General features: G+C 71.3%; 97 protein-coding genes and 2 pseudogenes (2 of these 99 running past the window's edge). 55 read left to right on the top strand and 44 right to left on the bottom strand.

Annotated features, from left to right (window positions below):
• The 4 genes from ACZ6WH_RS14835 to ACZ6WH_RS14820 all read right to left on the bottom strand — a co-directional run.
• Positions 1–1,072, bottom strand: the 5' portion of a protein-coding gene (locus ACZ6WH_RS14835; protein ID WP_469728581.1) for an ABC transporter substrate-binding protein. It extends 32 nt beyond the left edge of the window; 1,072 of the gene's 1,104 nt are visible here — the first part of the coding sequence; its start codon is at positions 1,070–1,072; its stop codon lies off the left edge, out of view.
• A 120-nt stretch (positions 1,073–1,192) separates the two neighbouring features.
• Positions 1,193–2,176, bottom strand: a complete 984-nt coding sequence (locus ACZ6WH_RS14830; protein ID WP_469728579.1) for an ABC transporter ATP-binding protein — start codon at positions 2,174–2,176, stop codon at positions 1,193–1,195.
• Entirely contained in the window at positions 2,149–3,033 is an 885-nt protein-coding gene (locus ACZ6WH_RS14825; RefSeq protein WP_469728577.1) for an ABC transporter permease, read from the bottom strand. Before ACZ6WH_RS14825 ends, ACZ6WH_RS14830 begins: the two co-directional genes overlap by 28 nt.
• A gap of 360 nt (positions 3,034–3,393) precedes the next feature.
• Entirely contained in the window at positions 3,394–3,474 is an 81-nt protein-coding gene (locus tag ACZ6WH_RS14820) for a putative leader peptide (RefSeq protein WP_361564494.1), read from the bottom strand.
• A 117-nt stretch (positions 3,475–3,591) separates the two neighbouring features.
• On the opposite strand from ACZ6WH_RS14820, the gene ACZ6WH_RS14815 reads away from it, so the two are divergent.
• Complete coding sequence (locus ACZ6WH_RS14815) at positions 3,592–4,014, top strand: YjbQ family protein (RefSeq protein WP_469728576.1); 423 nt, start codon at positions 3,592–3,594, stop codon at positions 4,012–4,014.
• Positions 4,015–4,120: 106 nt separating this feature from the next.
• Here the strand turns inward: ACZ6WH_RS14815 and ACZ6WH_RS14810 are convergent, their stop codons facing one another.
• Complete coding sequence (locus ACZ6WH_RS14810; protein WP_469728575.1) at positions 4,121–5,515, bottom strand: SNIPE associated domain-containing protein; 1,395 nt, start codon at positions 5,513–5,515, stop codon at positions 4,121–4,123.
• 318 nt (positions 5,516–5,833) lie between these two features.
• On the opposite strand from ACZ6WH_RS14810, the gene ACZ6WH_RS14805 reads away from it, so the two are divergent.
• A complete protein-coding gene (locus ACZ6WH_RS14805; protein ID WP_469728573.1) occupies positions 5,834–6,019 on the top strand; it encodes a hypothetical protein in 186 nt (61 codons plus the stop codon).
• A gap of 26 nt (positions 6,020–6,045) precedes the next feature.
• On the opposite strand, the gene ACZ6WH_RS14800 is transcribed toward ACZ6WH_RS14805, so the two are convergent.
• A complete protein-coding gene (locus ACZ6WH_RS14800) occupies positions 6,046–6,234 on the bottom strand; it encodes a hypothetical protein (protein WP_469728572.1) in 189 nt (62 codons plus the stop codon).
• 980 nt (positions 6,235–7,214) lie between these two features.
• Here ACZ6WH_RS14800 and ACZ6WH_RS14795 point away from each other — a divergent pair.
• The 21 genes from ACZ6WH_RS14795 (at position 7,215) to ACZ6WH_RS14695 (ending at position 34,895) form a co-directional block, all read left to right on the top strand.
• On the top strand, positions 7,215–8,693 hold the full coding sequence (locus ACZ6WH_RS14795; RefSeq protein WP_469728571.1) for a sugar transferase: 1,479 nt from the start codon (positions 7,215–7,217) through the stop codon (positions 8,691–8,693).
• A gap of 127 nt (positions 8,694–8,820) precedes the next feature.
• Entirely contained in the window at positions 8,821–10,137 is a 1,317-nt protein-coding gene (locus ACZ6WH_RS14790) for a nucleotide sugar dehydrogenase (RefSeq protein WP_469728570.1), read from the top strand.
• Positions 10,127–11,389 carry a glycosyltransferase family 4 protein gene (locus ACZ6WH_RS14785; protein WP_469728568.1) on the top strand — a complete coding sequence of 421 codons (1,263 nt, stop codon included), beginning with the start codon at positions 10,127–10,129 and terminating at the stop codon, positions 11,387–11,389. Before ACZ6WH_RS14790 ends, ACZ6WH_RS14785 begins: the two co-directional genes overlap by 11 nt.
• A complete protein-coding gene (locus tag ACZ6WH_RS14780) occupies positions 11,386–12,828 on the top strand; it encodes a Wzz/FepE/Etk N-terminal domain-containing protein (RefSeq protein ID WP_469728566.1) in 1,443 nt (480 codons plus the stop codon). Before ACZ6WH_RS14785 ends, ACZ6WH_RS14780 begins: the two co-directional genes overlap by 4 nt.
• Positions 12,825–14,342, top strand: coding sequence for a Wzz/FepE/Etk N-terminal domain-containing protein (locus ACZ6WH_RS14775; RefSeq protein ID WP_469728565.1), 1,518 nt, complete (start codon positions 12,825–12,827; stop codon positions 14,340–14,342). Before ACZ6WH_RS14780 ends, ACZ6WH_RS14775 begins: the two co-directional genes overlap by 4 nt.
• Positions 14,343–14,345: 3 nt before the next feature.
• A complete protein-coding gene (gene asnB, locus ACZ6WH_RS14770) occupies positions 14,346–16,280 on the top strand; it encodes an asparagine synthase (glutamine-hydrolyzing) (protein ID WP_469728563.1) in 1,935 nt (644 codons plus the stop codon).
• 18 nt (positions 16,281–16,298) lie between these two features.
• Entirely contained in the window at positions 16,299–18,494 is a 2,196-nt protein-coding gene (locus ACZ6WH_RS14765) for a bi-domain-containing oxidoreductase (protein ID WP_469728562.1), read from the top strand.
• Positions 18,491–20,503 carry a heparinase II/III family protein gene (locus ACZ6WH_RS14760; RefSeq protein WP_469728560.1) on the top strand — a complete coding sequence of 671 codons (2,013 nt, stop codon included), beginning with the start codon at positions 18,491–18,493 and terminating at the stop codon, positions 20,501–20,503. Before ACZ6WH_RS14765 ends, ACZ6WH_RS14760 begins: the two co-directional genes overlap by 4 nt.
• A gap of 8 nt (positions 20,504–20,511) precedes the next feature.
• Positions 20,512–22,050 (top strand): right-handed parallel beta-helix repeat-containing protein, encoded by a 1,539-nt coding sequence (locus ACZ6WH_RS14755; RefSeq protein ID WP_469728559.1) that lies wholly within the window; start codon positions 20,512–20,514, stop codon positions 22,048–22,050.
• A gap of 1 nt (position 22,051) precedes the next feature.
• Complete coding sequence (locus tag ACZ6WH_RS14750) at positions 22,052–23,290, top strand: O-antigen ligase domain-containing protein (protein ID WP_469728558.1); 1,239 nt, start codon at positions 22,052–22,054, stop codon at positions 23,288–23,290.
• A 2-nt stretch (positions 23,291–23,292) separates the two neighbouring features.
• On the top strand, positions 23,293–24,501 hold the full coding sequence (locus ACZ6WH_RS14745) for a glycosyltransferase (protein ID WP_469728556.1): 1,209 nt from the start codon (positions 23,293–23,295) through the stop codon (positions 24,499–24,501).
• A complete protein-coding gene (locus tag ACZ6WH_RS14740) occupies positions 24,498–25,748 on the top strand; it encodes a class I SAM-dependent methyltransferase (protein WP_469728554.1) in 1,251 nt (416 codons plus the stop codon). The genes ACZ6WH_RS14745 and ACZ6WH_RS14740 overlap by 4 nt, the downstream gene beginning before the upstream one ends.
• Complete coding sequence (locus tag ACZ6WH_RS14735) at positions 25,745–26,539, top strand: sugar phosphate nucleotidyltransferase (protein ID WP_432861285.1); 795 nt, start codon at positions 25,745–25,747, stop codon at positions 26,537–26,539. Before ACZ6WH_RS14740 ends, ACZ6WH_RS14735 begins: the two co-directional genes overlap by 4 nt.
• Positions 26,536–27,213, top strand: a complete 678-nt coding sequence (locus tag ACZ6WH_RS14730) for a PIG-L deacetylase family protein (protein ID WP_469728552.1) — start codon at positions 26,536–26,538, stop codon at positions 27,211–27,213. The genes ACZ6WH_RS14735 and ACZ6WH_RS14730 overlap by 4 nt, the downstream gene beginning before the upstream one ends.
• Before the next feature lie 3 nt (positions 27,214–27,216).
• Positions 27,217–28,242, top strand: a complete 1,026-nt coding sequence (locus ACZ6WH_RS14725; protein WP_469728550.1) for an NAD-dependent epimerase/dehydratase family protein — start codon at positions 27,217–27,219, stop codon at positions 28,240–28,242.
• Complete coding sequence (locus ACZ6WH_RS14720; protein ID WP_469728548.1) at positions 28,239–29,513, top strand: DUF4910 domain-containing protein; 1,275 nt, start codon at positions 28,239–28,241, stop codon at positions 29,511–29,513. Before ACZ6WH_RS14725 ends, ACZ6WH_RS14720 begins: the two co-directional genes overlap by 4 nt.
• 5 nt (positions 29,514–29,518) lie before the next feature.
• A complete protein-coding gene (locus tag ACZ6WH_RS14715; protein ID WP_469728959.1) occupies positions 29,519–30,817 on the top strand; it encodes a hypothetical protein in 1,299 nt (432 codons plus the stop codon).
• A complete protein-coding gene (locus ACZ6WH_RS14710; protein WP_469728546.1) occupies positions 30,814–31,764 on the top strand; it encodes a glycosyltransferase family 2 protein in 951 nt (316 codons plus the stop codon). The genes ACZ6WH_RS14715 and ACZ6WH_RS14710 overlap by 4 nt, the downstream gene beginning before the upstream one ends.
• Positions 31,761–33,014, top strand: coding sequence for a polysaccharide pyruvyl transferase family protein (locus tag ACZ6WH_RS14705; RefSeq protein ID WP_469728544.1), 1,254 nt, complete (start codon positions 31,761–31,763; stop codon positions 33,012–33,014). The genes ACZ6WH_RS14710 and ACZ6WH_RS14705 overlap by 4 nt, the downstream gene beginning before the upstream one ends.
• The gene (rfbC, locus tag ACZ6WH_RS14700; RefSeq protein WP_469728543.1) at positions 33,011–33,562 is read left to right on the top strand and encodes a dTDP-4-dehydrorhamnose 3,5-epimerase; all 552 of its coding nucleotides are present in this window, start codon (positions 33,011–33,013) and stop codon (positions 33,560–33,562) included. Before ACZ6WH_RS14705 ends, rfbC begins: the two co-directional genes overlap by 4 nt.
• Before the next feature lie 7 nt (positions 33,563–33,569).
• The gene (locus ACZ6WH_RS14695; RefSeq protein ID WP_469728541.1) at positions 33,570–34,895 is read left to right on the top strand and encodes a glutamate-1-semialdehyde 2,1-aminomutase; all 1,326 of its coding nucleotides are present in this window, start codon (positions 33,570–33,572) and stop codon (positions 34,893–34,895) included.
• A gap of 51 nt (positions 34,896–34,946) precedes the next feature.
• On the opposite strand, the gene ACZ6WH_RS14690 is transcribed toward ACZ6WH_RS14695, so the two are convergent.
• Positions 34,947–35,678, bottom strand: a complete 732-nt coding sequence (locus ACZ6WH_RS14690; RefSeq protein WP_469728539.1) for a phosphatase PAP2 family protein — start codon at positions 35,676–35,678, stop codon at positions 34,947–34,949.
• 205 nt (positions 35,679–35,883) lie between these two features.
• Entirely contained in the window at positions 35,884–36,882 is a 999-nt protein-coding gene (locus ACZ6WH_RS14685) for a D-alanyl-D-alanine carboxypeptidase family protein (protein WP_432861308.1), read from the bottom strand.
• 448 nt (positions 36,883–37,330) lie between these two features.
• Here ACZ6WH_RS14685 and ACZ6WH_RS14680 point away from each other — a divergent pair, with 448 nt between their 5' ends.
• Positions 37,331–38,614, top strand: coding sequence for a diacylglycerol/lipid kinase family protein (locus ACZ6WH_RS14680; protein ID WP_469728537.1), 1,284 nt, complete (start codon positions 37,331–37,333; stop codon positions 38,612–38,614).
• 24 nt (positions 38,615–38,638) lie between these two features.
• Here the strand turns inward: ACZ6WH_RS14680 and ACZ6WH_RS14675 are convergent, their stop codons facing one another.
• Positions 38,639–39,604, bottom strand: coding sequence for a S8 family serine peptidase (locus tag ACZ6WH_RS14675; RefSeq protein ID WP_469728535.1), 966 nt, complete (start codon positions 39,602–39,604; stop codon positions 38,639–38,641).
• A gap of 325 nt (positions 39,605–39,929) precedes the next feature.
• On the opposite strand from ACZ6WH_RS14675, the gene ACZ6WH_RS14670 reads away from it, so the two are divergent.
• The 4 genes from ACZ6WH_RS14670 to ACZ6WH_RS14655 all read left to right on the top strand — a co-directional run bounded on the left by ACZ6WH_RS14670 (position 39,930) and on the right by ACZ6WH_RS14655 (position 43,883).
• Positions 39,930–40,466, top strand: coding sequence for a SixA phosphatase family protein (locus ACZ6WH_RS14670; protein WP_432861314.1), 537 nt, complete (start codon positions 39,930–39,932; stop codon positions 40,464–40,466).
• Positions 40,467–40,719: 253 nt separating this feature from the next.
• On the top strand, positions 40,720–41,634 hold the full coding sequence (locus ACZ6WH_RS14665; protein WP_469728533.1) for a polyphosphate kinase 2 family protein: 915 nt from the start codon (positions 40,720–40,722) through the stop codon (positions 41,632–41,634).
• The gene (locus tag ACZ6WH_RS14660) at positions 41,621–42,133 is read left to right on the top strand and encodes a cation transporting ATPase C-terminal domain-containing protein (protein WP_469728531.1); all 513 of its coding nucleotides are present in this window, start codon (positions 41,621–41,623) and stop codon (positions 42,131–42,133) included. Before ACZ6WH_RS14665 ends, ACZ6WH_RS14660 begins: the two co-directional genes overlap by 14 nt.
• Positions 42,123–43,883 (top strand): SulP family inorganic anion transporter, encoded by a 1,761-nt coding sequence (locus ACZ6WH_RS14655; RefSeq protein WP_469728529.1) that lies wholly within the window; start codon positions 42,123–42,125, stop codon positions 43,881–43,883. The genes ACZ6WH_RS14660 and ACZ6WH_RS14655 overlap by 11 nt, the downstream gene beginning before the upstream one ends.
• A gap of 2 nt (positions 43,884–43,885) precedes the next feature.
• Here ACZ6WH_RS14655 and ACZ6WH_RS14650 read toward each other — a convergent pair whose 3' ends face one another.
• Positions 43,886–44,881: a squalene/phytoene synthase family protein gene (locus ACZ6WH_RS14650; RefSeq protein ID WP_469728527.1), complete on the bottom strand. Its 996-nt coding sequence runs from the start codon at positions 44,879–44,881 to the stop codon at positions 43,886–43,888.
• A 51-nt stretch (positions 44,882–44,932) separates the two neighbouring features.
• A pseudogene (locus tag ACZ6WH_RS14645) lies at positions 44,933–45,502 on the bottom strand (cellulase family glycosylhydrolase); the annotation flags it as partial.
• Positions 45,503–45,519: 17 nt separating this feature from the next.
• Between ACZ6WH_RS14645 and ACZ6WH_RS14640 the strand changes: the two are divergent.
• Positions 45,520–46,254: pseudogene (locus tag ACZ6WH_RS14640) on the top strand (substrate-binding domain-containing protein); the annotation flags it as partial.
• 79 nt (positions 46,255–46,333) lie between these two features.
• On the opposite strand, the gene ACZ6WH_RS14635 reads toward ACZ6WH_RS14640, so the two are convergent.
• The 8 genes from ACZ6WH_RS14635 to asnB (ACZ6WH_RS14600) all read right to left on the bottom strand — a co-directional run bounded on the left by ACZ6WH_RS14635 (position 46,334) and on the right by asnB (ACZ6WH_RS14600) (position 56,086).
• Positions 46,334–47,848: a mannitol dehydrogenase family protein gene (locus tag ACZ6WH_RS14635; protein ID WP_469728525.1), complete on the bottom strand. Its 1,515-nt coding sequence runs from the start codon at positions 47,846–47,848 to the stop codon at positions 46,334–46,336.
• A gap of 28 nt (positions 47,849–47,876) precedes the next feature.
• Positions 47,877–49,100 carry a D-mannonate dehydratase ManD gene (manD, locus tag ACZ6WH_RS14630; protein ID WP_469728523.1) on the bottom strand — a complete coding sequence of 408 codons (1,224 nt, stop codon included), beginning with the start codon at positions 49,098–49,100 and terminating at the stop codon, positions 47,877–47,879.
• A 283-nt stretch (positions 49,101–49,383) separates the two neighbouring features.
• Positions 49,384–50,535: a galactonate dehydratase gene (gene dgoD, locus ACZ6WH_RS14625; RefSeq protein WP_469728521.1), complete on the bottom strand. Its 1,152-nt coding sequence runs from the start codon at positions 50,533–50,535 to the stop codon at positions 49,384–49,386.
• Positions 50,532–51,257, bottom strand: coding sequence for a bifunctional 4-hydroxy-2-oxoglutarate aldolase/2-dehydro-3-deoxy-phosphogluconate aldolase (locus tag ACZ6WH_RS14620; protein ID WP_469728519.1), 726 nt, complete (start codon positions 51,255–51,257; stop codon positions 50,532–50,534). Before ACZ6WH_RS14620 ends, dgoD begins: the two co-directional genes overlap by 4 nt.
• A complete protein-coding gene (locus ACZ6WH_RS14615) occupies positions 51,254–51,997 on the bottom strand; it encodes an IclR family transcriptional regulator (protein ID WP_469728517.1) in 744 nt (247 codons plus the stop codon). Before ACZ6WH_RS14615 ends, ACZ6WH_RS14620 begins: the two co-directional genes overlap by 4 nt.
• Positions 51,994–52,974, bottom strand: a complete 981-nt coding sequence (locus ACZ6WH_RS14610; protein WP_469728515.1) for a sugar kinase — start codon at positions 52,972–52,974, stop codon at positions 51,994–51,996. Before ACZ6WH_RS14610 ends, ACZ6WH_RS14615 begins: the two co-directional genes overlap by 4 nt.
• A gap of 5 nt (positions 52,975–52,979) precedes the next feature.
• A complete protein-coding gene (locus tag ACZ6WH_RS14605; protein WP_469728513.1) occupies positions 52,980–54,362 on the bottom strand; it encodes an MFS transporter in 1,383 nt (460 codons plus the stop codon).
• A gap of 176 nt (positions 54,363–54,538) precedes the next feature.
• Complete coding sequence (gene asnB / locus ACZ6WH_RS14600) at positions 54,539–56,086, bottom strand: asparagine synthase (glutamine-hydrolyzing) (protein WP_469728511.1); 1,548 nt, start codon at positions 56,084–56,086, stop codon at positions 54,539–54,541.
• Between the two features lie 80 nt (positions 56,087–56,166).
• Here asnB (ACZ6WH_RS14600) and ACZ6WH_RS14595 point away from each other — a divergent pair, with 80 nt between their 5' ends.
• Together ACZ6WH_RS14595 and ACZ6WH_RS14590 are read left to right on the top strand one after the other, a co-directional pair.
• Positions 56,167–56,943, top strand: coding sequence for an IclR family transcriptional regulator (locus ACZ6WH_RS14595; protein ID WP_469728509.1), 777 nt, complete (start codon positions 56,167–56,169; stop codon positions 56,941–56,943).
• A 103-nt stretch (positions 56,944–57,046) separates the two neighbouring features.
• On the top strand, positions 57,047–57,682 hold the full coding sequence (locus ACZ6WH_RS14590) for a hypothetical protein (RefSeq protein WP_469728507.1): 636 nt from the start codon (positions 57,047–57,049) through the stop codon (positions 57,680–57,682).
• Here the strand turns inward: ACZ6WH_RS14590 and ACZ6WH_RS14585 are convergent.
• Genes ACZ6WH_RS14585 through ACZ6WH_RS14575 form a run of 3 tightly spaced genes read right to left on the bottom strand, consistent with a single transcriptional unit; the run spans position 57,634 to position 62,434 of the window.
• Positions 57,634–58,977 (bottom strand): MFS transporter, encoded by a 1,344-nt coding sequence (locus ACZ6WH_RS14585; protein WP_469728505.1) that lies wholly within the window; start codon positions 58,975–58,977, stop codon positions 57,634–57,636. The two genes, ACZ6WH_RS14590 and ACZ6WH_RS14585, sit on opposite strands and share 49 nt — an antisense overlap.
• On the bottom strand, positions 58,974–60,986 hold the full coding sequence (locus ACZ6WH_RS14580; protein WP_469728503.1) for a PEP/pyruvate-binding domain-containing protein: 2,013 nt from the start codon (positions 60,984–60,986) through the stop codon (positions 58,974–58,976). The genes ACZ6WH_RS14585 and ACZ6WH_RS14580 overlap by 4 nt, the downstream gene beginning before the upstream one ends.
• On the bottom strand, positions 60,983–62,434 hold the full coding sequence (locus ACZ6WH_RS14575; protein ID WP_469728501.1) for an ATP-grasp domain-containing protein: 1,452 nt from the start codon (positions 62,432–62,434) through the stop codon (positions 60,983–60,985). The genes ACZ6WH_RS14580 and ACZ6WH_RS14575 overlap by 4 nt, the downstream gene beginning before the upstream one ends.
• A 379-nt stretch (positions 62,435–62,813) precedes the next feature.
• On the opposite strand from ACZ6WH_RS14575, the gene ACZ6WH_RS14570 reads away from it, so the two are divergent.
• From ACZ6WH_RS14570 to rutA, 3 genes are all read left to right on the top strand, one after another.
• Positions 62,814–64,127: a PAS domain-containing protein gene (locus ACZ6WH_RS14570; protein WP_469728499.1), complete on the top strand. Its 1,314-nt coding sequence runs from the start codon at positions 62,814–62,816 to the stop codon at positions 64,125–64,127.
• A 116-nt stretch (positions 64,128–64,243) separates the two neighbouring features.
• Positions 64,244–65,269, top strand: coding sequence for a YncE family protein (locus ACZ6WH_RS14565; protein WP_469728497.1), 1,026 nt, complete (start codon positions 64,244–64,246; stop codon positions 65,267–65,269).
• A 133-nt stretch (positions 65,270–65,402) separates the two neighbouring features.
• Positions 65,403–66,497, top strand: a complete 1,095-nt coding sequence (rutA, locus tag ACZ6WH_RS14560; protein ID WP_469728495.1) for a pyrimidine utilization protein A — start codon at positions 65,403–65,405, stop codon at positions 66,495–66,497.
• Positions 66,498–66,512: 15 nt separating this feature from the next.
• Here the strand turns inward: rutA and ACZ6WH_RS14555 are convergent, their stop codons facing one another.
• From ACZ6WH_RS14555 to ACZ6WH_RS14540, 4 genes are read right to left on the bottom strand one after another with little or no spacing between them, the layout of a single operon-like run.
• Positions 66,513–67,739 carry a Gfo/Idh/MocA family protein gene (locus ACZ6WH_RS14555; RefSeq protein ID WP_469728493.1) on the bottom strand — a complete coding sequence of 409 codons (1,227 nt, stop codon included), beginning with the start codon at positions 67,737–67,739 and terminating at the stop codon, positions 66,513–66,515.
• A 6-nt stretch (positions 67,740–67,745) separates the two neighbouring features.
• Complete coding sequence (locus tag ACZ6WH_RS14550; protein ID WP_469728491.1) at positions 67,746–68,615, bottom strand: carbohydrate ABC transporter permease; 870 nt, start codon at positions 68,613–68,615, stop codon at positions 67,746–67,748.
• Positions 68,608–69,597 carry a carbohydrate ABC transporter permease gene (locus ACZ6WH_RS14545; RefSeq protein WP_469728489.1) on the bottom strand — a complete coding sequence of 330 codons (990 nt, stop codon included), beginning with the start codon at positions 69,595–69,597 and terminating at the stop codon, positions 68,608–68,610. Before ACZ6WH_RS14545 ends, ACZ6WH_RS14550 begins: the two co-directional genes overlap by 8 nt.
• Positions 69,597–70,892, bottom strand: a complete 1,296-nt coding sequence (locus ACZ6WH_RS14540) for an ABC transporter substrate-binding protein (protein WP_469728487.1) — start codon at positions 70,890–70,892, stop codon at positions 69,597–69,599. Before ACZ6WH_RS14540 ends, ACZ6WH_RS14545 begins: the two co-directional genes overlap by 1 nt.
• A gap of 309 nt (positions 70,893–71,201) precedes the next feature.
• On the opposite strand from ACZ6WH_RS14540, the gene ACZ6WH_RS14535 reads away from it, so the two are divergent.
• Positions 71,202–71,687: a DedA family protein gene (locus ACZ6WH_RS14535; protein ID WP_469728485.1), complete on the top strand. Its 486-nt coding sequence runs from the start codon at positions 71,202–71,204 to the stop codon at positions 71,685–71,687.
• Between the two features lie 67 nt (positions 71,688–71,754).
• Here the strand turns inward: ACZ6WH_RS14535 and ACZ6WH_RS14530 are convergent, their stop codons facing one another.
• Both ACZ6WH_RS14530 and ACZ6WH_RS14525 read right to left on the bottom strand, forming a co-directional pair.
• The gene (locus ACZ6WH_RS14530; RefSeq protein ID WP_469728957.1) at positions 71,755–72,558 is read right to left on the bottom strand and encodes a formylglycine-generating enzyme family protein; all 804 of its coding nucleotides are present in this window, start codon (positions 72,556–72,558) and stop codon (positions 71,755–71,757) included.
• 83 nt (positions 72,559–72,641) lie between these two features.
• Entirely contained in the window at positions 72,642–75,005 is a 2,364-nt protein-coding gene (locus tag ACZ6WH_RS14525) for an arylsulfatase (protein ID WP_469728483.1), read from the bottom strand.
• Between the two features lie 304 nt (positions 75,006–75,309).
• On the opposite strand from ACZ6WH_RS14525, the gene ACZ6WH_RS14520 reads away from it, so the two are divergent.
• From ACZ6WH_RS14520 to ACZ6WH_RS14510, 3 genes are all read left to right on the top strand, one after another.
• On the top strand, positions 75,310–76,224 hold the full coding sequence (locus ACZ6WH_RS14520) for a LysR family transcriptional regulator (RefSeq protein WP_469728481.1): 915 nt from the start codon (positions 75,310–75,312) through the stop codon (positions 76,222–76,224).
• Positions 76,225–76,499: 275 nt separating this feature from the next.
• Positions 76,500–77,933, top strand: coding sequence for an MFS transporter (locus ACZ6WH_RS14515; protein WP_469728479.1), 1,434 nt, complete (start codon positions 76,500–76,502; stop codon positions 77,931–77,933).
• A gap of 192 nt (positions 77,934–78,125) precedes the next feature.
• On the top strand, positions 78,126–80,513 hold the full coding sequence (locus ACZ6WH_RS14510; protein ID WP_469728477.1) for an ATP-binding cassette domain-containing protein: 2,388 nt from the start codon (positions 78,126–78,128) through the stop codon (positions 80,511–80,513).
• A gap of 96 nt (positions 80,514–80,609) precedes the next feature.
• On the opposite strand, the gene ACZ6WH_RS14505 is transcribed toward ACZ6WH_RS14510, so the two are convergent.
• The 3 genes from ACZ6WH_RS14505 to ACZ6WH_RS14495 all read right to left on the bottom strand — a co-directional run bounded on the left by ACZ6WH_RS14505 (position 80,610) and on the right by ACZ6WH_RS14495 (position 82,661).
• Positions 80,610–81,530, bottom strand: a complete 921-nt coding sequence (locus ACZ6WH_RS14505) for an ornithine cyclodeaminase family protein (RefSeq protein WP_469728475.1) — start codon at positions 81,528–81,530, stop codon at positions 80,610–80,612.
• A gap of 134 nt (positions 81,531–81,664) precedes the next feature.
• Positions 81,665–81,874: a hypothetical protein gene (locus tag ACZ6WH_RS14500; protein ID WP_469728473.1), complete on the bottom strand. Its 210-nt coding sequence runs from the start codon at positions 81,872–81,874 to the stop codon at positions 81,665–81,667.
• Positions 81,875–82,265: 391 nt separating this feature from the next.
• Positions 82,266–82,661, bottom strand: a complete 396-nt coding sequence (locus ACZ6WH_RS14495; RefSeq protein WP_469728471.1) for a DUF5997 family protein — start codon at positions 82,659–82,661, stop codon at positions 82,266–82,268.
• Positions 82,662–82,719: 58 nt separating this feature from the next.
• Between ACZ6WH_RS14495 and ACZ6WH_RS14490 the strand changes: the two genes are divergently transcribed.
• Both ACZ6WH_RS14490 and ACZ6WH_RS14485 read left to right on the top strand, forming a co-directional pair.
• A complete protein-coding gene (locus ACZ6WH_RS14490; protein WP_469728469.1) occupies positions 82,720–83,589 on the top strand; it encodes a LysR family substrate-binding domain-containing protein in 870 nt (289 codons plus the stop codon).
• A gap of 119 nt (positions 83,590–83,708) precedes the next feature.
• Entirely contained in the window at positions 83,709–84,146 is a 438-nt protein-coding gene (locus ACZ6WH_RS14485) for a hypothetical protein (RefSeq protein WP_469728467.1), read from the top strand.
• 79 nt (positions 84,147–84,225) lie between these two features.
• Here ACZ6WH_RS14485 and ACZ6WH_RS14480 read toward each other — a convergent pair whose 3' ends face one another.
• A complete protein-coding gene (locus ACZ6WH_RS14480; protein WP_469728955.1) occupies positions 84,226–84,789 on the bottom strand; it encodes a TetR/AcrR family transcriptional regulator in 564 nt (187 codons plus the stop codon).
• Positions 84,790–85,369: 580 nt separating this feature from the next.
• Here ACZ6WH_RS14480 and ACZ6WH_RS14475 point away from each other — a divergent pair.
• The 9 genes from ACZ6WH_RS14475 to ACZ6WH_RS14435 all read left to right on the top strand — a co-directional run bounded on the left by ACZ6WH_RS14475 (position 85,370) and on the right by ACZ6WH_RS14435 (position 95,552).
• On the top strand, positions 85,370–85,942 hold the full coding sequence (locus ACZ6WH_RS14475) for a (2Fe-2S)-binding protein (protein WP_432861437.1): 573 nt from the start codon (positions 85,370–85,372) through the stop codon (positions 85,940–85,942).
• Positions 85,939–86,931 carry an FAD binding domain-containing protein gene (locus ACZ6WH_RS14470; protein ID WP_469728464.1) on the top strand — a complete coding sequence of 331 codons (993 nt, stop codon included), beginning with the start codon at positions 85,939–85,941 and terminating at the stop codon, positions 86,929–86,931. Before ACZ6WH_RS14475 ends, ACZ6WH_RS14470 begins: the two co-directional genes overlap by 4 nt.
• Positions 86,928–89,063, top strand: a complete 2,136-nt coding sequence (locus ACZ6WH_RS14465; protein ID WP_469728462.1) for a xanthine dehydrogenase family protein molybdopterin-binding subunit — start codon at positions 86,928–86,930, stop codon at positions 89,061–89,063. Before ACZ6WH_RS14470 ends, ACZ6WH_RS14465 begins: the two co-directional genes overlap by 4 nt.
• Positions 89,064–89,153: 90 nt before the next feature.
• Positions 89,154–90,302 carry an XdhC family protein gene (locus ACZ6WH_RS14460; RefSeq protein WP_469728460.1) on the top strand — a complete coding sequence of 383 codons (1,149 nt, stop codon included), beginning with the start codon at positions 89,154–89,156 and terminating at the stop codon, positions 90,300–90,302.
• Positions 90,303–90,430: 128 nt separating this feature from the next.
• Positions 90,431–91,072: a Crp/Fnr family transcriptional regulator gene (locus ACZ6WH_RS14455; RefSeq protein WP_469728458.1), complete on the top strand. Its 642-nt coding sequence runs from the start codon at positions 90,431–90,433 to the stop codon at positions 91,070–91,072.
• Between the two features lie 142 nt (positions 91,073–91,214).
• Positions 91,215–92,117 carry a hypothetical protein gene (locus ACZ6WH_RS14450; protein WP_469728457.1) on the top strand — a complete coding sequence of 301 codons (903 nt, stop codon included), beginning with the start codon at positions 91,215–91,217 and terminating at the stop codon, positions 92,115–92,117.
• The gene (locus ACZ6WH_RS14445; protein WP_469728455.1) at positions 92,114–94,123 is read left to right on the top strand and encodes a hypothetical protein; all 2,010 of its coding nucleotides are present in this window, start codon (positions 92,114–92,116) and stop codon (positions 94,121–94,123) included. Before ACZ6WH_RS14450 ends, ACZ6WH_RS14445 begins: the two co-directional genes overlap by 4 nt.
• Positions 94,120–95,016, top strand: a complete 897-nt coding sequence (locus ACZ6WH_RS14440; RefSeq protein ID WP_469728453.1) for a hypothetical protein — start codon at positions 94,120–94,122, stop codon at positions 95,014–95,016. The genes ACZ6WH_RS14445 and ACZ6WH_RS14440 overlap by 4 nt, the downstream gene beginning before the upstream one ends.
• Before the next feature lie 77 nt (positions 95,017–95,093).
• Positions 95,094–95,552, top strand: coding sequence for a Pycsar system effector family protein (locus ACZ6WH_RS14435; protein ID WP_469728451.1), 459 nt, complete (start codon positions 95,094–95,096; stop codon positions 95,550–95,552).
• Positions 95,553–95,593: 41 nt separating this feature from the next.
• Here ACZ6WH_RS14435 and ACZ6WH_RS14430 read toward each other — a convergent pair whose 3' ends face one another.
• Complete coding sequence (locus ACZ6WH_RS14430) at positions 95,594–98,806, bottom strand: carboxyl transferase domain-containing protein (protein WP_469728449.1); 3,213 nt, start codon at positions 98,804–98,806, stop codon at positions 95,594–95,596.
• A 76-nt stretch (positions 98,807–98,882) separates the two neighbouring features.
• On the opposite strand from ACZ6WH_RS14430, the gene ACZ6WH_RS14425 reads away from it, so the two are divergent.
• Positions 98,883–99,644 (top strand): TetR/AcrR family transcriptional regulator, encoded by a 762-nt coding sequence (locus ACZ6WH_RS14425; RefSeq protein WP_469728447.1) that lies wholly within the window; start codon positions 98,883–98,885, stop codon positions 99,642–99,644.
• A 2-nt stretch (positions 99,645–99,646) separates the two neighbouring features.
• Complete coding sequence (locus tag ACZ6WH_RS14420) at positions 99,647–101,320, top strand: AMP-binding protein (RefSeq protein WP_469728444.1); 1,674 nt, start codon at positions 99,647–99,649, stop codon at positions 101,318–101,320.
• Here ACZ6WH_RS14420 and ACZ6WH_RS14415 read toward each other — a convergent pair.
• Together ACZ6WH_RS14415 and ACZ6WH_RS14410 are read right to left on the bottom strand one after the other, a co-directional pair.
• On the bottom strand, positions 101,268–101,966 hold the full coding sequence (locus tag ACZ6WH_RS14415; protein WP_469728443.1) for an HAD family hydrolase: 699 nt from the start codon (positions 101,964–101,966) through the stop codon (positions 101,268–101,270). The two genes, ACZ6WH_RS14420 and ACZ6WH_RS14415, sit on opposite strands and share 53 nt — an antisense overlap.
• Positions 101,967–101,990: 24 nt before the next feature.
• Entirely contained in the window at positions 101,991–102,470 is a 480-nt protein-coding gene (locus ACZ6WH_RS14410) for an Lrp/AsnC family transcriptional regulator (protein WP_361564452.1), read from the bottom strand.
• A 257-nt stretch (positions 102,471–102,727) separates the two neighbouring features.
• On the opposite strand from ACZ6WH_RS14410, the gene ACZ6WH_RS14405 reads away from it, so the two are divergent.
• Positions 102,728–102,865, top strand: coding sequence for a hypothetical protein (locus ACZ6WH_RS14405; RefSeq protein WP_362218548.1), 138 nt, complete (start codon positions 102,728–102,730; stop codon positions 102,863–102,865).
• A gap of 65 nt (positions 102,866–102,930) precedes the next feature.
• Here ACZ6WH_RS14405 and ACZ6WH_RS14400 read toward each other — a convergent pair whose 3' ends face one another.
• From ACZ6WH_RS14400 to ACZ6WH_RS14360, 9 genes are all read right to left on the bottom strand, one after another.
• A complete protein-coding gene (locus tag ACZ6WH_RS14400) occupies positions 102,931–104,298 on the bottom strand; it encodes an MFS transporter (RefSeq protein WP_469728441.1) in 1,368 nt (455 codons plus the stop codon).
• On the bottom strand, positions 104,295–105,446 hold the full coding sequence (locus ACZ6WH_RS14395) for an LLM class flavin-dependent oxidoreductase (RefSeq protein WP_469728440.1): 1,152 nt from the start codon (positions 105,444–105,446) through the stop codon (positions 104,295–104,297). The genes ACZ6WH_RS14400 and ACZ6WH_RS14395 overlap by 4 nt, the downstream gene beginning before the upstream one ends.
• 197 nt (positions 105,447–105,643) lie before the next feature.
• Positions 105,644–105,724 carry a putative leader peptide gene (locus ACZ6WH_RS14390; RefSeq protein ID WP_399704753.1) on the bottom strand — a complete coding sequence of 27 codons (81 nt, stop codon included), beginning with the start codon at positions 105,722–105,724 and terminating at the stop codon, positions 105,644–105,646.
• Between the two features lie 87 nt (positions 105,725–105,811).
• Positions 105,812–106,462 carry a lipoyl(octanoyl) transferase LipB gene (gene lipB, locus ACZ6WH_RS14385; RefSeq protein ID WP_469728438.1) on the bottom strand — a complete coding sequence of 217 codons (651 nt, stop codon included), beginning with the start codon at positions 106,460–106,462 and terminating at the stop codon, positions 105,812–105,814.
• Between the two features lie 81 nt (positions 106,463–106,543).
• Positions 106,544–106,822, bottom strand: a complete 279-nt coding sequence (locus tag ACZ6WH_RS14380) for a Rieske (2Fe-2S) protein (RefSeq protein WP_432861472.1) — start codon at positions 106,820–106,822, stop codon at positions 106,544–106,546.
• Positions 106,823–107,656 carry an iron-containing redox enzyme family protein gene (locus tag ACZ6WH_RS14375; RefSeq protein ID WP_361564470.1) on the bottom strand — a complete coding sequence of 278 codons (834 nt, stop codon included), beginning with the start codon at positions 107,654–107,656 and terminating at the stop codon, positions 106,823–106,825. It abuts the gene before it with no gap.
• A gap of 72 nt (positions 107,657–107,728) precedes the next feature.
• Entirely contained in the window at positions 107,729–108,565 is an 837-nt protein-coding gene (locus ACZ6WH_RS14370) for a dihydrodipicolinate synthase family protein (protein WP_469728436.1), read from the bottom strand.
• Positions 108,552–109,064 (bottom strand): DUF6190 family protein, encoded by a 513-nt coding sequence (locus ACZ6WH_RS14365; RefSeq protein ID WP_469728434.1) that lies wholly within the window; start codon positions 109,062–109,064, stop codon positions 108,552–108,554. Before ACZ6WH_RS14365 ends, ACZ6WH_RS14370 begins: the two co-directional genes overlap by 14 nt.
• Positions 109,054–110,208, bottom strand: a complete 1,155-nt coding sequence (locus ACZ6WH_RS14360) for a pyridoxal phosphate-dependent aminotransferase (protein WP_469728432.1) — start codon at positions 110,206–110,208, stop codon at positions 109,054–109,056. Before ACZ6WH_RS14360 ends, ACZ6WH_RS14365 begins: the two co-directional genes overlap by 11 nt.
• A 262-nt stretch (positions 110,209–110,470) precedes the next feature.
• On the opposite strand from ACZ6WH_RS14360, the gene ACZ6WH_RS14355 reads away from it, so the two are divergent.
• The 3 genes from ACZ6WH_RS14355 to aceE form a co-directional block, all read left to right on the top strand.
• A complete protein-coding gene (locus ACZ6WH_RS14355; protein WP_469728431.1) occupies positions 110,471–111,142 on the top strand; it encodes a GntR family transcriptional regulator in 672 nt (223 codons plus the stop codon).
• Complete coding sequence (locus ACZ6WH_RS14350; protein WP_469728429.1) at positions 111,139–111,837, top strand: DsbA family oxidoreductase; 699 nt, start codon at positions 111,139–111,141, stop codon at positions 111,835–111,837. The genes ACZ6WH_RS14355 and ACZ6WH_RS14350 overlap by 4 nt, the downstream gene beginning before the upstream one ends.
• A gap of 286 nt (positions 111,838–112,123) precedes the next feature.
• A protein-coding gene (gene aceE / locus ACZ6WH_RS14345) for a pyruvate dehydrogenase (acetyl-transferring), homodimeric type (protein WP_469728427.1) crosses the window boundary here: on the top strand, positions 112,124–113,630 show its 5' portion. It continues 1,166 nt past the right edge of the window; the window shows 1,507 of its 2,673 coding nt (coding positions 1–1,507); its start codon is at positions 112,124–112,126; its stop codon lies beyond the right edge, outside the window.

Here is a 113,630-nt window from a genome sequence, read left to right as displayed (position 1 = left end):
ACTCGGACGACTCGTGCGGCTCGTACGACCGCGGAGCCGTGCTCGACGGTGGCAGGTCGCCGTTGAAGCGGGTGTCGACGTACTCCTTGAAGGCGTACGAGCGGGGGATCAGCTTGATGTCCGCGAACGTGTCGACGATCTGCTGCTCGGAGGCGACGGCGGCCTTGTCGACGGCGACCGGTACGGCCGTGCCGCGAGTACGCCGGACCGCGTCCAGCGCCACCTTCTCCGGCAGCCCCGTCTCCTTCGCCCACACCTCGGCCCACCGCTGCGGGTGCTTGAACACCCATGCCTGGGCGCGCCGCAACCGCTCGTTGTAGTCCTTGAGCGCCTTGGCCTTCTTCTCGTCCTCCAGCGCGGCGGGCGCGGCGACCTGGAAGGCCAGACCGTTGACGACGCCCTTCCCGGTCGTCAGCACCCGGGCGTCGGCCTGGTCCAGCGCCTGCGAGGTGTACGGGTCCCACACCGCCCAGGCGTCCACCCGGCCCCGCGTGAACGCGGCCAGCGCATCGGCCGGCTGCAGATAGCTGAGCTTGACGTCCTTGGTCGTCAGCCCGGCCTTCTTGAGCGAGGCGACGAGCTGGTAATTGGCCGAGCTGCCCTGTGCCACCGCGATGGTCTTCCCCTTGAGCTGGGCCGGCCGCTTCAGCGGCGAGTCCTTCTTCACGAGGATGGTCTCGCCCGCCGAGGAACTGTGCGTGGCGGCGATGACCTTGAGTTTCTGCTGAGCGGCTGCGGCGAAGACCGGCGGTGTGTTGCCGACCCCGCCGATGTCCACGGCACCCGCGTTGAGCGCCTCCAGCAGCGGCGGGCCGGAGGTGAAGGTCGACCACTCGATACGGTACGGCAGGTCGTCCAGCTCACCGGCGGCCCGCAGCACCGCCTCCGAACCGCCCTTCTGGTCGCCGACGCGCAGGGTCAGCGAGCCCTTGCCGTCGGAGCCGCTGCCCTTGCCGCTCGCGGAGCCGCCGTCCGCCCGGGACGCGCCACCGCAGGCCGTCAGCAGCAGCGCGAGCGGGAGCAGCAGGGCGGCGGCGGGGGCCAGTGCGGGGACCGGCCGGCGGGATCTCATCACAGCGTTTCCGTTCGTCTCGTCGTTCTGTTCGTCATCGGGCGATCGGGCGATCGGGCGATCGGGCGATCGGGCGATCGGGCGATCGGGTGGTGGGGTGGTGGCCAGGTGGTCTGGCGATCAGGCGTCAGCGGGGTGCGCAAGATGCTCGGGCCTTTCGCGGCTCTCGCGGCTCTCGCGGCTCTCGCGGCTCTCGCGACCATCAGGACTCTTACGACTCTCAGGACTCTCACGACTCTCGGGCCCCTCATGGGTGACCTCGGTGTCGTCCACGCCCAGCCGCTCCAGCAGTCGCCCGCGCAGCTCCGCGAACCGCGGATCGGTGATGTCCCGGGGACGCGGCAGCTCGACGGCCGTCTCGTACGCGAGCACGCCCCGGTCCATGACGACCGCGCGGTCCGCGAGCAGCAGTGCCTCCTCCACGTCGTGGGTGACCAGCAGTACCGCGCACCCGCGCCGCTGCCACAACTCGGCCACCAGCCGCTGCGCCTTGATGCGGGTCAGCGCGTCGAGGGCGCCGAACGGCTCGTCCAGCAGGAGCAGATCGGGCTCGCGCACCAGGGACCGGGCCAGCGACGCACGCTGGGCCTCGCCGCCGGAGAGCGTCTTGGGCCACGCGTCCGTACGGTGCGCGAGCCCCACCTCACTCAACGCCTGCTCGGCAACGGCGCGTTCGGGACGGCCGGGCAGCCCGAGCAGGACATTGCGCCACACCTTCTTCCACGGCATCAGCCGCGGCGCCTGGAAGGCGACGGCCGAGCGGCGCGGTACCGACACCTCGCCCTCGATCTCCCGGTCCAGCCCGGCCAGGACCCGCAGCAGGGTCGACTTGCCGCAGCCACTGCGACCGAGCAGGGCAACGAACTCGCCCGGCCGCACCGTCAGGTCGAGCCTATCGATGACCGCACGCCCGTCGAACGACCGCGTAAGCCCGGCCACCCGCACGGCAGCGGAACCACCTTCGGCACCGGCATAGGCACCGGCATAGGCACCGGCGTCGATATCGACATGGGGAGCGGCATCCGGAGCGGCGTCCGAACCAGCACCCGGAGCGGGCGCTCCCGCGGTCTTCGGGCTCACTGCCCCGTGAACGTCGGTCGCCATTGCAGCAGCAGCCCTTCGAGGGTACGGACGAGGAAATCGGCGAGCAGGCCGAGCAGCGCGTAGACGATCAGGCAGACCACGATCACATCGGTACGGAAGAACTCCCGCGCCTGGTTCATCAGGAAGCCGATGCCGTCGTCGGCATTGACCGACTCTCCGAAGACCAGCGCGAGCCACGCGGTGGCCAGCGAGTACCGCAGCCCGGTCATCGCACCCGGCAGCGCTCCCGGCAGTACGACGTGCCGGACCAGCCCCCAGCGCCCAAGCCCCAGCGACGACCCCGCCTCGACCAGCTGGGCGTCCACGCCACGGATCCCTGCGTACACGTTCAGGTACAGATGGAAGGCCACCCCCAGCGCGATCAGCGCGATCTTCGGCGCCTCGCCGATGCCCAGCCAGATGATGAAGAGCGGGATGACGCCGACCCAGGGGATGGACCGCAGCATCTGCACGGTCGCGTCCACCAGGTCCTCACCCAGCCGCGACAGCCCGGACGCGAGTGCCAGCGCGATGCCGGCTACCCCGCCGAGCACCAGCCCGACCAGTACGCGCTGGACCGACACCAGCATGGCCGAGGGCAGCGTGCCGTCGGAGACGAGGCCCCCGGCCGTACGGGCGATGGTGCCGGGCGAGGCGAGGATGTCGGGGTGCAGTACTCCCGTCCCGCTCAGTACCTGCCACAGCACGAGCAGCCCCACCGGCCCCACGGTGCGCCGCAGCCACCGCGGCACGGAGCGCCGCCGCGCCGAGACCGGGACGAGCGTAACGAGTTCGGGCGCGGCGACGGAGGCATCGCCGAGGCCGGCGGCAGCCGAGGACGACTCCGGAAGCGGACCCGCGGACGAAGAAACTGACACAGGGGATGTATCAGGCGGCGAAGAAGACTGATCGGCCAAGGCGGCCTGATCGAGCGACATGAAGGCTCCACGAACGAGAGACAGAAGGGGGAGCGGAAACAGGGCGCGAGCCCCACACCGGCAACACAACACAACGCACCACACCGCGACACGACCACCGCAACGCCGCATCCCCCGGTACTCAGCTACGCACGCATGCGAATCCAGGCGCACAGCAAAGGCAGACGCGGGTCGCAGACGCAGAGGACAGCAATGAGCGTGAAGAGCGCTATGAGCATGCAAGCGCCATGGGCGCGACGGGTGTGGGGGAGGGCGCCGCGGTCGGTGAGTGGCGGGGCCGGGCCCGAACCTGAAAGTGCGTCAGCAGCCGCGACAGGCGGCGGAAGCCACCCGCAGCAGGTCGATGTGACCGCGCGTGGTGAGCAAGGCTGACGTAGACATGTCGCAGAACGTAGCCGCGCCGACGAGGACCGGTCAATCGCCGTCTCGGCCCGTGGACCTTTGTTGCGGCAGTGTGTCAGCCCGGCGCCTTCCACAGGATCGCGGATCATGGGAAGTATGAGTAACGCATTCACGACCCACGTACTGAACATCAGCACCGGCTCCGGCGAGACCGTGTACGACCTCACCCGCGACTGCTCGGCGTTCCTCGCCGAGGCGGCGGCCGGCCGCGACGGCCTGCTCAACGTCTTCGTCCCGCACGCCACGGCCGGCATCGCCATCATCGAAACCGGCGCGGGCAGCGACGACGACCTGCTCGCCGCCCTCCAGGACCTGCTCCCCGCCGACGACCGCTGGCGCCACCGCCACGGCAGCCCCGGCCACGGCCGCGACCACGTCCTCCCCGCCTTCATCCCACCCCACGCCACCCTCCCCGTAACAGGCGGCACCCTCGCCTTGGGCACGTGGCAGTCGGTGTGCCTGGTGGACACGAACGGAGACAATCCTCGCCGGCAGGTGCGGCTGTCGTTCCTTGGCTGAGAGGGCGCGGAGACACCGTCGTGGGCGTGTCAATACCTCGTCGAGGTCCTGCCCCCTCGGGCGCCGGAGGTCCGTGCCGGCGCGCGAGGGGGAGAGGGGGCGGCTGTCAGCTTGCTTCGGGTGTTCGGCTGGCGCGCCATTCGGGGGCTTCTGCTGTGTCGGTGAACTCCAGGAGGTGTTGGCCGGCCAGGCGCTGGAGGGCGGCGCGCACTTCGGCGGGGGTGGCGTAGAAGAACTCGCGCCGCAGGTTGACCCGGTTGACGCGGCGGTTCTCGAACTCTTGGTGCAGCCTCCGTTCCAGGCCCACCGCGTCCTCGCTGAAGATCAGAGCGTGGACGTCGAAGCGGAACGGCACGGAGGCGTCGCCGAGTTCGTTGACCCGGTCCATGGGGTCCAGCCTCCGGGTGAGCCCGATCTTGACCATCCGGTCGCCGAAGGCGCCGATGTTGGAGATGACGTACACATAGCCGGCTCGGATGTTGGCCTCCCGGGCATCCACCGCCCGCAGGTCGTCATCGAGCTGCTGCAGCTTGCCCTCCAGTTCGGTGATGCCGGCCGGATCACCTGTCCCGGCGCGCAGCCGCCGCAGCGCGCTCTCGTAGTGGCTGCGTTCCTTCTCCAGGCGCTGCCGCTCGCGTTCGATCTCCCGCTGCAGCCGTTCCTCCTCGCGCTGGCGGGCCCGCAGCTCACGCTGCTCTTCCTTCTCGGCCTCCTTGCGTGCCAGGTGGTCGGCAGTCAGCTCCAGCTCCTGCACGCGCAGGCGGTGGTACTCGTCGCTGATGCGGATGTGCATGGTGGCCCCGAGCCGGGCGATCGTCTCACGTGTCTTGCTCAGTCGGTCGATCAGTGAGGACAGGCGGTGGGGTTTCATCCCGCGCACTGCGGTGTCGGCCTCGGCGTTGTAGGCGCGCAACATCAGTTTGGAGAAGTCCCGCACCATCTTGCGGCCTTGCGCGAGGGAGCCGTTCACGGTCCAGTCCTGCGCGGCCAGCACAGCGCCGTTGTCACGCGCCAGCTGCTTGTACCGGGACTTGAGTCCTTCCAGCTGCCCGGCGTACGCCACCGCATCGGCCAGGGGGTGCCGGTATTCGTAGATCCCGGCCTCCTGCAGCATCCGCACCTCATCGATGACCACCAGGTCCGCCTGTGCGGCGGCTATCTGCCGCTGGGCCTGTTCCGCCTGCTGTGCCAGTGTGTGTGCCTGGCTGCGCACGTCGACCAGCGACTGCGTCGCCCGCTCCGCCGCGTGCTCCACCTTCGCGTCCAGCAATGCGTCGATCCGCTCGAGTTCCTGCAGCCTCTCGGCGTGGGTCTGCCGCAGCCGTTCCTGCTCCGCGGCGATCGTCGCACTGTCGGCGCCGATCACCCGGGCCAGCTGATCCGTCAGCTGGACCACCTGTGCTTGCAGCGTACGCGCCCGCTGTTCGCTGTAGGTGAGTTCGCCCGCAAGGCGCTCGGCCTCTGCCTCGGCCTGCTTGCGCCGCCGCCCGAACATGCCCATGGGAGCAGTGCCTGTCGCACTGCTGTGGGGCCCCGGGGCGACGGACGGCGTTGTTGGCTCCTCCGGCAGCCACAGCTGCCACCCCGGAGGCACGGGCCAGGACGGATCCGGCTGCCAGCCGGGCGGAGGAACCCACCCCGGGGCGGGAGTCGGCCAGCCGGGCGGAGGGTTGAAGCGGTAGGACATGCGGATCTGCTCCCCGAGTGCCGCGGCACCCGAGGTACGCCCTGTCGTATGCGGGCTCCCCCGGGAGCGGTGATGCGTGTGTGGAGTACGACTCCCGTGCGGTCGGTCTGGTTGTACGAATTTCCACTGGACGTGGCCATGCGTCGGGCCGGGGCGGTGCGGGACACCTTCCCCGGCTGCGAGGAACCCGAGGACGAGGCCGAGGAGTTGGCGAAGCGGCTGTTCGCGGCGGTGGGCGAGCATCTCGGGCTGTCGTTGCCGCGTCGGGGGATCGAGCTGGGGCTGCTGCCCGCGGTGCACCTGCCCTCGCCGGTGTGAACCGGTACCAGCGCAGCGGGGTGGTGCTACTGGTTGTTCGCGGTCATGGTGCGCTTCACGGTCGCACTGTCGGCGGAGCACGCCGCGCTCATGTGCGTGTTCAGCCAGTAAGGGTCACGGTCCAGCAGGCGCTGGTTCGCGTTGAAGGCCGCGAACCCGGCCATCGAGCGGCTGTTGTCGTTCCCGGAGATCGCAGACCTCCTGGTCCGGGCCACCACCCCCCCTGCGGGTTTCCCGGTGGTCACCTGTGCGCCGCCGGACCGGACCATGTCCCGTTCCTGGCGCGGCAGTTGGCGGAACGGCATGTGGATGGCAGACCGCTACCACACGGACCGATGAGAACCGCCGCGAGGCTGCCTTGGCGCGCGGTCTCCGGGCCCCTGGCGGGAGTGATGGGAAATGGGCTCGTTGTCGCCCACCATGCCGGCCGGCATCTGGGAACTGCGCGTGGCCGTACGCCCCCGGCAAGGAACTCCGCCGCCGGGCGCAGTTCCTTCCGGGAGGGCCGCCTCGGCTATTCCGGGAGAGCCGCCGCGGCTACGACTCTCTCCGTCCTCCCGGACGGGTCCCGTCCCGTCTCGTCGACTTGCGTCTTGAGGCGGACGAACGCATAGCCAGGTGGTTGATCACGGCCCTCACCAAGGACCGTGGTTGATCACGGCCCTTGGTGAGGGCCGCCGTCGGCCGAAGTGTGGCCTGCCCGGCGTGCGCCCCGGCGGGCTCCGCGTGGTCCTGCGCCGGGTGAGGGGGTGCGGCTGGAGCGGGTGGCGACGGCCGTTGGGCGGCAGGTGGATCTTTGGGGGCACGTCCGTCACGTCCGTTACCACAGGTCACAGAGCGTTCTTCGCCACCAGGGCACCCGCGGGTGGTCACTGGTCCGTCACTGATCGGTTTCCCCGTCTCCAAATCTTGACCACAAATTCCACACATCTCCCTCTTCAGAGGGGCTCTGATGCTCTAGATTGACCGTGCTTCAGATGCTGTGACACTAAGCGACAAATGATGACTTGTAGGGCGCGCGTTGCGCGCGACGGGCTGCGGGCAGCTGCGTCTGCGGTGCCGGGGCGCGGGGACGAGCGATTTTTGGGTGCCCGTGAGGGGGCTCGGGGGCATTGCGGTGCGGGAGGCGGGGGTCTCCCCAGGTGAGGAAAAGCGTCAGTCGTTACCACGTACCACTGGGGACCGGGGGGTTTCTGTGCGGCAGGGGGGATTGGTCGGTCCTTTTCCGTCGGCGCGCGGGCGTCTGGCGGACGGGGCGGTCGGCCGGCCGGCGAACGACTGGGAGCAGCGGTACCGCCGTACCGTGATCACCAGCGATACCGTGGCAGCCGGCTTGGTCGTGGCAGCGATCGGGAACTTTTTCGGGGTCAGGGACGCGGCCAACTGGCACGAGAAGTGGGGCATTCTGGCCTTCGGCACCGAGCTGCTGGTGTTGGGCGCGCTTGCGGTGAGCCGGTCGTGGGCTCCGGCCGTGCTCGGCCAGGGCGCCGAGGAGTTCCGTCGGCTCGGACGCTCACTGTTCACGGCGACCGTCGTACTCGCGCTCGGCGGGATCGCCCTCACCTCGCGCAACATCAAGCTCTGGATCTTCGTCGCGATCCCCGCGATCGCGCTCGTCACCATGACCGAGCGGTATCTGCTCCGGCTCCGGCTGCACAAACAGCGGAAGCGAGGGCTGTGCCTGAGGCCGGTGCTCGCTGCCGGCAGCCCGGACACCGTCCGCGACCTGATCACCCGGACCCGCAAGTTCCCGCACCTCGGCTGGCGGGTGGAGGCGGTGTGCACGACGGACGGCCGCGGGCTCGACGGTGACCAGCTGGACGGAGTGCCGGTCGTCGGCCGACTGGCGGACGTCGCCAAGCACGTACGCCACGACGGCTACCGTGTCGTCGCGGTCACACCGGACCCGCACTGGACGCCGGACCGGCTGCAGCGGCTGGCCTGGAACCTCGAAGGCAGCGATGCCGAGATGGTCGTGGCGCCCGTGCTGATGGAGGTGGCGGGCCCGCGGCTGCACGTCGACGCGGTGCTCGGGATACCGCTGCTGCGGGTCAGCATGCCGACCTTCACCGGGGGCCGCCGGGCGGTCAAAGAGGTCGTCGACCGGATGGGCGCGGCGATCCTGTTGTTGCTGCTCGCGCCGCTGATGGTGCTCGTCGCGGTGCTCGTGCTCGCGGACAGCCGGGGCGGGGCGGTCTACCGCCAGCGCAGAGTCGGCAAGGACGGCCGCGAGTTCACCATCCTCAAGTTCCGCACCATGGTCACCGGGGCTCACGGGGCACGTGCCGGGCTGGCCGACCGCAACGAGGGCGCGGGGCTGCTGTTCAAGGTCCGCCGGGACCCGCGGGTGACCCGGGTGGGAAAGGTGCTGCGCCGGTACTCGCTCGATGAGCTTCCGCAGCTGTTCAACGTGCTCACCGGATCGATGTCGCTCGTCGGCCCGCGGCCTCCGTTACCGGAGGAGTGCGCCGCGTACGACCCGGACATCCGGCGGCGGCTGCTGGTCAAGCCCGGGCTCACCGGACTGTGGCAGATCAGCGGACGCAGCGACCTGCCGTGGGAGGAGGCCGTCCGCCTCGACCTGCGGTACGTCGAGGACTGGTCGCTCGCACTGGACACGGTGATCTTGTGGAAGACGCTGCGCGCGGTGCTCCACGGACAGGGGGCCTACTGATGACATGGCGCCTGCTGATGTGCGGGGGAGTGCGACATCGTACGGCCGGCGCGTGGACCGCAGGCCGCGAGGGCCTGTCTTGGGGGACCGCAGGCCGCAACGGCCTGCTCGGGGAGAAGGACGAGGCATGAGAGTAAGCGTCTTCGGGCTCGGTTACGTGGGCTGTGTGTCGGCCGCGTGCCTGGCCAGCATGGGCCACGAGGTCATCGGTGTGGACGTGAACCAGGTGAAGGTCGACCTGGTCAACGACGGCAAGGCCCCGGTGGTCGAGGAGCGGATCGGCGAGCTGATCGCCGAGGTCGTGGAGAGCGGGGCGTTACGTGCCACCGCGGACGTCCGCGAGGCGATCATGGGCAGTGAGGTGTCGCTGGTCTGTGTGGGCACGCCTTCGGAGCCCAACGGCAGCCTGTGCACTGCGTATTTGGAGCGGGTCACCGAGCAGATCGGCGCCGCGCTGGCCGAGCGGGGCGGGCGGCAGACCGTTGTGTTCCGCAGCACGATGCTTCCCGGTACCTGCCTGAACCTGCTGGTACCGATCCTGGAGAAATACGTCGGTGGCACGGCCGGGGCGGACTTCGGGGTCGCGGTCAACCCGGAGTTCCTGCGGGAGGGCACGAGCGTGCGGGACTTCTTCGACCCGCCCAAGACCGTCATCGGCGAGCTCGACGCGGCGAGCGGCGACGCGGTGGCGACGCTGTACGAGGGCCTGCCCGGCGAGGTGTTCCGGGTGCCGGTCCCGACGGCCGAGGCGATCAAGTACGCGGACAACGCGTTCCACGGTCTCAAGATCGGCTTTGCGAACGAGCTGGGCGCGGTGTGCCAGGCGCTCGGGGTGGACTCGCACCAGGTGATCGACGTGTTCCTGGCCGACCGCAAGCTGAACATCAGCCCCGCCTACCTGCGGCCCGGCTTCGCCTTCGGCGGCTCCTGCCTGCCCAAGGACCTGCGGAGTCTGGTCCACGCGGCGCGGCGGGCCGACATCTCGGTACCCATCCTCTCCCACGTACTGCCCTCCAACTCCGACCATCTGCAGCGCGCGGTGGACCTGGTCGAGCGCGCCGGAAAGCGTCGGGTGGGCCTGTTCGGGCTGTCCTTCAAACCCGGCACCGACGACCTCCGGGAGAGCCCGCTCGTCGAGCTGGCGGAGCGGCTCTTCGGCAAGGGCTACGACCTGAAGATCTACGACGCCAATGTGAGTCTCTCGCGGCTGATCGGCGCGAACCGCGAGTACATCGAGACCCGGCTGCCGCACCTCGCTCAGCTGCTCGCCGACTCCGTCGAGGAGGTCGTCGACCACGCCGAGGTGTGCCTGGTCGGGACCAAGGACCCGGCCGTGCTGTCGGCGCTGCCCCATGGCGACGGACCCGTGATTGTCGACCTCGTCCGCCTTCCCGACGCCGAGGCGCGCCGGACCGAACCGGGGTACGTGGGCCTTGCTTGGTGACGTCAGCAACGAAGGACGGGGCCGGCGCGCGCTGATCCTCGTGGAGAACCTGTCGGTGCCGTTCGACCGGCGGGTGTGGCAGGAGTGCATGACACTGCGCGACGTGGGCTGGGACGTGCACGTCATCTGCCCGAAGGGCAGCAAGCGGGACACGGAGGCGGAGGCGGTGATCGACGGGGTGCGGATCCACCGCTACCCGTTGCGTGCCGCCACCGGAGGGCCCGCCGGGTACCTGCGGGAGTACGGATCGGCGTTGTGGCACACGCTCCGGCTGGCCCGCGAGGTCGGCCCGGTCGACGTAGTCCACGCCTGCAACCCGCCCGACCTGCTGTTCCTGCCCGCGCTGTGGCTGAAGCGGCGCGGCGCGCGGTTCGTCTTCGACCAGCACGACCTGGTGCCCGAGCTGTACCTCTCCCGGTTCGACCGGGGCAAGGACCTGCTCTACCGGGCCGTGTGCGCGCTGGAACGGCGGACCTACCGTGCCGCGGACGTCGTGCTCGCCACGAACGAGAGCTACCGGGACGTCGCGCTGCGCCGTGGCGGCAAGCGGCCGGCGGACGTCTTCGTGGTGCGCAGCGCGCCCGCCGTCGACCGGTTCCAACCAGTTCCGCCCGAGCGGGAGTTGAAGCGCGGCAAGTCTCATCTGCTGTGCTACCTGGGCGTCATGGGCCCGCAGGACGGTGTCGACTACGCCTTGCGGGCCCTGGCGAAGCTGCGCGACGAACTCGGGCGTACCGACTGGCATGCGGTGTTCGTCGGCGCCGGCGACGCCTTCGACGCGATGGTGGAGCTGTCCCGGCAGCTCGGGCTCGGTGAACAGGTGCAGTTCACCGGGCGCATTCCGGACGCCGACCTGGTGCGCTACCTGTCCACCGCGGACGTGTGCCTTTCTCCCGACCCGCGCAATCCGCTCAATGACGTGTCGACCATGAACAAGGTCCTGGAGTACATGGCGATGGGCCGGCCGATCGTCTCGTTCGACCTACGGGAGGCGCGCGTCTCCGCCGGTGACGCCGCCGTGTACGCGCCCGCCAATGACGAGGCCGAATTCGCGAAGCTCATCGCACTGCTGCTGGACGATCCGGAGCGGCGGGCCCGGATGGGCGAGATCGGCCAGGAGCGGGTCAGCGGGCCGCTCTCCTGGCGGAACTCCCAGAAGTCGCTGCTCGCCGCCTACGCCGCCGCGTGCCGCGATCACACTTCGGTGGTGCCGGGCAGCCCGGTTCGGGCGGGGCGGAGAGCACGGCGTTGAACGATGACACGATCCGCCTGGTCACGATCGGGCGGATACTCCGCCGGCGCTGGCGGCTGCTCGCCGTCCTCACCGTGGTGGGCGCGCTCGCCGGCTACGGCACCTCGGTGCTGTTTCCGCCGCGCTACACGGCGTCGGCACCGGTACTGCTGCCCGGGCAGTGGGAAGAGCGCGAGCTGCTGACCCAGGTGGACATCGCGACCAGTTCGTCGGTGGTCGACCTCGCGGCAGCCAGACTCGACTGGCGGGACGTCAGCCGCGATGAGCTGCGCGAACGAGTGACCGCCACGGCCGCCGACGGGAACATCATCACGATCTCGGGTACGGCCGACACCCCGGCGCGTGCCCAGCAGCTCTCCGACCAAGTGGCCCAGCAGTTCGTCGGATTCGCCGCCCGGATCGCAGGCGGCACCGACCCCGACGCGGCCACGGGCGCCGAGGCGCTGCGGCAGAAGGTCGTGGAGACCAACCGCCGCATCACCGACCTGGCCAATGCGGCCGATCCGGGGCGGACCGTGGAGAGCGTGCAGGCGCGTACCTCGCTCGAAAAGCTGCGTACCTCCCTGGAGGAGGCCATGACGAAGCTCGACGAGGCCGACCCTGCGAACGACAAGGCCGGCATGGTCGTCATGGGCCCGGCGGCCCGGCCGACCGGTGCGGCGCCGCCGACGAGGACGCACCTCATCGTCGCCGGGGCGCTGCTGTTCTTCCTGCTCGCGATCGTCGGCCACCTCGTCGCCGTACGGATGAATCGCCGGCTGCGCACCGAAGCGGAGATCACCGCCGCGCTGGGCTCGGCGTTCCTCGGCACCGTTGACGTACCTGTCGATGCACCTGGCGCCGTACGTGAGGAACGGGGCGCGCACCGGTCGGAAGGCCGTGGCCCGCGGGCCCGGCTCCGCCGGCTCCTCGGCGTCGACACCCGGTGGGACGTACCGACCCCGCACAGCTCCGGTGACGTGGCCGGCAGGCGGACACGCTACCGGCGGGTGTGCGCTCGCCTCCGGGAGGAACTGCCGGCCCCCCGGCGGCTGCTCGTCGTCGTACCGGACGGCGACGAGATCGCCCTCCGGGCCGCCGGACAGCTCGCCGCCGAGGCCGCGGGCGACCCCTTCCCATCCTCCGCGAGCGGGGGTATGCCCACCTCGTCGAGCAGCGGATGTCCCATGCTGCGGGTGGTGGCGGTCGCGGTGGACCGGCCGATCGTGCCGGACCGCGACACCGAGTCCGGTGCCCTGGTCGTCCTCAGTGCGGGCAGCCGGACCGCTGAGGAGCTCGTCGGCCTCGCCGAGGCCTGTGCGGACGCCAGGCATGAGGTCGTCGGCATCGTCGTCGCCGGCCCGGTCCGGGTCCGTCCGACGCGGTCCCCCGGCCGGGCCCCGGACAGCGCCGCTCCGGCGCTCGCGGTGCGCGGCCACGCGGCGGGAGGTTCGGTGTGACGACGAGTACGACCGCGGAGCCGCCGGCCGCCGCTCCGCTGCTCGACCTGCAGGCGCTGGTGGCGGCCGTGCGCAGACGCCGTCGCTTCTGGTGTTCCCTGGCGCTGCTGGGACTGCTGGCCGGTGCGGCGGTGGCGGTCCTGCTGCCCCCGCCGCCGAGCGCGGTGACCAAGGTGCTGGTCGCGCATCAGGACGACCAGCCGAACGACACCGGAACGCTGATCCGTACCGATGTCGAGGTGCTGGGGACCTCGCGGATCGCCGGCAAGGCCCTGCGGTCCCTCAAGTCCCCTGCGAAGCCGGAAGACTTCATGGAGGACTACCGGGGCACCGGCTTGACCAACAACCTGCTGCAGATCGATGTGACAGGTGACAGCGACGCGGAAGCGGTGGCCCGGGCCGAGGCGCTGGCCGACGCGTTCGTCGCGGACCATGTGCAGCGGATGCGGGAGTCCGCGCATGCCGAGGCCAAGGCCCTGGTCGAGCAGCGTGACCGGATGCGGGACGAACTCGCAAAGGTCAACAAGGCGATCGGCGGCCGGTCGCCGGAGGGCGACCCGGAAGCGCCGGCGAGCACCGAGTCGCTCTTCGCCCGCCGGGCCGAGCTCACCTCGCGGATCGCCGATTACGGGCAGCGCGCCGAGGAGGCGCGCATCGGCACGCCCCGGGTCGTCGCCGGCACACAGATCGTGGACGCCCCGCGCGCGGTGCGGCACTCCCTGCCCAAGGCCGTTGCCACCGACGGTGCGATCGGGCTCGTCCTCGGGCTCGTCCTCGGACTCGCGCTGGCCGCGGTCGGCGCGGTGGTGGCGGACCGCCCCGTGCTGCGCCGGGACATCGCGGCGAACCTGGGCGCCTCGGTCATCGCGGAGCTGCCCCGCCGGCCGGGCAGGCGATGGCAGCGCCGACGGACCCGGGCGGCACACGAACGCCTGGTCACGGCCCTGGCCCGCACCGTGCGCGGCTCCGCCGAGCCGGTGTCGCTGCTGGAGCTGGGCAGCGCGCGCAGCACCAGCGTGATCGCCAGGGACCTCACCGGGGCACTGGGGGCGGAGGGGCCGGCGGTCGGCGTCGGCTCGGTCGCGCCCGGTACGGCGTGGACCGACCTCCCGTACCTCGGCAGCCGGACCGTACTCGTCGTGCGGGCCGGGCACGGCAGCGCCGCATGGCTGCACACCGTGGCGCGACACCTCGCGGACCAGCGCATCGCGGTGATCGGTGTGGTGCTGGTCGACCCCGATCCGCGGGACCGGACCGACGGCACGCTGTGGGACGGGCTGCACATCGCGCTGCGGGGCCATCGCGAGCGGCCGGCCCGGCCGAACGGTGGGGGTACCTCCCACGCCGTTGAGGCAGTGAGGGAAGGCCCGCACCGGTCGGAGCAACTGTCGATGCCGGCCAGTGGGGCCTCCCCTGCTCGAACGGAGTCGAGAGCTCGGAGTGGGGACTCCCCTGCTCGAACGGAGTTGAGAGCTCGGGGACGGGTCCCGGACAACGACCAGGAGGCGCGGTAGCACATGTGTGGCATCGCAGGTACGTACCGATGGCCGGACGGCAAGGTCGTGACCGACCGGCTCACCGACACCCTCGCCCACCGCGGCCCGGACGGCGCGGGCCGGTACAGCCACTCCGCCGGTGACGGCGAAGTGCACCTCGGGCACCGCCGGCTCGCCATCATCGACCTGTCCGGGACCGGCGCCCAGCCGATGGTCTCGGACGGCCTCGCCCTGACGTACAACGGCGAGCTGTACAACGCGCCCGAGCTGCGTGCCGAACTGGCGGCCGCCGGGGTGCGCTTCCGCGGCACCTCCGACACCGAAGTGCTGCTGGAGGCCTGGCGGCGCTGGGGCACGGACTGCCTGCCCCGGCTGCGCGGCATGTTCGCGTTCGGCGTCTTCGACGAACGCACCGGTGAACTCGTGCTCGTACGCGACCAGTTGGGCATCAAGCCGCTGTTCCTGCTGCGGCGTGGCGAGGGGCTGGTGTTCGCCTCCGAGCTCAAGGCGCTGGCCGCCGCCACCGGCGGGTCGCTGGAGGTGGACCATGCGGCGCTGGTGGCCTCGCTGCTGTACTACTGGGTGCCGGACTCGCGCTGCGCGTTCCGCGAAGCGGAGAAGCTGCCGCCGGGGAGCTGGCTGCGGTGCCGGCCCGACGGCCGGGTGGAGCGCGGCCGGTACTGGAACCTGAAGGACGTCGCCGCCGAGGGGCAGGAGCGGGCCCGCAGCGGCGAGCAGCCGGACCTCGCCGCCGTCGTCGAGGAGTCGACGCGGCGCCACCTGCTCTCCGACGTACCCGTGGCGACCTTCCTCTCCGGCGGTCTCGACTCCAGCTGGCTGACCGCACTGGCGGCCCGCCACCGGCCCGGGATCTCCGCCTACACGATCGGATTCCGCGCCGAGGACGCCAAGTTCGAGGCGATGCCGGACGACCTGCGTTATGCCCGGCAGGTGGCCGAGCGGTTCGGCGTCGACCTGCACGAGATCGAGATCGCCCCGAACGTGCTCGACCTGCTGCCGCGGATGACGTACCACCTGGACGAGCCGATCGGTGACCCCGCCGCGATCAACACGTACCTGATCTGCTCGGCAGCGCGGGAGGCCGGCGTCAAGGTGATGCTCTCGGGGATGGGCGCCGACGAGCTGTTCGCCGGGTACCGCAAGCACCTGGCCAACCTGCTCGCGCTGCGCTACCAGCGCGTCCCGCGCCCCCTGCGGCGCGGTGTGTCCGGGGTCGTGGACCGGCTGCCGGTCGCCACGTCCCGCCGCGGGTACCGGTCGGTGCGCTTCGCGAAGCGCTTCCTCTCCTTCGCCGAGCTGCCGGAGGAGACCGCGTTCCGGCGCAGCTACACCATGTACGACCAGGACGAACTGCTTGCCCTGGTCGACCCGGACCTGGCCGGGACGGTCGACGACGTGCTGACCGAGCATGCGGACAGCTACCGGGACAACGACCTCGACGACTTCGTCAACCGCATGTGCCTCGGCGACGCCCGGATGTTCCTGCCGGGGCTGAACCTCACGTACACGGACCGGTCGAGCATGGCCGCTTCGACCGAGGTACGAGTGCCGTACGTGGACGTCGAGGTGGTCAGCGCGGCGTTCGCCGTGCCCGGCGACCGCAAGATCGTCGGGCGGCAGGGCAAGGCCGTCCTCAAGGAGGCGGCCACCTCGATCCTGCCCCGGGAGATCGTGTACCGGCCCAAGGGCCTGTTCAGCGCCCCGCTGCGGGCCTGGATGAGCCGGGACCTGGCACCGCTGGTGCGCGAGGTGGTCAACGACGGAGAGCTCGTACGGTCCGGATTCCTGCGCCGTGACGCACTGGCGCGCATGGCCGCCGAGGACGCCGCCGGACAGCGGGACTTCTCCAAGCATCTGTGGCACGTACTGACCCTTGAGTACTGGTATCGCGACGCGACCTCTGGGTCCGGTCAGAGCATTCGGTCAACGGCTTAGGAATTCAGAGGAGTTCGGGTGAAACAGGTTGTGCAGAACTACAAGAGCGGCGAGCTGACGGTGCTCGACGTGCCGGTGCCGGGGTGCAAGGCGGGCGGTGTGCTGGTCCGCAGCGCCTACTCGCTGATATCCACCGGGACCGAGCTGATGAAGGTGTCCGAGGCCGGCATGTCGATGCTGGGCAAGGCCCGCTCCCGCCCCGACCAGGTGGCCAAGGTCATGCAGAGCGTGGCCACCAACGGGGTGCCCGCCACCTACCGCAAGGTGATGGGCAAGCTGGACTCCTACACGCCGCTGGGCTACTCGCTGTGCGGGGTGGTCGAGCAGGTCGGCGCCGGGATCGACGAGGTGAAGGTCGGCGACCTGGTGGCCTGCGCCGGCAACGAGCACGCGCTGCACGCCGAGCTGAACTGGGTACCGAAGAACCTCTTCACCCCGGTGCCGGACGGCCTCGCGCCACGGCACGCGGCCTTCGGCACCGTCGGGTCGATCGCACTGCAGGGCGTCCGCCAAGGCGAGCCGCAGCTCGGCGAAGTGGCCCTGGTCATCGGCCTCGGGCTGATCGGGCAGCTGGTGGTGCAGCTCCTCGCCGCCTCCGGAGTCCGCGTCGTCGGGGCCGACCCGGACCCGGTGCGCTGCGGGCTCGCCGAGCGGCTCGGCGCCGCGGCCTGCGGCGATCCCGCGTCCGCTGCTGTGGAGACCGCCGTCGCCGAGCTCACCGGCGGCCACGGTGTGGACCAGGTGTATCTGGCCGCCGGCGGCGGCAGCAACCAGCCTGTCGAGCTGGCCGCCCGGCTCTGCCGGGACCGCGGCCGGGTCGTCGACATCGGCAAGTGCCGGCTCGACCTGCCGTGGAACGCGTACTACGAGAAGGAGCTCGACGTCCGGTTCTCCCGCTCGTACGGCCCCGGTCGCTACGACCCGGAGTACGAGCTCGAAGGGCGGGACTACCCGATCGGCTATGTGCGCTGGACCGAGCGGCGCAACCTGGCGTGCTTCCTCGATCTCGTCGCCCGCGGTCACGTCGACGTCGAGCCCTTGATCTCCCACATCGCCGACTTCGACGACGCCGTCGAGACGTACCAGCGCCTGAAGGACGGCGAGTTGAAGGCCGTGGCCGTCCTCTTCCGGTACCCCGGACAGGAGAAGGAAGCGAAGGCGGCGGGCACCCCGACGGTGACAGTGCCCGCGGTGAACGTGCAGCGGAGTCCGGCCCGGGCCGCCAAGGCACCGCTGCGGCTGGCCTTCGTCGGCGCGGGAAACTACGCGACGTCGATGCTGCTGCCGCACCTCGCACAGCGCGACGGCGTCGCGCTGTGGACCGTCGTCACCACGACGGCGCTCTCCGCGGCCAACGCGCAGCGGAAGTTCGGCTTCGCCCATGCGACCACCGACCTCGACGCCGTGCTGGACGACAAGACCATCGACGCGGTGTTCGTCGTCACCCGGCACAGCTCGCACGCCGACCTGACCCGCAAGGCGTTGCTGGCCGGCAAGTCGGTATTCGTGGAGAAGCCCCTGGCCCTCACCGAGGACGAGCTGTCCGGCGTACTCGCGGCGGTGGAGGAGTCCGGCAACGACCGGCTGCAGGTGGGCTTCAACCGCCGGTTCGCCCCGCTGCTGCAGGAGGCCAAGGAGCGTTTCGGCGCCCGGTCCGGCCCGGCGAGCCTGCGCTACCTGGTCAACGCGGGCCGGCTGCAGCACGGCAGCTGGTACCTCCAGCAGGGCACCGAGGGCACGCGGTTCGCCGGGGAGGGCGGACACTTCATCGACACGGCCAGCTGGCTGCTCGATGCCGACCCGGTCTCCGTGTACGCGGTCGCCCCCTCCGGCAACGAGGACCTGCAGGTCGTGCTGCGCTACCCGGACGGGTCCACCGCCACCCTCAGCTATGTCACCACCGGCGCGCCCGGCTTCCCCAAGGAGACGCTGGACCTGGTCGCGGACGGCAAGGTGCTGCGGCTCGACGACTTCGTCCGCGCCTCGTTGTATTCGGACGGCGCGGTCGGGCGCAAGCGGTGGGTCAGCTCCCGGCTGCCCAAGGCCCGGGACAAGGGCCAGAACGCCGAGCTGGCCGCGTTCATCAAGGCCGTGCGGACCGGCGGGCCGATGCCGGTGCCGCTGGAGTCGCTGGTCGCCACGACCGCGGCCACCCTCGCCGTGGAGACCGGTCTGGCCTGCGGTGCGCCGGTGACGTTGGGGCGGACGCGATGACCATGAGCGCGGGCTGGTACTTACGCCGCCTTTCCCGGATGGGGCCGCGGGAGGTCGGCGGCCGGGCGGTCGACGCGGTGCGCAGGCGGCGGTGGCGGGCGTCGCCCCCCGCTTGCCCGAGGGTGACCGGCGCCCGGTTCACCGCGGTCCTGCCCGCCGGGACGACGGCCGCGGTGCCACCGGACGCCGCGAAGCGTCTCCTCGCCGAGGCGGACCGGCTGATGGCCGGGCACGCCGAGTACTTCGGTGTGGTCCGCGACGACCTGGTCGACCCGGACTGGTGGTGCGATCCGAAGACCGGGCGCCGGGCTCCGTCGGGCTACGCCTTCGACGTGCCGTACCGGAACGAGGACGCGGTCGGGGACATCAAGCAGATCTGGGAGCCGTCCCGGCACCAGTACCTCACCGTGCTCGCCGCCGCCTACGCGCTCACCGGGGACGAGCGGTACGCCGAGCGCGTGGCCGAGCACCTGCGGTCGTGGTGGGCGGCCAATCCACCGCTGCGGGGCGTGCACTGGATCAGCGGCATCGAGCTGGGCATCCGGCTGCTGTCCTGGGTGTGGATCCGCCGGCTGCTCGACGGCTGGCCGGGAGCGGCCGGGCTGTTCGAGGACAACCCGGTGGCGCTGAACCAGATCTGGCACCACCAGCGCTGGCTGGCCGCCTTCCCCAGCCGGGGTTCCTCGGCGAACAACCACGTCATCGCCGAGGCCGCCGGGCAGTTCGCCGCTTCCTGCGCGTTCGGGTGGTTCCCCTCCTCGGCGCGCTGGCGGGCCGGCGCGCTGCGGTCGCTGGAGCGGCACCTGCGCGGCAACACCTTCCTCTCCGGCCTCAACCGCGAGCTGGCCACCGAGTACCACGGGCTTGTGCTGGAGCTCGGTCTGGCCGCGGTGGCCGAGGCGGATGCCGCGGGCGTGCCGGTCCCCGCGACGGTCCGGCCGGTGCTGCTGCGGATGACCGACGCGCTCGCCGCCGTCGTGGACAGCCGGCTGCGGCCGCCGCGCCAGGGGGACGCGGACGACGGGCACGGTCTGGTCGTGGACGGCGCGGGCACCGACCGCTGGGCCTCGCTGCTGGCCACCGGGGACGCCGTGTTCGGCCGTCTCGCCTGGTGGCCGGCGGTGACCGGCACCGACGTACGCACTTCGCTCCTCGCCGCCCTCATCAAGCCCGGCGCACCGGCCGTGACTCGCCCGGCGGGCCGACCGGCCCACTTCGCCGACGCGGGGCTCACCATCCTGCGCGGTCCGGGGGAGACGGGCGAGATCTGGTGCCGCTGCGACGGCGGTCCGCACGGCTTCCTGTCCATCGCCGCACATGCCCACGCGGACGCGCTGTCCGTGGAGGTCCGGCACGACGGGGTCGACGTGCTCGCCGACCCCGGGACGTACTGCTACCACGGGCAGCCCGAGTGGCGGCAGTACTTCCGGTCGACCCTCGGCCACAACACCCTGCAGCTGGACGGCGCCGATCAGTCCGTGTCCGGCGGCCCGTTCCTGTGGACCCGGCATGCCCGCAGCCGGGTCCTGGACGTGGACACGTCCGGTGGGAGCACGGCCCGCTGGTGCGCTGAGCACGACGGCTACGGGCCCGCTGTGCACCGCCGCCGGGTGGAGCTGACGGCCGAGAGCCAGGAGCTGCGGGTGGTGGACGAGGTGCGCGGTCCGCACCGGGCCGAGGTGCGCCTCGCCTTCCACCTCGGCCCTGAGATCATCGCGGACCTGACCGGCAACCGGGCAGTGCTCACCTGGACCCGGGACGGCGAGGACCGCTCCGCGGTGCTCGATCTGCCCGCGCAGCTGTCCTGGCGGGCGCATCGCGGCGAGACCGGCCCTTCCCCACACTCTTCGACCAGGGGATACCCCATGCTGGGCTGGTACTCCGCCGGCTTCGGGCGCAAGGAACCCACCACGACGCTGATCGGCACCGGTGCCGGTGACGGCGTTGGCTCCGCCCCCGACAGTGCGCTGTCGGGGGAGTTCACCACCGTGCTCAGGTTCCGCGGCTAGGGGGGCACGTGGGGAGCAAGAGACGGCACCGGGCGTGGGCGGCGGCACCGCTCACGCTGGCCCTGCTGGTGGCCACCGGCTGTACGAGTACGCCGGACGCCCCGGCGAAGGCGGCCGGTGCGCCATCCACGTCCGGGACGCCGGCCACGCCCGTGGCCCGGGTGTGCGCCGAGCCGGCGACCGGGCCGGCGAAGGCACCGGCGGGCGCGGTGCCGGTCGACCCGGCGGTGGTCGGCGACCTTGCCGCGAAGACCAGGAGCAGTCCGCCCGGCACCACGTTCTGGCTTCGGCCGGGCGAGCACCGGCTCGACCCGGACCGCTACGCCCAGGTCATCCCCAAGAAGGGGGACCGCTACCTCGGTGCGCCGGGTGCGGTGCTCGACGGCCGCAAGAAGAACCAGTACGCGTTCGGCGGCACCGCCCGCGACGTCATCATCCGCTACCTGACCGTGCAGGGTTTCGTCGCGCCGCAGAACGAGGGCGTGGTCAACCATGACTCGGCCGACGGCTGGACGATCGAGCACGCGACGATCCAGCACAACTCCGGCGCCGGGCTGATGGCCGGTGCCCGCCAGCGGGTCCGCGCCAGCTGCCTGCGCGGCAACGGCCAGTACGGCATGAACGCATACAAGTCCGGCGACCGGATCAGCGACCTGGTGGTCGAGGGCAACGAGGTCGTGGGCAACAACACCGGCGACTGGGAGCGGCGGCGGAGGGGCTGCGGCTGTACCGGGGGCATCAAGTTCTGGGCCGTCAACGGTGCTGATGTGCGCGGCAACTGGGTGCACGACAACCGCGGCACCGGCTTGTGGGCGGACACCAACAACAACGACTTCCGTATCGAGAACAACGTGCTGGAGGCCAACGAGGGTGCCGCGCTGATCTACGAGACCAGCTACAACGCGGTCATCCGGAACAATACGATCCGGCGGAACAACTGGGTCGAGGGCCGCAGGGCGGCCGACCGCGGCGACAGCTTCCCGTTCGCGACCGTCTATCTGTCGGAGTCCGGCGGCGAACCACGGGTCCGGGCCCGCACCGACAAGATCGAGATCTATCGGAACGTGCTGGAGAACAACTGGTCCGGGATCACCCTGTGGGAGAACGCCGACCGGTTCTGCAACAGCCCGGCCAACACCTCCTCCGGAGACTGCACACTGCTGGTGCGGGACACCGGCCGCTGCGCGAAGCCCGCCATCGCCACCGCACCGCTCTATGCCGACTGCCGGTGGAAGACCCAGCGGGTGGACATCCACGGCAACCGCTTCGTGCTCGACAAGTCCGTCGTCAAGTGCACGGTGAAGTGCGACCGCATGGCGGTGCTGGCCAACTACGGCACCTACCCGGACTGGTCGCCGTACCAGGGCGAGCGGGTGGCCGAGGCGATCACCGAAAAGCAGCACAACCGCTGGCACGACAACGTCTACCTCGGACCATGGAAGTTCGTCGCCCACGACCCGAGCCGGATACTCGACGCCGGGCAGTGGCAGAGCACGCCGTACCAGCAGGACGCGGGCAGCACCTTCGAGCCACGGGCCGGTGGTTGAGATGGGCCGGGACTCCGTGGGCACACCGAAGACCGTCGGGATCATCTGGGGGCTGCTGGTCCTCAACACACTCGGCTCGGCCGGGGCGGAGACCATCGTCCCGATTCCCCGCTCCCTCATCCAGCTGGTCACCATGGGCGCGCTGGCCGTCGCGTTCTCGCTGGCGCTCGCACTCAACCCCCGGCTGCGGATCCGAGCGAGCTCCTACTTGAGCCTGCTCACCCTGCTGCTGGTGACGAGCGTGCTCTCCAGCGCGCACCTGGAGGCCGGATTCGGCGCGCTGTTCCGGTGTGCCAGGCTGGCTCTCTTCGTCGGCACACTGTGGCTGCTCAGCCGCTGGTGGGACGGCGGCCCGACGTTCGTCCGACACCACATCCGGATGTACTTCGCGGTACTCGGGTCGGTGGCCGCGGGGCTGCTCGTCGCACCGGGCGCGGCCCTGCCCGAGCTCTACGGCGGACGCCTGGTCGGCGCGCTGTGGCCGCTCACACCGCCGCAGATCGGCCAGTACGCCGCGGTGATCATCGGGCTCACGGTGCTGCTCGTACTGGGCCGCCGGACCGACAGGGCCGGCGCGGCGGTGGTCATCGTGCCGTCACTCGTCCTGCTCGCGCTGACCCATACCCGGACCGCCACGGTCGGCCTGCTCATCGGGCTGGCGCTGGCGATCGGCTCGCTCCTCCTGACCAGCGCCGCGGCGCGCCGGTTCTTCACCTGGGCGGTGCTGTGCGCCGTGGTGGCCGCGGTGGCGTTCAGCTCCGCGCTCCAGGCGTGGTTCCTGCGCGGACAGAGTCAGGAGAACTTCTCCAACCTCACCGGCCGGGCCAAGGTCTGGGACGCCCTGCTCGCAGCGCCCCGGTCGACCGTGGAGCAGCTGTTCGGAGTGGGCCTGGGCGACAAGTCCTTCGGCGGGCTGCCGATCGACAACAGCTGGCTGGCCGTCTACCAGGAACAGGGACTGACCGGCGTCGCCCTGGTGGCGGCGGTGATCATCGTGCTGGGTGGCGTCGCGCTGCTGCGGCCACCGTCGCTGTCGAGGGCCTGCGCGATCTTCCTGATCAGCTACTGCGCGATCGCTTCGTACACCGAGGCGGGGCTCGGCGACGCCTCGCCGTATCTGTTGCATCTGGCCGTAGCCGCCTCACTGCTGGCGGCACCTGCCGCGGCCGGCCCCCTCGCCATGCCCGAAGGCCCTCGACGACGCATCCCGCGACGGGCCCAGAGATCGGAGGTGATCTGAGCATGCACGTCCTCGTGGTGCACAACCGCTACGCCTCGGCGCAGCCGAGCGGGGAGAACAAGGTCGTCGACCAGGAGGTGGCGCTGCTGCGCGCGGCCGGCCATCGGGTCGAGTTGTTCGAGCGGCGCAGCGACGACATCGCCGCCCGGTCCCTGCCGGGCAAGGCCGCGCTGCCGTTCCTCGTGCCGTGGAACCCGGCAGTACGCGCGGAACTCGCGACCCGGCTGCGCACCGAGCGCCCCGACGTCGTCCACGTCCACAACGTCTTCCCGCTCCTGTCGCCCGCGGTCCTGGCCGCCTGCGCCGACGCCGGTGTGCCCGCCGTCGCCACGCTGCACAACTACACCCAGATCTGCCCGCCCGGCACGCTGCAACGGGACGGCCGGCCGTGCACCGAGTGCGTCGGCGCTTCGCCGCTGCCGGCGGTCCGGCACGGCTGTTACCGCGGCTCCCGGCTGGCAACGGTGCCGCTCGCGGTCAGCCTGTCGGTCAACCGGCGGCGCTGGTGGTCCGGCGTGGCGCGGTTCCTCTGCATCTCCGCCGCGCAGCGCGACGTCCTGGTGCGGGCCGGCATGCCGCCCGAGCGCCTTGCGGTGAAGCACAACTTCGTGCCCGACCCGGAAGCCCGCCGGGCGGGCGCCGGCGAGCACGTGCTCTACCTCGGCCGGCTCGCCGAGGCCAAGGGCGTACGGCTGCTCATGGCCGCGTGGGACGAGCTCGCCGCGGCCGGCGGTGTGGGTGTGCCGCTCGTGATCGCCGGCACGGGGCCGCTGGAGGGGGAGGTGACCGCCTGGGCCGCCGGCCGGGACGACGTGCGGTACGTCGGCCTGTACGACTCGGCGGAGTGCCGGCAGGCCATCGCCCGGTCGGTCGCCGTGGTGGCTCCCTCGACGTGGCTGGAGGCGTTCGGCCTGGTGGTCGTGGAGGCGATGGCGGCCGGGGTGCCGGTCGTCGCCGCCGGCCACGGCGCCTTCGTCGAACTCGTCGAGGACGGGGTGACCGGGCTGCTGCACCGGCCGGGCGACCCCGCCTCGCTCGCGTCCCGCATCCGCCGGATCGCGGCCGGACCGGCCCGCAACCGGGATATGGGACAGGCGGCCCGGCGCCGCTACGAACAGGGCTTCAGCCCGGCCGTCGGGCTGGAGCGCCTGGTGGATGAGTACCGCACCGCGATCGCGGGTCGGACGGAAACAATGGGGGGCAGTAAATGACACGATGCCGACTCTGCGGCTCGGCGGCGCCGGCGAGCGTCGTCGATCTCGGTGCGACGCCACCATGCGAGAGCTTTCTCGCCGCGGACCAACTGGACACGGCGGAGCCCAATTACCCGCTGCACCTGCGGGTCTGCACCGACTGCTGGCTCGCGCAGATCCCGCCGCTGATCAAGCCGGAGGAGACGTTCACGGAGTACGCGTACTTCTCCTCCTACTCGACCTCCTGGGTGGAGCACGCGCGCACCTTCGTCGACGACGCCGTACAGCGGGTGGGCCTCGGCCCCGACGCATTCGTGGTCGAGGTCGCGAGCAACGACGGGTACCTGCTGAAGCATGTGGTGGACCGGGGGATCCGCTGCCTGGGCATCGAGCCGTCGGTGAACGTCGGCGCGGCGGCGCGGGACGCGGGCGTACCCACGCTCACGGAGTTCCTGAGCCCGGAAACCGGCTCGGCCGTCCGCACCGAGCACGGCCCGGCGGATCTGGTCGTGGCCAACAACGTGTACGCGCACATCCCCGACGTCGTCGGGTTCACCCAGGGACTGCGCGCCCTGGTCGCCGACGACGGCTGGGTCTCCATCGAGGTGCAGCACCTGCTGACCCTGATCGAGGAGAACCAGTACGACACGATCTACCACGAGCACTTCCAGTACTACACCGTCGCGTCCGCGATCCGAGCCCTCGCGAGCGGCGGACTCGCGCTCGTGGACGTCGAGTTGCTGCCCACGCACGGCGGTTCCATCCGGCTGTGGGCCCGGCCGGCCGAGGTGGCGGGGGAGCCGACACAACGGGTGGCGGACGTGCTGGCCCGGGAGAAGGCCGCCGGCCTCCAGGAACTGTCCGGGTACACCGAGTTCTCCGCCCGGGTGGCCAAGGTGCGCCGCGACCTCCTCAAGTTCCTCATCGAGGCGGCCGAACGCGGCGAGACGGTCGTCGGCTACGGCGCCCCGGGCAAGGGCAACACCCTGCTCAACCACTGCGGCATCCGCCCCGACCTGATCGCGTACACGGTCGACCGCAACCCCTACAAGCACGGCAGGTACACCCCGGGCACCCGCATCCCGATCCTGCCGCCCGAGCGGATAGCCGCCGACAAGCCGGACTACGTCCTGGTCCTGCCGTGGAACCTGCGGGCCGAACTGGTCGAGCAACTCTCGTACGTGCACGAGTGGGGCGGCCGCCTTGTCTTTCCCATCCCTGAACTGAGCGTTGTCGAGCCGAGCGTTGTCGAGGTAAAGCCATGAAGGTCGTACTGTTCTGCGGCGGTTACGGGATGCGGATGCGCAACGGCGCCTCCGACGACGTGCCCAAGCCGATGGCGATGGTCGGCCCGCGACCGCTGATCTGGCACGTCATGCGCTACTACGCGCACTTCGGGCACACCGAGTTCATCCTGTGCCTCGGATACGGGGCCCACCACATCAAGGACTTCTTCCTCAACTACGAGGAGACGACGTCCAACGACTTCGTGCTGAGAGGCGGCCGGACCGAGCTGCTGTCCACCGACATCTCGGACTGGACGATCACGTTCGCGCAGACCGGCATCGAGTCACCGATAGGGGAGCGGCTGCGCCGGGTGCGGCACCACCTGGACGGCGACGAGATGTTCCTCGCCAACTACGCCGACGTACTCACCGACGCGCCGCTGCCGGAGATGATCGACCGGTTCGCCCGGCGCGACGCCGGTGCGTCGATGATGGTCGTGCCGCCACAGTCCTCGTTCCACTGCGTGGACCTGGGCGAGGACGGCCTGGTGGGAGGCATCACCGCGGTGAGCGAACTGCCGCTGTGGGAGAACGGCGGCTACTTCGTGCTCCGCCAGGAGGTCTTCGACCACATACCGGAGAACGGCGACCTGGTCGCTGACGGGTGCGCCCAACTGGCCAAGCGCGGACGGTTGGTGGCGCACCAGCACCGCGGCTTCTGGAAGCCGACCGACACCGTGAAGGAGAAGGCCGCGCTCGACGCCGCGTACGCCAGGGGCGACCGGCCGTGGGCCGTGTGGGAGCGGGACAACGCCGGGGTGAGCGCGTGATCCGGCTCGGGGCCGGGCGCCCGGACCGGATCGTCGCGGTGGGCGCGCACTGCGACGACATCGCCATCGGCGCCGGCGGCACGCTGCTGACGTTGTGTCACGCGCGGCCCGGTATCCGCGTCGACGCACTGGTGCTCTCCGGCGGCGGCAGCGAGCGGGAGCAGGAGGAGCAGGCCGCGCTCGCCGCCTTCTGCCCGGGTGCCGACCTGCGACTGACGGTGCTCAAGCTGCCGGACGGCCGGCAGCAGGCGCACTGGGACGAGGCCAAGACCGCGGTCGAGGAACTGCGCGGGCAGACCGACCCGGATCTGATCCTGGCCCCGCGCACCGACGACGCGCACCAGGACCACCGCGGCCTGGCGCGGCTGATACCCACCGCGTTCCGCGACCACCTCGTGCTCGGCTACGAGATCGTCAAGTGGGACGGCGACCTCGGCCGGATGGCCGCGTACCAGCCGCTGTCGCCGGAGATCGCCGAACAGAAGGTGCGACTGCTGCAGGAGCACTACCCCTCGCAGCGGCACCGGCCCTGGTACGACCGGGAGGCATTCCTCGGCCTCGCGCGGATCCGCGGCATCGAATGCCACGAGCGATACGCCGAGGCGTTCGCCGTCACCAAACTCACGCTCGATCTGGGCGCCCTCACTTCGGGCACCTTCAACCTGGGGGACTGAACCTTGCGCGTACTGCTCACCGGACACCAGGGCTACCTGGGCACCGTGATGGCCCCGGTCCTCACGGCCGCCGGGCACGAAGTCGTCGGCCTCGACGCCGGCCTGTTCGCCGACTGCGTCCTCGGCCCGACGCCCGCGGACCCGCAGGGACACCGGGTGGACCTGCGTGACATCAGGGCCGACCACGTGGCAGGCGTGGACGCCGTGATCCACCTGGCCGCGCTGTCCAACGACCCGCTGGGCTCGGTGGCGCCGGAGCTCACCTACGACATCAACCACCACGCGTCCGTACGCCTTGCCCGGCTGGCTCGCGACGCCGGGGTGGGGCGCTTCCTGTACGCGTCCACCTGCTCGGTCTACGGCGCCGCCGGCGGCGCCGGTCTGGTGGGCGAGGACGCCCCGCTGCGCCCGGTGACGCCGTACGCGGAGTCCAAGGTGCGGGTGGAGGACGACCTGCACGCGCTGGCCGACGGTGACTTCAGCCCGGTGTTCATGCGCAACGCCACCGCTTTCGGCTTCTCGCCCCGGCTGCGTGCCGACATCGTGCTGAACAACCTGGTGGGCCACGCGCTCCTGTCCGGCGAGGTGCTGGTGCTCTCCGACGGCACCCCCTGGCGCCCGCTGGTGCACGCCGCCGACATCGCACGGGCCTTCACGGCCGCGCTGACCGCGCCGCGCGAAGCGGTGCACGACCGGGCTTTCAACATCGGCAGCGAGATCAACAACGTCACGGTCGCCGAGATCGCCGAGCAGGTCGCCGAGGCGGTGTCCGGCGCGAAGGTGGTGATCACCGGCGAGAACGGTGCCGATCCGCGCTCCTACCGGGTGGACTTCTCCCGGTTCCGTACGGCGATCCCCGGCTTCGACTGCGAGTGGACGGTGCAGCAGGGGGCGCTGGAACTCGCCGACGCCTATCGGAAACACGGTCTGACCCGCGAGGACTTCGAGCGGCGCTTCACCCGCCTCGCCGTACTGCGCGCGGCCTCCGACGCCGGCTCCGTCGACGACACCCTGCGGTGGCGCCGATGAGCGCTGCAGGGGAGGAGATGCATGCACTCGTGGAGCGGCTGTACCCGCTCTGCCGGAGCATCACCGGCGACGGTGTACGCGCCACCTTGGACATCGTCAACGAACACATCCCGTTGCAGGTGCACGAGGTGCCGACCGGGACGCAGGTGCTCGACTGGACGGTGCCGCAGGAGTGGAACATCCGGGACGCGTACATCGCCGACGCCTCCGGCAACCGGGTCGTCGACTTCGCCGCGTCCAGCCTTCACGTGCTCGGCTACAGCGTGCCGGTGTCGCGGACCATGCCACTGGCCGAGCTCCGCGACCACCTGCACACCCTTCCCGACCACCCGGCCTGGGTGCCGTACCGCACCAGCTACTACCAGCCGGAATGGGGGTTCTGCCTGGCCCAGGAGACCCTGGGCGCGATGCCGGACGGCGAGTACGAGGTGCGCATCGACTCCACACTCGCGGACGGCCACCTCACCTACGCCGAGCACGTGGTTCCAGGGCAGGTCCCCGACGAGGTGATCGTCTCCTGCCACGTCTGCCACCCGTCGCTGGCCAACGACAACCTGGCAGGCATCGCGGTGGCGGTGTTCCTGGCCCGCGCGCTGGCGGAGACGGCGCCGTACTACACCTACCGGTTCATCTTCGCGCCCGGCACCATCGGGGCGATCACCTGGCTGGCCCGCAACGCGGAGCGGATCGACCGGGTCAAGCACGGGCTCGTGCTGGCCTGCGCCGGCGACCGGGGCCGGCTCACGTACAAGCAGAGCAGGCGCGGCGACGCGGAGATCGACCGGGTGCTGCGACATGTGCTGGCCACATCCGAACGGCCGCACCGCGTCGCCGAGTTCACCCCGTACGGCTACGACGAGCGGCAGTACTGCTCGCCCGGTTTCGATCTCGGCGTGGGCTCCCTCACCCGGACCCCGTACGCGAGCTACCCCGAGTACCACACGTCGGCGGACAACCCGGACTTTGTGTCCCCGGAGGCGATGGCGGACACGCTCGCCGTCTGCCGCGAGGCATGCGCCGTCCTCGACCGCAACCGGCGGTACCTCAACCTCAGCCCCTACGGCGAACCCCAGCTGGGCCGGCGCGGGTTGTACGACGCGCTGGGCGGCCGCAGCGACACCAAGCGGGCCCAGCTGGCCATGCTCTGGGTACTCAACCTCTCCGACGGCGAACACAGTCTGCTGGACGTCGCCGAGCGGTCCGGGCTGCCGTTCGACACCGTCGCCGACGCGGCCGGCGCCCTGCACGGCGCGGGGCTGATCAAGGCATGACGCCGATGACCACCGAGGGGGAGAACCCGCAGCCGGCGGCGCCACCGGCCGGGTCCGCCAAACGGGCCCTCGTCGGCCGGCTGTCCTGGGGACTGGCCGACCAGGCGGCCTCCAGCATGTCCAACTTCGTGGTCGGCATCTACGTGGCCCGCTCGCTGGGGGTGACCGCGTTCGGCGTCTTCAGCCTCGCCTGGGTGACCTACGGCGTGGTGCTCAACGTCTCCCGCGGGCTGGCCACCGACCCGCTCGTGGTGCGCTTCAGCGGCGTGCCGGACGCGTCCTGGCGCCGGGCGGTGGCCCGGTCGTCGGGTACCGCGCTCGGCGCCGGTGCCGCCATCGGCGGGGCGTGCCTGGTGGCCGGCTCCGCTCTCGGCGGCAGCGTGGGGTCCGCGTTCGCCTGCCTCGGCGTCGTACTGCCGGGGCTGCTGCTCCAGGACGCCTGGCGGTTCGCGTTCTTCGCCGCGGGCACCGGGCGGAAGGCGTTCGTCAACGACCTGGTGTGGGGCGCCGCGCTCGTCCCGGCCATGGTCGTGGCGGCCCGCGTGGGCAGCGTGGCCGCCTTCGTGCTCGCCTGGGGCGCGTCCGCCGCGGTGGCCGCCGCGTACGGCTGCCTCCAGTCCGGCATCCGGCCCCGGATGTCCGGAGCGCGCGGGTGGCTTCGCGAACAGCGCGATCTCGGCTACCGGTACCTGGTCGAGAACGTCAGCCTCAGCGGCGCGAGCCAGCTGCGCGCGTACGGGCTCGGCGCGATCGTCGGGGTCGGCGCCGTGGGTGCGGTGCGGGGCGCCGAGCTGCTGCTCGGCCCCTTCCTCGCCGTGCTGATGGGGCTGTCGCTGGTCACCGTCCCGGAGGCGGCACGGGTACTGCGGCAGGCCCCGCACCGCCTCGGCAGGTTCTGCCTGCTGCTGGGCGGCGGGCAGGCCGCCGCCGCGCTGCTCTGGGGCGGGGCGCTGCTGCTGATGCCGGACCGGCTCGGCGCACTCGTGCTCGGCGACGTCTGGCACTCCGCCGCACAGCTCATCGTGCCGATCACGCTCGGCGTCGCGGGTGCCGGCCTCGGCACCGGCGCCGCGGCCGGGCTGCGCGCGCTCGGCGCGGCCCGGCGCAGCCTGCGCTGCCAGCTGTTCGCCTCCGCCTGTTACGTCGGCGGCGGGCTCGGCGGGGCGGTCGTGGCCGGCACGGTCGGCTCGGCCTGGGGCGTCGCCGCCGCGACCGTCAGCGGCTCGGCCGTGTGGTGGCTGCAACTGCGGTCCGCCCTGCGCGAGCACCACCACAACCCCCTCCCCGAAGTGAGGACCTCATGACCGCCCGACCCAGGCTGAGCATCGGCCTGCCCGTGTACAACGGCGAGGAGTACCTGGCCGAGTCCCTCGACGCGCTGCTCGGCCAGACCTACGAGGACTTCGAACTGGTCGTCTCCGACAACGCCTCGACCGACGGCACCCAGGACATCTGCCGTGAGTACGCCGCGCGGGACTCACGCATCCGGTACCTCAGGCTGCCCCGGAACATCGGCGCCACGCCCAACCACAACCGTGTGTTCGCCGAGTCCCGCGGCGAGCTGTTCAAGTGGGCCTCGCACGACGACCTCTACGGCCGGGACTTGCTGCGGCGCTGCGTGGAGGCGCTGGACGAGCGCCCTGACGTGATCCTCGCACACACCGGCCAGGCAGTCATCGACGGCGACGGCCGGGTGAAGGTCCCCTACGAGTACGGGCTCGCCACCGACTCGCCGCGACCGCCCGAGAGGTTCCGCAGCCTGCTGTTCGAGCCGGGTGGTGACGACTTCTACGGGGTGATGCGGGCCGATGTGCTGCGCCGGGTGAAGCCGATGGACAGCTACCACCACGCGGACCGCACGTTCGTCGCCGAGATCACCCTGCACGGGTCCTTCCACCAGGTGCCGGAGCTGCTGTACTTCCGCCGCGACCACCCCACCCGCGCCGAGCGGGCGAACCCGTCCAAGCGCTCCCGGTGCGTCAACCTGGATCCGCGCCGGGCCGGCCCGCTGCACCCGACACCCCGGCTGCTCGCCGAGTACATCTGGGGCTTCGCCTCGGCGATCCGGCGGGCGCCGTTGTCCGCCGCCGACCGGCGCGCATGCCGCCGCCATCTGGCCGCGTGGCTGACCAGCAGGGCCCGGCCGGGCGGCGCGGGCGAGCGGGTCGAGGACCGGGCTCCGGTCGATCCGGCGCTGCTCAGCGTCTCCGTCGACGCGCTCGTCGCCGGCCGCGAGGGAAGGCAGGCATGACGCCCCCGGGAAAGTCCCCCGTACGCGTAGGGGTGTTCGGCCTGCTCGGCTCCGGCAACCTCGGCAACGACGGATCGCTCGAAGCCGTACTCGGATACCTCCGCGCCCGGCATCCCGAGGCGGTCGTGGACGCGCTGTGCGGCGGACCCGAGGCCGTGACGAGCCGGTACGGGATCCCCGCGACGCGGCTGCACTGGAACCGCGGCGAGTACCGGACCGCGTCGCGTGCGGCCGCGATCGCGGCGAAGGGCCTGGGCAAACTCGTCGACGTCTTCCGCACCGCCGCCTGGGTGCGCCGGCACGACGTGGTGATCGTGCCGGGCATGGGCGTCCTGGAGGCCACGCTGCCGCTGCGGCCGTGGGGCTTCCCGTACTCCCTGTTCCTGCTCTGCGCATCCGGCCGGCTGTTCGGCACCCGGGTCGCGCTGGTCAGCGTCGGCGCGGACGCGATCTCCGAGCGGCCGACCCGCGCCCTGGTGCGCTGGTCGGCACGGCTGGCCACCTACCGCTCGTACCGCGACGGCCTGTCCCGCGACGCGATGCGCGCGATGGGCGTGGACACCGCACACGACGAGGTCTACCCGGACCTCGCGTTCGCCCTGCCCACGCCACTGGCGAGCGCGACGCCGGGCCTGGTCTGCGTCGGCGTCATGGACTTCCACGGCGGCAACGACGACCGTGCCCGGGCCGAGGAGATATACCGGCGCTACCTCGACGGGACGATCCGGTTCGTCCGCGCGCTGGTCGAGGAGGGCAGGCCGGTCCGGCTGCTCACCGGCGACGAGTGCGATGCGTCGGTGGTCGCCGCGATCCTCGACGCGGTGGACACGCCGCTGGTCACCGCTGCCGAGCCGGCCTCACTGGCCGACCTGATGAAGGAGATGGCGGCTGCCGACACCGTGGTGGCGGCCCGGTACCACAACCTGATCTGCGCGCTGAAGACCGGCACCCCGGTGCTCGCGCTCAGCTATGCGGCGAAGAGCGACGCGCTCATGGACCGGATGGGCCTTGCTGAGTACTGCCACCCGGCCCGCGAGGTCGACGCCGACCGACTGCTCGGACAGTTCCGTGCGCTGGAGAAGCGATCGGCGGAACTGCGGCAGACCCTCGCCGAGCGGAACCTGGCCGCTGCTCAGTGCCTTGAGGACCAGTTCACCGCCCTGACAAAGGCCGTGTTCCCGGCGACCGCCCACCCCCACACCAACGCCAACGCCCACACCAACGCCCACGCTCCGCGGGAGACTCCATGAAGGCGACCGAAGTCCCGGCAATCGCCGGCGCGTACCTCTTCGAGCCGACGCCGTACGCCGACGAGCGCGGCTTCTTCTGCCGCACCTTCGACGCCGACGTGATCCGCTCGGTGGGCCTCGACCCGTACGCCTTCGTCCAGGACAGCGTCTCCCGCTCGGTCCGGGGCGTACTGCGCGGCCTGCACCTGCGTTCCGGCGCGGGCGAGGCGAAACTCGTGCGGTGCTCGTACGGGCGGATCTTCGACGTCGTCGTCGACCTGCGGCCCGACTCGCCGACCTACCGCAATGTGGCCTCCTTCGAGCTGTCCGGCGAGACGCAGGCGACCCTGTACATCCCGGCGGGCTGCGCGCACGGCTTCCAGGCGCTCACCGAAACCGCCGACACCTCATACCGGATCGACCGCCCGCACGACCCGGCCGAGGACGTCACCATCGCCTTCGACGACCCTGATCTCGCCATCTCGTGGCCGCTGCCGGTCACTTCGATGTCCCAGCGGGACCGGGAGGCACCGAGCCTCGCCGAGGCCCTGAAGCAGAAGGAGAGCTGAAGTCACCGTGGACACCGAAGAGTTCCTCCTGCCCCGGTCTCAGGCAGCCAACGAGCGGCTGCACGCCCTGATCCCCGGCGGCGCGCACACCTACGCCAAGGGCGACGACCAGTACCCCGAGAACCTCGCCCCGGTCATCAGCCACGGCCGCGGCGCCCACGTGTGGGACATCGACGGGAACCGCTACATCGAGTACGGGTCCGGCCTGCGGTCGGTCAGCCTCGGCCACGCCCACCCGCGCGTGACGGAGGCGGTACGCCGCGAACTCGATCGCGGCAGCAACTTCGTCCGCCCGTCCATCGTGGAGGTCGAGGCCGCGGAACGCTTCCTTGCCACCGTCCCGACCGCCGAGATGGTGAAGTTCGCGAAGAACGGCTCCGACGCCACCACCGCCGCGGTGCGCCTCGCCCGCGCCGTCACCGGCCGCGCGCGGGTGGCGCTCTGCGGCGACCACCCCTTCTTCTCGACCGACGACTGGTTCATCGGCACCACACCGATGTCCGCCGGCATTCCGGCGCCGACCACCGACCTCACGGTGGCGTTCCCGTACGGGGACCTGACCGCAACGGAGGAACTGCTCACCCGGTACGCCGGTGAGATCGCCTGCCTGATCCTCGAACCCGCCACCCATACCGAGCCCCCGCCCGGGTACCTCGCGGGCCTGCGCGAGCTGGCCGACCGGTACGGCTGCGTGCTGATCTTCGACGAGATGATCACGGGCTTCCGCTGGTCCGAGGCCGGCGCCCAGGGCCTGTACGGCGTGGCCCCCGACCTCTCCACGTTCGGCAAGGCGCTGGGCAACGGATTCGCCGTCGCCGCACTGGCCGGGCGCCGTGAACTGATGGAGCGGGGCGGGCTGCGGCACTCCGCCGACCGCGTGTTCCTTCTCTCCACCACGCACGGCGCGGAGACGCACTCCCTGGCAGCAGCGATGGCCGTGCAGACCATCTACGTGGAGGAAGGCGTCACCGCGCGGCTGCACGCCCTCGGCGAGCGGCTGGCGGCCGGTGTCCGCCACGTCGCGGCGAGCATGGGCGTCGGCGACCACGTCGTCGTCCGGGGCCGGGCCAGCAACCTGGTCTTCGCCACCCTCGACGAGCACCGGCAGCCGTCGCAGCAGTACCGCACGCTGTTCCTGCGCCGGCTCCTCGCAGGCGGAGTACTGGCCCCGTCGTTCGTGGTGAGCAGCGCGCTCGACGAAGCCGACATCGACCACACCATCGACGTGGTGGCCCAGGCCTGCGCGGTGTACCGAAAGGCGCTGGACGCAGCCGACCCCACACCCTGGCTGGCCGGGCGACCGGTGAAGCCCGTCTTCCGCCGCTTGGTGTGACGGGGCGGGCGGGGCAGGTCGTGGCGTGACGCCGGTTGGCGTGACGCGGCGTCAGTGACGCTCCCGCCGACCGGCGTGGGCCGTCCCACCGACAAACCGCTCGGCCCTCCGGGCGGCCACCCGGTCGACCAGCCACGCGGTCGCCGGTATCACCGCCAGCGCGGTGCACCAGCCGCCGAGGGCGTCGGTGGGGTAGTGCGCGCCCAGGGCGACCTGGGCCCACCCCATCGCGGCGCCGGCAACCAGTGCCGCGGCGAGCACGAGTGACGCGCCGGCCGCCCTGCCGAGGCCGAGCCGGCCGGCCGCGAGCAGCGCCACGACAAGGGCGAGCGCGGTGAGGAAGGCAGTGTGCCCGCTCGGATAGGACAGGTTGTCGGCGCCGTGGATGGTGCGTCCCACCAGGGGCTTGACCAGCGTCGTCGTCCCCACGGTGAGGCCGGCCCCGGCAACGACGAGCACCGCCGCGCGAAGGCGCCCGAGCAGCAGGCAGGCCGCCCCGACGGCCACGACCAGCGTCGCCGCTCCGGCGGGCTCCCCCAGGAAGTCCGTGGCCAGAGCGGCGTACCGCCACGGCGGCCGCACACTGTCCGCCGTCGGCCGGACGATCCACCCGTCCACCCCGCCGGGCGCGCTGTGTCCTGCGTACAGGACCCCGAGCACCACGGCGGCCAGTGCGGCGAGGGCCGCGATCGTTCCGAGCCACGCGCGCAGCGACGGGGGCAGCACCGCGGGCGCCACGACAACGGGGCCGGCTTCCCGGTCCGCTCCTGCCAGACGATCCAACGCGAGCCCCCGTTCCGTAGCGTCCCCCGAGCCGGATCCATCATCTTGGCGTAGGCCGTGGCGCCGAAGCGGTTTCGCTGAAGGCGAGAACGGTGCGGCGGCTGGGCAGGACGGCGACGCCCGCTCGTCCACGGTGGGGGTGGGACGAGCGGGCGTCTGCGGTGCCGCAGGCGGGCGCCGGCTCAGCGCCGGGCACGCTGTCTGCTCAGTGGGCGAAGCCCCAGTCGAGCATCTTGGTGGCGTCGTCGAAGCGGCCCTTGTCCGTGTCGGCGCCGAGGATCGCGCCGACCAGGGTGCGGTTGTCCCGCTCGGCGGCGAAGACGACACAGTAGCCGTCCTCCGGGCCACTGCCGGTCTTGATGCCCAGGGCACCGTCGTAGCTGGTCAGCAGCTCGTTGGTGTTGGTCCAGGTGTAGTACCGGGTGTGGCCGTTGGCCGCCGGGGCCTCGGTCTTGAACTGCGTGTTCTTCACGACCTCGGCGAACGTCGGCTGCAGCATCGCGCGCTGGCCGAGCTTGGCCAGGTCGCGGGCGGTGCTGTGGTTGTTGCCGTGCGAGATGCCGTCGAACGTGTCGAAGTGCGTGCCGGCCAGGCCGAGTTGCTGCGCCTCGACGTTCATCTGGTTCACGAAGTCGGCGATCCGCGCGTCCACGGTGTCCCCGGAGCCGTAGGTGTCGGCCAGGGCCATCGCGGCGTCGCCGCCGGAGGGGAGCAGCATGGCGTACAGCATCTGCTTGACGGTCAGCTTGTCGCCGGTCTGGAGGTCGGCGGTGCTGCTGCCGTTGTCCTGGACGTAGTCGCGGTACTCCTGCTTCACCGTGATCTGCCGGTTCAGCCACTCCGGGTGCTTCAGTACCACCAAGGCGGTCATGATCTTGGTGGTGCTGGCCATCGGCACGCTCTCGTCCGCCTTGGCCCCGGCCCACAGCTCCCGCTCCTGGCTGCCGTCGCGGGCGTCCAGCAGGAAGGCGTGGTCGGTGTTGATCTTGGGCGCTGTCTGGTCCTTCGCGTCCAGGTTCTGGTGGTCGGCGGTGGTGGCCGCACCGCTCTGCCCGCCGTTCTCGTCGGCGGAATGCGTGGCGCCCGGAGTGGCCGCCTGGGCGAGGCCGCCGGCGGTGAGCGGCAGGGCCGCCCCGAAGAGTGCCACCGTCGCGATCCTGACCCCGGTCCGGTGGATTCGGTTGGGGCGGGCGTGGGAACCCATGGACGTCCCTTCTCCCGGCGCAGGGACGCCGGTTTTTCTCAATAAATTCGTTTCATGCTGAACCTACTTGCGTAATGGTGGCAACTGTCAAGATCGCTATGTCATGGTCGGGTAACGGAACGCCGCTCCGTGGAGATCTTGTGCAGGTGGCTGGTGGGGCCTGTGGGGGCGGCACGCGGACGGTGCTCGGCCGAACTCGTCGGGTTGCGGCGCCTTTTGCCGGTGACGGACCGCCCGCGCCGCGCCGGCCATGGCCCGCGCGACAAAATGGCCGCGGCAGGGTGCCGTGTCGCGGGCGGCGTGCCACGCTGGGCGAAGCAGGTTGGAGGCTGTGATGACTGCTTGGTGCCGACGCCCTGTGCGATTACCGCTGCCTGTCGCGGCGTTGGGCGGGTGACCCGTGCGATCCGCGGCCCCTCCGGCGGCGGGGGAGCGATGGCTGGCTCGCGTGTCGCTGCTGACGGCCGCTGGAGCGGTGGTGGTGCTGCTCCTCTTCGCGGGCTTGCGTACCGTCGTGCTGCTCGGGGTGGGAGCCGGTGGTCTGGTGGTGATGGCGGCTGCCGTGTGGTGGGCGCTCACGCACCACGGCGCTCGGCGGGTCCTCGCCCTCGTGCTGACCGTCTCCGCTCCGGCCCTGGTGCTGACCCAGTACGTAAGACACCACGTGACCTGGATCGTTGCGCTGTCCGGCGTGCTCTGGCTGTCGGCCGTCGTGACCGGGAGGTCCGCCCTGGTGCGTGCCGACCGGCCGGTGGCGATGCCCGAGTCTCCGGTCCTTCCGCCCCGGCAGCCCTTCATGATCATGAATCCGCGCTCCGGCGATGGCAAGGTGGAGCGGTTCGGGCTGCGCGAGAAGGCGGAGGCACTGGGCGCGGACGTGGCGCTGCTGGAAGGCCCGGGGACGGTCGATGTGGCCGGACTGGCGCGGGAAGCGGTGGCCAAGGGCGCTGATCTCCTGGGAGTGGCCGGTGGGGACGGCACGCAGGCCGTCGTCGCCGATGTCGCCGCCGCGCATGGCGTACCGCTGCTGGTCATTCCGGCCGGGACCCGCAACCACTTCGCCCTCGACCTGGGACTGGACCGGGACGATCCCTCGAAGGCCCTGGAAGCACTGCGGGACGGTGCGGAACTCCACGTCGACCTCGGGCGGGCCGGAGGCCGTCCCTTCGTGAACAACGTGTCCTTCGGTGCGTACGCCGAAGTGGTGCAGAATCCGTCCTACCGTGGCGGGAAGACACGCACCATCGCGGACATGCTGCCGGACTACCTCATGGGGCACCGCGGCGCCCGCCTGACGGCCCGGGTGGGTGCTGTCACCATGAACGGGCCCCAAGCCGTGCTGGTCAGCAACAACCCTTACGGCATGGGGGACATCGCAGGGCTGGGCCGTCGGCCGTACCTCAATGGCGGAGTGCTCGGAGTGATCGGTGTGAAGGTGTCGAGCGCCGGGCAGGCCGCCGGGCTGCTGCGGGGGCAGCGGTCCGCCGGGCTGACACGGTCGACAGGGAGAACAGTGACCGTCGATGCCGACCTGCCGTCGATACCGGTCGGCATCGACGGCGAGGCGCTGACCCTGCCCGTGCCCGTCCGCTGCGAGGTGCGCCCGCTGGCGCTGCGCGTGCTCGTGCCCCGGGTGCGCCCCGGTGTCCCAGAGGCCCGGCCACCCCTGGACTGGAGGCGAATCTGGCGGCTCGCCCTGCGGCCGGTCCGGCCGCGCCGCGGTGCGCCGTAGCGGTGCCGTCGCCCACGGGCGGCACTACGTCGCGGACTTCACGGTTGCCTGCGCGTCGACGATCCCGAGACCCAGCCCGGGCAGTTGCTCGGGGTTGCGGGCGGTCTCCTTGACGGCGGCCATGATCTGGTCGGGGGTACGGCCCTGCTGGTGCAGGAGAGCCGCTACGGCGGAGACATAGGGGGTGGCCATGGACGTGCCGTCCAGCTTCCCGTATCCGGACGTGTCGTCGCGGGTCAACGGTGTGGTGTACGTGGGCAAGGTGGACAGGATGGCGACGCCGGGAGCGCTGACGGCGCCCTGGGCGCCGAAGTTGGAGAAGGGTGCGGGCTCGCCGTCCTGATCGGTGGCGCCGACCACAAGAACCGGAGTGGTCAGCCGGTACGGCTGGGTCTCGGCTCCTTCGTTGCCCGCCGCGGCCACCACGACCGCGCCCTCGTCATGAGCGGTGGTGATGGCCCTGTTGAGGGTGCCGCCACGCAGCAGCTTGGCCATGAGCCCGGTCTCACCGAGCGAGAGGTTGATGACGTCGGCACCGTGCTCGGCCGCCCACACGATGCCGTGGGTGATGTCCTCCTTGGCACCGGAACCGGCGGCTGTGAGGACCCGTACCGGCATGACCTTGGCACCGGGCGCTCCGCCTGCGATACCCACACCGTTGTCCGTCGCCGCGGCCGCGATTCCGGCGACGTGGGTGCCGTGGCCGTTGTTGTCGTTCGGAGTGTTGTCGCCGTCGACGATGTCGGTACCGGGCACGAGACGGCTGCTCAGGTCCGGGTGGTCGAGGTCGACGCCGGTGTCGACCACGGCGATCACCGTGTCGTCGCCCCGCGCCACCGACCACGCCGCCGGCAGCTTCAGCGCCTCCAGTCCCCACTGCTGTCCGCGCTTCGGGTCGGGCTCGTGGTCGTCGCCGCAGCCCGCTGCCAGAGCGGCGACGAGAGCGGCGCATACGAGTACGCCGGTGTGCCGGGCCAACGGCTCGCTCACGGTTACCTCCGATCCGGGCAAGGCCCGGTGATACGAGTTCGGAAGAACTGCTGAAAGCGACCGGCTCGGATCCCGTGGAGGGAGACTGTGCGCCCCTCTTGACGCTCCCTGGCACAGCCGTGCGGCGCGCGCAGGCCCGCACATGCCGGTGGGGGCTGCTCTCCGCCGGGCCGAGTCCATTCCGCAGCCGATTCCGCCGGGCCGCATCACCCGAAGCGGGTGAAGGGAGGACGGCAAGGCGCATGGGACGCTTGCTGTCCGGAAGAGGCGCAGATGTGTCGCGGCAGCGGCCGACTCGCTAATCTCCGACACTATGGAGCCCGACATGACGCCAACGGCCCTACGGCGTCTGCTGTTGCTGCGGCACGCCAAAGCCGACCGCCCTCCCGGGACGGCGGACCACGAGCGGCCGCTCTCCGCGCGTGGCCGGCGGGACGCGCGGGCCGCGGGCCGGCTGCTGGTCGAGGAGGACTGGCTGCCCGACCTTGTGCTGTGCTCCACGTCCCGCCGCACCAGGGAGACCTGGGAATTGGCGGCGTCGGCCCTGGGGAGCCTGTGCTCGGTGCGGTACGAGCCCCGCCTCTACCACCCGCCCGTCCCGGAACTGCTGACGGTGGTGCATGAAGCGCCCTCGCACATTGCGACATTGTTGTTGGTCGGGCACAACCCGAGTCTGCGGGACACGATTCTGGCGACGGCCGGAGACGGAGTCGGCAGCGGGCTCCAAACGGTGCGGGAAAAATTCCCCACGGCCGCGATCGCCCTGCTGACCTGGCGCGGTACGTGGAAGGAACTCGATTCGGGTACGGCCCTCCTGACGGAGACGGCCGTGGCTCGCGGGCCCCGTCGGGACAACGGGTGACGTTGGTGCGGCCATGCTCCGCGCCGCGCTCCTCGCGGCCTCCCGGAGTCTGCCGTACGGTGTCCTCACGCGGACTCGTCGCCGTACGTTCGTCCCATGGTCGTCGCCCCGGACCTCGGCGGCTCCTGTCACTCGGGAATGCCTGTCACGCACTTTCGCATCGTCGCGTCGAAGGCACAGGCGTTCTCCAGCACCCTTCTCCGCCGAGCAGCCGGCATCTCGATCCGTAGTCCTCTGAAAGGACTGACTGACGATGACCGACGTGGAAGCAGGACGCATCGAGTCGCTCATCGCACCGCTGAGAGTTGCGCCCGGGAGGAAGGTCGACCTGGCGACGGACTTCGACCCGAAGTACGAAGCGGGTGTCGCCAAGAAGGCAGACGGTGTCGAACTGCTGCGAGTGGGCATCGAGCTGCTCGCCGAGTATCAGCGGCGGCTGGCCGCCGAACAGACGCGAGGGGTGCTGGTCTGCTTGCAGGCGTTGGACGCGGGCGGCAAGGACGGCACGATCCGGCACGTGATGAGCGGGATGAGCCCGCAGGGAGTGCGCGTGGCGAACTTCAAGGTGCCGTCCGTGGAAGAGCTGGACCACGACTACCTCTGGCGCTATGCGCGTCGGCTGCCCCGGCGAGGTCAGATCGTCATCTTCAACCGGTCCCACTACGAGGAAGTCCTGGTGGTACGGGTACACCCGGAGAATCTCGACCGGCAGCGGCTCCGCCCGTCGGCCAGGGGCGGCAGCATATGGAAACGGCGCTATCGGGAGATCAATGCCTGGGAGCGATATCTGACCGACAACGGATTCTCCGTTGTCAAACTGTTCCTGAACCTCTCCAAGGAGGAACAGCGCATGCGGTTCCTCAAGCGGATCGACGTGCCGGAGCGCAACTGGAAGTTCTCGGCCGCCGATGTACGCGAACGGGCACACTGGGACGAATACCAGCTGGCCTTCTCGCACATGCTCACCGCCACCAGTACCAAGTGGGCTCCCTGGTACGTCATCCCGGCGGACCGCAAGTGGCGCGCGCGGCTCTGTGCGGCCGCCGTGCTCGCGCACACACTGATCGGCCTCGATCCGCAGTACCCGAAAATGAGCGCACCGGCCCGCCGGGAGCTGGCCAAGGCCAGGAACGAGCTCGAAGAAGAGGCCCACCGTGGAAGCGGGTGACCGGAGCAGCCGGGCAGCGGAAGCCGGAAACCGGTACGCGAACTCGCCGGAGGAGGTGGCAGCGGCCTTCGCGGTGGACCCGGCTGTCGGCCTCTCCGCCGCACGCGCTGCCGAGTCGCTGAGCCGGGACGGCCCGAATGCGTTGCCCGAGGAGAAGCCCGGGCCCGGCCGGCGGCGGTACCTGGCCCAGTACCGCAGCTACATGCCACGCCAAGCCCCGGCTGCGGCCCGGATCGCGGCGGCGGCCCTGGAATGCCGCAGCGAGACCGGCACCGTACTGACAACCGCCGGCTTCGACAGCAAGCAGACGAACGGGGCGATGCTGGTGGAGTTCGTCCTCGCCGTGCTGGTGACGCAGACGGACGTGTTCCAGCGCCTGCTGGGCACCACCCCGCTCGACCTGAGGCAGTTCGCCTCGGCCCTGGTACCTGCCGTAGCGCTGCTGGCGTTGTGGGAACTCGGCAAGCTCATCGCTCGCAGGCGAGGACATGTCGCGTGACGGTGTACGGCCACGGCCGACGGCTGCGGCCGCCGTGCGGCGTGCCGTACCCGGCCTTCGTGCGCTCTCGTCCTACCGACGCGAGTGGCTTGCCAAGGACCTGATCGCCGGTGCCGTCCTGACGACCTTGCTGGTGCCGCAGGGGATGGCGTACGCGGAACTGGCCGGACTGCCGCCGATCACCGGCCTGTACACCTCCATCCTCTGCCTGCTCGGCTATGCGGCGTTCGGCCCGTCGCGGATTCTGGTGCTGGGTCCCGACTCCTCCCTCGGCCCGATGATCGCCGCCACCGTCCTGCCGCTCGTGGCGGCCGGAGGAGAACCCGGGCGAGCGGTCGCACTCGCCTCCATGCTCGCCCTCATGGTCGGCGGCATCATGATCCTGGCCTCCGTCGCCAAGCTGGGCTTCGTCGCCGACCTGATCTCCAAGCCGACGATGATCGGCTACATGAACGGCCTGGCACTGACCATCCTGATCGGACAGCTGCCGAAACTGCTCGGCTTCCGTGTCGAGGCCGAAGGCCTGGTCGAGGAGGCTGTCGGCGTTGTCCGGGGAGTGACCGGCGGGGCGGTGGTCCCGGCGGCAGCGGCCGTCGGCTGTCTGGGCGTCGCACTCGTCCTGGTACTGCAACGCAGGATGCCGAAGGTGCCGGCCGTCCTCGTCATGGTGGTGCTGGCGATCGCAGCGACGACCTTCCTCGACCTGGCCGAGCACGGCGTCGACACGGTGGGCGTACTTCCCGAGGGCTTCCCGCCGCTCACGATCCCGCACATCCGGCTGAGCGACCTCGGCCTGCTGCTCGCCGGCGCCCTGGGAATCGCGCTGGTGTCCCTGGCCGACACCATCTCCACCGCCTCGGTCTTCGCGGCCCGCACCGGCCAGGAGGTCCAGGGCAATCAGGAGATGGCCGGCATCGGCGCGGCCAACCTGGCCGCCGGGCTCTTCCAGGGCTTCCCGGTCAGTACGAGCGGATCACGGACGGCGGTGGCCGAGCGCGCCGGGGCCAAGACCCAGCTCACGGGTCTCGTCGGAGCCGCCCTGATCACCCTCATGATCGTTATGCTCCCCGGCCTCTTCCGCGACCTCCCGCAACCCGTACTGGCCGCCGTCGTCATCACCGCGTCCCTCTCGCTGATCGATGTCCCGGGGGCGGCGCGGCTGTGGCGGCAACGCAGAATGGAATGCCTGCTGTCGGTCGCGGCCTTCCTCGGCGTGGCACTGCTCGGCGTACTGCCCGGCATCGCCATCGCCGTCGGACTGTCCATCCTCAACGTGTTCCGGCGGGCATGGTGGCCGTACGAAACCGTGCTCGGCAGGGTGGCGGGCCTGGAGGGCTTCCACGACATCCATTCCCACCCCGGCGCCGATCACCTGCCCGGCCTGGTTCTCTACCGGTTCGACGCGCCCCTGTTCTTCGCCAACGCCAGGACGTTCCGCGACGCGGTGCTGAAGCTCGCCCGGAGCGACCCCCCGCCCGCCTGGATCGTGATCGCGGCCGAGCCGGTGACCGACGTGGACACCACCGCCTCCGACATCCTGGAAGAACTCGACGAGGCGCTGAACGCCGGCGGCACAAGCCTTGTGTTCGCCGAACTCAAGGACCCGGTGCGGCGCAAGATCGAACGCTACGGCCTCACCCGCACCATCGATCCGGGCCATATGTTCCCCACCGTCGAAGCCGCCGTCGCCGCCTTCCGCGCCCGCACGGGTGCCCAGTGGACCAGTACGGACCGCGACACCCGCCCGTGAGCCTACGGACGTCGACCTCGCTGCTTCCTGGCGGCGAGGCAGTGCCGCAGAAGTACCCCCAGAGCGGCCGGCTTTGACGCACCTGCTTCCTCGTGCAACAGCTTGGCGCCCCTGCTCCGCACGTCCTCCAGTTGCAGTTCCTGTACGCGGATGAAGGCGCGCAGGAAGGGTTGGTTTTCCGGTGCCACCAGGTCGGGGAGGTCCCGGCAGGAGGCCAGGCCGGCGCTGATGGTGCGAGCCCGGTCCTGGACGAGCTGCTCCAGTGCGGGTGTGGATGCCGGGGAGGGGGTCAGGAGGTCATCGACTTCGAGCCCGAAGTGCGCCAACTCTTCGCGGGAGATGCCGATTCGGCCCTGCGAGGTGTCCTCGGAGAGGTCCGCGAGGAAGTCGGCGCGCTGCATGGCCTCGATCAGGGTGCGGCAGCCGCGTTCGAATGCATCGGCTTGCTCTGTCTCTGCCGTCGGCGCCACCAGCGACGCGGTGAGCATGAGTGCTGGATGCGAGTAGGCGTCCACGTATGCCTGGAAGTCGCCCTCGGTCCCGAAGCCCGTCCAACCGGCCTCCACCTGCGCGCCGTCCAGGAATTTCCGGACGTACGCCGAGAGGTGTGGGTGCCGCTCTGTTGCGTCGGCCAGAGCTCTGAGCGTGGGGTGATCGGACGTGCCGTGCTCCACTGCCTCCGCGACCTGGCGGCTCCAGGAGCGGAGTGCGTCCTGCCGGGTGGCCACTTCACCTACGTCGATACGCCTGTCGGTTTCGTGCATGAACGCCACGGTGGCGATGACGGACGGTTGGAGACGCGCCGGCAGGAGCAGCCGAACGGCCAGGAACTCCTGGGGCTTGAAACGGCGGACCAGCCGACGCTGGGCTTCGTAGTCCTGCCGCAGCGCTGGATCGTTGATGCCGGCCTCGGTGAGCGCGGTGGGCCACCTGGTCAATGCTTTCCTCGTTCTCGTGGTGCGGTGCTCACCGGAGAGCCTATGGGTGTCGGCGCACATGCACCACGTCCATGTGCGCCGTGTTGATCTCGCCGCCACGCGGTCGGAGAGCTACCGCTGATCCGTCGCGGCCACCTCCGATACCGATACGCCCCGCTTCGACGTCAGGCCGCCGAGCGGTACCTCATGGTCGAGGCCGACGAACTTGTTGTCTTCCTGCCCCAGGGCGGGTTCGAGCAGGGCGTACTTCGCCTCGTCCCAGGTCTTCCAGTCGTCCAGGAGCAGGCCGCTGGTGTCACCGGAGTCAGGGTTGAGGCACCAGAAGGTCTGGTGGATGCGGTTCTCGGCGATGAAGTCCCGCAGTGCCGTCATCCATTTCTGGTTGTCCCCGCCGTCCAGCCGGCCACCCCATTCACCGACCAGCAGGGGAGCGGTGCCGGATTCCTGGAGGAAGAACCAGTTGGGGCGCCATACGTCCTCGGTCAGTGTCTGCTTCACGTCCATGGCGAGGACGGTGTCGTCGTCCTTGTAGCGTTCGGCGGCCCACTCCCAGGCCGTGTAGAAGTCCTCGCTGGTGATGGTGCCCTTCCACCGGACCGGGTAGATGTGCCCCGCGTTGTCGGCCTCGGCGCTGTGCACGTCGAGCATGACCTTGAGGCCGTACTTCTTGCAGAGCGCGAGCCAGTGGTCGAAGACCGGAACAGCTCACCGCCCGCCGCTCCGACGGCGCGATCCTCGTCGTCTCCGACCTCACCCTGCACCAGCGCACCAAACTGAAGGCCCTGGACATCCCGTTCGTCCTCGTCGTCCTCGTCGTCCTCGTCGACCTCGTCGGCGCCGTCGAGACCGGCGTGCCGACGATCGGCGCGACGAACTGGGCAGGTGCCATCGCCGCCACCGAACACCTCATCGGTCTCGGCCACCGGCGCATCGCCCACCTCGCCGGACCGCGCCACCTGCTGTGCAGCAGGGCACGCGCCGACGGGTTCCGCGCCGCCATGGAGCAGGCCGGCCTCGACATACCGCAATGGGCGGTGCGCCACGGTGAGTTCACCGACCCGTCGGGCCACGCCGAGATGACCGCCCTCCTCGACGAGGCCGAACGCGCCGGTCACGCCCCACCGACGGCGGTCTTCGCCGCCGGCGACCTCCAGGCCTTCGGCGCCTATGCCGCGCTGCGCCAACGGGGGCTGCGTGTCCCGCACGACATGAGCGTCGTCGGCTTCGACGACGTTCCCGTCGCCCGCTGGAGCGACCCCACCCTCACCACGGTCCACCAGCCGCTGCAGGACATGGCTGCCATGGCCGCGCGTACGCTCCTCCGCCTGATCGACGGCGAACACGTGGACCTGCCCCGTGTCGAACTCGCCACGCGGCTCGTCGTCCGGGACAGCACAGCTCCACCCGTCCAGGGCGTGGAGGCACAGCCGTAGTGACCGGGCCGTGGCCAGCTGCTGTTCGGGGCGGTGAGAGGCGCGTGCCCGGGGGAACCGGGGGAAGGGGCCAGGCCGGTCAGGTGGTCCGGGCGGCTTCCGACGCGGCCGCGCGGGGGCCGTGGGTGCGGAGCAGGTCGATGAATTCGCCGGTGCGGGTGGCGAAGGCGGCGTGTTCGGGGAGTGCGTCGCCGAGGAGACCGTCGTCCAGTACCGCCGCGGCGAAGGACGGCCCGTCGGCGGTGCGGGCGCGCAGGGCCGCGAGGCGTTCGCGGGCCGGGTCCACCATGGCGGCCGCGTGCTCACCGGGGTCGAACCCGGCCGGCGGGGCCAGGCAGCACAGGTAGGCGGCGACGGTGAGGGCGAGGTGGTGCGGCATCCGCCCGGCCCGCAGCTGGAGCAGCGCGGGGTCGGGGACCCGCTGCCGCAGCTTGACGGAGCCGTCCGAGCCGACCTGGCGGGTGCGGTGCCCGAGCGCGGAGTTCGCCCAGCGGGTGAAGAGCTGGTCCACGTACGCGTCCAGGTCGACGTCGTCGGGGACCGTGAGGCTGGGGAGGTACTCGCCGAGCAGGACGGTGCGGGCCGCCTCCGTGACGAAGGGGTGCGCCGTGGACTGCGGAATGGTGTCGCACCCTGCCAGGGCGCCGAGGTACGCGATGAGCGAGTGTGTGCCGTTCAGCAGCCGGACCTTGAGGAGTTCGTACGGCTCCACATCGTCGGTGAACAGCGCTCCGCCCGCCTCCCAGGCGGGGCGCGACGCGGCGAAGCGGTCCTCCAGGACCCACATGGTGAACGGTTCGGCGGGGACGGGCACGTCGTCGCGCACGCCGAGCGCCTCGGTCACGGCGGTGCGTTCCGCGTCCGTCGTCGCCGGCACGATGCGGTCGACCATGGTGTTGGGGAAGGTGACGTTCCCGGCGGCGATCCAGGCGCCGAGCGGCGCGCCCTCGCTCTCCGGCAGCTGGCCGACGAACTCCTCGATGAGGCGGCGGGTGTGGTCGCCGTTGCCGACGAGGTTGTCGCAGCTGAGGACGGTCACGGGGGAGCCGTGGCCGTCGGCCCGCTCCTGGAGGGCGCGCACGATGCGGCCCAGGGTGGTGCGGGGCGCGGTGCGGTTGCCGCGCAGGTCCGCCCGGACACCGGGGTGGTCCAGGTCGAGGCCGCCGGTGCGGGGCGAGTACGTGTAGCCGTGCTCGGTGACGGTCAGGGAGATCACGCGGGTGCCGGGGGAGGCCAGGGCGCGCTGTACCGGCTCCGGTTCGCGCGCGGCGACCAGCGCCCCGGTGTGCACGGCGGGGATGGCGCAGCGCAGTCCGGCCGGGGACACCTCTGCGACGGTGTAGCGCAGGTCCTGGGCGCGCAGCGCGTCGGCGACGTCGGCGGAGCGTCCCGCCACGCCGAGCACTCCCCACTGGCCGTCCTCGCGGGCGAGCGCGGCCGCGGTGTAGACGGCCTGGTGGGCGCGGTGGAAGTTGCCCAGGCCGAGGTGGACGATGCCGGTGTCGGCCGGGCCGAGGGTCCGGTGGTGCAGTAGCGCGCCGGCCGGTGACGAGGCGGTGCTCAGGCGGGGAGTGGTGGTGGGGGCGGTGCTCATGTGCGGGTACGTCCTTGCTCCGGGAGGGTCACCAGTCGGTCATCGAGCCGTCGCGGCGCCGGGCCACGGGCAGATAGGCGGGCTCGTAGGGGTGGCGGGCGGCGAGCTCCTCGTCGACCTCGACGCCGAGGCCGGGCGCGTCTCCCGGGTGCAGGTGCCCGTCCTCGTACGACCAGGAGTGGCGGAACACCTCGTGCACCAGCGGGTCGTAGCCCATGTACTCCTGGATGGCGAAGTTGGGGGTGGCCAGGCCGACATGGAGCGAGGCGGCCAGGGCGACGGGGGAGACGTCCGAGGGGCCGTGCGGACCGAGCTTGACCTGCCAGACGTCGGCGAGAGCGGCGATGCGGCGCAGGTGGCTGATGCCGCCCGCGTGCGTGACGCAGCAGCGCACATAGTCGATGAGCTGCTCGGTGATCAGGCTCTGGCATTCCCAGATCGTGTTGAAGACCTCACCGATCGCGAGGGGGACGGTGGTCCTGCCGCGAATGGTGCGCAGCACCTCCTGGTTCTCGGCGGGGGTGACGTCCTCCAGCCAGAACAGGCCGAGATCCTCGACGGAGCGGCCCAGTCGTGCCGCCTCGTTGGGGGTGAGGCGGTGGTGGGCGTCGTGCAGGAGTCCGACCTCGGGGCCGATGTGGGAGCGGGCCGCCTCAAGTGCCCTGGGGGCGTGCCGCAGATACGCGTCGGTGTCCCAGGTCTCCTCGACCGGGGCGATGCCACGCCCGGCGGGTTCGTACGCGGCCTCCTCCCGGGTGACGCCGTAGACGACGTCCAGTCCCGGGACGCCGGTCTGGGCCCGTACGGCCTTGAATCCCTGGGCGAGCCGGGCGTCGAGGGAGTCCAGAAGCTGGGGGATGTCCCAGCCCTTGGCGTGGGTGTAGGACAGGATCCGGTCGCGTACGGCACCGCCGAGCAGCTGGTAGACCGGCAGCCCCGCGGCCTTGCCCTTGATGTCCCACAGGGCGAGGTCCACCGCGCCGATGGAGGTCATGGTGACCGGGCCGCGGCGCCAGTAGGCACCGCGGTAGAGGTACTGCCAGGTGTCCTCGATGCGGGCGGGGTCGCGGCCGATGAGGAGCGGGGCCAGATGGTCGCGGAGGTAGGCGGCGACGGCCAGCTCACGGCCGTTGAGCGTGGCGTCGCCCCAGCCGACCAGACCCTGCGCGGTGGTGATTTTGAGGGTGACGAAGTTGCGGGCCGGGCTGGAGACCAGGACGTCGACGGCTGCGATGCTGTCGGGCTTGCTCATCAGGGGCGCTCCACGGTGTTGGCGAGTTCCTCACCCGCGGCCGGCCGCCGGATGCCGGCGGCGATATCCGCCGCACGGGCGGTGTACGCCCCCAGCCCCCGGTCAGCTTCGACAATCTTGCGCAAGTCTACCGGCCGCAGGCGGTCCGTCTCGGGGGTGATCCCATGCAGCGACCAGGCCCACATAGTCGGCAAGCTTGCGCAAGATTGTCAATGGTGTGTCGAGGGAAGACGTGTCCGGGGCTCGGCTCCCTGCTGCCGCGCGGGCTACCACTCCGTGCGGGCTACCACTCCGTCAGCGAGCCGTCGGCGTTCCGCCACACCGGGTTGCGCCAGCGCTGGCCCACCTCGGCGGCCCTGCGCACGGCTGCCTCGTCGATCTCGATGCCGAGCCCCGGCGCGGTCGGCAGGCCGATGTGGCTGTCGGCGAAGTCGAAGACGCTCTTGTCGACCAGGTAGTCCAGGAGATCGGAGCCGCCCTTGGTGTTGTAGTGGATGCCCAGGCTGGTCTCCTGGATCAGCGCGTTGGGGGTGGCGAAGTCGATCTGCAGCGAGGCGGCGAAGGCGATCGGGCCGAGCGGGCAGTGCGGGGCGAGCGCCACACCGTGCGCCTCCGCCATCGCGGCGATCCTGCGGACCTCGGAGATGCCGCCCGCGTGGGACAGGTCCGGCTGCGCGACCGCGATCCCCGAGCCGAGCAGATCGCGGAAGTCCCACCGCGAGTAGAGCCGCTCACCGGTGGCGATCGGTACGGTCGTGGACGAGCAGATCCGCCCGAAGTCCGCGGACAGCTCCGGCACGATCGGCTCTTCGACGAAGAGCGGATGCAGCGGCTCCAGCAGGCGCAGGGCCTCGCGGGCCACCGCGGGCGAGACGCGCCCGTGGAAGTCGATGGCGATGTCGGCCTCGTCACCGATGGCCTCGCGTACGGCTGCGACGCGGCCCACGAGCGCGTCCAGTTCGGCCTTGGACTCCAGCGCGCGGGCCTTGCCCGTCCCGTTCATCTTGACCGCGTCGAAGCCCTGTTGCATACGCTCCAGCGCGTGCTCGGAGACCCCCGCCGGCTCGTCACCGGCGATCCACGAGTAGGTGCGCATCCGGTCGCGTACCGCGCCGCCGAGCAGTTCGTACACGGGCACGCCGAGGGCCTTGCCCTTGATGTCCCACAGGGCCTGGTCGATGCCGGCCACCGCGCTGGAGAGGATGGGCCCGCCCCGGTAGAAGCCGCCCTTCGTCATCACCTGCCAGTGGTCCTCGATACGGAACGGGTCCTGGCCTACGAGGTGGTCGGAGAGTTCCTCGACGGCCGCGGCGACCGTGGCCGAACGGCCTTCGACGACGGGCTCACCCCAGCCGGTGATGCCCTCGTCGGTGCGGAGGGCGAGGAACAGCCAGCGGGGAGCCACGGAGAAGGTCTCCAGCGCAACGATCTTCATCGGTCTTCCTTTCCGGTACGGAGTCCGCTTCCGGCGGTGGTTCGGGTGGTCCTGATCGTCTCGACGAGCTCGGGGAGCCGCGCGTACTGTTCCGGGTCGGCCAGCACCGATCCGAGCGATACCGCGGCGGCCCCGGCGCCGAGGAATTCCTCGGCGTTCGCCAGGTTGATCCCGCCGGTCGCGACGAATCGCGCCTCCGGGAACGGGCCCCGCATCGAGGTGATCCAGGCCGGGCCCAGGTCGGTGGCCGGGAACGCCTTCAGCCAGGTGAGACCGAGCGCCTCGGCCTGCTGGATCTCGGACGCGGTCGCGACGCCCGGCAGATGGGGGAGGCCCGCGGCGAGCGATGCCTCGGCGACCTCGCGCGAGAAGCCGGGGGCCACGGTGAAACGCGCCCCCGCCCGTGCCGCCTGTGCGACGCGCTCGACCGTGGTCACGGTGCCGGCGCCCACCACGGCACCGCGCTCCCGGCCTGCCTCGACCGTGGCGCGGAGCGCGGCCACCGCCGTGTCGTTCTGTACGGGCACTTCGACGAGCCTGATGCCGATGTCCCAGGCACGGCGGCTCACCGCGACCGTGCGTGCGACGTCAAAACCGCGGAGGATCGCCATGAGGGGCAGTGCCTCGAACGCCTCCTGGAAGAGCTTCCCGGAGATGTCCACGCCGGACGTGTTGCCCGCGGAGGAGGTCATGCCGGACGTGTTGCTCGTGGATGCGGTCATTGGGTCCACCCGAGTGCTCGCGAAATGGTCTGTGCGGTCTGCCGGATGGCCGGCAGGTGCCCCTGCAGGGCGGTGAGATCGGCCTGTGCCTTGAGCGCCGTCACCGAGACGGCCGTACTCACGGTCCCGGTGCCGTCCCGGACGGGGACCGCCACGCAGTTGACGAACGATTCGTACTCCCCGTCGTCCTCGGCCCAGCCCCGCGCCCTGATGTCGCGCAGCCGGGCCGCGAAAGCGTCGGCCGTGGTCACCGTGGTGTCGGTGAACCGCTCGTACACATATCCGTCCAGCAGCTCGGCGCGCTCCTGCTCCGGCATGAACGCGAGAATCGCCTTGCCGACGCCGGAGCTGTGCAGCACGACCGGCTTTCCGATCTGCGAGTACAGCCGTACGCCGCCCTGCGGCTCGACCTTGTCGACGTAGATGACGCGCCCGTCCTCGACAGTGGCGATGTGCACCGTCGCCCTGAGCTTGCGGCCGAGCTCGACGAGGAACGGGTGCGCGATCGCGCGCAGATCGAACTGCTCCAGCGCCGCCTGCGCCAGCCCGGCGAGCCGGTACCCCACGGCGAAGGTGCCGTCTTCACGCTTGCGCGCGAGGCCGCCCTGGCAGAGGTCCTGGAGCAGGCGCAGCGCGGTGGTCCGGTGCACGCCGAACCGTTCGGCGATCGCGGTCGGGTGCTGCGGGCCCTCGCTCAGCATCTCCATGATCTGGATGGCCCGCTCGACGGCCTGGCTCACAGCACCGTCCCTTCCGGGCGGGCCGCGGACGGCAGATCGCGCAGGGAGGACGCGTCGACGTGATCGTTGACCGAGCCGAGGGCGAAGGCGGCGACCCGGTGCCCCAGGCGCAGCCGCTCGGCCCGGGCGGCGCCCCGCAGCCAGGCCGACAGGTAGCCCGCAGCGAACGCGTCACCCGCGCCGACCGGCTCCACGACCTCGACCCGCTCGGCCGGGACGAACGTCCCCGGGTCCGCGCCGGAACCCGAGGCGAACAGCACCGCGCCGACCTCGGCGTTCTTCACCACCACGCTCACCGACGGCCCGATCAGGTCGCGTACGTCCTCGGCGGTGGTGGTCCCCCAGACTTCCGCCGCCTCGTCGAGCCCGACGAACACGACGTCGGCATTGCGGGCGAGGGCGAGCAGCGGCGCGGCGGCGTCCTCCGTACGCCACAACGCCGGGCGGTAGTTGACGTCGAACGAGCGGAGCACCCCCGCTCCGCGCGCCCGGTCGAACAGGTCCGTAGCGGTCGCCGCGCAGCTCGCCGACAGTGCGGCGGTGACTCCCGACAGGTGCACCAGACGCGTCGAACCGATGGGGAGCGTGTCCAGGTACGCCGGGGTGAGCCGGGACGCCGCCGACCCGGTCCGGTAGTAGTGCACCCGGGTGCCGCCCTCGGGGGAGGGGTCCTTGAAGTAGACGGCGGTGGGGGCCGACGGGTCCCGCTCGACGTGACGCACGTCCACGCCGGGCCGAGCGACCGCGGCAAGCACCCGGTCGCCGAGCGGGTCGCTGCCGACCCGGCTCGCCCAGGCCACGGAGTGGCCCAGATCGGCGAGGTACTGTGCCACGTTCGACTCGGCACCCGCGACGCCGAGGGTCGCGTCGCGGGCCGTGGCGAGCCGCTGTCCCTGCTGGGGTGCCACCAGGACCATGGCCTCCCCGAGGCACAGGACTTCGTGCTCCCCGGGCCGCGGGACTTCGTGATCTGACACTTCTGCTACACCTCTGCGTATTGGACGTCGATCGGAGTGCTGCCGTCACTGTCCCCGGACTTGACGGCCTTGCGGCGCAGCGCGCGGGGTGCGGTCTCCGGCAGCAGCAGCACCGAAACGGCGGTGATGACTCCCGAGAGTGCCATGTAACCGGCGAGCAGCCATGGGCTGCCCCCTCCGGCATGGACCAGAAGGGTGGCGATGAACGGCGCGGTGCCGGAGAACAGCACGGCCGTGCTCTCGCGGGCGAGCACCAGGCCGCTGAACCGCACCTCGGTCGGCAGCAGTTCGGAGAAGAAGGAGCCCGAGGGGCCGAAGATCAGCGAATTGAGCAGCACGGCGAACGCGAGACAGACCGCCATCGTGATCACCGGCAGCGACTTCGTCCCGACGAGCAGCCAGAAAGGCGCGGCGAAGAGGGCTGTCGCGAGCGCACCGGCGATGATCAGGGGACGCCGCCCGAACCGGTCGGAGAGCCAGCCGCAGACCGGTACGCCGATGACGGACACGGCCGCGGCGATGGTGATCGCGATGACCGCCACATTCGCGGGCATTCCCAACTGCTGTGTGGTGTAGGCCGGGAGATATCCCTGGATGGAGTACGACGCGACGGCCGTGGCGGAGCCCGCACCGATCATCAGCAGAATGGTCCTGCCGTGGCTGCGGACGGCCGCGGTCAGCGGCAGCTTCTCCTTCTTGCCCTCCGCGACCGCTTCCTTGAACGACTCGCTCTCATCGGCCACGTGCCGGAGGAGGAAGCCGCCGATCACCACGATGACCGACGCGAGGTAGGGCAGGCGCCAGCCCCAGCTCAGGAACGACTCCTCGTCCATCGACGACACGACCGCCATCGCACCGGACGCGCACACCACGCCCAGGAACTCGCCACCGCCGGGCAGCGCCGCGAAGAATCCGCGCTGGGTGGGCTTGGCGCTCTCGGTGGTCCACACATACGCGCCGCCGAGCTCCGCGCCGACCCCGAGCCCCTGGAGGATGCGGCAGAACACCAGCAGGATCGGCGCCCATATGCCGATCTGCTCGTACGTCGGCATCAGCCCGATGGCGATCGTGCCCACGCCCATCAGCACCAGGGTGATCTGGAGGACCGGCTTGCGGCCCCACCGGTCGCCCAGGTGGGCAAGGACGAGCCCACCGAGCGGGCGGGCCGCGAACCCCACCGCGAAGGTGGCGAACGACGCCAGCGTCGCCACGAACTCCGACTCGCCGGAGAAGAAGATCTTGTTGAAGACCAGCGCGGCGGACGTGCTGAAGAGGAAGAAGTCGTACCACTCCAGCACCGACCCCACGACCGCGGCCAGGGCGTTGCGCTTGCGGGAGCGCTGCTGTGGATCATCGGCGGGTGTCGCGGTCGGTCGAAGCTCTGCCATGCGTGCTCCTTTGCACAGGGCACACGCCGGCTCCCACGGCGCCACGACGCCGCGAGGCTCCGTGCCGCCCGAGGTGTTTCGCTCACGTTAACCACAGCCAAAGCAATCTGTGCACAGGTTGTGCGCATAGTGCACAGCAGGTCTCCGTGCGACTCCTCGGCGGGCCAGGACCGGACTCAGGCCGTGGCGAACCTCGTGATCACGGCGTCCGGCCGGATGCCCGGGAGCGCCTCGCGGAAGATGCGGTAGTAGCCCAGTTCTTCCTTGCTGCGCAGTTCAGGGGCGCCCTCCTCGGCCGCCGCGGCGTCGAACTCGGCGTCGGTGATCCGGGTGGCCCACCAGGGGGTGAGGACGCTCTGCGCGCCGCTGCCGGTACCGAACTGCTCCTTGCGGCGCCACAGCAGGTGCTCGGGGAGCCGGCCGGCGAAGGCCCGGCGCAGATGGCCCTTCTCCATGCCGTCGTCCTCCAGCGTCTTGAGCGAAGCGGGCAGCGACATGGCGTGCGCGATGACATCGGCGTCGAGGAAGGGGACACGTGCTTCGAGGCCGTGCGCCATGGTGACGCGATCGCAGCGCTGGAGGTTCAGACCGTGCAGCGAGGTCACGGTGCTGCGGAGTTCGGCGTCCAGGGCGTCGGGGGAGGGGTGCCGGTCGTGGTAGTAGCCGTAGCCGGCGAACAGCTCGTCCGCGCCCTCGCCTGTCAGCACCGCCTTGACGTGCCGGGAGGCGAGTTCGGACAGGAACCAGTTCGGAACCGCGCTGCGGATCAGGCTGGCGTCGAACGACTCCACGCACCGCACCACGTCGCCCACGACCTTCTCCGCCGACCCGGCATCGAGCAGCGCCTCGTGGTGCTCGGTACCGAGATACGCGGCGGCGTCCCGGGCGGCCAGCAGGTCGGGGGAGTCCGCCGTGCCGACGGCGAAGGTCTTCAGGCGTCGGCCCTGCCGCGCGTAGGCCTCGGCGGCGATGGCAGCCACCAGCCCGGAGTCGAGACCGCCGGAGAGGAACACGCCGACCTCGACGTCGGCCATGAGGTGTCGCCGCACGGACGCCGTGACGGACTCGAACGTGGCCTTCTCGACGACCTGCTGCGGCAGGCCGGCCCAGCCGTCGTCCCGGGCGCGGGCGGGCACGGCGTCCGCGAACCGGCGCAGGCCGTCCTCCGGGGTCCACCAGCAGCCGGGCGGGAACGTTTCGACGTGCCGCTGCACCGCGGGTGCGAAAGCCCTCAGCTCGGAGGCGAAGTGGACGGCTCCGCCGGTGTGCGCCCAGTACAGCGGCTTGATCCCGACCGCGTCGCGGGCGGCGACGAAGCGGCCGGCGGGCGTGGCCGCGCACAGTGCCCACATGCCGCGCAGCCGGTGCAGGCCCGCGGGGCCTTCGGTACGCAGCACGGCGAGGGCGGCCGAGGAGTCGGAGAGGGAGTCGAAGGCGTGCGCGGGGAGCTGCTCACGCAGGGCCCCATGGTTGTAGATCTCGCCGTTGCACACGAGTGACCAGTCGTCCGCGCCCCGGCTGCCGCCGAGGGGCTGGTGTCCGCCGTCGAGGTCGACGATGGACAGCCTGCGGTGGCCGAGCCAGGTGTGGCCGCCGACCGTACGGGTTCCGCTGTCGTCGGGGCCGCGGTGGGCCAGCCGGTCCAGCATCCGGTGGGCCGAAGCGTCGGCGCACGCGGTGGCGATGTCTCCGTCATGGCTGTGTAGGGCTGCGATTCCGCACATGACTCACGACCGTAGAGGGGGTGCATGCGAATGAGGCAATGCGAGTTGCTGCATACGCACGCGCACGACAGTGTGGCGGTATGGGAAGCGACAGCCTGAGCAGCGTGCGGCGCGCGCTGGACGTGCTCCGGGTCCTGGGGCAGGGGCCGATGGGCGTGCAGGAAGTGGCCCAGGCGCTGGGCAAGGAGAAGTCACAGATCTCCAGGACGCTGAAGCTCCTGGCCGAGGAGGGCTTCATCGAACGGGATCCCCGTAGCCTGCGCTACCACGTCGGCTGGCAGCTGCTCGCCCTGGCCGCCTCCGCGGGCGAGGACCGCCTGCAGCGCGAGGCACCGCCGGTACTGCGCGAGCTGGTGCACCAGGTCGGCGAGCCGGCGTACCTGACGGTGCTGTCCGGTCACAGCGTCGTCACGGTGCTCACCGAACGCACCTCTCGGGGGTTGCAGGCGCACGAGTGGATCGGCCGCAGCTCGCCGCTGAACTGCACGTCCGCTGGTCGCGCCCTGATGTTCAACCTGCCGGACCGGGAGGTGGCGGCGTTGCTGGCGACGGAGGACGGCGAGCCGCTGCCGGGTACGGACGCCGCGCCGCGCGATGTGCCGTCCGTGCTCGAACGGCTGCGGACGGAACGGTCGCGCGGCCATGCCGTGGCAGTGGAGGAGATGGAGCCGGGCCTGATCGCGGTGGCGGCCCCCGTCCACGACCACCGGGGCCACGTCATCGCCGCCGTGAACGTCTCCGCCCCCGTCTTCCGGCTCCCGCCGGAGGCGGTGCCGCGGACGGTCGACGCGGTCGCTGCCGCCGCGCACCGGCTTTCGTCGCGCCTCAACGGAGGCGAACAGCGCGCGGACCGATGACGACATCGCGGTGGCGCAGGGGCGAGTGGGGCGCGTTGTTCAGGGGTATGGCGGGACATGGTCGCATCCGTGCGACGCGTCGAAGAGAAAGGCGCCGAACGCCATGAACAGATCCGCCTCCCGAGGCTTCTTCCGTACCGGCCTCGTGCTTCTGGTTGCCGCAGTGGCGTCGACGATGCCGGCCACCGCGGCGAGTGCGACCGTGCCGGCGGAGGTGTCGCAGCACGCTCGGGCCGGGGCGCGAGCGGACACCGCGCGTGGCTGCGCCATCGTCTACTTCGATCTGGGCGAGACCCTGGTGCACACGGCCGAGGACTCCAGCACCGGCTATATGCCCGGCGCTGCCGCCTATCTGCGCGAGTTGCGGGAGCGGCACATCAAGGTCGGGCTGATCACCAACGTGCCGTCCTCCTGGGGCGATACGGACGCCGAACGTGCTGCCGCGCTGAAGAAGGAGGTCGACGGTTCCTGGAAGGGCTCCGCCCCCTTCGCCTGGAAGGACTTCGGCGACCGGATCCGCACTCCGCGCACCGAGGCGGAACGCAAGCCGGCGCCCGTCCTCTGGGAGCGTGCCAAGGCGGATGCGGACGGCTGCCGTCTCGTCTACCAGGCCGAGACCGCCGAGGAGACCGAGGTCGCGGCCTCGCTCGGGTACGTGGCCTACCGGATCGGGCAGCCGTTCCGCCCCGCCTACCTCCCGGCCCGTGTGATCGAGATGCTGGCGCGCGGCCCCCGCTGACGCTCCGCCGTGCTGCCGGTCCTGCGCACCACCTTGCCGCGCAGGACCGGCAGGACCAGTTGGAAGGCGCCCAGCAGCACCGCGGTCGCCAGGGCGCTGTGCCAGAGCAGGGCGTCCAGGCGTCCGGCGGAGAGGTAGGCGCCCACGGCGACGGCCGCCAGTGCGCACACCCCGCGGTCCACGATCGACTCGACCGACAGCAGCGTCGCCCGCGGGGCGTGGGCGGGCACGGCGTCGTTGACCAACTTGCGCTGGACGGGGTACGCGAAGCCGGCCGCGGCGGCGAACAGACAGAGCAGCGCGACGACGGCCCACGGCCCGCCGAGCGTCATGGCCGCCAGGGTGCCCGCGAGCGCGAGGCTGAGGACCGACACCCAGGCAACCGGCGACAGCCGGCGGCTCAGCCACTGGGGGCGGGCCGAGGCCACCGCCTCCGACACCGTCATCGCCGCCATCACACCGCCGTGCGACGCCTCAGCGATGCCGTGGTCCAGCAGGATCGGCTGGAAGAGGTTGACCTGACAGATCCGGGAGAGCGTGAACACGGCCACGCCCTGCACCATCACCAGGGCCAGCCACGGTGAGGAGACGACGCAGCGCAGCGCGGCGCCCGCGTCCCGCAGGAACGCGCCGCCCCTGCGCCCTCCGTCCGCCCGGCCGGCCGCCTCGCCCGTGGCGCCGCCCGTCCCCGCCGGCCGCGGCAAGGCGACGACACAGGCGAGGGAGCCAGCCGCGCCCACCGCGCTGAGCAGATACGGCGCCGAGTGAGTGAGGGCCATCAAGGGCCCGACCAACGGCCAGCACACGACCTTGGCCGCGAGCCCCAGCGCCCGTGCGGTGCCCTCCGCCCTGAGGTAGTGCTCCTCGCACCGCTCGGCGCGCAGCCCGTCGTACAGGTACGCGCTGGCCGCCCCCGAGGTGAGGGAGCGGCCGGCGGCGATGGCGAGGAAGTGGACGAGGAACCCGGTGTACGAGGCGCTGAACACCGGGGCGAGGTTCGCCGCCGTCATCACGACGGCACCGGCCCGCAGGCAGTTGCGGGTGCCGATCCGGTCGGCGATCAGCCCGGTCGGGATCTCGAAGAGGCAGAAGGCCACGTAGTAGATGCTCTGGATACCGAAGATCTGCCCGTCGGAGAGTCCGGCGTCCCGCTGGTAGGCGTAGAAGACCGGCATCCACCACAGCAGGTTGAACAGCAGCTGGAAGCCGTAGTTCAGCCGGATGATGCGGCGGGCGGTGCCGGTCGGGGGCCTGACCGCGGGCCGCGCGGCTGAGCGGGGGAGGCGGGGGCTCACAGCGCGTAGGGGCGGATCTGGACCAGGCGGAAGTCGCCCCGGTCGGTCAGCAGCCACTCGATGTCCAGCGGGTCGTCCACCTCGGGCGCGCTGAAGTGGGACTGCAGCAGCCGCCCGGTCAGGGACAGGTCCGCGAGCCGGGCGCGCGTGACGGCGGGCAGCCCCTCGCCCCAGGAGCCGAGGGCGACGGTGCGCCCGCCGCCCTCCACGGTGTTGTAGAGGTACTGCTGCGGCAGGACCTCTCCCTCGACGACCTGTTCGGGCGAGCCCGGGGAGCAGTTGAGGTAGACGTTGCGGAAGTCCTCGCGCCGGGTCGGGTTGCAGGTCACCAGGACGCCGCCGAGCGCGGCGGGGAGGTACACCTGGATGATCACGCCCATGTACGTGTCGTCCAGGGAGATGCCCACCTGGTGGCGCAGCCGCACGCTGCGCGGCGAGAGCAGGGAGGCCCACACCTGCCGCACGGCGTCGAGAAGTGCGCCGGTGCCGCGGACCGTGGTGACGGAATCGTAGACACCGGCCGCGGAGAAACCCGGGAGGTCCTCGGCGTTGGAGGAGGAGCGCACCACGAGGCGGCCGCCCCCGGCGAGCGGGGCGGGGAGGGCCCGGGTGATCTCCCCGGCGACGGACTCGGGCAGCGGGGTGTGCCGGATGAGCTGCTGGATCTGCAGGCAGAGCGGGTCGAGCACATCGGTGGCGTCGAGTTCGAGCGCCATCTTCAGTTTGCCGATGCCCTGCTGGAGCGCCGGTGAGGAGGTGAGGAAGCGGTGCAGAAGGGAGAACGGCAGGGCGACACCCTCAGGGGCTTCGACCGTGCCGGCCACGAAGGCGGCCGCCGCCGAGCGGAGTTCGGCCGCCGAGGGCGAGCGCAGGCCGAGCCGCGCCGCGAGGTGTCCGTACAGGTCCTCCCGCGGCGGGCGGGGGCGGCCGTAGTACGAGGTGAGGTCGGCCGTACGGCTGTCGAGTACGTGGTGCAGCTCTCCGAGGTTGGCCGCCTTGGTGCCGTAGCGGTCCCGGTCGGCGCTGCGCAGCCGGTGCAGGGAGAGTACGGGTGCGTCCTCCAGGAGCGGTGGGTCCAGCTGGATGCGCTGCTGGTGCCAGGCCGGCGCCCGCAGTTCAGGGGCCTGCTCCAGCCGCTCCAGTGTGATCTCGTCCTCGCGCACCCGGTAGCGGACCCAGGCGCCGTCCAGGCCGTCCTTCCCGACCAGCTGCTCCAGATCGCGGACGATCGCGTTGGGGATGCCCCACCCGGAGGCGAGGACGTTGGTGTGGGACAGCGGGGTGATGGGCGCGGTGTTGATGAATCCGGCCACTCGCCGCACGTCGTCCGGCAGGCAGGCCATGGCGACGATGTCCGACCAGCCGAGCCCGTCGGCCGCTGCCCTGTACTCCGCCATCGTGCGGAAGCAACGCAGCCGGCCGGTGGCCTCCCCGAGGTTGAGCGGGGTCCGGGTCCTGGTGCCGAAGAGTTCGTGGCTGAGGATGCGCGGCACCCGCTGCTCGCTGACCGCGGCCAGCTCCTCCTCCTGGCCGTGATTGGCGGGCTTGAGCAGCAGCGGCAGCCTGCCGTCGACGCGCTCCCGTACGAAGGCGTGGAAGAACTCCAGCAGCTCTCCGTGCATGGTGTCGGCCTCGGTCGTCTCCAGCACGAGGAAGGTGCGCTCGCGGCCCTCCGCGTCCTCGTCGGTGTGCAGGGAGAGCACCCCGAGCAGGAAGCGGCGCTCGGGGTCCATGTAGACGGAGGCGTTGAACTCGTCCAGCACCGCGTCGAGTTGGGTGATCCCCATGCCGAGTACGCGGGTGGCGATGTAGTTGACGTGGAAGGGGTGCGCGGCCGTGTCGAGCAGGTGCCAGGTGTCCTCGGCGCGGTCAACGACGATCTTGAGATACGGGTGGCCGGCCAGCACCCCGGACAGGGTGCGGAACAGCGGCAGCGAGAGGTTCTCGCCGACGACCGTGCGGTCCGTCGCGGGTTCCGGAGCGTCGGTGGGGAGCGCAGTGGTGCTCATGCGGGGGCTCCCTCGGACCGCACTGCCGACCGGGCTCGCAGCCGGGCGGCGGGCGCGGGCTGCGACGGCGCGGACACGGACGGGGCTGTGGCGGACACGGCGGGCGGCAGCACGCCGGGCAGCGCGTCCACCAGGGTCGTGAAGTCGCGGAGCACGGTGCGCGCGTCGGCGGCCGAGAGCAGACACAACGCCGCCATCGTGTTGGCTCCGCCGGCGGGGTCGTAGACCGGCACGGTGCTGCCGTCGGGCAGCGAACTCTCCGGTACCACCGAGAGGGTGCTGCCCTCGCTCAGTGCGACGGCCTCCCGCACCACGGGGAAGTCCCACACCCTGCGGTCCCGCCAGGGCTCGCCGTGGCCGTCCACCGCCAGGACGACGAGGGAGCCCGCGGCGCCTCGTGCCTGCTCGGGGCCGAGGGCCCGCTCGGGCCAGGCGACGGGGCGGCCCAGGAGATGGTCCACGAGCATGCCGACGAGGTCGAGCCCGAAGACCTCCTCGATCTGCGGGACGGTCATCGCGCCACCGAACCGGGCGGCCGTCTCGATCAGCCACATACGCCCGCCGGCGCCGAGCTTGATCTCGGTGTGCGTGCCGCAGTCGCGCAGACCGAGGGCGTCGACGGCCTCCCGGGCGAGGGCCACGACGCGGTCCTGGAGGTCCGCGGGCAGCAACGCGGGGGTGATGCCGGCCCGCTCGGTGAACGGCTGCACCGTCGGCATCCGGCCGCTGACACAGACCGGCCGGAAGACACCGCCGGTCACCACGCCCTCGACGCTGACGTAGTCGCCCCAACCGGCCTCGTCGAACCACTGCGCGGCGTCGCCGGTCACGATCTCCTCGACCACGAAGTGCGCGTCCGCCTCGGCCACATGGAGCTCGGCGAAGCCCAGCCGGGCGGAGGCGGCCATCGTCTCGCGCGAGCGCCGCCAGGCGGCGTCGGCCTCCCGCGGGGAGCCGATGACCTGATGGGCGGTGGAGCCCGCGCTCCACGCCGCCTTCAGCAGCATGGGCGCGTGCAGGACGGCGACGGCCTCGTGGAGTTCCGCCCGCGTGGTGACGGGACGGAACGCAGGCTGCGGCAGGCCGCGCCGGTGCCAGGTGTGCCGCATCATCCGCTTGTCGCGGGCGAGCGCCGCGGCGCCTCCCGCCCCGGCGAGGCCGAGCGCCTCGCATGCCTCGGCGACGGCCACGACCGCGTACTCGGAGAAGGTGAGGACCGCGTCCGCGCCGACGGCTTCGGCTCGCGAGACGATCAGCGCGACCAGGTCGGAGCGCTCCGCGTCGGTGGGCATCACGACCGAGGCGCACAGGCTTCTCGCGGACTCGGCGACCGCCGGCGGAGGCGCGCTGAGCGCCAGCAGGTGCACTTCCGCCCGCGCGGCCGCCCGGGACAGGACATGGCCGAGCGGCGGACCACCCTTGGCGTGCACCAACAGCACCGTGCTCACTGAAATTCGTCTCCTCTCGCCTGCCCTGTCCGAGGCATCGGGCAGTGGCCCGGCCTCGCTGACTGATCGCCCGGCCCGGTCCCGCCCTTGGGTCGCGCACGAGGTGGACGGGTGCGCAACCCGCGTAGAACACGACGGGTGACCGGCGGCGCACTCAAGGGAACCAAACGGTGTGGCCCGGAAGTGTCACAGAAGGCAGGGGCCGGTCAGGCAAATGCCAAAGTCGCCGGCATTGCCGGTTGAAGGCAGGAGTTCCGGGTCACACAGGGCGAGGTGTGCGGGGGCGCCCTCACGCCTCGGAGTCGGCCGAGAACCGAGCATGGGCGGGTTCCGCGCGGGATAGGCATCGCAAGGTCACCTCCCGCCGACCGGTGGGAACATGGACGGAAAGGCCGTCGTGGACGATTCCGGTCTCAGAGCACTGCTGGAGCACCTCCCCGTGTCCTGGTGGGAGGCCGACGAGCAGTGGCGCGTCGTGGAGAGGGGCGGCGGCGCCTTCACCGACCTGCCCACCACGCAGCGCTTCCTCGACCGCACGCGCCAGGAGATGTCCGCTCCGGGACACTCCCTCGAAGACGGCCGGGGCCTGGTCCAGTTCGACGGCCGGACATTCGACGTGCGATGGCCCCTGGGCGAGAACCGGGGCGAGGCCTGTACGCGCGGGATCGCGGTGGAGGCCGGTACGCAGCCCGCGGGCGGCCGCCCGTACGCCGCCTTCGCGGAGTTCGCCGACTTCGCCCCGGCCGCGGCCTTCATCCGCGACGACGACGGCTGCTACCTGTGGGCCAACCATTCCTACGCGCACCTCTACGGCACGACGCCGGATCGGGTCGTCGGCAGCCGTATCGAGGATCTCGACACCCCTTCCGACGCCGCCCAGTTCCGAGCCCTGGACCAGGAGATCCTCAGCCGCGGCAAGCCGGTGCGCCACCACTTGCGCTATCACCGCGCGGACGGCAGCACCGGACAGGCGGCCGGCCACCGCTTCCCCGTCCAGGAGAACGGCCGGACCTGTGTGGCCGGGATCTACGTCGACATCACCGAACACGCCCGCGCGATGAACCAGCGCCGCGAGGCCGAGGAGAACCTGCGGGCGCTGCGCGACCACAGCGGTCTGCCCTGCGCGCTGCTCTCGGTCAACGGCCGTATCGAACAGGCGGGCACGGCCACCGCCGAACTGTTCCGGGCCCGCCTGTCCGACCTGGTCGGCCGCCGCGCGCACACGCTGCTCGCCGCCGCGTCCGACCTCCGCCCGCTGCGCCTCGCGTGGGAGGCGCTGATCACCCGCCGCGTCAGACGGGTGGAAACCTCCGCCGTGCTCCTCGATGCCGAGGGACGCCAGCGCCGCGCGCAGCTCCACCTGACCACGGTGTGCGGGTCCGCCGGCCGCGTCACGCACGTGTGGGCCGTCGTCACCCACCAGAGCATCGCCCACGAGGCCCGGCCCCCGCTCACCGCCGCGCAGATCCGCATACTGTCCCTCCTCGCCAAGGGCAGCACCAACGCCGAGATCGCCACCTCGCTGAAGCTCTCCCGGCAGGCGGTCGACTACCACCTCAGCCGGCTCCGGGACCTCCTGGACGCCGCGACCAGGCCCGCCCTCGTGGCCCGCGCCTACGTCCTCGGCATCCTCGCCCCCCGCGCCTGGCCCCCGCACCCGGCCACGACCACGCACCCCCTCAGCACCCCCTGAGACGGGACCGGCGATCTGGACGCCACGCCCTGGTGCCGTGCAGGCTCGTGCCTGCGCGTGCGGGAGCCTCCCCGGCGCGGACGACTGCGGGCTGTCGGACGATCGGAGTGGGGACTGTGGCGACACGTCGTACGGTGATCAAGGCAGTGGGTGCCGGGGTAGTCGCGAGCGGGCTGTCCACGCCTGCCGCGGGTGCTTCCCGGGCGGCGGGGACCGACGTACTCATGGTGGTGGAGAAGTCCGGCCACGCGGTCAGCTTCTACGACACCGCGTCGGGGAAGCGTCAGGGGACGGTACGGCTGCCGGACTACCCGCACGAGATGGTCGTCGACTCGCGCAGACGGTACGCCTATGTCGGGCATTACGGCGTGCGGATGTCCTCCACCGTCGGCGAGGGCGGCGCCGCGGTCTTCGTCATCGACCTGGCCGGGCGTTCCCTGGCCCGGACGATCGACACCCGGCCGTTCAACCGCATTCACGGCATGGGCATCGACGCGCACGACCGGCTGTACGCCCTGAGTGAGGAGAAGGCGGTACTGCTCGGCTTCGACGCCCCCTCCACCGACCAGGCGCCGACCAGGGCGGTGCCCACGCACGGCGTGAAGACGCACTTGTTCAGCCTCAGCCGGGACGGTGAACGCGCCTACGTCACCGGGCTGTTGTCGCACACGGTGAGCCTCGTGCGCCCCCACGACGCCGCCGTACCGCCCGTTCTGGCCACCCCCGGCCAACTCCCCGAGAGCAGCTGTCTGAGCCGGGACGAGAAGACGCTGTTCGTCGGGGCCCGCAAGAGCTCCTCGCTGGTCGCGCTGGACGCCCGCACCATGAAGGTACGGCGGAGCCGGAAGACGGGCGGAGACCCGTTGCGGGTCTATCCGCTCGATGACGAACGGCTGCTGGTGACGGACATCGTCGCCAAGTCCCTCACCACCTGGAGCACCGATCTGCGACCGCTCCGCTCCCTCCGGCTCGACGGCACCCCGTCCGCGGTGTCATTCCACCCCGTCAGGCCGCTGGCCTATGTGTCCCTGCTGGACACCAACCGGGTCGCCGTGGTCGACCTGGACCGGTTCGCCGTCGTCGACGGCTTCGCCACGCAACTGGAGCCGGACGCTTCGGTGCTGCTGCCGGGACGGTCCTGAAGCGTGCGGCCCGGGATGGTGAGTGACGCAACTCCTGTGTACGTGGCGTTCGTACCGTCATCGCTTCGATCATGGAAGGCGGTCGCTGTGCGACCGACCACCCCCGACTCGTCAAGGAGCGTTGAGGAGCGTTATGGACATCGGCGTCTTCATCCCGATCGGCAACAACGGCTGGCTCATATCGAAGAGTTCTCCGCAGTACATGCCGACCTTCGCACTGAACAAGGCGGTGGTGCAGAAGGCCGAGGAGCACGGACTCGACTTCGCCCTGTCGATGATCAAGCTCAAGGGCTTCGGCGGTGACACGGAGTTCTGGGACCACTGTCTTGAGTCGTTCACGCTGATGGCCGGCCTGGCGGCCGTGACCGAGCGGATCAAGCTGTACGCCTCGACGCCGATCCTCGCGCTGCCGCCGGCGATCGTCGCGCGGATGGCGGCCACCGTCGACTCCATTGCCCCCGGGCGGTTCGGCGTCAACATCGTCACCGGCTGGGCGCCCGGTGAGTACGCGCAGATGGGCCTGTGGCCCGGGGACGGGCATTTCGGCAACCGTTACGACCGGGCCGTCGAATACGTCACCGTGCTGAAGGAGCTGTGGAGCGAGGGCGTCAGCGACTTCAAGGGCGAGTTCTACGAGATGGACGGCTGCGTACTGTCCCCGCGGCCGGCCAGTGGCCACATGGACATCGTCGCGGCCGGCCAGAGCGGCACCGGTATGCGGTTCGCCGCCGAGCACGCCGACTACAGCTTCGTCCTGGGCAGCGGTGTCAACACCCCGCTCGCGCTCTCGGACACCACTGCCGCGCTCATGGACGAGGTACGGGCAACCGGCCGCGACGTCGGCGCGCTGTCGCTGTTCATGGTCGTCGCGGACGAGACCGACGAGGCGGCCCACGCGAAGTGGCGGGACTACCACGACAACGCCGACCTCGCGGCGCTGGCGTACATGGCGGGGGAGACGGCAGCGGACGCGACGGACGACGAGTCGGCCACCGCCCGGACCATCTCGCTGCCCGAGGGCGCCGTGAACTTCAACATGGGCACGCTCGTCGGCTCGTACGGGACCGTCGCGGGGATGCTGGACGAGATCGCCGAGGTGTCCGGTACCAAGGGGATCATGCTGGTCTTCGACGACTTCCTCGAAGGGATCGACAATTTCGGGACCCGCATCCAGCCGCTGATGAGGTCCCGGGCGGGGCGTGCGGTGGCGACACCGTCTCGCCGGTAGTCCGGAGTCGCCCGGTCATCCCTGGCCGCCCGCGAACCAGTCGGCCAGGTCGGGGGCGACACGCGGCACCGTGACGGGGCGGCCGTCGGCGCGCAGCGACTCCGTCGCGGCAACGCCGGCGGCGACCGCCTCGCGGGCGGCGACCGGGCTGGTGTCCGTCGGGCCCCCGGAGCGGACGAAGCGCAGGAACTCGGCGACCAGCAGCGGGTCGGAGCCGCCGTGCCCGCCCTCGCCGGGGGAGGGCATCGGGACGACGAGGTCGGCGTCGGCGCGGTAGCCGCTGCGGTGCTTCCACACGCGGACCTCGGCGGTCTCCCCGTGGTCGCCAAAGTTCTCCAGTCGGCCCTCGGTGCCGATGACCGTGTAGTTGCGCCAGTAGTCGGGCGTGTAGTGGCACTGCTGGTAGCTGGCGTGGATGCCGCCCTCCAGCCGCATGACCATCATCGAGAGGTCCTCGACGTCGACGACGGGGTTGAGGCCGGTGAGGGAGAGCGGGGGCCAGTTGCGCTCGGGGTCGTACCAGTCGGGCATGACGGCACCGGGAGCCTGCCCCGAGCGGTCGGTGATGTCGCCGTAGACGGTGAGGCCGCCGAGTGCGGTGACGCGCTCGGTGTACGCACCGGCCAGCCAGTGGATGACGTCCAGGTCGTGGGCGCCCTTCTGGAGCAGCAGGCCGGTGGTGTTGCGGCGGTCGGCGTGCCAGTCCTTGAAGTAGAAGTCGCCGCCGTGACCGACGAAGTGCCGGCACCACACGGCCTTGACCTCGCCGATCTCGCCGCGCCGGATGAGGTCGCGCATGACCCGCACCACCGGCATGTGCCGCATGTTGTGGCCCACGTACAGCCGGGTGCCGCCGGTGCGCGCGGCCTCCAGGACGCGGTCGCAGCCCTCGGTGGTGATGGCGAGCGGCTTCTCCACGAAGACCGCGACCCCGGCCTCCAGCAGGTCCACCGCGAGGGCCTCGTGGGTGTGGTCGGGCGTGATGACGAAGACCGCGTCCAGGTCTTCGGCGGCCAGCATCCGATGGTGGTCGGGGTAGACGTGGACGTCGTCGCCGAACCACTCACGGGCCCGGTCGAACATGCCGGGCGCGGTGTCGGCGGCGGCCACCACCACGGAGCCCTCGCCGGGGTGGTGGGCCTCCTTGGCGAGGGTGGCGCGCAGGCCGAGCCCGATGACGCCCAGCCGCAGGTCGCGGGTGTGCGGGCGGTGGCCGGCCGGGGCGACGGAGGTGTCGGTCATATCTGCTCAGCCCTTCATTCCGGAGAACGCGATGCCCTGGATGAACTGGCGTTGCATCGCGACGAACACCACGATCACCGGGAGCGTGGCGAGGAGGGACCCGGCCATCAGCACCGGGTACTCGGTCAGGTGGGCGCCCTGGAGGGAGGCCAGCCCGGCGGACAGTGGCATCTTCGCCGGGTCGGTGTTGACGATCAGCGGCCACATCAGGTCGTTCCAGGACCACAGGAACGTGAGGATGCCGAGCGCGAGGAGCCCCGGGCGGGCCAGCGGCAGGGCGATGCGCCAGAAGACGGTGAACGGGTTGGCGCCGTCCAGCCGCGCCGCCTCCTCCAGCTCCTCGGGCAGCCCCATGAAGAACTGCCGCAGCAGGAAGGTGCCGAAGGCGGAGAACATCCCGGGGACCACCAGCGCCTGCATCGAGTCCAGCCAGCCGAGGTTCTGCATGATCTGGTACTGCGGCAGCAGGAAGAGCTGGCCTGGCACCATCAGTACGGCGAGGAACCCCAGGAAGATGACCCCGCGGCCCGGGAAGCGGATACGGGCGAAGGCGTACGCCGCCATCGCGCACAGCAGCAGCTGGGCCGCGGTCCGCAGCAGCGCCATCACCACCGTGTTCACGAACTGCTGCCCGAACGGGATCGCCTCGAAGACCTTCGAGTAATTCGACCAGTCCCACTGCGCGGGCAGGATCGTCGGCGGTACCCGTACGGACTCGCCGAAGGTCTTGAAGGAGGTCAGCACCTCCCACACCAGGGGGAATACGGTGATGACCGCGCCCAGCGCGAGCAGGACGTGGGCGGGCCACAGCGCGCCCGTCCGGCTCGTGCGCCGGGACTTCAGAGGGCCTCGGACGCCCCGTGTCGCCTCAGGCATAGTGGACCCACCTCTTCTGCAGCCGGAACTGGACGGCGGTCAGCGCCATGATCAGGACGAACAGCACGCAGACGATGGCCGCGCCGTAGCCGCGCTGGTTGTCGAAGAACGCCTTCTGGAAGAAGAGCATCACCACGGTCTGGCCCTCGCCGTAGGCCGGGTTCTGCAGTGAGTTCTGCGTGTTGGCACCGATGATCAGATACACCAGGTCGAATACCTGCAGGGACTGGATGACCGACAGCACGGTGGTGAAGAACAGCGTGGGACTCAGCAGCGGCAGGGTGACCGAGAAGAACTGCCGGATGCGTCCCGCACCGTCGAGCGCGGCGGCCTCGTAGTAGTCGCCGGGGATGCTCTGGAGGCCGGCGAGCAGCAGGATCATGTGGTAGCCGACGGTCATCCACACGCCGACGACGGCCACCGCGAAGCGGATGGTGTCCGGGTCGGACACCCAGTAGGTGCCGTCGATGCCGAGCGCGGACAGTGCGTGGTTGAGGATGCCGACGTCGCCGTTGTAGAGCCAGCGCCACACCACCGCGACCGCGGCGGGCATCGTGACCACCGGCAGGAAGTAGAACGTGCGGTAGACGCCGGTGCCGCGCAGCCCCTTGAGGTTGAGCAGCACCGCCAGCACCATCGACAGCGGGATCCCCAGGAGTACGAGTCCGGTGTAGATGCCGGTGTTGGCCAGCGACTGCCAGAACTCGGGGTCGTCCGCGAGGGTGCGGTAGTTGGACAGGCCGATCCAGGTCGTCCCGCCGAAGGCGCCCCACTGGGTGAAGCTGTAGAACACCGTCTGCACGACGGGCCACAGGTAGAAGACGGCGAGGCCCAGCCCGGCCGGGGCGATCAGCGCGTAGCCCCACCACTTGTCCCGGTGCTGGAAGCGGCGCTCGCGGCGGCGCATGTCCCGCCGGCCCACGGCGTCCGGGCGGGTGCGCTGTCCCGGTACGGCGGGTCCCGTACGTACGTCGAGGCTCATCAGGAGCGGCCCTTTCTCTCCTGCGCGAGAAGCTGATTCATCGCCGTGGTCAGGGAGCCGGTGGCGTCCTTGAGGCGCATGTCGCCGCTCCACGCTTTGGCGAGCCACATCTGCTCCTTGTGCGACCAGGCGGCGCTGTTGGCGGAGCTGGGGAAGGGCACCGCGTAGTCGAGCGCGTCCAGGTGCACCTGGAGGTCGAAGTGCGGCATACCGGCGGCCCACGGTTCGGCGGTGCCGTTGCGTGCCGGGATGGCGGTGCCGTACTTGCCCTGGAGCAGCGAGGCGCGCTTCCCGCCGAGGAACCGGACGAACTCCCGGGCCAGCTCGGGCTGCGGGGTGCGGGCGTAGATGACATTCGCCAGGCCGTGCAGGACGGTGGCACGCCGCCGTCCCCTGGGCATCGGCGCGACGTCCACCTTGGCCCGCAGCTCGCGGTCGGCGTGGAACGTCGCCGCGTTGTACGACGCCTCGTAGGTCATGGCCAGCGTCCCGGACTGGAACATCTGGGTCGGGTCGGTGTCGGTCATCTGCTGCAGCGTCGGCGAGGCGCGATAGCGGTGAATCAGGTCGATCCACAGCTGCAGCCCTTCGAGCGTGCGCTCGTCGGAGTATCCGGAGTGCCCCTTGTCCCGCGAGATGACGAACCCGCCGGCCTGCGGTATCGAGTTGTAGTAGTTCTCCTGCGCGCGGACGGGGGCCCCGACGCCGTAGATCCCCCGCTTCCGGTCGGTGAGCCGCTGCGCGGTGGATATCAGGTCCTGCCAGGTCCAGGTGGCGTCCGGGTAGCCGACCTTCGCCCGGTCGAAGAGCTCCTTGTTGAACCACAGCGCGACCGTGTCGAAGTCCTTCGGAGCGCCGTACTGGGTGCCCTTCCAGCGGTAGAGGGAGACGAGGTCGGGCGGGAAGTCGGCGGGCCGCAGCACCGGCTCGGGGCCGTCGGTGGCCAGCGGGAGGAGCTGCCCGGCATCCGCGTACATACCGAAGTTGGGGCCGTTCATCCAGAACACGTCCGGAGCGGCGCCGCCGGTGCACGCGGTACGGAGTTTGGTCCAGTAGGTCCCGTTGGGAGTGAGCTGCACGTCGACGGTCACCCCCGGCCGGGTGCGCTCGAACTCCCGCGCCACCCGCTGCATGGCGGGTACCTGGTAGACGTCCCAGACGCCGTAGGTGAGATGGCCGCGCCGGGAGCCGCCGCCGGAGGCCGAGGACGACGAGGTGGGGCCGCAGCCGGCCGCGAGCGGGACCGCCGCAAGCGTCGAGGCGGCGGCCGCCGAGAGGAGGGAACGTCTACGCACGCGGAGCCTTCCTGGGGGCGGTGCCGTCGGCCCCGCCGCGGGGGAGAGGCCGTGAAGCCGGCGGAGGCCGTCCGTGGGGGACGCCGTCCTCCTGCCGAGTGATCCGGACGCTATTTGCTCAAAGTTGACGCGGTCAAGGCTCTTTCAATCATCTTTACGCATTCGGAGGTGCCTGAACTTCGCCTCCCGCCGCGCAGGTGCAGTGTGTCCGGGGTACGGACGTTCGGTTAACCTGGCTGTGCCGGGTGGTTCTGGTGGGAGGCCGCGCCCGGCAGGACCGGAGAGGGTGAGACATGGAGACGAGGCGCCGTGGATAAGGTCGCGCTCACGGCCGCCGGTCTCTACGTCATCGTGCTGCTGCGGGCCGGCGGAACGTTCGCCGTCGGGTGGCTCGCCGGCGCCGGCGCCAGGCGCAGCAGGTTCGCCGGACGGATCTCCTCGGGCAAGTTCCGGCGCGTCGAGCGGGCGATCCAGCGGTGGGGCGCGCCGGTGGTGGCCGTCTCGTTCCTGGCCGTGGGGTTCCAGACCGCCGCCAACTTCCTCGCCGGCAGTATGCGCATGCCCCTGCCGCGCTACCTCCCCGCACTGTTCCTCGGGGGAGCGGCCTGGGCGCTGCTCTACGCGACCGTGGGCCTCGGCGCGCTCGAAGTGCTGGCACGGCTCTTCGCCGAGCAGACGGCACTGGGTGTGACCGCGGTCGCCGTCCTGCTCCTCGCGGTGTGCGGCGTGGTGGTGTACCGGCGGCGGAGGAACGCCGCTCCGGCTCCTCACGAGGCCGCGGCCGAGGAGTCCTGACAGACCTGGCGAGGAGCCCTGAAGAACCTGCCGGGGTGACCGTCGCCCGGTGGTGCGGTGCGGCGGGTCAGGGCATGTCGCTCGCGCAGCGGAAGCCCACGTTTCCGGTGGTGGAGTCCGGGGTGAGGGCCTGTCGGGCGGCGACCCGGTAGCGGCGGCAGTAGGACTCGTGGCAGAGGTACGAGCCGCCCTTCGTGACGTGCTCGGGCCGGTGCGGCGCGGGCGAGAAGCGGTCGGCGCACCATTCCCAGACGTTGCCCGTGGTGTTGTACAGGCCGAAGCCGTTGGGTTCGAAGGCGGTCACGGGGCAGGTGCCGTACCAGCCGTCGGCCGCGGTGTTGTGGCGGGGGAAGTCGCCCTGCCACACATTCATCCGGTGCTGCCCGCCCGGTGCGAGTTCGTCGCCCCACGGGAAGACCTTGCCACGCAGGCCGCCCCGGGCAGCGCGTTCCCACTCCGCCTCGGTGGGCAGGCGCTTGCCCGCCCACGCGGCGTAGGCGCGGGCGTCGTGCCAGTCGACGTGGAGGACGGGGTGGTCCGCCCGGTCGTCGACACCGGAGTGCGGGCCCTCCGGGTGACACCAGTCCGCGCCCTCGACCTGGCGCCACCACGGCGCGTGCACGACGCCGCGGGTCGGCGGGAAGTCGTCCGGGAGCAGCCCGGCGAAGACGAACGACCAGCCGGTGCGCTCGGCCGAGGTGCGGTATCCGGTGTCTTCGGTGAACCGCCGGAAGTCCGCGTTCGACACCGCGCAGGCATCGATCCGGAAGGCGTCGACAGTCACGTTCCGCACCGGGCCCTCGCCGTCGGCGGGGTAGGCGAAAGCGTCCTCGCTGCCCATCAGATAGTCGCCGGCGGGGACGGCCACCATGCCCTCGGCCGACGCCGGGCGGGAGCCGGACCGCGGGGCCGGCGGCCGGGCCGGTGCCCGGCCGCCGGACGGTGTGCAGCAGCTCACTGGGCCCCCATGACGCGCCGGTGCAGTCCGCCGTCGAACGCGTCCGAGGGAGCGGCAGCGGCCGCCAGGTCGATGCGGACCGAGTGGACCGTGCCGGTGAACTCGTTGTCGATCACCGGGTAGTCGTCGGTCACCGGTGTGCTCAGGTCCACGCCGACGTTCAGCGTCTCGTCGAAGGAGAAGTAGTACGGGATGGTCTGCTCGACCCTGCCGGACGCCTGCTTCCGCCCGTCCACCGTGAGTACCGCCGTGCCGCCCTTGCCGAGCCCGCCGCCGTCGTAGTCGAAGTCGACCCGGACCTCGTGCCGCCCAGGGGACAGCGGATCACCGCTGCGCACCGTGTACAGGTGCATGCCGAAGTAGTTGTAGACGTAGGCGGGCCGGCCGTCCGTGACGTACAGGGACCAGCCGCCGAACCGGCCGCCCTGCGCGATGAGTACGCCCTGAGCCGCCCCCGCCTCCGGCACGTCGATGTCCGCTGTGATGCTGTGCGAGCGGTTCTTGACGTTGGGGGTGGTCTCCTCGGTGAACCGCCGCATCCCGCCGCGGTACGTCACCGACGTCCGGTCGCCGAGCAGGTCGAGGCGGCCGGCCACGGCGGGGTTCTCGCGCTCGGTGACCCGGTCGTCCAGCGGGAAGACCTGGTACTTCGCCGCCTCGATCAGGAACAGGTCCTGCAGCTCACGGAGTTTGCCGGGATGCTCGGCGGCGAGGTCGTGCGCCTGGCTCCAGTCGTGGGTGAGGTCGTACAGCTCCCAGGTGTCGTCAGCGAACCGCCGGCCCTGCGTGGGCACCATCTCCCACGGGATGCCGTGCCGGGTGACCGCCATCCAGCCCTCGTGGTAGATGCCCCGGTTGCCGCACATCTCGAAGTACTGCGTGCGGTGGCGTTCGGGCGCGCCCGGATCGGCGAGCGTCTCCCGCATGCTCGTCCCCTCGATGGGCTGCTGCGGCACCCCGTCGACACTGAACGGAGCGGGGATGCCCACGCTGTCCAGGATCGTCGGAAGTACGTCGATGACGTGGCTGAACTGGTGGCGGAGGCCGCCCCGCTCGGGGACGCCACGCGGCCAGTGCAGGATCATGCCGTCGCGGGTGCCGCCGAAGTGCGAGGCGACCTGCTTGGTCCACTGGTACGGCGTGTTCAGCGCGAGCGCCCAGCCGGCCGGGGCGATGGGGTAGCTGCGGGGGCCGCCGATCTCGTCGAGGTGCTCGGCCATCTCGTCCGGGTCGTCGACCACGCCGTGCCCGAGCCGGTGCTCGACGATCGTCCCCTCGATCCCGCCCTCGCCGGAGGCACCGTTGTCGCCGAGGATGTAGAGGAACAGTGTGTTGTCCAGCTCGCCGAGCTCGTCGAGGGCGGTGACGAACCGGCCGACCTGCGTGTCGGCGTGCTCGGTGAACCCGGCGAAGGTCTCCATGAAGCGGGCGGTGACGCGGCGCTGGTTGTCGGTGAGTTCGTCCCAGTGGGGGACGCCGTCGGCCCAGGGCGCGAGTTCCGTGTCCTCGGGCACGACGCCCAGTTCCTTCTGGCGTTGCAGGGTGATGTCCCGTTGCCGGTCCCAGCCGTGGTCGAACCGCCCGCGGTACTTCTCCTGCCACTCGCGGCCGACGTGCAGCGGAGCGTGCGCGGCACCGAGCGCCAGGTAGGTGAAGAACGGCCGGTCCGGGGTGAGGGTGCGCTGCGTACGGACCCAGTCGATGGCGTGATCGACGAGGTCCTCGGAGAGGTGGTAGCCGTCCTCGGGCCGGCGGTCCGGCTCGACCGGCGTGGTGCCCTGGTACAGCAGCGGATACCAGTGGTTCATCTCGGCGCCCATGAACCCGTAGAAGGTGTCGAAGCCCTCGCCGGTCGGCCAGCGGTCGAACGGCCCGACCGCGCTGATCTCCCGCGGCGGCGTCTGGTGCCACTTGCCGAAGGCCGCCGTGCTGTAGCCGTTGCCCTGGAGGATCTGGGCCAGCGTCGCCGCGCTCCGGGGCCGGAACCCGTTGTACCCGGGCGCAGCGGTGGCCATCTCGGTGGTGCCGCCCATCCCGACCGAGTGGTGGTTGCGGCCGGTCAGCAGGGCCTGCCGGGTCGGCGAACACAACGCCGTCACATGGAAGCGGGTGTAGCGCAGGCCGTTCTCGGCGAGCCGTTCAGCGGCCGGCATCTCGCACGGCCCGCCGAACGAGCTGGAGGTGCCGAACCCGAGGTCGTCGACCAGCACGATCACCACGTTCGGCGCGTTCTCCGGGGGAGGCACCGGGCCGACGGGCGTGAAGGGGGTCTCCTGGTCGTGGACGTCCAGCACGGTGGTCACCGGACGGCGCGCGTCCGGGCGGGGCAGGACGTGTCGTCCGGCGTCGAACTCGGGCATGTGCTCCTCCTCCATGGGCGACCGCTCCGCCGGTCCGGGGATGGCTGCAGTCAGCCTCGGGCGACGTCGCGTACCTGGTCAACGGGTGTCCCATAGCGCGCACAGACCAAATATCCATGTGGCCGGTAGACAGCTTCTATGGCCGCAGGCCGGTGTGGTTCACGCACGGAGGCGGTGCCCGGACCGGTACGGCTCACGCACACTTCACCGACGTACCCGCTGCATGGCGGGAGGCTCCGGGGTAGCAACAACCCCGGGGCAAGCAGCTCAGTGATCATCAGCGGTCCACCACGATGGAGGCACGATGGAACGACGTCAGCTGGAGTACTTCATCGCCGTCGTCGACCACGGTGGATTCACCGCTGCCGCGCATGCGCTGCACGTCGCCCAGCCCTCGCTCTCGCACTCCATACGGACGCTCGAACGCGAGCTGGGCGGCAGCCTCTTCCACCGTCTGCCGCAGGGGGTCACCCTCACCTCGGCGGGTGAGGCAATGGTGGGGTCGGCGCGCCAGGTGCTGCGGGACTTCGCCACGGCGAAGTCGTCGGTCCGCGAGATCCTCGGCCTCAACGGCGGGCGGTTGGACATCGTGTCGCAGACGACCCTGGCGGTTGATCCGCTGGCCGGGCTGCTGGGCCGCTTCCACGCGATGTACCCCAGGGTCGGGGTGCGGGTGAGCGACGGGGAGCACGGTTCGGAGATCGTGCAGTCGGTGCGCACCGGGCAGTGCGAACTGGGGCTGGTGGACGCGTCGGCGAAGCCGTCGGGGAGCGGGACGGCCGACGGTACGGCCGACGGGGCGGTGAACGAGTCGGACCTGTCCGGGATCGAGCTGCCGGAGCAGGAGATGCATGTCGTCCTGCCACCGCACGACCCCCACCCGCACGCGAGCACGATCGGCCTGCGGGAGCTGGCCGAGCGGGAGCTGATCGTGACACCGCCCGGCACCGCCACCCGGGACACGCTCGACGAGGTGTGTGCCCGGGTCGGCGTCGCACCTCGGATCGTGGTGGAGACCACGCACCGCGCGATGATCGTGCCGCTCGTGCTCGCCGGCACCGGCGCGTGTCTGCTGCCCACCTCGATGGCCGCGGAGGCCACGCTGCACGGAGCCCGCATGCTGTCCACGCGCCCGCGGCTGCTGCGGCGCGGCCGGCTGGTCTGGCGCTCCGGCCCCCTGTCGCCCGCCGCCCGCGCCTTCGTGGAACTGGCGGAATAGCAACCGGGCCGGCGGTACCGGAGCCGGACCGGCGGCCGGGAGGCGCGGCGTCGGCGCGAGAGGCTCCCAGGGGCCCAACTGGCGGGATAGAGCGCGTCTACCGCGCACATTCACATTGCGTCTCGGGGGTTCGCCCGCACCTCGTTGACGGGCCCATGCCCGGATGCGACCTTTACCGGCCATGGCAGCCGGCTGATCACACGGCGTGGTGCATGGACGCACTCGGCCCGGCGCCACCGGCCGCGTCGAAGCGACGCCATGACCCGGGAGACACCGTGAAGATCGATGCGATCGAAGAGGCGCCGCCCGGTGCCTTCCACCGGAAGCTGCTCATCGCCTGCTGCGGCGGCCCCCTGCTCGACGGCTACCTGCTCAGCATCGTCGGCGTCGCGCTCACCGACATGACCCGGGACCTGGCGCTGAGCGGTTCCACCGCCGCCCTGATCGGCGTCGCCGCCATCGTCGGGATGTTCTTCGGCGGACTGCTGATCGGCCCGCTGACCGACGTCATCGGCCGGCGGGCGATGTACACGATCGACCTGGCCGTGCTGCTCGGCGCGTCGGCGGCGTCCGTCGTCACCACCGAACCGTGGCAGATCATCGCCCTCCGCTTCGTGATCGGGTTCGCCATCGGCGCGGACTACCCCATCGCGACGGCACTGCTCACCGAGTGGTCTCCCCGCCGGCAGCGCGGGCGCGCGCTCGGCTGGGTGATCATGGCCTGGTACCTCGGCGCGCTGGCCGCGTACCTGGTCGGCTACCTCATCGCGGTCGCCATCCCGGCGGGCGGCTGGCGCTGGATGCTCGCCAGCTCGGCGGTGCTCAGCGTGATCGTCCTGGTGCTGCGGCACGGTACGCCGGAGTCGCCGCGGTGGCTGATCGAGCGGGGCCGCATCGACGAGGCGCGCGAACTGATCCGGTCCGTACTGGGCAAGGACGTCGGCCGGGAGCAGCTGCTGGCGGCCCGTACCACCGGCATCCGGCACGGCAGCGTCCGCGCGCTCTTCCACGGGATCTACCTGCGGCGGCTGTTGTTCGTCTCGCTGTTCTACACCTGCCAGGTGATCCCGATGTGGGCCATCTACATCTTCGGCCCGAAGCTGCTCGGTGCTTTCGGCTTCGACGAGGTGACGGTGGGCACGGTCGGCTCGGCGCTGGTGAGCCTGCTGTTCCTGGCGGGCTGTGTGCCGGCGATGCGCCTGCTGGAGACGGTCGGCCGCCGCCCGATGATCACCTGGTCGTTCGCGCTGATGGCGGTGCCGCTGCTGGTCCTGGGGCTGTGGCAGGACGCGCCGGTCGTCGTGGTGCTCGGGTGCTTCTCGGCGTATGCCTTCTTCGCGGGGGCGCCGGGCATCCTGGAGTGGCTCTACCCCAACGAGCTGTTCCCCACGTCCATCCGGGCCACGGCGGTCGGTCTGGTGGTGGCGCTCAGCAAGATCGGGGCCGCCGTCGGGACCTATCTGGTGCCGACCTCACTGGAGCACTTCGGGGTGTCGGGCACGATGTGCGCGGGCGCGGCCATCACCGTGGTCGGGCTCGTGGCGTGCCTCGCGTGGGCCGAGGAGACACGCGGACGCACGTTGGAGGACGCCAGCCTCGATGCCTCCGACTCCTCCGCCTCCGCCTCCGCCTCCGACTCCGCCGACTCCGGCACCGGCACAAGCCCCGGCACCGGCAAGGACCGTCCTTCGGCCGATCCCGTGCGGTGATCGGCCGCGGGACGGCGGTGTCGGTGGCTTTCGGTGGTCTTCAGCGGTTTTCGTGGTGGTGTTGGGTGGTTCCGGGGGCGGCGGTGACGCCGACGAAGGAGAATCGGGCGACCTGCTCGACGCCGGCCGGACCGAGCCGGGCGACGCCGACGGAGGCCGCGCGGGCGGCCCCGCCTCACAGATGGAGACACGATGAGCAAGGCCCCGAGAGCGGACACGCAGCCGCCTGCGCCGCACGCCGCCGACAGCCACGACGTGATCCGCGTGCACGGTGCGCGGGTGAACAACCTCAAGGACGTCAGCGTCGAGATCCCCAAGCGCCGGCTGACGGTGTTCACCGGCGTCTCCGGGTCGGGCAAGAGCTCGCTGGTGTTCGGCACGGTCGCCGCGGAGTCGCAGCGGCTGATCAACGAGACGTACAGCGCCTTCGTACAGGGCTTCATGCCGACGCTGGCGCGGCCCGAGGTCGACGTGCTCGACGGGCTGACGACCGCGATCATCGTGGACCAGCAGCGGATGGGCGCCGACCCGCGTTCCACGGTCGGTACCGCCACCGACGCCAACGCGATGCTGCGCATCCTCTTCAGCCGCCTCGGCAAGCCGTACGTCGGCCCGCCCGGCGCCTTCGCGTTCAACGTGCCGTCGGTCTCGGCGTCCGGCGCGATCAAGGTGGAGCGCGGCGCCAAGAAGGCGGAGAAGGTCACCTTCAACAAGGTCGGCGGCATGTGTCCGCGCTGCGAGGGCCGGGGCTCGGTCTCCGACCTCGACCTGACCCAGCTGTACGACGACAGCAAGTCGATCAACGAGGGCGCGTTCACCATCCCCGGCTTCACCGGCGGCGGCTGGAACTCACGGCTCTACGCGGAGTCGGGCTTCTTCGACCCGGACAAGCCGATCCGTACCTTCACCAAGCGGCAGCTGCACGACCTCCTGCACCGCGAGCCGACCCGGATGAAGATCGCGGGCATCAACATGACCTACGAGGGGCTGATCCCCCGGATCCAGAAGTCGATGCTCTCCAAGGACAAGGAGGCGATGCAGCCGCACATCCGGGCATTCGTGGAGCGCGCGGTCACCTTCGCCATCTGCCCCGACTGCGACGGCACCCGGCTCGCCGCGCACGCCCGCTCCTCGAAGATCAAGAAGCTCTCCATCGCCGACGCCTGCCGGATGGAGATCAGGGACCTGGCCGAGTGGGTGCGCGGCATCGAAGACCGGTCGGTGGCGCCGCTGCTCACCGCGTTGCAGCAGACCCTCGACTCCTTCGTCGAGATCGGCCTCGGCTATCTCTCCCTCGACCGGCCCGCGGGCACGCTCTCCGGCGGTGAGGCGCAGCGCGTCAAGATGATCCGCCACCTCGGCTCCTCGCTCACCGACGTCACGTACGTCTTCGACGAGCCGACCGCGGGCCTGCACCCGCACGACATCCAGCGGATGAACGACCTGCTGCGCAGGCTGCGGGACAAGGGCAACACGGTGCTCGTCGTGGAGCACAAGCCGGAGGTCATCGAGATCGCTGACCATGTCGTCGACCTCGGCCCCGGCGCCGGTACCGGCGGCGGCACCGTCTGTTTCGAGGGCACCGTCGACGGGCTGCGCGGCAGCGACACCGCCACGGGGCGCCACCTCGACGACCGCTCCTCGCTCAAGGACGCGGTGCGCGAGCCCACCGGCGTCCTGGAGATCCGCGGCGCCGCGGTGAACAACCTCCAGGACGTCGACGTGGACATCCCGCTCGGCGTCCTCACCGTGATCACCGGTGTCGCAGGCTCCGGCAAGAGCTCGCTCGTGCACGGGTCGGTCCCCGCCGGCCTCGGGGTCGTCTCGGTCGACCAGAGCCCGATCCGCGGTTCGCGGCGCAGCAATCCGGCGACGTACACCGGGCTGCTCGACCCGATCCGCAAGGCGTTCGCCAAGGTCAACGGCGTCAAACCGGCGCTGTTCAGTGCCAACTCCGAGGGTGCCTGCCCCACCTGCAACGGCGCCGGCGTCCTCTACACCGACCTCGGGATGATGGCCGGGGTCGCCAGCACCTGCGAGGACTGCGAGGGCAAGCGGTTCGACGCCTCGGTACTGGAGTACCGCCTCGGCGGCCATGACATCTCCGAGGTGCTCGCGATGTCCGTGGCGGGGGCCCTGGAGTTCTTCGCCGAAGGCGAGGCGCGTACCCCGGCCGCGCACAAGGTCCTCCAGCGGCTCGCCGACGTCGGGCTCGGCTATCTCACTCTCGGCCAGCCGCTCACCACGCTGTCCGGCGGTGAGCGCCAGCGCCTGAAGCTGGCCACGCACATGGGGGAGAAGGGCGGTGTGTACGTCCTCGACGAGCCGACCGCCGGCCTCCACCTCGCCGACGTCGAGCAGCTGCTCGGCCTGCTCGACGGGCTTGTCGACGCCGGCAAGTCGGTGATCGTCGTCGAGCACCACCAGGCGGTCATGGCGCACGCCGACTGGATCATCGACCTCGGCCCCGGCGCCGGCCACGACGGCGGCCGGATCGTCTTCGAGGGCACCCCCGCCGACCTGGTCGCCGGCCGCCCCACCCTCACCGGCCGACACCTCGCGTCCTACGTCGGCGCCTGACCGGGCCGCCGCGCCGGGGCCGCCGGCCGCCACCGTCGATGCGTACGGCGGTACCGGCCGGTGGCCGAGCGGTCGGGCGGTGAGGCGGTGAGGCGGTCAGGCCAGGAACTTGTCGGCCAGCAGGCGGGCGATGGCCCAGTCCTGCATGGCGACGCCGACGGACTTGAACACGGTCCGCTCGCCCCGCGGTGCTCCGGGCGCTGACAGCGCCGTGCCGAGTTCGGTGAGGTCGTCCCGGGTGAGACCGCCCGCCTCGATCGCGTGGCGGATCTCCCCGGACTCTTCGAGGACGGCGTCGAGTTCGTCGATGACCACGGTGCTGTGCGCGAGCAGCTCGTCGGGCAGCTCGCGCATGGTGGGGCGGAACGAACCGATGGCGTTGACGTGGACCCGGGCGGGCAGGGCCGACGCGGCGAAGAGCGGGTCGGTCGTGTTGGTGGCGCAGCAGACGATCTCGGCCTCGCCCACCGCGGCCGCCACGTCGGCCGAGGCACGGATGTGCGTACCGGGCAGCTCCGGGGCCATCGACTCGGCGAGCTTTTCCGCGCGGCGGGGATCGGTGGCCACCACGGTGAGTTCGCGCAGCGGCCGTACGGTGTGGACGGCGCGGACCTGGTCGGGGGCCTGAGCGCCCGCCCCGATGAGGGTCAGGCGTCCGGCGTCGGCGGGGGCGAGGAGGTCGGTGGCGACCCCCACGGCGGCGCCGGTGCGCAGCGTGGTCACCGCTCCGGCATCGGCGACCAGGCTGTCGGTGCGTCCGGTCTCCGTCCACACCACCGTGCCGGTGATGGCCGGGGTGCGCGTGAAGTTCAGGCTCAGTGTCTTGATCATGGCCGAGGCGGTGGCACGGTGATGGGCGGACATCACCAGGAACTGCCCGTCCCGCAATGCGGTGCGGGTGGGCATCTCGAACTCTCCCGCGGCCAGGTCGAGGAAGCCGGCGCGCACCGCGTCGATGGCCTCGCGCATGGTGACGGCCTCGCGGATCCGGGAGGGGCCGACGGTGATGGTCTGCATGGGGGGCTCCGCATCGTCGTGAGGTCTCTCCACCGGTCCGGTGGAGGAGTGACTCCTCCCCACTCCTCCGCCGGCGTACGCGACGCGTGGCCGCCCCGGCCCATCCGCACGGGGCGGGGCGGGGCGGCCCGCACTCACTGGCCGATGCGGGAGATTCCCTGCGAGATCTGGGCCATGCCGTTCACGATTGCCTGCCCCAGCCCCGTCGGGGCGATCAGCACGCCCAGCACCAGTGCGATCAGCACGACCACCGTCTGGTCGAACCGGCTTCTGGCCTGGACACGGCGGAACAACAGCAGGACGAGGATGATGGCGAGCACGAGCGCCACACTGATCGTCAGCATCCAGCAGGCCCTCCCGTCAGGAAAGAGCGTCCCTCGCTTGAAGGTGTAGCTCGTGACGGGCGGCGCGGCCCCTCCCGTGCCGACGGTTGGCGACAAAGCGCTTACCTGGCCGGATTCCTCGGGTGGGCCGGCGGCGCGTACGGAACGCGTACGCACAGGGCCCCGCATCTGGTGTGCGTCGCCCGGACGGATCGCCGGGGCGAGCGGCGGGGCGGCCGGTCAAGAGGCGGAGGGCGACCTCTTCCGACCGGCGCGAGGGGCCGCCGTGCAGTAGGCCGGAGGATGCGGCGGTACGGCGCGGACGCGGACGTCCGCGCGACCCGGCAGGCGGACAGATGTACCGGTCCGCCCGCTCAGGTGCTTCCCGCCCCGGCGGTGGGGCGGTGGTGGCTCAGCTGTCCTGCTCGTTGCGCTGGGCGTTCTTCTCCTTGATCCGGACGGCTTCCTTGCGGACCTCGGCCTGGGTGGCGCGCTCCTTCTGCAGCCACTCCGGGTTCTCCGCCTTCAGCGCGTCGATCTGCTCCGTGGTGAGGGCCTCGGTGACGCCGCCACGGGCCAGACCCGAGATGGAGACGCCCAGCTTCGACGCGACCACGGGTCGGGGGTGCGGGCCGTTGCGCCGCAGCTCGCGCAGCCACTCGGGCGGCTCGGTCTGGAGTGCGTTCAGCTCGGTGCGCGAGACGACACCCTCCTGGAATTCGGCGGGGGTGGCCTCGAGGTACACACCCAGTTTCTTCGCCGCGGTGGCGGGCTTCATGGTCTGGGTGCTCTGGTGGTGCGACGTCATGGTGACAAGGGTATCGAGCGTGTGCGCCACCTCTGACCACGACCGGTAGCCTGGCGTGGTGACAGGCTCGGAAGATCTTCCCTCGGTACCCACCTCGGCCCCCTCGGCGCCGCCCGCGGCGTCCCCGTCGTTCCGGCTCGCGTACGTGCCGGGCGTCACGCCGGGCAAGTGGGCGCGTACCTGGAACGAGCGGCTGCCCGACGTACCGCTGGAGCTCCTCCAGGTGTCCGCCGCCGAGGCGCCCGACGTGCTGCGCGGCGGTGGCGCCGACGCCGGTTTCCTGCGGCTCCCGGTCGACCGTACGGATCTCAGCGCGATCCCCCTGTACACCGAGACGACCGTGGTCGTGATCCCGAAAGACCACCTCGCGGCGGCGTTCGACGAGGTGTCCGCCGAGGACCTCGCCGACGAGATCCTGCTGCACCCGCTCGACGACACGCTCGACTGGGAGCAGCCGCCGGGGCGCCCCGCGATCGAGCGCCCCGACACCACCGCCGACGCCATCGTCCTCGTGGCGGCGGGGATCGGCCTGCTGGTCGTCCCGCAGTCGATCGCCCGCCTGCACCACCGCAAGGACCTCACGTACCGGCCGGTCACGGGCGTCCCGGAGTCGCAGGTCGCGCTCTCCTGGCGGGAGGACGCGACGACCGACCTGGTGGACGACTTCATCGGGATCGTCCGCGGCCGCACGGTGAACAGCACGCGGGGCCGCCGTGCGGCGGAGGAGCAGGGCAGGCGTTCCGACAAGGGCGGCGCCCGGCAGAAGTCCACGGCGGGCAAGCCGGCCGGCAAGGGCGCCCCCCGCCGCGCCGCCGGCAACACCAAGGGCGGCAGTGCCAAGGGCGGCACCCCCAAGTCCGGGAAGCACGGCGGAAAGCCGGGCAGCAGGCAGGGCGGCAAGGGAAGCAAGCCCCGCCGCCGTTCGTAGCGGCGCGGAACCCCACACCCGGAACCCACCCCCCCGGAACCCCACACCTGCCCTTTCCGTGTCTCTGCTGTGACGGCTTGAGCATTGTGAGTCGGCTCGTGCCTCGGAAGCATGGGTACATGGCAGACGAACGTTGTGTCCATGAACTCGTGGTCGGGCAGTGCACGGACTGCGCACCGGTACCGCGGGGGCTGAGCGCCCGGGTCTTCATCACCGGCGGAGGATCGGTCTTCCACCGCTCCACGGCATGCGAAGGGCTGCTGGACGGCCAGCGCAAGGCCCGCCGCTTCGGCCGGGAGAACCACACACCCGAGAACATCGCCCTGGCCGTCGCCCTGGAGAAGGGCAAGGGCGCCTGCATCTTATGCTTCCCCGACTACCGCCCTTCCCCGACCGCCAAGCGCTGCCAGGTACGGGTGAACGGCGCCTGGGTGCCGGGCCTGCTGACCCAGTGGCGCCAGGGCCCCGACCGCCGCTGGTCCGGCGTGGTCCGGTACGTCGTGAACGGTGAACAGGTGACCACGACGAAGGATCAGGACGAACTCAGGCCTGCGTAGGAGCCGTTCCGGTCGGCTGGCTGCCCGTCGTCGCCCGGTCGGTCGGCGCGGGCCCGTGCCCCGGCACGATCGCCCGGCTCTACTCGCCGCCCGTCCCCGGCGCCCCCGCGCGGAGGCCGGACATGATGAGGTCCAGGAGGCGGGCGGCGCGGGAGTGCCAGTCGGTGTGCGGGTCGATCTGCCAGAGGCCGGCGATGGCGAGGAGGAAGTCGTCGGGGGTGATGCCCGGGCGGATGGTGCCGGCTTCCTCGTTGGCCGTCAGGAGGAGGGTGATGGCCGAGGTCAGCGGGGCGTGGCCCAGTCCCGCCAGGCTGCCACGCGAGCAGGTGGCCCTGCGCATCGCGTCGGCGAGGCCGGCCTTGGCCATCGCGTACTGGGCGAGGCGGTCCATCCACTCCCGCAGGGCCCGGTCGGGCGCGCGGGTGGCCAGCAGCTGGGCTGCGGTGTCGGCGACCTGCTGCACCTCGTAGCGGTAGACCTCCAGGACGAGGGCCTCGCGGTTGGGGAAGTTGCGGTAGAAGGTGCCCTGGCCGACGCCCGCCTTCTTGGCGATCGCGCTCAGCGGGGCGTCCGCCGAGTGCGTCAGCTCCACGAGGGCCACTTCGAGGATGCGCTCGCGGTTCCGCTGGGCGTCCGAGCGCAGCGGCGCGTCCTGCCGTGCTTCCGTACCCGGCTCTTCGCGTGGTTCCGCCGGTTCCGCCGGTTCCGCGCCCGCGGCTCCGCACGCTGCCGTCCCCGTGTCCTGCTGCGCTCCCGCCGCCGCGGCCTTCGGCGTTTTCGCCGCCGCGCCCTCCTTCTGCTGCACTCGCCCTCCTTCCGGATTCGCCGTCGGCTGCTGGGAATTGCCCCGGAACGGCCTTGCTAAGCGGACAGCTGTCCGCTAAGTTCAACGCTAACGGACAGCTGTCCGCTTAGGTCACCATAGCGGCAGATGCGGTCGGAGGGGGACGGCCGGCGGCCGCCGCGACCAGTTCCTCGCGCGCCGCGCATGCCGTCGGCGCCTGGGCCGGGGCAGCTCCGTCACCCGCCATCCACCTTTCCGGACCGTCGCCACCGTCGTTCGAGGGATTGCCTGATCGTCGCCAGCCACCCCCACGCCCCCACCACTCACCTTCCCCGGCGCTTGCCGTGTACCCCTGCCCGGCCCGCACGGACACGTATCCCTATGCGCACGTATCCCTATGCGAAATGCGCACGTATCCCTATGCGAAAGAAGGCTGCACATGCCCCCATCGACGTCCAGCGCCATCACCTTGAACATCAACGGAGAGAAGCACACGCTGCCCGTCGATCACCGCACCACCCTGCTCGACGCACTGCGTGAGCGGCTCGACCTGACAGGCACCAAGAAGGGCTGTGACCAGGGCCAGTGCGGCGCCTGTACGGTCCTGCTCGACGGCCGTCGGGCCGTCTCCTGCCTGCAGCTCGCGGTGGCCGCCGAGGGGCGTGAGATCACCACCATCGAGGGCGTGGCCGACGGGGACGAGCTGCACCCGGTGCAGCAGGCGTTCCTCGACCTCGACGGTTACCAGTGCGGCTACTGCACCCCGGGCCAGATCTGTTCCGCGCTCGGCGTGATCCAGGAGCACGCGGCGGGCTGGCCCAGCGCCGCGACCGACGACGTGCGGCCCGAAGCGGGACCGCCGCCCCTCACGGCCGACGAGATCCGGGAGCGGATGAGCGGCAACCTGTGCCGCTGCGGTGCGTACGTGTCCATTGTCAAGGCGGTCGCGCGGGCGGCCGAGGCCGATGCGGCGGCCGACGGCGCCCGGACCGGTACGGAGGCTGCGGTATGAGGGAGTTCGGTTACCAGCGGGCCTTCGACGTCTCCGGCGCGGTCGCGCTGCTCGGCGCCGAGCCCGAAGCGCGTTATCTCGGCGGCGGCACCAACCTCGTCGACCTGATGAAGACCGGCGTGGAGCGGCCGGCCGGTCTGGTCGACGTACGTGAACTGCCCCTGAATGAAATTGAGTTGACGGATGAGGGCGGGCTCCGGATCGGCGCCACCGTCACCAACAGCGACCTCGCGGCCCACCCCGAAGTGCGGCGCCGGTACCCGGCGCTCGCGCAGGCCGTGCTCGCCGGGGCCTCCGGTCAGCTGCGCAACATGGCGACCGTCGGCGGGAACCTCCTCCAGCGCACCCGCTGCGGCTACTTCGCCGACGTGTCCAAGCCCTGCAACAAGCGGAACCCGGGCAGTGGCTGCCCCGCCGTCGCGGGGGAGCACCACAACCACGCGATCCTCGGCGCCAGTGAGCACTGCGTGGCCACCCATCCCTCCGACATGGGGGTGGCGCTCAGCGCCTTCGACGCGGTCGTCTCGTACGAAACCGCCGACGGACCGGGGGAGCTGCCGCTCGCGGAGTTCTACCTCCCGGTGGGGGACACGCCGCACCTGGAGACCGCACTGCCGTCCGGCGCGCTGATCACCGGCGTCACGATCCCGCCGGCCCCGGTCGCCGCCCTCTCGCGGTACCGCAAGGTGCGCGAGCGGGCCTCGTACGCCTTCGCGATCGGCTCCCTTGCCGCCGCGCTCGACGTGCGGGAGGGCCGCGTGCACGAAGTGCGGCTCGCCTTCGGCGCGGTGGCGTCCCGCCCCTGGCGGGCGCGCGAGGCCGAGGCGGCGCTCTGCGGCGGCCCCGCGACCGCCGAGGCGTTCGCCGCCGCGGCGGACGCCGAGCTGGCGGCCGCCGAGCCGCTGGCCGACAACGCGTACAAGGTGACGCTCATGCGCAACCTCGTCGTGTCCGTCCTGACCGAGCTCACCGAGGAGGCCACCCGATGACCACTGCGACCGGAACACCCGCGGTGACGGGTGCCGTCGGCACCGCGCACACCCGCGTGGAGGGCCTGGCCAAGGTCACCGGAGCGGCCCGCTACGCGGGCGAGATCCCCTTCGCCGAAATGGCGCACGGCTGGCTGGTGCTGTCCACCGTCGCCCGCGGCCGCATCGCCGCCGTCGAGGTGGACCCCGTACTGGCCATGCCGGGCGTGCTCAAGGTCCTGCACCACGGCAACGCACCCCGCGTCGACACCGACTACGTGGGCCTGCTCGGCAAGCCCGACCCCACCATCGCGGTCTTCCAGAACGACCGGGTGCCGCACATGGGATGGCCGGTGGCGCTGGTCGTCGCCGAGACGTCCGAGCAGGCCAGGGAGGCCGCCGAGGCGCTGGTGGTCCGGTACGACGAGGAACCGCACGACGTGGTGTTCGCCGCCGGGCGGCCCGGTACGTACACGCCGGACGGCTCCGCCGAGGAGAAGGGCGACGTCGAGGCCGAGCTGGCCGCGTCGGAGTTCGTCGTGGACGCGGAGTACACCACGCCGGAAGAGCACCACACCATGCTGGAGCCGCACGCGGCGACGGCCCGGTGGGAGGACGGCCGGCTCGAAGTCGTCGACTCCAACCAGAGCACCATGTGGGTGGCGGGCGAGCTCGCCAACCTCTTCTCCCTCGACCCGGCCTCGGTACGCGTGCGCTCCGAGCACGTCGGCGGCGGCTTCGGGTCCAAGGGCGTCCGGGTCCACCAGGTGTGCGCGGTGATGGCCACCACCGCCATCCACCGTCCCGTACGCGTGGTACTGACGCGCCGTCAGATGTTCTCGCTCACCGGCTACCGCAGCCCCACGGCACAGCGGGTCCGGCTCGGCGCGGACACCGACGGGCGGCTGCGCGCCTTCGCGCACGAATCCCAGAACCTCACCTCGACCGTGCACGAGTTCGTCGAGCCGAGCGCCACGGTGGGGCGGGTGATGTACGACGCGGACGCACACCACACCGTCAACCGCGTCGTACGGCTCGACGTGCCGACGCCGACGTTCATGCGCGCGCCGGGCGAGGCACCGGGCTCGTTCGCGATGGAGTGCGCGCTCGACGAACTCGCCGAGCAGTCCGGCATCGACCCGATCGCGCTCCGCGTCCGCAACGAACCGGACGCCGGGCCCCTCTCCGGGCTGCCGTTCAGCAGCCGCAACGTGCTCTCCTGCTTCGAGGAGGGCGCCCGCAGGTTCGGCTGGGCGGACCGCGACCCGCGGCCCGGCGTGCGGCGCGACGGGCGCTGGCTGCTCGGTACGGGCATGGCGGCGGCCGCGTTCCCGTCCAACGCCCTGCCGTCGACGGCGTCCGTGACGGCCGAGGCGGACGGCACCTTCACCGTACGCATCAACGCGGCGGACATCGGCACCGGTGCGCGGACCGCGATCACCCAGATCGCCGCGGACGCGCTGGAGACGAAGCCGGACCGGGTCCGGGTACGGATCGCGGACAGCGACTTCGGCCCTGCGGGCATCGCCGGCGGCTCCATGGGCACCCGCACCTGGGGCTGGGCCGTCATCGCCGCCGCCGGTGAGCTGCGCGAACGGCTGTCCCTGGGCGGCACCGTCCCGCCCGAGGGCATCACGGTACGGTCCGACACCACCGAGGCCGTCGGCGCGCTGGCGAAGAAGGAGCGGCACTCCTTCGGCGCGCAGTTCGCCGAGGCCGCGGTGGACGTCACCACCGGCGAGGTGCGCGTACGGCGGATGCTCGGCATCTTCGCCGCGGGCCGCATCGTCAACCCGCTGACCGCCCGCAGCCAGTTGGTCGGCGGCATGATCTGGGGCCTGTCCATGGCGCTGCACGAGGAAGCGGTGCGCGACGCGGCCACGGGCGGTCATGTCAGCCCCGACCTCGCGGGCTACCACTTCGCCGCCAACGCCGACGTACCGGTCATCGAGGCGGACTGGGTCGAGGACGCGGACCCGGACGACCCGGTCGGCATCAAGGGCGTCGGCGAGATCGGCATCGTGGGCGCCGCGGCGGCCATCGCCAACGCGGTCTGGCACGCGACCGGCGTACGCCACCGCCACCTCCCGATCCGCCCGGACCGGGTGATCGTGGCGGGTACGGGGGCAGCGGCGGCGGGCGCTGCGGTCTGAGCCGCGCTGCCGACGGGAGGGGCGGGCCGAGGCCGGCCCGCCCCTCCCCACCGCCCCCCACCCAGGCAGCAGCAGGAGGAGGACACCCACATGCTGGACATCGCCGCTGAACTGCACCGATGGGTCGAGCAGGGCCGGGACTTCGCCGTCGCCACCGTGGTGGCCGTCGGCGGCAGCGCACCGCGCAGCCCCGGTGCCGCCCTCGCCGTCGACAGCGAGGGCACGGTCATCGGCTCGGTCTCCGGTGGCTGCGTGGAGGGCGCGGTGTACGACCTGTGCGCCCAGGCCCTCCAGGACGGCACGACGGTGCGCGAACGCTTCGGCTACAGCGACGAGGACGCCTTCGCCGTCGGCCTGACCTGCGGGGGAGTCATCGAGGTACTGGTCACGCCGGTACGTACGGACGCCCCGGCCAGGCCGGTCCTCGCGGCGGCACTGTCGGCCGCGGCACGCGGCGGGACAGCCGCGCTGGTCCGGGTGGCCGAGGGCCCCGCCGACCTGCTCGGCACAGCACTCCTCGTACACGCCGACGGCTCGTACGAGGGCAGCCTCGGCGGACCTCCGGAACTGGACGCAGTGGCGGCCGCCGACGCCCGAGCCATGCTGGCCACCGGCCGCACCGACGCCTTCACCGCCGCAGCGGACGGCACCCACTGCGACACTGACCTCACCCTCTTCGCCGAATCCAGCGTGCCCCCCGCCCGAATGATCGTCTTCGGCGCCATCGACTTCGCCGCGGCCCTCGTCCGCGCGGGCAAGTTCCTCGGCTACCACGTGACCGTGTGCGACGCCCGCCCCGTCTTCGCCACCCGCGCCCGCTTCCCCGAAGCCGACGACGTCGTGGTCGACTGGCCGCACCGCTATCTCCGCCGCACCGGAACCGACGACCGTACGGTCCTCTGCGTCCTCACCCACGACGCCAAGTTCGACGTCCCCCTCCTCGCGGAGGCCCTCACCATGCCCGCCGCCTTCATCGGCGCGATGGGCTCCCGCCGCACCCACGAGGACCGCAACCACCGCCTCCGCGAAGCCGGCGTCACCGCCCCCCAACTGGCCCGCCTCCACTCCCCCATAGGCCTCGACCTGGGCGCCCGCACCCCCGAAGAAACCGCCCTCTCCATAGCCGCAGAAATCATCGCCACGCGGCACGGGGGGACGGGGGTCCCGCTGACGGGGGCGGGGGTGCCGATCCACCGGTCGCCGTCGGGCGAGGGGGGCACGGGGGTGGCGGTGGCGTGACCCGTGTGCCCGCCACTCGCGGGCACACGCTTCACTGCTCGCAGCAGTGCTCCCTGGTGTGCAGGCAACTGGTGCCGTACAAATCCTGTGGTCGGACCGGTCGAGCAAGCGCACCAGGAGGACAACGAGTGCTGACGGAAGAGACGTGGCAGGAACTGCAGGGTCAAGGGACGTTACGGAGGTTCCGGGCGCGCAGCGTGATGCTCCGGCAGGGTGCTCCGGGAACGCATCTCCTCGCCCTCACCGACGGCCTGGCGAAGGTCGTCTGCCGGGAATCCGACGGGGCGACGACCTGGCTGGCCTTCCGCGGCCCGGGTGACCTTCTCGGTGAGGTGTCCGTTTTCAACGGCACGACGAGGACGGCGGATGTCGTGGCGCTCAGCTCGTGCACGGCCGTCGTGCTGGAAGCCGCTCGGTTCCGCAGATTCGTCGAGCAGCACGGGCTGGTGATGGATCTGATGCGTCAGACACTGTCCCGGCTGCGCGAATCCGACGCCCGCAGGGCAGAGCTGCAGAACGCTCCGGTGATCGTACGCCTGGCCCGCTCGCTCCTCCGGTTGGCCGAACTCATTGGCGCGCAGGGTACCGGTGCGCCGGTACGTCTGACCGGTCTCACCCAGGAGGAGATCGCTCAGGCGATCGGAGTGACGCGCAACTCGGTCGGCGCCGGGCTGCAGCAATTGCGTGAGAGCGGAGCGGTGGAGACCGCACGCCGGGTGATCACCATCAAGGACATGCGCGCACTGCGGCATTGGGCCGCCGTCGACTGACGCACACGGTGACGAGTGAGGACGGTCACCCTCGGAGTGCCCTGCGTTGTGCATTCGCGTCCCGGGCACTCACGGATGCTCATGACCAGCCACTCACCGGTGGTGGTCGATCCGCATCCGTCAACGACCGAGGAGACCGCGCATGTCCACTCCCATGCCCGTGCCCCATGCCCAGAGCCGACCGCTCCCGCCCTACCGGGCCCTGTTCGCGGTGGACGCCAAGGACTTCACCGGCCTCCCCGCCGTGCAGCACGGGGCAGTCAGCCGGCTGATCCCAGAGCTCGTCGACAGCGCCCTGGAACGGGCCGGCCTGCAAGACCTCAAGGACGCCAAGAGGTTCCCGGCCAACACCGGCGACGGTGTGGTGTTCGGCTTTGACCCCCTGCACCTTCCGTTTGTCCTCTGGCCGTTCCTGTACGTCCTGGACAACGTACTCGGCGGGTACAACCAGCAGACCCTCGGGCCGCGCATCCGGCTGCGGGCCAGCGTCCACGTCGGACCGCTGCCGGACTCGGGGGAGCCGGGCGACGGCAACGGCACAGCCCGCAACGACACGCACCGGCTCCTGGACTCGCGCCCGGTAAAGGCGATCCTGGCCGCCGCCAGCGAGCAGACCACCCACCTGGCCGCCGTCATCTCCCAGCGGGTCTACGAAGACGTGGTGCTCAGCGGCTACACCGGCCTGCACCCCGACCGCTGTGTGGAAGTGCCCGCCACCGTCGAGGGCAAGGCGTTCGCGCAGCAGGCATGGCTCTACATCCCGTCGCCTTCCGGGAACCTCGTGCAGGCCGGGATGCCGGCAGGGGAGGAATCCACCGGGGCGACCGCTGAGGAGCCGGGCGGGCAGAGCGCACCCTCGGAGACGACGCGGTACCGCGACAACGCGCAGCACGTCGAGGAGGGCGCCGCCGTGATGGGCGACGTGGCGGGCAACTTCACCTACACCGGCCGTTCCACCACCTACCGGGCCGAGAACCAGCACTGGGGCGGCGGCGACAACGTCTCGGGCGACAAGCACGTCGGCGGCTCGGGAGAGCACCGGTGAGCGACGGGCCGGACGACCGGGCCGGCGGGTTCGAGGGCAACCGTCAGCGCGTCGACCAGGGACTCGCCATCATGGGGAGCGTCGGCGGCAACGTCTCCATCGTGATTGGCGACCCGCGGGAGGAGGACCCCGCCGCGGAAGACGTCGTCCCGCCCGCATTCCGCGAGGGGCCCTACCCCCGGGAGGATGTCGAGCGGCGACTTCGCGGGTTCACGGAGCCGCCCTCGTACGGGCGCTGCAGGCATGTTCTTCGCAGCAGTGTGTTGCTGCTGCGGGCCGAGAGCGGTACGGGCTCCACCACGGCCGCATTCGCGCTGCTGGCCGCACGACATGGCGTCGACGCCATCGCCGGCCTCGATCCGTCCGTCGCTCTGGACACGTGGAAACCGGAGGCCGGGCGCGGGTACCTGATCCAGGGCCTGTCGCAGGAACGTGCGGACAGCCTCGGTGAGGTCCCTCTCATGACCCTGACCGACCAACTGAAGGGAGCGTCGGCGAGCCTCGTGGTCATCGTGGGGGAGGAGGTCTTCCTGCGGCCCGACACCAAGGAGTGGCAGGCGGAACACCGTCCGCCGAACCCGCACGACGTCGCAGCGGCACAACTCCGGGCGATGGCCGGAGAGGACGAGATCACCACCGGCCAACTGTCGGTTGCCCTGGCGCACCTGTCCACACCCGAATTCACCGAGTACCTCAGCGCCGGCCTCCTGCCCGCTGTGGCGGCCGATCTGGCCCAAGAACTCAAAGGGGTGGTGGTATCGGGCCGGCCGGCCGACACCGCACTGGAGAACCTGCGGCTCGGCAGCCTGCCCGCCGCCCGTGAAGCCCTGGAAAGCGTCCGGCACAGCGCGGACGGCCTTGCCCTCATCGCCGCTGTCGCGCTGCTGGAGAATCAGGACCGCACGGTCATAGAACAGCTCACCGCCACCTTGCGCCCCTTGTTCGGGGAGCGGGCAGTGGGGGAGGCCGTGGCTCCCGGCAGGCCGGAACAGCCGGACTTCCTCGGCCCCGCCTTCGACAAACGCCTCGCGAAGATCGGGGCCCGGACACTGGCCCCGCGCCTTGCCTCCCGGTACCGGTACCGCTACCGGGAGCAGCCCGTCGCCTTTCACGGCAGGCACCGGGCCGAGGCGGTACTGCGGCACCTCTGGCTGGAGTACGAAGGCGCCGCCGACGTGCTGCGGCAGGGACTGGACACCCTCTCGTACCAGCCAGGGGTCGACCTGGTCTCGGGCCGTGCGATCGGCCAGGTCCTGACGTATGCGACCGGGCCGGCGGCGCTGCGCCAGATGCAGCCGTTCGCCGCGGCGAACGAACGGTGGCGACGGCGGCTGGCGGCCTACGCGCTCGGTGAAGTCGCCCAGCACGCGGAGCTGGCCGCGGCGGTCCATGAACAGCTGCGGCAGTGGAGCAGACTGCGCGACGTGAACCTGCGGTGCACGGTCGCCGAAACCTGCGCTGGCAGCTATGGCCTGGCACGGCCCGAGGCCGCCATGAGACTCCTGAACGCCGTGCTCGACGGTCCGGGCGACGGAATGGAGCGCAAGCTGCGCACCGCGGTCTCCTTCGCGCTCGGCGTGCTGCTCAAGGAGGAGGCCAATCGGCCGCGCGTCCTCGACTGGCTGGTGACCTGGCTGACGGCCGGGAGCGGCACACTGCACCACTCGTACGCCGCGTATGCCCTCGCTTCCCTCTGCCGCACGGCCTTCCCGGAGGTCAACCGGCCCGGTACGCACCGGGTGGGGCTAGCCGAGGTGATGGGCGAATTTCCCCTTCTCGCCCGCCACCTGGTGGCAACGGCGCTCGATGATGACGCCACGTATGAGGAGGCGGTCAAGGGACTGTCGGACATCGAAGGGGACGCGGCGCTGCGACGCCGCTCCCGATTCGACGAGTTCCTCGCCGAACTGCCGGCCCTCGCGGACGACCACCGCGGCGTCGTCCGCTTCCTGCTCACCCGCTACCGGCGTCGGTCGGCGACGCTGACGGATCGGAGTACGTCATGACGGAACCGCTGGTCGCCCCGGCCAATTCCCCCGTACTGAGCCTGCTGCGGCAGCGTTTCGGCGCCTGCACGGAACGCGCCCTGGTATATCTCGCCTCGGTGGGCACGGACCGGGTGGAGCCGCCTCGTAACGGCAGCACGTGGAAGTACGCGCGCCCGTCACTGCGCGAGATCAGGCACGGCGGCTTCTCGCACGCTTCGTGGGTCTCCCTCGCCGAGCGGACCTCTTGGGCCGATGTACACGCGGGGAACGGTACCTCGCGATACACAGTGCGGTGGTGGGTGAGTGACCCGGTCGTGGTAGCTCGACAGCAGGTCACGGAGGAGAACGCGACCCAGCTGATCGCCGCGCACATCGCGGAGCACGGCAGTGTGCCCGCACGGCTCGACCTCCTCAAACAGCCACCGCCGGAATACGGGACCGTTCCGGTCGGTCCGTATCGGCAGGAACACACGATCGCGACGGCGGGTCTCACCTACCGGTTCCTGGAGGCTCCACCGGAGGCCGTGGGCGCCCCGGCCCCTGGAGCACTGCCCGTCCTGCCCGCTGCCTGGGGCGAGGCGCACCGCGAGGCGTACGGCTTCTATCGGGAGGTGGTCGCGGGCGGACCGGTCGGCCTGGCCGCACTCTGGCTCCTGCACCATCCCGATCAGGCGAAGGATGTCCTGGAGTGGACGGTGGTTCACCAGGGTCTGCTCGCCGACGAGGACGGCTGGGAGCGCACACTGGCCGCCGCCCTCCAGGGGTTGACCGAGGCGGACCGGGGTTTCGTCGGTGTCCGCATCGCGCAGGTGCTGCAGGAGGTGCGGATACCGCAAGGCACAGAGATTCTCCAGCGGTTGGAGGGCGAACAGCACACCGGAGTGAACGGGACGCACCGGGGGCCCCGGTGACGTGCGTGGAGTCGTTGTTCGGCCCCCTGACAGGAACGAGGCGCCGGCCCCCGCCCGTGAGCGGGGCGGACGTACCGGTGCTGACTCGCGAACTGATCGCCCAGAACCACACCGAGATCGGCCGGGCCGACGGTAAGGCATCCGTGCTGCTCGCGACCGGCGGCTCATTGCTCGGCCTGCTCCTTATGCGCCGCCCGGTGGACACCTCGTGGACGCTCCCGTTGTGGTGGGCGGCGGTCATCGGCGCGACCGGTGCGCTGTTGCTGCTCTTGATGGCCCTGGTACCGCGTCGGGGGGTCACGTTGCGCGGCAGCGCGCAGGTCCTGGCGTACTACGAAGACGTGGTGCGGGCCGAGAGCCGGGCAGAGCTGTCAGCGGCCCTGCGGCTCGACGGATGTGATCCGCAGGCACGATTGTCCCGAGCGCTGACCGGAACCAGCCGGATCGCGCACATCAAGAACATGTATGTGCGGTGGGCCGTGCTGCTGCTCCTTCCGGCGGTCACCGCCATGCTCCTGGCACTCGCACCGGGCTGAAGCGAGACCGGCCCGGTACGTGAGCCGAATCCAGCCCCCCCTCACCACGTATCCACGAACCCCCGCCCCCGCTCCGACAGTTCCGCCGGGCGGTAGCCCGTCAGGGCCGAGGTTACCCAGTCGCGGGAGGTTGCCGGGTCGATGACTGCGTCGAGTTCCAGGGCGGCTGCCGCGTTGACCGCCTTGCCGTGGTCGTAGAGTTCCGCCACGCGGGAGTCGAAGGCGTGTTGGCGGGCGGCCGGGTCTGGGATGGCTTCCAGTTCCTTGCGGTAGCCGAGGCGGACGGCGCCCTCCAGACCCATGCCGCCGAGTTCGCCGGTCGGCCAGGCGGCGGTGGCGAGGGGGGCGCGGGTGGAGCCGCCCATCATGGCCATCGCGCCGAGGCCGTACGCCTTGCGGAGGATGAGGGAGACGACGGGGACGCGGAGGTTGGCGCCGGTGACGAAGAGGCGGGCGAAGTGCCGTACGGTGGCGTCGCGTTCGGCGTCGGGGCCGACCATGAAGCCGGGGGTGTCGCAGAGGGCGAGGACCGGCAGGCCGAAGGCGTCGCAGAGCTGGAGGAAGCGGGCGGCCTTGTCGGCGGCGTCGCGGTCGATGGCACCGCCGAGGTGTTGTGGGTTGTTGGCGAGGAGACCCATCGGGCGGCCCGCCACCCTGACGAGTGCGGTCACCACGCCCGTGCCGAAGCCGGATCGTAGTTCCAGGACCGAGTCGGTGTCGGCCAGGCCGTCGATGACCTGGCGGACAGGGTAGGCGCGGCGTCGGTTCTCGGGGACGGTGTGGCGCAGGAGGCGGGGGTCGGGGGCCGTCCAGTTCTCGGTGGGGCCGTGGAAGTAGGAGAGGTAGCGTTTGGCGGTCCGGACCGCTTCGGCCTCGTCCGCGACGGGGATGTCCACGACGCCGTTGGGCACCTGGACGGAGAGCGGGCCGACCTCCTCGGGGGCGTACGAGCCGAGGCCGCCGCCCTCGATCATCGCCGGGCCGCCCATACCGATCGACGCCTCGGGCGTGGCGATCACCACGTCGCAGCAGCCCAGCAGCGCCGCGTTGCCCGCGAAGCAGCGGCCGGAGGCGATGCCGATCAGGGGGACGAGGCCGCTCAGCCTGCCCATCTGGTGGAACGTCATGATGTCCAGGCCCGCGATGGAGGAGGTGTCGGTGTCGCCGGGGCGGCCGCCGCCGCCTTCCGCGAACAGGACGACGGGCAGGCGGCGTTGTTCGGCCACGCTCAGCAGGCGGTCGGTCTTGCGGTGGTTGTTGTGTCCCTGTGTGCCTGCCAGCACGGTGTAGTCGTACGACATCGCCACGCAGGGTGCGCCGTCGACCGTTCCGGTGCCGGTGACCATGCCGTCGGCCGGGGTCGAGGCGATCAGGTCGTCGAGGGAGCGGCGCCGGCGTTGTGCCGCGATCGCCAGTGCGCCGAACTCCGTGAAGCTGCCCTCGTCGCAGAGGTCGTCGATGTTCTCGCGTGCGGTGCGGCGGCCGAGCGCGTGTCGTTTTGCCACCGCCTCCGGGCGCTGGGCGTCCAGTCCGACCGCGTGCCGCGCCAGGGCCTCGGCCAGGTCGGGGCGGATGGTGTCCGGGTCGGCCTCAGCCGTCTCCGTCTCCTCGGTGGCGCCGCCCGTGGCCGGTTCGAGGACCACCAGGGGTTGCCCTTCGGGAGCCGTGTCGCCGACCGCGGCCCGTACAGTGCGTACGATCCCGGCGGTCGGGGCCGTCACGACGTGCTCCATCTTCATCGCTTCGAGGACGAGGAGCTGGTCACCTGCCTGTACGGTCTCGCCGGGTGTCACGTCCACGGTGATGACGGTGCCCGCCATGGGCGCTACGACCGCTCCTTCCTTGTCGTCGCCGTCCCCCGCGGCCGGCGGGGCGTCTTCCTCGGTGAGCAGTTCGGGCAGGTGGTCCGTCACCCAGGACGTGTGGGTGTTGCCTGCCGCGAACTCCGGGTGTCCCAGCACCGCCCGGAGCAGGGGGATTCCGGTGTGTACGCCCGCCACGGTGAATTCGGCGAGGGCCTGCCGGGTCCGTTCGCAGGCCGTGGTGAAGTCCGGTGCGGGGACGCGGGTGATGACCTTTGCCAGCAGGGGGTCGTAGCGCGCGCCGACGGTCAGGCCGCCGCATGCCCCCGTGTCGACGCGGACGCCGGGGCCGGTCGGGACCTCGAAGCGGGTGAGCGTACCGGCCGAGCCGCGTACCGTGCCGTCCCGGGTGGTGACCTCGGCGTTCACCCGCGCCTGTACGGCGTAGCCGCGGGGCGGGGGCGGGCCGTCGGTCAGTCCGAGGTCGGCGAGTGTGGCGCCGGATGCGAGGCGCAGCTGTGCGTCGACCAGGTCCATGCCCGTCACCTCTTCGGTGACGGTGTGTTCGACCTGGAGGCGGGGGTTGGCCTCCAGGAAGTGGAACTCGCCGTCCCGGACGAGGAATTCGAAAGTGCCGAGCCCGGTGTAGCCCACCTCGCGGGCCATGCGGGTCGCGCACTCCAGGAGCTGGTCGCGGACGCTCGTGGGCAGTGCGGGCGCGGGGGCGATCTCGATGAGTTTCTGGTGGCGGCGCTGGGCCGAGCAGTCCCGTTCCCAGACGTGGGTGACCGCGCCGGTGGCGTCGCCGATGACCTGTACTTCGATGTGGCGGGCGCCCGTGAGCAGCCGCTCGACGTACAGGTCGCCGCGGCCGAAGCCCTGTTCGGCCTCCGAGCGGCAGCGTTCCCAGGCCTCGGTCAGCTCGGCGGCGTCCCGCGCCACGCGCATGCCGCGGCCGCCGCCCCCGCCGAGCGCCTTGACCATCACCGGGCCGCCGGCGCCCGGGCCGTCGGTCAGGAACGCGCGGGCCTCGTCGAGGGTGGTCGGGCCGCTGGTGCCCGGCAGTACCGGTACGCCGAGGGACCGTGCGAGGTCCCGGGCGCGCGCCTTGTCGCCGAAGAGGCCGAGCACCTCGGGGGAGGGGCCGACGAAGACCGTGCCCGCCTCGGCGCAGGCCCGCGCGAAGCCGGCGTCCTCGCTGAGGAAGCCGTAACCGGGGTGCACGTAGGCACTGTTGGTGTTTCGCGCGGCCGAGAGCAGGGCTTTCGCGTCCAGGTAGGCGGCGGGGCCGGAGCCGGGCAGCGGATGTGCCTCGTCGGCGAGGCGGACGTGCGGGGACGCCGCGTCGTCCTCGGCGTACACCGCGACGCTGCGCAGTCCGGCCGCGGCGGCGGCGCGCGCCACCCGCACGGCGATCTCCCCGCGATTGGCGATGAGCACGGCTGACCCCATTGAGCGAGCACCTCCACGCTGAGACGGCGGCTGTCATGGTCATTGACATTGGCGTCAACGTCAATATGGTCGAGGCGTGGCAGGCAGAGAGCAGTCCGCATCCGCACCCCGGCAGGCGTCGGAGCGCGACCGGCCGGAGGAGTCCGGGCGGCCGGCCGCGCGTGGACACCGGCCGTGGGCGACCCGTACGGCCCGCGACCGCAGTGACACGCCCGTGCGGCACCGGCTGCTGGACGCCGCGGAGGCGGTCTTCGCGCGCCGCGGCTACGGCCCCGCCACCATCGCCGACATCGCCGCCGAGGCCGAACTGTCCCGGGCCGGCTTCTACGTCTACTTCGCGTCCAAGGAAGAGATCTTCCGGGTGCTCGCCGTGCGGGTGCGGGACGCCTTCCTCGCCGCTCAAGAGGTGCCGGACACCGATCCGGACGACGTCCGCGCGGTCGCGTACGACTCCACCGCCGCCTTCATCGAGGCGTACGCCGGCCACCTCCCGCTGCTGCGGCTGATCGAGCAGCAGGCGCAGGGCGACCCGGAACTGGCCGAGCTGTGGCGGGAGATCGGCGAGCGGCCCACCCGCCGTACCGCCCGCTACATCCGCCGCCTGACCGAGGCGGGCGAGCTGACGCCCGTGACCGGCCCGTCGGCGGTGGCCCGCGCGGTGGGCGGGATGAGCGTGCAGTTCGCCCGGCTGGTCGCCGAGGACCCGGCCGCGTACGAGTCCGCCGTACGCGAGGTCACCGCCATGTACCTGCATCTGCTGGGCGTCCGGGGACCGGCGCCGCGGCAGCGCAGCGCACCGCCGCACGACGAGGGACACCAGGCGATACCGGAGGAGTAGCAGTGAGCCGCGCGACGCGTATCGAGCACTACCTGACCGATCTCCGTACCCGGCAGGACCGGGCCCGCAGCGGCCGGCAGTCCTCCGCCGTCCGGCCGCGGGCCGGCGAGCGGACCGTGCCCGGCCATGTGCACCACTGGGCGACCGTCGCCCCCGACCGCACGGCCCTCGTCTTCGAGGGCCGGGAGACGACCTACCGGGAGCTGGACGAGGCCGCCGACCGGCTGGCCGGGTGGCTGGCCGCGCACGGGGTACGGCCAGGGGACCGCGTCGGTGTCCACCTCCCCAACTGCCCGCAGTTCCTGATCGCGATGCTCGCCGTGCTCCGCCTGGGCGCGGTCCACGTACCGGTCAACCCCATGTTCAAGGCCGCCGAACTCCGCCACGAACTGGCCGACTCCGGCGCCTGCCTGGTCGTCTCCCGTACCGAACTGGCCGCGGCCGTCGAGGAGATACGCGCCGACACTCCGGTGCGCGAGGTGCTGCTCGCCGACACCGACGACTGGCACGACGCCCTCGCGCACGCCCCGCACGGCAGCATCGCCGACGACCCGGACGCGCTCGCCGCCCTCAACTACACCGGCGGCACCACGGGCATGCCCAAGGGCTGCGAACACACTCAGCGGCACATGGTCTACACGGCCACGGCCATCGACTCGGGGCGCGCTCTCGAACCGGCCCCCGACGGCATCGTCTCCCTCTGCTACCTGCCGGTCTTCTGGATCGCGGGGGAGAACCTCGGCATCCTCGCGCCGCTCGTCTCCGGCGGCACGAGTGTGCTGCTCGCGCGCTGGGACCCGGCCGCCGTCCTGGACGGGCTGGAGCGGTACCGGGTCGCCACGATGGCCGGCACGGTCGAGAACTACCTCGAACTCCTCGACCGCCCGGACCTCGCCACGCGCGATCTGTCCGCCTTCACCGCGCCGCTCACCGTCTCCTTCATCCGCAAGCTCACCCCCGAGGTGCGCGACCGGTGGCGCCGCGCTGTGGGCGGCCACAGCGTGCTGCGCGAGGCCTCGTACGGCATGACCGAGACGCACACCAGCGACACCTCCACCCTCGGCTTCCAGGACGGCGACCGCGACCTGCTCGGCGAGCCCACCTTCTGCGGGCTGCCGGTGCCCGGCACGGACATCATGGTCGTGGACTTCGCGACCGGTGAGCCGCTGCCGCTCGGCGAGCGCGGCGAGATCGTCGTCCGCGGCCCGTCCGTGCTGACCCGCTACTGGCGCGCGCCCGAGGCCACCGCTGCGGCACTGCGGTCGAACGAAGCCGGGTCCGGGGGAGGCTGGCTGCACACCGGCGACATCGGCTCCCTCGACGAGGAGGGCTGTCTGGTCTACCTCGGCCGCGACAAGGACATGATCAAGGTCAACGGCATGAGCGTCTTCCCGACGGAGGTGGAGACCCTGCTCGGGCGCCATCCGGAGGTGCTGGCCGCGGCCGTCGTGGCCGTACCGGACGAACGGCGCGGCCAGCGCCCGTACGCGTACGTGCGTACCGTCCCCGGCAGCACGCTCACCGCCGCAGCGCTGGGGGAGTGGGCGGGCGCGTCGATGGCCGCCTACAAACTGCCCGCCATCGAGCTGACGGACGATCTGCCGCTCACCGCCACCGGCAAGATCAGGAAGACGGAGCTCGCCGAGCGAGCCAGGCGTACGCGGCCTGTGCCGTGAACTCCCGCTGACCGCCGCTGAAGAGGAGCCCGGCGCCCTCGAACGCCGGGTCCCCCGCGGTCTCCGCCACGTACGGGATCGCGATGCAGCCCATGCCGGCGCGGCGCGCGGCCTCGGCACCGGGCGGGGCGTCCTCCAGCACCACGCAGCTCTCCGGCGCCACCGCCAGCCGCCGGGCCGCCTCCAGGAAGACGTCGGGCGCGGGCTTGCCGTGCTCCACCTCCTCGGCCGACACCCGCGTGGACAGCCATGTGTCCAGGTCCGTGCCCTTCAGCACGGCGTCGATCGCGGCCCGCGACGAACCGGACGCCACCGCGAGCGGGTGCCCGGCCGCGTGCAACTGCTCCACGAAGGCACGCATCTCCGGGAAGACCACGGTGTTCGCCCCTGCCAACTCCAGGTAGATCTCGTTCTTCCCGGCCAGCAGCTCCGACACCGGAGCCTCGATCCCGTACTCCGCCTTGAGGATCTCCAGCGTCTCGCGCGTCCCGATGCCGATGAACCGGGCGTGGTGTTCCCAGGTGAAGCCGGTGACCCCGTACCGGGCCAGCAGCCGCCGCCCGGCTTCGTAGTAGTGGGGTTCACTGTCGACGAGGGTGCCGTCGAGGTCGAAGACGACGGGGGTGCGGGAGGGGTCGGTGCTCATGCCCCCAGCATGCCAAGCCCGCGGTCAGCGCGCCGCCGCAGCCCCGCCCACGTCCTCCACGAGCGGCAGCAGCCGGTGCGGCACGCGCTCGCGGAGCGCCACCTCCGTCCGGGTCCGCACCACTCCCGGCATGTTGATCAGCCGCTGGATCACGTCCTCCAGGTGGGCCGCGTCGCGTGCCACCACCTTTGCCAGCAGGTCGCCGCCGCCCGTGGTCGAGAACGCCTCGATGATCTGCGGCACCTCGGCCAGCAGCGCCGCGACCTCTTCCAGGTGGCCCTGGGTGACCTCGATGTGCGCGAAGGCGGTGACGGGGTGGCCGAGCGCGGCGGGGGACAGCCGCGGCCCGTACGCCGTGATCACCTCGTCCCGCTCCAGCCGGTCCAGGCGGGCCTGCACCGTGCCGCGGGCGACGCCGAGGATGCGCGCGTACTCGCGCACGCTCGTCCGCGGCTGTTCGAGCAGCAGCCGGAGGATCCGGGCGTCGAGTGCGTCCACGGCCATGGGGGACGGGCTCCTTACGGGCGGTGCGGGTGCGGGCCGGTCGGCCGCCGGTCTCCAGTCTGCGGTGTGCCGCGCCGGTATGCGACGGCGGGGGTCGCGGGACCGCTGATCGCCCGAACATCAGTTCACCCGAGCGTCACTCTGCGTTCGCCGAAAGTCACCCTTCCGTCACCTCGACAGGGCAGGGATGAAGGAGCGGCCGACGCGGCCCCGTCCGGGGAGCCGCGCGGACAGAATCGAACAGGAGTGTGATCTCGGTGGGAGAGTTGCTCTGCGCGGTGCTGGCGAAAGCCGGTCTCGCCATCGCCGAGGTGATCATCACCAAGGTCGTCATGGAACTCTGCACCGCCTACGTACGGAAGTACCGCACGGACGCGGCGATGGCAGCGGCCTGAGACGACCGGCAGCGCAGGTCGCGTCTCAGGCCTGTGCGTGCCGGTCGTCCCGGTACTGCCGGGGGCTAACCGGCGGCGAGCGCCCGCCCGGTCGGGATGTGCAGCTCCGGCTCCCGCAGCCGGCTGGTCGCCCACATGCTCACCAGCCCCGTCAGCGCCAGGTAGCCGCAGGCGAGCCAGGGGGTGCCCGAGCCCAGGGCCAGCAGCGCCGTCATGATCAGGGGGGTGATGCCGGACGCGAAGATGCCGGACATCTGGTAGACGAACGACATGCCCGTGTACCGCACCGGAGTGGCGAACAGCGCCGCGAACAGCGTGCCTTGGGCTCCGTAGAACGAGGCGTGCACGAGGCCGAGGGTGACCAGGAGCGCCACCGCGAAGGCCCACGCCCCGCCCGTGCCGAAGAGCCAGAACGCCGGGAACACCGAGACGGCGAACGCACCCATGCCGACGAGGTAGACGCGGCGCGCGCCCAGCCGGTCGACCGCCGCTCCGGACACCGGAATCAGTACGGCCATCACCAGAGCCGCGGCCGTCACCGCGAGCAGCACCGCCGTACGGTCCAGCGCCAGCGTCCCCGTCGCGTAGGTGATGGCGAAGACGCCCCAGGTGTTGAAGGCGGCGCCCTCGCCCCACCGCGCCAGCATGCCGAGCAGCACGTGCCGCCGGGCGGCCTTCTCGCGCACCACCTCCACCAGCGGCGCCGAGTGCGGCAGTTCCCGGAGCCGGCGCACCGCGCGGAACGCCGGGGTCTCGTCGATCTTCAGCCGGACGGCCAGCCCGACACCGACCAGTACCAGACTGATCAGGAAGGCGACCCGCCAGCCGTACCCGAGGAACGCCGCGTCGCTGAGCACGTTGTTGAGGAGCGCGAACACCCCGGTGCCCAGCGCCAGGCCGAGCGCCAGCCCGATCTGCGGATAGCTGCCGAACCGGCCCTTGCGGCCCTCGGGCCCGTACTCCACGGCCAGCAGCACGGCCCCCGCCCACTCGCCGCCCAGCGCCACGCCCTGCGCGACGCGCAGCACCAGGAGCAACGCCGGGGCGAGGATGCCGACCTGCTGATACGTGGGCAGCAGGCCGATGAGCGAGGTGGAGACGCCCATCAGGCCCATGGTGAAGGCGAGGGTCCGCTTGCGGCCGATCCGGTCGCCGATGTGCCCGAAGAGCAGGCCGCCCACGGGACGGGCGACGAACCCGACGGCGAACGTCGCGAACGACAGCATCGTGCCGACCGTGCCGTTCGCCACCGGAAAGAACAGCTTGTCGAAGACCAGCCCGGCAGCCGTGGCGTACAGGAAGAAGTCGTACCACTCGACGGTGGTGCCCAGCAGGCTGGCGAGCACCACCGTCCGCAGCCGCGAGGCGGGCGCCTCCTCCTGCCCTTCGGGGGAGTGCGGTGGCGCCTGCGCGGGCGCGGAAGCGGGGCTCATCGGCCGGCGAACGGGACGATGCCCGCCTCGGTCGTGCGCGGGCCGGCCGGGTGCTGCCACAGCCCGCGCTTCTCCAGCAGCGGCAGCACGCCCTCGCCGAACCAGTACGCCTCCTCCAGGTGCGGCACACCGGAGAGCACGAACTCCTCGATGCCGAGCCGGGCGTACTCCTCGATCAGGTTCGCGACCTCGGAGTGGCTGCCCACCAGCGCCGTCCCGGCGCCGCCGCGGACCAGCCCGACACCGGCCCACAGGTTGGGGTAGATCTCCAGCTCGTCGGTGGACCCGCTGCCGTGCAGTTCGCGCATCCGGCGCTGGCCCTCGGACTCGCTCGTCGCCAGCCCCTGCTGCACCGCCTTGATGCGCTCCGGGTCCATGCCCTGCAGCAGCCGCCCGGCCTCGGCCCACGCCTGCTCCGAGGTGTCCCGGCTGATGGTGTGCAGCCGGATGCCGAACCGCACCTCGCGACCCTGCGCGGCGGCCAGCGAACGCACCCAGTCGATCTTCTGCTTCACCTGCTGCGGCGGCTCGCCCCAGGTCAGGTACACATCGGTGTACCGCGCCGCCACCTCGCCCGCAGCGGGCGACGAACCACCGAAGTAGACACGCGGCACCGGGTCCGGCAGCCGGTTCAGCTTCGCGCCCTCGACCCGCAGGTGCTCGCCGTGGTGGTCGACCGTCTCCCCGTCCCACAGCCGCCGCACGATGTCCAGGAACTCGCCGGTGCGCGCGTACCGCTGGTCCTTGTCGAGGAAGTCGCCGTACGCGCGCTGCTCCGCCGACTCGCCGCCGGTCACGACGTTGAGCAGCAGCCGGCCGTGCGACTGCCGCTGGTACGTCGCGGCCATCTGTGCCGACAGCGTCGGGCTGATCTGGCCGGGCCGGAAGGCGACCAGGAATTTCAGCCGCTCGGTGACCTGGGTGAGCATCGCCGTCGTCAGCCAGGCGTCCTCGCACCACGCACCCGTCGGCGTCAGCGCCCCCACGAAGCCGAGCTGCTCGGCGGTCCGGGCGATCTGGCCCAGGTACTCGATCGAGGCGGGGCGGTCCCCGCCGGCGGTGCCGGGGGTGGAACCGTGACCGCCGCCGACGATGTGCCGGCTGTCACCGGTCGTGGGCAGGAACCAGTGGAACGTCAGAGCAGACATGAGGACTCCGGGGAAGGGCGGCGGATCACGCCCCGAGCAGGGCACGATGGCCCGGCGGGGTGCGTGACGAGGTGCCGCGGAAGGCATGACGAGGCGCCGCGGGGGAGCGGCGACAGCGCGCCGCCCGGTGCGGGAAAAGGGGAAGAAGCGCGGCAGCGCGGCCCCGGTGAGCCAGGGGTCCGCGGCCGGAAAGCGCGTCAGACGCGACAGTTGGCGCTGGACTGGCGACACAGATCGACGTGGAGGCGTCCCACGAGGAGGTCGGCAGCAGCAGTCATGCCTGGCATTCTGCGTCGGGCACCCCGCCCGGTTCAAGCCGTTGAGACAAGTGTTTCAGCAGGTGAGACGCCCGTGCGGGCCGCGGGTCACTGCGGGGCGCCGAGCGCCCGGGCCACCGCGTCCCGTACCGCGTCCTCACCCGGTGCCGTCCGGCCCCGCGCCGCGGCCATCTCCGCGAGCGAGGTCATCGCCACCTCGGGCAGCCCGCACGCCGTGAACCGGGTGAACTCGTCCAGGTCGGAAGCGATGTTGAGGGCGAAGCCATGGCTCGTCACGCCGCCGCGGATGCGCATCCCGATGGACACCAGCTTGTCGTGGTCCGGCGTCCACACACCGACCAGGCTCTGGGCGCCGGGCGGTGTGTCACGGCGCACCGTCTCGAAGCCCAGCGAGTCCAGGGCGCTGATCAGCCCGTTCTCCAGCCAGCGGACGATGTCGCCGGGGCCGCGCTCGCGCAGGTTCAGGACCAGGTAGCCGATCAGCTGGCCGGGGCCGTGGTACGTCGCCTGCCCGCCCCGGTCGACCTCGACCAGTGGGACCGGGGAGTCGGCGCGCGGCAGCTCCGCCGCCGGGGTCCGGGAGCCGTAGGTGATGACAGGGGGGTGGGTCAGCAGGAAGAGCCGGTCACGGGCGCGGCCGGCCCGCCGCTCCTCGACCCAGCCCCGCATGGCTTCCATGGCCTCGGCGTACGGGACCTCTCCCAGGTCGACGCGGTCCAGCCGCTGCTCGTACGACATGTGGGAGGGCTCCTGTCAGGGGAAACGGGGGTGGGACCGGTGAGGCGGACCGCGACCGAGCGGTCCGCCTCACCGGGGGCGTCAGCCTTCGGCGGCCGCGGGCTCCGCCGCGGAGAGCTCCCGGACGCACAGGGCGTCGGAGGTCGGGCCGGTGATCGCCTCGCCCGTCTCCAGGGAGTAGCTGGAGTGGTGCAGCGGGCAGGTGATCCGCAGGCGGGCGGCGTTCACATAGCCGTGGGCGAGGAGGCCGCGGCGGTGCGGGCAGAACGCGCCCACCTCGAATGCGCGGTCGCCGACCGTCACGCGCAGGCGGTCCTCGGAGATCTGCTCGACCGAGGTCCGGGGTGTCGGGCCGGGCATTCAGGCCACCTTCACTGCGGAGGCGACTGCCGCCTCGGTGGCGCCGCCGATGACCTCGCTGGCGAGCTTGAAGCCGGTCCACACCTTCACCGGGTGCAGCTCCGCCTCGGCGTCCAGCTCGCGGATCGCGACCTGGAGCTCCTTGGCGTGGAAGTGGTCGATGTGCAGGTGCTCGGTGTAGTACCGGGCGCCGGTGAGCCCCAGCCGCTCGGCCGCAGCGGCGAACGGCTTGAAGGCGTACAGGATGCTGCACTCCAGGTAGCACAGCGTGCCGAGGAAGTACTCGGGGTGCGGGGCGCGCGCGGCGGCCCAGAAGAAGGCGTTGACGAAGGCGAACGTCTCCTCGTTCGTGGTGTCGAGGTAGTCGTCGACCTCCACCGACATGCCGAGTTCGAGCATCAGCTCGCGGTAGATGTTGAAGTGCGCCTGGTCCAGGTTGCCGCAGCCGAACTCGTCCACCAGCACCCGGAAGATGGCCATCTTGGCCTTCTTCGGCAGCCGCCACACGATGGGCAGGAAGGACTCGGACTCGGTCAGCCCGTCCACGGCGAACTGGGCGACGACCTCCTTGAACTGCTCCCGGGTCAGGTCCTCGGCCAGTACCCGCTCGAAGGGCGGCGGGTCGGCCTCCTCGGCGGCCAGCAGTTCTTTCATGTGCCGGCTCAGGGTGGCCCGGTCGGGCATGTCCGGTGCCGTCGCCTCGATCTCGTCGGCGCGGGCGACGATCAGCCGCTGCTCCAGCTCATGGAGTTCGCGCAGCTCGTCGGGGGTGTGAATGGTGCGGTTCAGCTCGAACAGCCGGCTGCCGGCCGTACGTGTCGTGGTCGTGGTCACTCGTGACTCCTGTGGTGGTGGCGCCGCCGGGCCGGCCGTCGAAGCCGGCCCGGCCGCGCCGGTCGGCTCCGGTCAGCCGGCCGCGAGCGCGGTGCCGATGACACCGCGCCGGACCAGTTCGGTCTTCACGTGCAGGTACCAGTCGTCCGCCAGCAGCTCGTACTCCTTGGAGAGCACGTCGACCCGGGCCTGGGCCTCCCGCGAGAAGCCGTCCAGCGCGGCGTTGCACGCGGCCGGTTCGAGGTTGGCCAGCGGCCCGACGAACCCGTGCACGCCGGGGGCGTCGGCGATCAGGTGTTCCCAGCCCTGGAAGACCGGTACGTCCGTGCCCTTGGCCAGCAGCTCGCGGGTGAACTCCGCCGAGCCGCTGGACTCCTTCACGCCCACGACGCCCGGCAGCGCGCACACCTCGCGCAGCGCGTCCACGTCCAGCGGCGCCTTGGAGATGGCGTTCTCGTGGTAGACGAAGACCGGCAGCGGGCTCTTCTCGACGATGACCCGGAAGTGCTCCAGCAGGGACACGGGCGGCACGTCGGCGGCGGGGAAGGGCGGCGGCACGACGATCGCGTCGGCCCCCAGCTCCGCGGCGAGCCCGGCGCGGGCGAGGATCCCGGCGGTACGGCCGATCTCCACGCCCGCCAGCACCGGGGCGCCGGCCGCGTGTGCCACGGTGAGGTGCACGATGTCGATCCACTGCTTGAGCGACAGGCGCCAGCCCTCGCCGGTGCTGAGCGCCGGCATGAAGCCGGTGACACCGTCCCGCAGGGACTCGATCAGCCGGACGGTGCTCTCCTCGCACACCTGCCGGCGCTCGTTGACCGGGGTCACCAGCGGGACGACGGTCCCGCGCAGCTTCTTGAGCCGGTCGACCCGCGCCGAACGGTCGGGCTGCGGTTCAGACTGCGGCATGGTCCACCACCAGTTCCAGGGAGATGTCGTAGAGCTTGTCGAGGGTGCCCGTCCCGTCGGCGAAGCGCACCGGACCGTCGGCCGGGTCGGGCCGGCGCACCGGCAGGCCGAGCGATGTCAGGGAGAGCAGCCGCGGGTTGACCGTGACCAGCTCCCCGCAGGTGGCCGAGACCGAGGCCAGCAGCATCCGCTCCCGCAGCGACAACGCGGCAGCGGGGGAGGGTAATTGGTCGAACGCCAGCCAGTCGTCGGCGGTGTAGGCGCGGCGGCGGACCGGCATCACCGAGTGCAGCAGGTCCATGAACGGGTAGTACGCGTCCTGCGCGGCGCGCGGGTACCCCCACACGACGTCGTCGCAGCGGCCCACTTCTTCGTACGTCATCACCAGCGGCCGCTCCAGGTGTGCCGCGAAGAAGGCCGCGCAGGAGGTCCGCACCGCCGGGTCGGTGCTGTGCATCCCCATGAACAGGGAGGCGTCGACGTAGAGGTCACCCGCCATAGGAGTCCACCCCTTCGCGCAGCCGGGCCACCGACGCCTTGAACTCCTGCGGGTCGCGGGCCAGCGCGAGGCGGACGTACCGCTCGCCGCGCTCCGGCTCGTTCCAGAAGAAGTAGGTGCCGGGGAGGACGTACACCTCGTACGCCGCCAGGTGTTCCTGGAGTTCGGTGGCCTTGACGTGCTCGTCGCGGATGCGGAACCAGGCGACGCTGACGTTGACGGCCGGCTCGATGTGTTCCAGGAGGCTGCCTTCGAGGGTCTTGAGGGCGGTCTCCCGGTTGCGGGTGATCACATCGCGGACCGAGGCCATGCCGTCCTCGATGGAGTCCTCGACGTAGCGGGCGAGGAAGTTGAGGACGAAGGGGGAGACGTCCAGCAGCACGCTGGTGTGGATGTTGTAGACGTCCTCGTACAGATCGCGGCTGCAGGTGAGCAGCGCGCACTTGGCGTCCTGGAGCGGCCAGGTCTTGCCGGTGTCCTCCAGCGCGATGTACCGCACACCGGAGGAGTCCAGCAGCTCGTAGAGGTCGAAGCGGCCGAAGCGCGGGTCGGCGAGGGCGAACGAGGCGAAGCACAGGTCGACGACGAAGAGTTTGTCGTGGTCGACGCAGTAGCGGATGACCTCTTCGAAGCCCTTGCGGCCGTGCGAGAGCAGCGAGAAGCCGGTCGGGTTGTTGGGGTCGACGAGGAAGAGCGCGTCGGTGGTGACGGCCTCGGCCAGCCGCTCGTAGATCCGGTCGGCGTCGTGCAGCGCGTCCTCGGGGACGGGCACCGGCTGGACACCGACGTTGCGGAGCACGTCGGGAAGGTTGTCGAAGCACGGCTCGACGAGGCTGACGCTGATGTCGTGCCGGCGCAGGTACATGCCCGCGACGAGGGTGGAGATGGATGCCGCGTACGACAGCATCGTCGTGTCGGCGCGCACGCTGTTCTGGCCGTGCAGCCGGAAGAAGACCTCCTTGAAGCGGTCCTCCAGATCGGCCTGCTTGGTCTCCTCCGCCTCGTACCACAGGGCCGGGAGCGCGGCGACGATCTCCCGCTGGCCGGGCGACTGCTGCTGGTGGGTGTGGGCGTCGGCGAGGTTGAACCGGGTCTTGAGTGCCTGGATCTCGTGCTGGGTGAGGTCGAGAAGCTGCTCGGGCACAGGGCTCCTTGAAGGAAGCAGCGCGTGCGGACAGGGCGTATCTGATCGATCGATCGGGCCGGCCCGCAGGCGAAGGGAAATATCGGGAAAAGGTGGCCGAACGACGCGGAGAGCGCGCGTCGTGTGGCGCTGCCGGGCCCGCACCCGGCGTGAGACGCATCGGCTTCCCTGGGAAGCAAACAGAACTGATGCGGTGTGACCACCTGATGCCGTACGTTAATCGATGATCGATCAACGCTCAAGAGCCCCCGGAGATTCGTCCATGGTCGGTACCAGCACCCCCGAACCACCGCACAGCGTCGTCCCGGTGGCCCGTGTGCCCCTCAGTGAACAGGTGCGGCGCCATCTGCTGCAGCAGCTCCTCGACGGGCGGTGGGAACCGGGGGACCGCATCATCGAGCGGCGGGTGGCACACGAACTCGGCGTCAGCCAGGCGCCGGTCCGTGAAGCGCTGCGCGACCTGCAGGCGATGCAGTTGATCGAGTCCACGCCCGGAAAGGGCGTGCGGGTGCGGGAGTTGACGCCCGACCAGCTCAGCGAGGTCTATCCCGTACGCGCCGCCCTGGAACGGCTGGCCGCCGAGCTGGCGGTACCGCGGCTCGCCGGCGATGTGTCGACGCTGGAACCGCACCTGGAACGGATGCATCAAGCGGCCCGGGAGGGCGACACCGACGCCCAGATCACGCACGGCGTCGAGTTCCACCGGGAGATCGTCCGGGCCGCCGGGAACCACGTACTGTTCCGCAACTGGGAGTCGCTGGCCATCGAGCTGTGGACGCGACTGTCCCTGAAGTGGCTGCGCACCGGACTGCACGAGAACGCGGCCGATCACGAGGCCATCGTGCAGGCCTTCCGCCGGCAGGACCCCTACGCCGGGCGCCTGGTGCAGCTGCACGTCCTGGATTACGCCAACAAACCGATCGGAGCCCCATGACCGGCACGCCCCACCCCCGCACGCAGACCGAACCCGGTGTTGTCACCGTCTTCTCCGACATCTGGTGTTCGTTCGCGCACGTGGGGATCCACCGCCTGCACGCCACGCGCCGGCGCCTCGGCCTGGAGGACCGCGTGCGCTTCAACCACCGGGCCTTCCCGCTGGAGTTGTTCAACAACGGGCCCAGCCCGCGCCCCGGCACAGACTCCGAGGTCGGCGGCATCGCGCACATCGAGCCGGACGCCGGCTGGCAGCTCTGGCGCGCCCCCGACTGGAAGTTCCCCTCGTCCTCGATGCCGGCCCTGGAAGCCGTCCAGGTCGCCAAGGAGCAGGGCCTGGAGGCGTCCGAGCGCCTGGACCTGGCGCTGCGCCGGGCGTTCTGGGCGGAGAGCCGATCGATCGGCGCGCGGGCCGTGGTCGTCGCGGTCGCCGAGGAGACCGAGGGCGTCGACGCCGAGGCCATCGCCGCAGGTCTGGACGACGGGAGGGCTCGGCGGACGGTGACCGAGGACTTCCGCTGCGCCAAGGAGCACGAGGTGAAGTGCAGCCCGCACCTCTACCTGCCGGACGGCTCCGACCACCCCAACCCGGGGGTCACCGCACGCTGGCACGGCGCGTACGGCACCGGGTTTCCGCAGGTCACCAGCGATGACCCGAGCGCGTACGAGGAGTTGCTCAAGCGCGCAGCGGGCTGACCCCCGGCCCCGGGGCGCGGCCGGGGGAGGAGGCCCCACTCAGGTAAAAATGATCGATCATCAATCATTACTGCTCGGTAATGGTTGACCCTGGGGTTCGTGAGTCTCTACTTTTTGTTGAGCGGAATCATGGTTCCGCAGTCCGGAAGTCGCCGCAAGGTGACATCAGTTGAGGCCGCTTCGACCGGTCCACCCGCATCGCCGGTCGTCCGCCCGACCACCGGAGGTGCCGCAGAAGCGCGCGGCACCTCCGGTTCCTCACCCAGGAACGTGAAAGGGGATCACCGTGTCCCAGCTCGACCAACTGCCCGACAGCGATCCGTCCGAGGTCGCCGAATGGCGCGAATCGCTGGACGGCGCCGCCCGCGCCGGTGGGCCGCACCGGGCCGCCCACCTGCTGCGCCGCGTCGCGGAGCACGCCGAACGCACCGGGATCGGCCTCCCCCCGCTCCTGGAGACGCCGTACATCAACACCATTCCGACCGCCGCCGAGCCGGAGTTCCCGGGCGACGAGGCGATGGAGGCGCGGATCACCGCCTGGAACCGCTGGAACGCGGCGGCGATGGTCACCCGCGGCAACCAGCGCGGCGGCCTCGGCGGCCACATGGCCACCTTCGCGTCGGCGGCCTGGCTCTACGAGGTCGGCTACCAGCACTTCTTCCGCGGCAAAGAAGCGGACGGCAGCGGTGACCAGCTGTACGTCCAGGGGCACGCGTCACCCGGCGTCTACGCCCGCGCGTTCCTCGAAGGCCGCCTGACCGAGGAGCAGTTGGACCGCTTCCGGCAGGAAGCCGGCGGCGAGGGCCTGCCCTCCTACCCGCACCCGCGGCGACTGCCCTGGCTGTGGGAGTTCCCCACGGTGTCGATGGGGCTGGGCCCGCTCTCGGCGATCTACCAGGCGCGCTTCAACCGCTACCTGGAGCACCGGGGGATCAAGGACACCTCGAACTCCCACGTCTGGGCGTTCCTGGGCGACGGCGAGATGGACGAGCCCGAGTCGACCGCCGCACTGGCGCTGGCCGGCCGTGAGGGCCTGGACAACCTGACCTTCGTCATCAACTGCAACCTGCAGCGCCTGGACGGCCCCGTCCGCGGCAACTTCAAGATCGTGCAGGAGCTGGAGCGGCAGTTCCGCGCCGCCGGCTGGAACGTCGTCAAATCGCTGTGGGGCCAGGCCTGGGACGAGCTGCTCGGACAGGACGTGGACGGCGCCCTCGTACGCCATCTCGGCAGCATCCCCGACGGTCAGTTCCAGACCTTCGCGGCCCGCGACGGCGCGTACATCCGCGAGCACTTCCTCGGCGACCGGCCGGAGCTGGCCCGCCTGGGGCAGCAGCTCACCGACGCCCGGCTGGAGGAGATCGTCGGCACCTCGCGCGCCGGCCACGAGCCGCGCAAGGTCTACGCGGCGTACAAGGCCGCACTCGAGCACAAGGGCGCGCCGACCGTCATCCTGGCGCAGACCGTCAAGGGCTGGACGCTCGGCCCCGGCTTCGAATCGCGCAACGCCAACCACCAGATGAAGAAGCTGTCGGGCAAGGAGTTCCGCGCCATGCGCGATCTGCTCGAACTCCCCATCTCTGACAGTAAGTTGAACGACGAGCTGGTGCCGTACGTGCACCCGGGCGCCGACTCGCCCGAGGTCGCCTACCTGAAGGAACGGCGCGCCGCGCTCGGCGGACCGGCGCCGGCCCGCAAGGTCACCGCGAAACCGCTCCCGATGCCCGCCGACAAGCCGTTCGACGCGCTGAAGAAGGGCTCGGGCACCCAGGAGATCGCCACGACGATGGCGT

This window comes from Streptomyces sp. NPDC050806 (assembly GCF_055586425.1).
The sequence above is the reverse complement of the archived record's forward strand: the minus strand, read 5'-3'. Positions and strand labels throughout refer to the sequence as shown.

Excerpts from the sequence above, each read along its gene's own strand:
- ACZ6WH_RS14830 (WP_469728579.1), bottom strand. The coding sequence starts at position 2,176 with ATGGCGACCGACGTTCACGGGGCAGTGAGCCCGAAGACCGCGGGAGCG.
- ACZ6WH_RS14820 (WP_361564494.1), bottom strand. The coding sequence starts at position 3,474 with ATGTCTACGTCAGCCTTGCTCACCACGCGCGGTCACATCGACCTGCTG.
- ACZ6WH_RS14815 (WP_469728576.1), top strand. The coding sequence starts at position 3,592 with ATGAGTAACGCATTCACGACCCACGTACTGAACATCAGCACCGGCTCC.
- ACZ6WH_RS14810 (WP_469728575.1), bottom strand. The coding sequence starts at position 5,515 with ATGGGCATGTTCGGGCGGCGGCGCAAGCAGGCCGAGGCAGAGGCCGAG.
- ACZ6WH_RS14790 (WP_469728570.1), top strand. The coding sequence starts at position 8,821 with ATGAGAGTAAGCGTCTTCGGGCTCGGTTACGTGGGCTGTGTGTCGGCC.
- asnB (WP_469728563.1), top strand. The coding sequence starts at position 14,346 with ATGTGTGGCATCGCAGGTACGTACCGATGGCCGGACGGCAAGGTCGTG.
- ACZ6WH_RS14760 (WP_469728560.1), top strand. The coding sequence starts at position 18,491 with ATGACCATGAGCGCGGGCTGGTACTTACGCCGCCTTTCCCGGATGGGG.
- ACZ6WH_RS14750 (WP_469728558.1), top strand. The coding sequence starts at position 22,052 with ATGGGCCGGGACTCCGTGGGCACACCGAAGACCGTCGGGATCATCTGG.
- ACZ6WH_RS14745 (WP_469728556.1), top strand. The coding sequence starts at position 23,293 with ATGCACGTCCTCGTGGTGCACAACCGCTACGCCTCGGCGCAGCCGAGC.
- ACZ6WH_RS14740 (WP_469728554.1), top strand. The coding sequence starts at position 24,498 with ATGACACGATGCCGACTCTGCGGCTCGGCGGCGCCGGCGAGCGTCGTC.
- ACZ6WH_RS14735 (WP_432861285.1), top strand. The coding sequence starts at position 25,745 with ATGAAGGTCGTACTGTTCTGCGGCGGTTACGGGATGCGGATGCGCAAC.
- ACZ6WH_RS14720 (WP_469728548.1), top strand. The coding sequence starts at position 28,239 with ATGAGCGCTGCAGGGGAGGAGATGCATGCACTCGTGGAGCGGCTGTAC.
- ACZ6WH_RS14715 (WP_469728959.1), top strand. The coding sequence starts at position 29,519 with ATGACCACCGAGGGGGAGAACCCGCAGCCGGCGGCGCCACCGGCCGGG.
- ACZ6WH_RS14710 (WP_469728546.1), top strand. The coding sequence starts at position 30,814 with ATGACCGCCCGACCCAGGCTGAGCATCGGCCTGCCCGTGTACAACGGC.
- ACZ6WH_RS14705 (WP_469728544.1), top strand. The coding sequence starts at position 31,761 with ATGACGCCCCCGGGAAAGTCCCCCGTACGCGTAGGGGTGTTCGGCCTG.
- rfbC (WP_469728543.1), top strand. The coding sequence starts at position 33,011 with ATGAAGGCGACCGAAGTCCCGGCAATCGCCGGCGCGTACCTCTTCGAG.
- ACZ6WH_RS14685 (WP_432861308.1), bottom strand. The coding sequence starts at position 36,882 with ATGGGTTCCCACGCCCGCCCCAACCGAATCCACCGGACCGGGGTCAGG.
- ACZ6WH_RS14670 (WP_432861314.1), top strand. The coding sequence starts at position 39,930 with ATGACGCCAACGGCCCTACGGCGTCTGCTGTTGCTGCGGCACGCCAAA.
- ACZ6WH_RS14665 (WP_469728533.1), top strand. The coding sequence starts at position 40,720 with ATGACCGACGTGGAAGCAGGACGCATCGAGTCGCTCATCGCACCGCTG.
- ACZ6WH_RS14655 (WP_469728529.1), top strand. The coding sequence starts at position 42,123 with ATGTCGCGTGACGGTGTACGGCCACGGCCGACGGCTGCGGCCGCCGTG.
- ACZ6WH_RS14650 (WP_469728527.1), bottom strand. The coding sequence starts at position 44,881 with ATGTGCGCCGACACCCATAGGCTCTCCGGTGAGCACCGCACCACGAGA.
- ACZ6WH_RS14635 (WP_469728525.1), bottom strand. The coding sequence starts at position 47,848 with ATGAGCACCGCCCCCACCACCACTCCCCGCCTGAGCACCGCCTCGTCA.
- manD (WP_469728523.1), bottom strand. The coding sequence starts at position 49,100 with ATGAGCAAGCCCGACAGCATCGCAGCCGTCGACGTCCTGGTCTCCAGC.
- dgoD (WP_469728521.1), bottom strand. The coding sequence starts at position 50,535 with ATGAAGATCGTTGCGCTGGAGACCTTCTCCGTGGCTCCCCGCTGGCTG.
- ACZ6WH_RS14620 (WP_469728519.1), bottom strand. The coding sequence starts at position 51,257 with ATGACCGCATCCACGAGCAACACGTCCGGCATGACCTCCTCCGCGGGC.
- ACZ6WH_RS14605 (WP_469728513.1), bottom strand. The coding sequence starts at position 54,362 with ATGGCAGAGCTTCGACCGACCGCGACACCCGCCGATGATCCACAGCAG.
- asnB (WP_469728511.1), bottom strand. The coding sequence starts at position 56,086 with ATGTGCGGAATCGCAGCCCTACACAGCCATGACGGAGACATCGCCACC.
- ACZ6WH_RS14595 (WP_469728509.1), top strand. The coding sequence starts at position 56,167 with ATGGGAAGCGACAGCCTGAGCAGCGTGCGGCGCGCGCTGGACGTGCTC.
- ACZ6WH_RS14590 (WP_469728507.1), top strand. The coding sequence starts at position 57,047 with ATGAACAGATCCGCCTCCCGAGGCTTCTTCCGTACCGGCCTCGTGCTT.
- ACZ6WH_RS14580 (WP_469728503.1), bottom strand. The coding sequence starts at position 60,986 with ATGAGCACCACTGCGCTCCCCACCGACGCTCCGGAACCCGCGACGGAC.
- ACZ6WH_RS14570 (WP_469728499.1), top strand. The coding sequence starts at position 62,814 with ATGGACGGAAAGGCCGTCGTGGACGATTCCGGTCTCAGAGCACTGCTG.
- rutA (WP_469728495.1), top strand. The coding sequence starts at position 65,403 with ATGGACATCGGCGTCTTCATCCCGATCGGCAACAACGGCTGGCTCATA.
- ACZ6WH_RS14555 (WP_469728493.1), bottom strand. The coding sequence starts at position 67,739 with ATGACCGACACCTCCGTCGCCCCGGCCGGCCACCGCCCGCACACCCGC.
- ACZ6WH_RS14550 (WP_469728491.1), bottom strand. The coding sequence starts at position 68,615 with ATGCCTGAGGCGACACGGGGCGTCCGAGGCCCTCTGAAGTCCCGGCGC.
- ACZ6WH_RS14545 (WP_469728489.1), bottom strand. The coding sequence starts at position 69,597 with ATGAGCCTCGACGTACGTACGGGACCCGCCGTACCGGGACAGCGCACC.
- ACZ6WH_RS14530 (WP_469728957.1), bottom strand. The coding sequence starts at position 72,558 with ATGGTGGCCGTCCCCGCCGGCGACTATCTGATGGGCAGCGAGGACGCT.
- ACZ6WH_RS14525 (WP_469728483.1), bottom strand. The coding sequence starts at position 75,005 with ATGCCCGAGTTCGACGCCGGACGACACGTCCTGCCCCGCCCGGACGCG.
- ACZ6WH_RS14520 (WP_469728481.1), top strand. The coding sequence starts at position 75,310 with ATGGAACGACGTCAGCTGGAGTACTTCATCGCCGTCGTCGACCACGGT.
- ACZ6WH_RS14510 (WP_469728477.1), top strand. The coding sequence starts at position 78,126 with ATGAGCAAGGCCCCGAGAGCGGACACGCAGCCGCCTGCGCCGCACGCC.
- ACZ6WH_RS14505 (WP_469728475.1), bottom strand. The coding sequence starts at position 81,530 with ATGCAGACCATCACCGTCGGCCCCTCCCGGATCCGCGAGGCCGTCACC.
- ACZ6WH_RS14500 (WP_469728473.1), bottom strand. The coding sequence starts at position 81,874 with ATGCTGACGATCAGTGTGGCGCTCGTGCTCGCCATCATCCTCGTCCTG.
- ACZ6WH_RS14495 (WP_469728471.1), bottom strand. The coding sequence starts at position 82,661 with ATGACGTCGCACCACCAGAGCACCCAGACCATGAAGCCCGCCACCGCG.
- ACZ6WH_RS14485 (WP_469728467.1), top strand. The coding sequence starts at position 83,709 with ATGGCAGACGAACGTTGTGTCCATGAACTCGTGGTCGGGCAGTGCACG.
- ACZ6WH_RS14475 (WP_432861437.1), top strand. The coding sequence starts at position 85,370 with ATGCCCCCATCGACGTCCAGCGCCATCACCTTGAACATCAACGGAGAG.
- ACZ6WH_RS14470 (WP_469728464.1), top strand. The coding sequence starts at position 85,939 with ATGAGGGAGTTCGGTTACCAGCGGGCCTTCGACGTCTCCGGCGCGGTC.
- ACZ6WH_RS14465 (WP_469728462.1), top strand. The coding sequence starts at position 86,928 with ATGACCACTGCGACCGGAACACCCGCGGTGACGGGTGCCGTCGGCACC.
- ACZ6WH_RS14460 (WP_469728460.1), top strand. The coding sequence starts at position 89,154 with ATGCTGGACATCGCCGCTGAACTGCACCGATGGGTCGAGCAGGGCCGG.
- ACZ6WH_RS14450 (WP_469728457.1), top strand. The coding sequence starts at position 91,215 with ATGTCCACTCCCATGCCCGTGCCCCATGCCCAGAGCCGACCGCTCCCG.
- ACZ6WH_RS14440 (WP_469728453.1), top strand. The coding sequence starts at position 94,120 with ATGACGGAACCGCTGGTCGCCCCGGCCAATTCCCCCGTACTGAGCCTG.
- ACZ6WH_RS14430 (WP_469728449.1), bottom strand. The coding sequence starts at position 98,806 with ATGGGGTCAGCCGTGCTCATCGCCAATCGCGGGGAGATCGCCGTGCGG.
- ACZ6WH_RS14415 (WP_469728443.1), bottom strand. The coding sequence starts at position 101,966 with ATGAGCACCGACCCCTCCCGCACCCCCGTCGTCTTCGACCTCGACGGC.
- ACZ6WH_RS14410 (WP_361564452.1), bottom strand. The coding sequence starts at position 102,470 with ATGGCCGTGGACGCACTCGACGCCCGGATCCTCCGGCTGCTGCTCGAA.
- ACZ6WH_RS14400 (WP_469728441.1), bottom strand. The coding sequence starts at position 104,298 with ATGAGCCCCGCTTCCGCGCCCGCGCAGGCGCCACCGCACTCCCCCGAA.
- ACZ6WH_RS14395 (WP_469728440.1), bottom strand. The coding sequence starts at position 105,446 with ATGTCTGCTCTGACGTTCCACTGGTTCCTGCCCACGACCGGTGACAGC.
- ACZ6WH_RS14390 (WP_399704753.1), bottom strand. The coding sequence starts at position 105,724 with ATGACTGCTGCTGCCGACCTCCTCGTGGGACGCCTCCACGTCGATCTG.
- lipB (WP_469728438.1), bottom strand. The coding sequence starts at position 106,462 with ATGTCGTACGAGCAGCGGCTGGACCGCGTCGACCTGGGAGAGGTCCCG.
- ACZ6WH_RS14380 (WP_432861472.1), bottom strand. The coding sequence starts at position 106,822 with ATGCCCGGCCCGACACCCCGGACCTCGGTCGAGCAGATCTCCGAGGAC.
- ACZ6WH_RS14370 (WP_469728436.1), bottom strand. The coding sequence starts at position 108,565 with ATGCCGCAGTCTGAACCGCAGCCCGACCGTTCGGCGCGGGTCGACCGG.
- ACZ6WH_RS14365 (WP_469728434.1), bottom strand. The coding sequence starts at position 109,064 with ATGGCGGGTGACCTCTACGTCGACGCCTCCCTGTTCATGGGGATGCAC.
- ACZ6WH_RS14355 (WP_469728431.1), top strand. The coding sequence starts at position 110,471 with ATGGTCGGTACCAGCACCCCCGAACCACCGCACAGCGTCGTCCCGGTG.
- ACZ6WH_RS14350 (WP_469728429.1), top strand. The coding sequence starts at position 111,139 with ATGACCGGCACGCCCCACCCCCGCACGCAGACCGAACCCGGTGTTGTC.